We start from the raw sequence: 115,343 nt of genomic DNA, 5'->3' as shown, positions 1-115,343 counted from the left end.
AACATGCTGGAACGGCTGTCGCAGCATCCAAGGGTTCATCTGCGGAAGGTGGTGGTCCAGCCAGTAGGTGTGGAACTCTCCTCGCCATTATCCGTCGTGGAGACGGGCCCATTGGCGCTTCCGTACCCTGATGGGACACCGCGTAGAGGTTGGTCGCCCAAGGGTGCAGAAATGCGGCGTTGACCATCACCATCACCATCACCATCTGGAGGCTGGATTTGATATGCAAGTGATCGCGCTGTTGCTGACCGTGCTGGTCGCTGTGCTGCACCTGTACTTCCTGGTGCTTGAAATGTTCCTGTGGACCCGCCCGCTGGGCCTGAAGACCTTCCGCAACACGCCGGAGAAGGCCGACACCACGCGCGTGCTGGCGGCCAACCAGGGCCTCTACAACGGCTTCCTGGCAGCGGGCATCGTGGTGGGGCTGGTGATCGATCAGCCGGTGCTGGTGACGTTCTCGCTGGCCTGCGTGGTGGTGGCGGGGTGCTATGGCGCCTACAGCGTGAGCCGCCGCATTTTCATGATCCAGGCGGTGCCTGCGATCCTGGCGTTGGTTCTTCGCGCGGTGGCGTGATTTCCAGCCAACGGCGCATCCCCTCGTGGGATGGTCGCGTAGAGCGGGTCATGTGTTGGGTGTGGCGGGTGGGCCGTGCAGGGGACGCTGCAAGTACGTCCATGTAAGCTCGATGGCGCCATCCATGGCGCCAACGCCCCTGCACGACCCACCCGCCACTCCCCTGACAGTTTCGGTGCGCGGCCAGCCCACGGAGAAGAAAAAGTAGATCAAGGGCAACAGCGGGTCGCTGCGCTCGTGGGTTCTGCGCGCATGAAAAAAGCGGCCGGTGGGCCGCTTTTGCTTTTGCTTCTTGCTCTTCTTTTTTCTCTTCCGTGGGTGGACGCCACAGAGATCTGTCAGAGGTCGGAGGGGTGGGGCCGGGCGGGGTATCCGCGCCATGGATGGCGCGGCTAAGCCTACACGGACGTACTTGCGGCGTCCCCGCCCGGCCCCACCCCTCCGGCCAGCCTATAAACCGCATTTAGCGACCCACCCACGAGGGGCTGCGCCGTTCGCGGGAATTTACTTCGCCGGCGACATCCACATGTCGATGACCGCGCTGAACACTTCCGTCCCCGCGCGGTCGCGCACGCTGACCGTCACCGGCAGCGCATAGCCCTCTGCCGCGACCACAATGGGCTGTGCCGGCAGCGCCACCGCCTGCAGCGTGCCGCGGGCCTTGGCCAGGTACTGCACCTGCATCCCCTTCGGGATCCAGCGCATGCCCTTCGGCAGCGACGCGTCGACCATCAGCCCGGCGGTCAGTTCGGCCAGGTTGCACATCGCGATCGCGTGCACCGTGCCGATGTGGTTGCGCACCCTGCGGCGATCGGCCAGCGTGCCTTCGCAGCGACCGTGTTCCAGGCGGGTGATGCGTGGCGCGATGCTGGCGAAGTAGGGCGCCTTGAAACACACCGCGCGCGAGAACAGCCAGGTGCCGGCGGGCCAGCGCTGCAGGCGTTGGTAAAGCGAGAGCAGGGGCGTGGACATGAGGGGTATTCCGGTCGGCGGATAACGCGACGGCGGGCCGAGGCCCGCCGTCGAAGGCAACGCGTGTCGCGGGCGATCAGGCCGCCTGCGAATGCGGATCCTTGTGCTGGTGGTCGTAGTAGCTGGCCGCGCGCAGTTCGTGGGTGTCGAAGTCGTCCACGGTGATGGTGTCCAGGGTGAGCGTGCGCAGCTCTTCCAGCAGGCTGCGCTCGTCCTGGGTGATCACGCCCTCGGCCACGGCTTCGTCCAGCTGCGCCTTGAAGTCCAGCGCCTCGATGCCCTTGCTCTTCAGCGCCTTGAGGAACTTGCGCTCCACCGGCTCGGCCATGATCGCCTTGCTCAGGTAACTGTTGATGCGGCCACCCGGGTTGTTCTCGCACGGGGTCAGGAACACGCCATTGGCGAGACGGTCGCGGGCTTCATTCGGTGCCATCAGCAGGGCGGCGACGCGGCGGCTCAGGCGATCACCCGGAGCCTCGGCACGACGGCCCAACGGGAAGATGAGCGCCCACATCAGCCAGCCGATCGGACGGATCGGGAAGTTGCGCAGCGCGGCCGACAGCGACTCTTCGATCTTGTGCACGCTGTCATGGAAGGCCCAGGCCAGCAGCGGCTGGTCGGCCTGCGGTGCACCTTCGTCGTGGTAGCGCTTGAGCATGGCGCTGGTCATGTAGACATGGCTCAGCACGTCGCCCAGGCGGCCGGACAGCGATTCCTTGAACTTCAGCTTGCCGCCCAGGGTCATCATCGAGATGTCGGCCATCAGCGCCAGGTTGGCCGAGTAACGGTCCAGCTTGCGGAAGTAGCGGCGGGTGTAGGCGTCGCCCGGGGCGGCGCCGAAGCGCGCGCCGGTCAGGCCGAACCAGAACGAACGCACGGCATTGGAGATGCCGAAGCGGATGTGGCCGAACAGGCTGCGGTCGAACTCCTGCAGGCCGGCACGGGTATCCGGATCCTGCGCGGCCTTCATTTCCTTCAGCACCCACGGGTGGCACAGGATCGCACCCTGGCCGAAGATCAGCAGGCTGCGGGTCATGATGTTGGCGCCTTCCACGGTGATCGCGATCGGCGCGGCCTGCCAACTGCGGCCGGCGAAATTGCGCGGCCCCAGGATGATGCCCTTGCCGCCGATCACGTCCATCATGTCCGAGATCACTTCACGGCTCATGGTGGTGCAGTGGTACTTGGCGATCGCCGACGGCACCGACGGCACATCGCCACGGTCAACCGCAGCGGCGGTGGCCTGCGACAGCGCACTGATCTTGTACGCCTTGCCGCCGATGCGGGCCAGCGCTTCTTCCACGCCCTCGAAGCGGCCGACCGACAGGCCGAACTGCTTGCGGATGCGCGCATAGGCGCCGGTCACGGCGGCACCGGCCTTGGCACCGCCGCTGGCGGTGGACGGCAGGGTGATCGAGCGGCCCACCGCCAGGCACTCGTTGAGCATGTTCCAGCCCTTGCCGGCCATGGCTGCGCCGCCGATCAGCTGGGTCAGCGGAATGAACACGTCCTTGCCGCGGATCGGACCGTTCTGGAACGTCGAGTTCAGCGGGAAGTGGCGACGGCCGATTTCGACGCCGGCGGTATCACGCGGCAGCAGGCCCAGGGTGATGCCGATGTCGCGGGTATCGCCGATCAGGCCATCCGGGTCGTACATGCGGAAGGCCAGGCCGATCAGCGAAGCGACCGGGGCCAGGGTGATGTAGCGCTTGTCGAAGGTCAGCTTGACGCCGAGCACCTGCTCGCCGTTCCACTCGCCCTTGCAGACGATGCCGTAGTCCGGGATCGAAGTGGCGTCGGAGCCGGCGAACGGACCGGTCAGGCCGAAGCAGGGCACTTCGCGGCCATCGGCCAGGCGCGGCAGGTACTGGTCCTTCTGTTCCTGGGTGCCGTAATGCACCAGCAGTTCACCCGGGCCCAGCGAGTTGGGCACGCCGACGGTGGAGCTGACCACCGAGGACACCGAGGCCAGCTTCTGGATCACCTTGTGGTGGGCCAGCGCGGAGAAGCCCAGGCCGCCGTACTCCTTCGGGATGATCATGCCGAAGAACTTGTTCTTCTTGATGAAGGCCCACAGCTCCGGCGGCAGGTCGGCGTGGACGTGGGTGATTTCCCAGTCGTTGACCATCGTGCACAGCTCTTCCACCGGGCCATCGAGGAAGGCCTGTTCTTCAGCGGTCAGCTGCGGCTTGGGGTAGTTGAGCAGGATGTTCCAGTCCGGATCACCGGTGAACAGTTCGCCCTCGAAACCGACCGAACCGGTTTCCAGCGCGATGCGCTCGGTCTGCGACAGCGGCGGCAGCACCTTGCGGAACACCTTCATCATCGGGCCGGTCAGCAGCGGCTTGCGGATGAACGGCAGCAGCAGCGGCACGGCGATCACCGCCAGCACCGCCGCAGCGACGATGGTGGCGGTCTGGTTGACGTAGGGAATGAACCAGCAGGCGGCCAGCAGGGCCACGCTGATCAGCGTCCAGGTAACCAGCCGCATGCGGTGGTAGGCGACGAAGGCGCCTGCCAGCAGCAAGGCGAGGAAGGGAAGAACGATGCTCATGAGCGTGCTCCGGTGACGTGCTCGTTTGTGGCGGACGAAGCCGCAGCGTCCGCTGCGGGCAACACGTCCAGATAGTCCAACACAGTAGCGGTAAAGGCGTCGTTGTCATCGCCGGCGACCATGTGGGTCGCTTGCGGCAGCTGTACATGGCGCGCATGCGGCGCCAGCGCCAGGAATTCGGCCACGGTCTGCGGCGTGACCAGGTCGCTGCGGCCGCCGCTGACCAGCAGCAGCGGGCACTTCACCTGGCGTGCGGCCTCGGCCAGTGCGTCCTGGTGCTGTTCGCTGTCGCGGGCCAGCTCGGCCACCAGGCGTGGGTCCCAATGCCAGCGCCAGCGCCCGTGGCCGTCCTCGCGCAGCAGCGCACGCAGCGACTGCTCGGATTTGCGCGGCCGGTGCGGCATGTAGGCCGAGATCACGTCGGCGGCCTGGGTCAGTGAGGCGAAGCCGTCGGGATGGGCGGTCATGAAGGCGAGGATGCGCTCGACACCCGCGGTATCCCAGCGCGGGGTGATGTCGACCAGCACCATGGCCGAGAACAGGCCCGGCCAGCGCGATTCGGCCAGCAGGCCGAACAGGCCACCCATCGAAGCGGCAACCAGTACCGGCGGGCGCGGCTGTTCGCCGGCCAGCACGATCAGGTCGTCGGCGAACTGTTCGCCGTGATAGGGCAGATCGGTGCCATTCCAGTCGGAATCGCCATGGCCGCGGGCGTCGTAGGCCAGCGTCTGCAGGCCGGCCGCGTTCAGTGCGCGGGCAGTGGCGTTCCAGGCATGGCGGGTCTGGCCGAAGCCATGGGCGAACAGGACCCGGCCGCGCCGGCCATGCTCGCTGGCGGTCGCCGCCAGGCGGGCGCCATGGGCGGCGTCCAGGCGCAGGTCATGGAACGCAGCGGGAGTTGGGGACATAACCATACTTGCTAGTATGGAGAGCTTCGAGGGGAAGTCAATACTGCACGGTATGGTGCGTTGCAGAATGCGCGTGGAGGGACCCTTCCGAGGGGCCTGCGACGGTTTCGACCGCAACCGCGTACTGCAACGAACCCCGGCGTATGGTTAAATCAGCCCATGAATCAACCTGACGCTTCCGCCGGCGAACCGCGCGCCGGCCGCAACAGCCGCCTGAGTGCCGAAGACTGGGCCCAGGCGGCCCTCGATCTGATTGCTGAACAAGGGGTCGGCGCCGTCGCGGTAGAGCCGCTGGCACGGCGGCTCGGCGTTACCAAGGGCAGTTTCTACTGGCATTTCCCTTCGCGCGATGCATTGCTGCAGGCGGCGCTGGAACGCTGGGAACTGTTCGAACAGGAACAGGTGTTCGGCAGCCTGGAAGACGTACCGGATCCGCGTGTGCGCCTGCGCCAGCTGTTCCAGATGGTGGCGCATGAAGTGCAGCCGCACATCATCTACAGCGAGCTGCTGAAGGCATTGGATCATCCGATGGTGCGGCCGGTGATCGACCGGGTCTCGCAGCGTCGCCTCGACTATCTGGTCGCCTCGTTCCGCCAGGCCGGCCTCAGCTCGACCGATGCGCGTCATCGCGCACGCCTTGCGTACGCCGCTTATGTCGGCTTCCTGCAGTTGTCGCTGCAGCTGCAGCAGCCCAAGCAGGCGCGCGAGGATTTCGAAGCGTACGTCGAGCATCTGATCGAGACGCTGATTCCGAACGGATGAGCGCCCGGAAATGATCTCGAAGGAAGGCCGCAGCGATGCTGCGGCCTTTTTTGTTGTGCGCTGGCCAGCGCCCGTCCATGGCGCACAAAGAACAACGGCCCCTTTCGGGGCCGTTGCTGCATCAGCTGATCAGGTTCCCGATCAGAACTTCTGCTTGTACTGCATGTACATGAAGCGACCGATGTCGTAGCCACCGTAGTAGGAGAACTGCGAGTTCGGTGCCGAGTACATCTGCGGGCCGTAGTGGTCGAACACGTTGCGCGCACCGACGGCGATGGTCGCATTCCACGGTGCGTTCCAGGAGACCTGGACGTCGTGGAACATGGTCGAGCCACGCTTGTTCATCGGCTGGTCACGCACCGGATCCGGCGAACCGAAGTCCGGCAGGCTGCACTCGTCGCTGTAGTAGCAACGCTCCTTGACGCTGGAGAAGTAGCGCGTGCCCCAGGTCACGCCCCAGTCGCCACGCTCCCAGCCCAGCACCAGGTTCGAACGCAGGCGGAAGTTGCTGCCGAAGCCGTTGAGGATCGACACCGGCACCTGCTGCGCGTTGGTGGTCTTCAGCACGTTCTTGGTGACGTAGCTGTTCTGCAGGTTGGCGCTGAAGGTACCCCAGCTGTCGGTCTCGAAGCGGTACGCCACGTCGAAGTCGAAGCCTTCGGTTTCCTGGTAACCGGCATTACGCGGTGCGTAGGTCAGGTTGATCACGTTGTGACGGTTCGGATCACGGGTGAACGAGTTGCAGCGCTCGGCGATGCCAAGCACGTAGCAGTCGTTCAGCTGGTCATCCGGGCTGTCGGTGACGATGGTGTTGGTGATCTTGATGTTCCACCAGTCCAGGCTCATGTTCAGGCCCTGGGCGAAGGTCGGGCTCCACACCAGGCCAACGGTCTTGGACTTGGACTTTTCCGGAGTCAGGTTCGGGTTGGAGACGGCGTTGAACGGATCCGGCGTCTGCTCATCCGGACCGCTGGCCGGCACATAACCCTGGCGCAGCTGGCGGAAGGTGCTGGCGGTCGGACCGATGGCCGCGGCACAACGGGCAGCGACGCCCGGCTGATCAGTTGAGCCGAACGAGGTGTCGCACGGATCGGTGAAGTACGCGAAGGTCTGCGAGCTGCCACCGTACAGATTGTCGATGGTCGGCGCACGGAAGCCTTCGGCGTAGGTCGCACGTACCAGCAGCTGGTCGATCGGCTTCCACTTCAGGCCGAACTTGTTGTTGGTGGTGTCGCCGAAGGTGCTGTACTTCGAGTAACGGGTGGCGGCGTTGAAGCTCAGTTCCTTGGCACCCGGCAGGTCGGCCAGGATCGGAACATTCAACTCCAGATAGACTTCGTTGACGTCGTAACCGCCACCGGTCGGGCCGGCGGCCAGATCGGTCGAGTAGCCGGTCTGCGACAGCGCGTCCGGATTGTACGAACCCTTGTCTTCGCGGTACTCGTAACCCAGCGCGAAGCCCAGGTCACCGGCGGGCAGGGTGAACAGGCTGCCGGCGATGTTCGCGTAGTAGGTCTTGGTGGTGACTTCACCGGTGTTCTTGGTGGTCGGGAACAGGAACTGCTGCAGATCCGGGTTGCCGGTCAGGCCACCGTCACCGGTACGGCCGTACGGAATGGCCGGGTTCCACGGCAGGCAGCCGCCGGCGCCCGGGCCATAGATCGGATTGGAACCGTCAACCAGGCCAGCGGCCGTACCGCACTCGACGCGGCCGGTGGCCGGGTTGAAGAACGACGGACCGGTGGCGGCATTGACCGCCAGCACGTTGTAGTTGCCGGTCTGGCTCTGCTGGTTCTCCGAGTTCTGGTAGATGTAGCCGGCTTCCCAGTCGAAGTACTTGTCATTGAACTGGAAGCTGCCCTGCAGGGCGCCGGTGAAGCGGAAGGTGGTCAGCTTGTTGGTCGACAGGCGCGGCACTTCCCAGCCACGGCGCATGAAGCCCATGTCCTTGCCGAAGGGGTTGTAGTAGCTGTCGGCATCCCACTTGGCACCCAGGCGCTCATACGACGCGGACTGCAACGGATAGCCTGCGACCTGGGCCTGCGACTCACGACGGGTATACAGCAGGTCGGAGACGAAGCGGATGTTGTCGGTCAGGTCGTACTGGACGTTGGCGAACACCGAGCGACGCTTGGTCGGCGTCAGCAGGTGCATCTGCGTGTTGGAGTTGCTGGTATCACCGGTGATGCCGGCGAAGTCCTGGTCGTGGTACTGGTTGACGTCGCGATAGTCGCCACCGCGGTTCAGCACCAGCCAGTCATCGGTATCCGGATCGATGATGGTGCCCCACTGGCTGACCGGGCTCCAGTTCTGGGCCGGGTGGAAGGTGGTGCGCGGGTAACGGCTGAACCAGCGGTCCTTGGCCCACACTTCCTTTTCTTCGGCGTACTCGGCGCCGATGGTGATCGAGCCACGGTCACCGGTGAAGCCGGCCACGAAGTCGTAGCTGGTCTTCTGGCCGTCGCCTTCGCCGTACTGGCCGACGTAGGCGTTGGCTTCCAGGCCCTGGAAGTTCTTGCGGGTGATGATGTTGATCACGCCGGCGATCGCGTCGGAGCCGTAGATCGACGACGCGCCGTCCTTCAGTACGTCGATGCGCTCGACGATGGCCGACGGAATCTGCGACACGTCCTGCAGGCCGCTGACGCTGGCGCCGAGGCGCTTGCCGTCGACCAGCACCAGGGTGCGCTCGGCACCGAGGTTGCGCAGGTCGATGTAGAAGCCACCGACGGCTTCGCCGGAGGACAGCGGCTCGGAACGGCTGATGGCCGGGCTGCCGGCGGCTGCGATGTTCTGCAGGACATCGGCAACCGTCTTGAAGCCGCTCTTCTCGATCGAAGCACGGCTGATGCTCAGAACGGGCTGGGCGGTTTCGGTATCGACCTGACGGATGCGCGAACCGGTGACCTCGATGCGGTCGAGGTTGGTGGCTTCCTGGGCGTGGGCCGTCGCGGTGGTGGCACCGGCGACAAGCGCGATCACAACTGCGTCACGCAGCTGGCTGGACTTGAGTTTCATTGGCTCTCTCTCTCCAAGAAATCTTGGCTGGGGTTAATGCCCGGCGGGGGAGCGAAAAAGCGCTCCCAAATCGCGAGGCTGACCCGATAGTAACGGGCGTTCGCCAAGAATTAAAGCTGTGTTAATGAAGTCTGTGATTTTGGTAAAAACTCGCTTTTACCAGCCCAATCAACGAGTTGCTGGTATGGTCATGCTGATCTGCCTCGTTTGTTAACGCAGAATGATGAAAAAAGTTTCGACTGATATGTATCCCAATATGTCGATACGCTCTGCGGTCGATACCGCTCATGCAAGTGCAAGCCAGGCACGCAGATGCAAAAAAGGCGCCTTTCGGCGCCTTCGGGAATATCGTTGCTGAACCTGATAGGGGATCAGAGATCCTGTTCGTAACGCACGTACGGCACGGTGCCGTCGTCGTTGCTTTCGTTGCGCGGGGAGAATGGATTCTTGCCGCGGCTGATCACATTCTCGGCGCCGACGGTCAGCTGGCCGGACCACGGGGTACGCCAGGTCAGGCCGATGCCCAGGCCTTCCCACTTGCCGGGCTTGCCCGGCACGTCGACCACGCGGCCGATGATGCTGCCGGTGAAGTTGCCGTAACCGGCACCGATGCTCAGGCTCTTGCTGTCCCAGCGATCGACGATGGCCGGCGAAGCGTCGGCCAGCGGTACCAGGCGTGCCTTGGCGTAGGTACCGGCGATGGAGACGAAGCCTTCGCGGCCGATGTTCTTCTGTGCGAACACGGTCAGATCGTTCTGCTCGGCGCGCAGCGAGGGCGTCTTGTTCGGGCCCGCCAACCAGGCGGGCAGGGTTTCACGGCCGGTGCCGGCAGTGATGCCCAGGCGGCTGTTGCCGCGGTTCAGCGCGGCGGTACCACTGAAACGACGGCTGTTCAGATCATCCTCGTCGCCCAGGCTGGCCAGCATGCAATGGCTGGCCAGGCCGCTGATGCTGGTGCCGCTGCTGCTGTTGCAGAGCAGGCCCAGCGAATCGCCGGAGGACAGGCCAAAGGCCGCGTCCAGCGAATTGCGGCCGAAATGCCAGCGGGCGCCGGCTGCCTGTTCGCCGGTCGGCTCCAGGTACAGCAGCGCCTCGACCTTGCCGCTGCCCTTGTTCCATACCGGCAGCACGGTGCGGGTGTCCTTGCTCTGCGCATGCACGCCCGTGATCGCGCCAAGGGCGATCAGCAGGGCCAGCGGTAGACGCAGGAAGGTACGCATCGGACCAGTTCAGACAGGGACGGACAACGGAAGTTCCCGTGGGGACGGGAACTCGATCCTAGGGTGTTTATGAATTCTTAACAAGCCTTGATCCTCCCCAGGTACAAGACTGCCGTTTACTGAAGTCGTTCAGGCGCCGCTACAGCCCCCTGGGCGCCGTGGAACAGTATGCCGAACTCCGTCAATGGAAAGTGATACTCACGCCCGCAGAATTCGCAACGCACCTCGACGGCGCCGGTGGCCTCGGCGGCCGCGCGGGCCTCCTCTTCCCCCAGCGACTGCAGCATGCCGGCCACCCGCTCGCGCGAGCAGGAGCAGGCAAAGGACAGCGGCTTGCCGCCCAGCAGTTCCGGCCGCTCCTCGTGGAACAGGCGGTGCAGCAGCTGCTCGGCCGGGGTCGCCAGCAGTTCGGCCTTGCCCAGGGTTTCGAACAGGGCGCTGGTGCGGGCCCAGCCATCCTCGTCGCCTTCGTCGCCCGGCAGCTTCTGCAGCAGCAGGCCGGCGGCACCGTTGCGGTCGGCGGCCAGCAGCAGGCGGGTCGGCAGCTGCTCCGACTGGCGGAAGTAGTCCTCGAAGGCCTCGTCCAGTTCCGGCGCAGTCAGCGCGACCAGGCTCTGGTAGCGCTGCGGCTCGCGCGGGTCCAAGCCGGGGTTCTCGATGGTGATGGCGAGGATTGCGTCATCACCGAGGCGGGACAGGTCACGCGGTGCGTCGCCACCCTCGCTGAGCTGGGCGATACCGCGCAGGGTTCCGGCGGCGGTGCATTCGGCGAACAGGGTGCGCAGCGCGGTGCTGCTGCGCAACTGCACCGACAGGCGCCCGTCGATCTTGGTGTGGCCGGTGAACAGCGCCGAGGCGACGCAGGCCTCGCCAAGCAGTTCGGCAGCGGCGTCCGGGTAAGCGGCATGGGACAGGATTTCCTGCCAGGTGGCCTGCAGGTGCACATGCACGCCACGCACGCCGGCGTCGGGGAGCAGGAAACGGATCAGGGAATCGGGATTGGCGGTCATCGGCTCACATCGCGCGTAAACGGGGGCGGTTGCCGGATAATGCGCCGACAACCAGACAGAAGAAGGATGCACCAGTAATGGGGGCAGCGGGAGAGCAGCACAAGGTAGAGGCGGTGGTGGCCGCGCCGCGCCGGCGACGCTGGCGCTGGAAGCGGCTGCTGTGGCTGCCGGTGCTGCTGGCCGCCTTCAGCTGCCTGCAGGTGCTGGTGTTGCGGTTCATCGACCCGCCGGTGTCCATGGTGATGCTGTGGCGCTATGGCGAGGCGCTGGGCGAGGCCGACTGGTCCTATCGGCTGCATTACCAGTGGCGCGACCTCGACCAGATGGCGCCGAGCCTGCCGATCTCGCTGGTGGCGGCCGAAGACCAGCGCTTCCCCGACCACAACGGCTTCGACCTGCAGGCCATCGAAAAGGCGCGCGACCACAACGCCAGGGGCGGGCGCCTGCGCGGCGCAAGCACGATCAGCCAGCAGGTGGCCAAGAACCTGTTCCTGTGGCAGGGCCGCAGCTGGGTCCGCAAGGGCCTGGAAGTCTGGTACACGGTGCTGATCGAGGCGCTGTGGCCAAAGGAGCGGATCCTGGAGATGTACGCCAACATTGCCGAATTCGGTGATGGTGTGTATGGCGCGCAAGCGGCAGCGCAGAAATTCTGGGGCAAGGATGCTGCTCGGCTGAGCCCGGCCGAGAGCGCGCGCCTGGCCGCGGTACTGCCGGCACCGCGTCGTTACAACGCGGCAAAGCCTGGGCCGTATGTGCAGCGGCGGGCCGCGTGGATCCAACGCCAGGCGCGCCAGCTGGGTGGTGCGTCCTATCTGTCGGAGGACTGAGCCCGGCGCTGCAATTGGCGAACGACGGGCCGGGCGCGTGCCGGCAACGTACAATCCGGGCATGACCCGCGAACGGCTTACCTTCGTCATCGCCGCCTACAACGAGGCCCTGGCACTGCCGCTGCTGCATCCACGGCTGTGCGCGGTGCTCGACGGCATGCCCGACATCGAAGGTCACATCCTCTATGTGGACGACGGCAGCCATGACCGTACCTGGGAAGTGATCGCCGGGCTGGCCCAGGCCGATGCACGCGTATCGGCGCTGAAGCTGTCGCGCAACTTCGGCAAGGAAGCGGCGCTGACCGCCGGCCTGGATCTGGTGCACGAGGGTGCGGCGATGATCCTCGATGCCGACGGCCAGGACCCGCCGGAGCTGGTGCCGGAGTTCGTCGCGCGCTGGCGCGAAGGTCATGACAACGTCTACGGCACGCGCATGGCCCGCGATGGCGAGGCCTGGATCAAGCGCGCCACGGCAGCGATGTTCTATCGGGTGATGGGCCGCCTGTCGCGGACACCGATTCCGGCCGATACCGGGGACTTCCGCCTGCTGTCACCGCGCGCGCTGAACGCCCTGCGCGGGATGCGCGAGCGCCACCGTTTCATGAAGGGGCTTTTCAGCTGGGTGGGATTCAAGCGGATCGCCGTGCCCTACCACCGCCACGCGCGCGTGGCCGGCACCAGCAAGTTCAGCCTGTGGCGGCTGTGGAATTTCGCCCTCGAAGGCATTACCGGGTTCTCGACCGTGCCGTTGCGGGCGGCGACCTACCTCGGGCTGGCAACCGCGGCCGTCGCTTTCCTGTTCGGCCTGTGGGTGATCGTGAAGGCGGCGCTGTATGGCGACCGGGTGGCGGGTTGGCCGACGATGATGGCGGTGATCCTGTTCCTGGGCGGCGTGCAGCTGATCGCGCTTGGCCTGATCGGCGAGTACCTGGGGCGGCTGTACGAGGAGTCCAAGCAGCGGCCGTTGTACCTGGTTGACGCCTGGCTAGCATCGTCCGTGGCAGACTCGGTCCCGCAACCCACCCTGGGAGGGCAGGCAGATGACCACGGTACGGCAACTGTTGGACGGCAAGTCTCCTGAAGTACACGCGGTCGCGCCGGATGCGGCGGTGATCGATGCGATCCGGTTGATGGCGGAAAAGGGCATCGGTGCGGTGCTGGTGATGGACGGCCCGCGGCTGGTGGGAATCCTGTCCGAGCGTGATTACGCGCGCAAGATCGTGTTGCGTGATCGCTCTTCGCGCGATACGGCGGTGGCAGAGATCATGACGTCGCAGGTGGTGACGGTGTCGCCGGGCGAGCAGGTGGAGCATTGCCTGCAGTTGGTGACCGATTATCGCATCCGCCATCTGCCGGTCGTGGAGGGCGCGCAGGTGCTGGGGGTGATCTCCATCGGCGACCTGGTGAAGTCGGTGATCGATGCGCAGCGGCGGGAGCTGGATCAACTGCAGCAGTACATCGTCGCCGGGTGAGGGTGTCGCTGGCGGGCCTGCGGCCCGCCGGCCCGCTTTTCGAAGCTCAAAGCCACAGCCAAAGCCAAAGCCAAAGCAGCGCCTTCCTGATACGTTGGGAGGCGGAGGGCATGGGCGTGCAGGACACGCCGCAAGTACGTCCCTGTAGGCTCGATGGCGCCATCCATGGCGCCAACGGTCCTGCACGCCCATGCCCTCCGCCTCTGGAACATTTCCGCGAGCGCGGTGCGTACATGCGCTGTGCCTCGCCTTTGGTAGCCGCCAACCTTGGTTGGCAACAGCTTTTGACTTTGCTTTTTTCTTTTTGACTTTGAATTTCGCTCTCGTTCCGCGCGCGCAGGAAACTGTCCGGAGCCGGAGCAAGGCGGCAGGCAGGACCGTGAGGCGCATGGATGCGCCGACCGAGCCTACAGGGACGTATTTACGGCGTGTCCTGCCTGTCGCCTTGCTCCGGCTCTACGCGCGGGAAAAGAGGCGCCGCGAACAACGCTGTAACTCTACTTCGCATACTGCCCACCGCAGTCGGCATCCTTGCCCGGCCCCAGTTCGATCGTCGCCAGCAAGGCCGCCGGCGGGGCGATGCTGCCCAGTGCCAGGGCCACCACTCCGCGGATGCCCAGCGCCTTGAAGTCCGGGCGGAACGACGGGTCCTTGAACGTGCCGGCAATGTGCAGCGGCGAGCGCAGTACCAGGATGCTCCTGTCCTTCGGGCGCGGCTTCAACAGCAGGTCCAGGGTTTCGTCGCGCAGGCTGACGGTGCCTTCGCCGATGAGGATCGTGTCGGTGGTGTCCACCGCCAGCGCCTGGCTGGTCATCAGGCCGTCGCGCACACCGAACTCGGCGAAGGCGCAGCGCAGGGGAATCTGCTTGTCGCCGGTCACCAGGAATTTCAGCGATTCGGTGATATCCAGGCCGGCCAGCTCCATCACCAGGTTGCCGACATGGCCACGGCCCATCGCCAGGCCGACCTTGCCGCTGCTGCTGCCGAGCATCGCGGCGATCGAATTGCCGCGGCCACTCAGGTCCACCTCACCGCCGATGCCGCCCTTGGCCTGTTCGGCCAGTTTGGCATCGGGGAACAGCTGGCCCAGCTGAACGCCGCGCACGCTCGCCTTCAGCGCAGTGCTGATCTGCGGCTGGCGTGCGTCCATGCGGATGATGCTGCGGATATCGCCGCCGGCGACGCCGAAGTTCAGTGGTGCCAGCCGCAGCACCCCGTCATCCAGCAGCAGATGGGCATCCATGTCGTCCAATGGCAATGACGGTGCGTTGATGCGGTGGGCCTTCCAGCGCACATCGGCATCCATCGCACGCAGCTTGCCGAGGTTGTAGGGCGTGTCCGGAAGCACGCGCGCGCGCGCGGCCACCCGTGCGGCCTCGGCCTTCTGCTCCGCATTGGCGGTTTCGCCGCCGCCGGTCTTCGGCGGCGCGCCGACGAAGCCGGCCAGGTCATCGAAGTCCAGGCGCTTGGATTCCAGCGTCGCGGTCAGCCGCGGACGGTCGCGGCCCACCTCGAACTGAAGACTGCCACCGAGGTCGCTGTCGCCCACCTTGCCGGTGAAACCGTCGTAACGCCAGAGGTCGTGGTCGCGTTTCAGGCGTCCGTTCAGCGCGTAGGGCGGGGACGGTGGAATGGCGATGCCGAGCAATGGGTAGAGATCGGCCAGGTCCTGGCCACTGAGTGCGAACTGCAGGTCGAACACGCGCAGCTGGAACGGATTGGTCAGCGTGCCGCTGGCCACCGCGTGGGTGGCGCCGGCGCGTCCGTCGAGGTGGATGCGGAACGGGTGGTCGCTGTTGGTCAGTTCCAGCGGTGATTCGGTTCCGCCCTGCAGGGTGAACGGGTTTCCCTGCCAGTGGCCCTTGCCCTGCACCAGCAGCGGCGGCGAGGCATCGGCCTGCTTCGGCTGGCCGCTGCGCACGCCCACGCGGATATCAGTACTGCCCGGTGCGTCGAGGAACTGCAGCCGGCCGTCGTCGATGCGCAGGCGCTTGAGCTGCGGGCTGGTGCCGCCAGCGCTGTCACCGAGGAAGTCCCAGTTGCCCGGTTCGCCCTTGCGAGGGGCAGTTTCCAGCAGCACGTCCGGTCGGGTCAGGCGCACTTCCGGCAGCTGCACGCTGCCGCGCAGCAGGGGCCACACGCGCACATCGATCTCGACGCGGTCGGCCGTGGCCATGTTCGGCTGCCTGGCCCAACCGGCATTGGCGAAGGTGATCGCATCGGCACGGATGGTGCTGGTCCGGCCGAGGTCGACATCCAGATGGCCGATGTGCAGTGCGCGGCCGGTACGGGCCTGCACGGCGCGCTCGACCGGGCCCTTGAACCAGTTCCAGTCCCACAGTGCGATCAGTACCAGGATCGCCGCGAGCAGGAAGATCAGCAGCGTCAGCCAGCGCCGGCCTCGCGGGCCGGGGCTGCGCAGGCGCCAGCGGTTCGTGCGCTTTGTGGCAGGGGAGGCGGCGGCATTCACGCTGCCATGGTTGCCCCCTCATCGTGGACGGGGCGCGAAGCGTCCATGTGCGCGGCGTGCACGCGCCACGCACGGGCCGGTGCTACAGCACCTGCATGGTGACCGCGACGAAGTGGCAGACGCTGCCACCGATGACGAACAGGTGCCAGATCGCATGCGAATAGGGAATCGATTCGCGGTGGTAGAAATAGGTGCCCAGCGTGTAGGACAGGCCGCCGGCCAGCAGCCAGCCCAGCGTCCAGCCGTCGATCGAGGCCAGCATCGGCTTGACCGCCACGATCACCAGCCAGCCCATGGCCACGTAGATGGCAGTGGACAGGCGCTTGAAGCGACCGGTGTAGAACAGCTTGAACACCACGCCGGCCAGGGCCAGGGTCCAGATCGCGGCGAACAGGCCCCAGCCCCACGGGCCGCGCAGGCCGATCAGGGTGAATGGGGTATAGGTGCCGGCGATCAGTACGTAGATCGCACAGTGGTCGAACACTTTGAGCCGGCCCTTGGCGACCGGGTGCTGGATGGCGTGGTACAGGGTGGACGCGGTGTACAGCAGCAGCAGCGCGATGCCGAACACGATGGCGCCGGCCAGCTGCCAGCCATCGCTGTAGATTGCGGCCAGGGTGATCAGCACCGCGCCGGCGCCCAGGGCGAGCACGGCACCGAGGCCATGGGTCAGGGCGCTGGCGATTTCTTCGCGGATCGAAGCAACGGAAGTCGTGGACATGGCGTAGGCATCGTTCGCGGGGAGGGGGACCCGCACCCTCCTATCATCGCCGCGATGGGCGGCACGTGCACGCCCGTCACCGTATGGTCGATGAATTGCCGGCCTGCGCCGGGTCCATGGTAGATCCACGCCATGCGTGGATGAACGCCCGGCACTGCAGGGGTCAGAGCCCTTTCCTGAGGAAAGGGATCCGACCCCGTGGCATCAGCCTGCCGAAACGGTGTGCGCCGCTTCGCGTGTGGCCGAGAAACGCACATCCGGCGAGCGTTCCTGGGCCAGCTGCAGGTTGACCCGGGTCGGAGCGAGGTAGACCAGGTGGCCGGCCGCATCCAGCGCCAGGTTGAGCGCGTTCTTCTCGCGGAACTCTTCCAGCTTCTTCTCGTTGCTGCAGTGGACCCAGCGCGCAGTGGTCACGCTGACCGGCTCGAAGGTGGCTTCCACACCGTACTCGTCCTTCAGGCGGTAGGCGGCCACGTCGAACTGCAGCACGCCGACGGCACCCAGGATCAGGTCGTTGCTGGTCAGCGGGCGGAAGAACTGGGTCGCGCCTTCCTCGGACAGCTGGGCCAGGCCCTTCTGCAGCTGCTTGAGCTTGAGCGGATCACGCAGGCGTGCGCGGCGGAACAGTTCCGGGGCGAAGTTGGGAATGCCGGTGAAGGTCACCGCTTCGCCTTCGGTGAAGGTATCGCCGATGGAGATGGTGCCGTGGTTGTGGATGCCGATCACATCGCCGGGCCACGCTTCGGCCGCGATCTCGCGGTCGCTGGCCATGAAGGTCAGCGCGTTGGCCAGCTTCATTTCCTTGCCGGTGCGCACGTGGAAGGTCTTCATGCCGGCGCTGAAACGGCCCGAACAGACCCGCATGAATGCCACGCGGTCACGGTGCTGCGGGTCCATGTTGGCCTGGATCTTGAACACGAAGCCGGTCAGCTTGTTCTCTTCCGGTGCGATTTCGCGGCCGGTGGTGGTTCGCGCCTGCGGCGACGGTGCATGCTCGACGAAAAAGTCCAGCAGCGGCTGCACGCCGAAGTTGTTCACGCCCGAGCCGAAGAACACCGGGGTCTGCTTGCCGGCGCGGTAAGCGTCCAGATCGAACGGATGGCTGGCGCCCTGCACCAGTTCCAGTTCGTCGCGCAGGTCGGCCAGCATCTGTGCACCGATCTTCTCGGCCAGGCCGGGCGCATCGATGGACGGGAAGATGGTCGAGTCCTGGCGGGTGAAGTTGCGACCCGGTTCGTACAGGTGCACCTCGCCGGTCAGCAGGTGAACCACGCCCTTCAGGCGCTGGCCCATGCCGATCGGCCAGGTGACCGGCGCGCACTGGATGCCGAGCACGGTCTCCACTTCATCCAGCAGCTCGATCGGGTCCTTGCCCTCGCGGTCGAGCTTGTTGATGAAGGTCATGATCGGGGTGTCGCGCAGGCGGCACACCTCCATCAGCTTGATGGTGCGCTCTTCCACGCCCTTGGCTACGTCGATCACCATCAGCGCCGAGTCCACTGCGGTCAGCACGCGGTAGGTGTCCTCGCCGAAGTCGGCGTGGCCAGGGGTGTCGAGCAGGTTGACGATCTTGCCTTCGTACGGGAACTGCATCACCGAGGAGGTGACGGAGATGCCGCGTTCCTTTTCCAGCGCCATCCAGTCGGAGGTGGCGTGGCGGGCGGCCTTGCGGCCCTTGACCGAACCGGCCATCTGGATCGCGCCTCCGAACAGCAGCAGCTTTTCGGTCAGCGTGGTCTTGCCGGCGTCAGGGTGGGAAATGATGGCGAAGGTGCGGCGACGCGACGCTTCGATGGCGACTTCGGACATGGCAGTGGCGCCCGCCCGGGGCGCTTTTCAAAGAGATAAGCGCCCGATTATACCGGCCGGGGCCGGTCAGCGCCCGATACCGCCGTCGGCCTCGCCGTGGCGGGCGAACTGCAGCTGGCCCTGCCCGGCGAAGATGCGCACCGGCACCGAGCGCAGGCCCATGCCGCGGTTGACCTGCACCACGAAGTGCAGGTGCGGCGCAGTGCTGTAGCCGCTGTTGCCGGACAGGCCGATCGGTTGCCCGGCTCCCACCGCCTGGCCGCGGCGCACGCGCATGCCGCCGGCCTGGAGGTGGCCGTACAGGGCCATGCTGCCGTCGCTGTGCAGCACGCGGACGAAATTGGCACGGGCACCATCGCGCTCGCGGTCCTGGCCGTTGCCACGGAAGCCATCCTGGATCTGCATCACCGTGCCCTCGCGCGCGGCCAGCACCAGGGTGCCCTCCGGCAGTGCGAAGTCGACCGCGTCGCGGTTCTCCTCGTCGTCATGGCTGAATCGCCCCTGCGGCGCCTGGTCCACACGCAGGCGGGCCGCATCGAACGGCAGGCGATAGCCGACATCTTCGGCCTGTGCGGCAGGGTTGCCCGGCACCGACTGCAGGCGCAGATCCAGCAGGCGGCCATCGATCGGGGCGGGCAGGTGGCCGACCACCAGGCTGCTGTCGCCCTGGATCAGCGACTCGACCGGGAGGCCTTCGACCGGGTGTCCGGGGGCGGCGCGCAGCTGGATCTGCAGCGGCCCTGCCAGCCCGTTGTCGATCCGCGCCTGCCATTGCGTACCGACCGGCTGCAGGCGCAACCGGGCCATGGGGGCGGCGCCCTCGGCACTGCCTGCGCGGGTGGCAGGCGCGGAAGGGGGAGCCAGTCCCCAGCCCTGGCGCCAGTCGCCGGCGTGTGCGGTCGCGCTCGCCAGCAGAGGCAACAGCAGGCAGGACAGGGGCAGGCGCGGCATCGGCGTTTCCAGCGAGAGGACCGCCGGGACTGTACCCGATCCTGAACGGGGCGACCGGGACGGCCCTCGCAGACTGATTCTGGAAATATCTATCGCTTTATCCGCATGAAGGGATTGACAGTGCCGGAAAGGGCTGGCATCGTGGCTCCACCATCGAGACCGGCAGAGGGACAGGCCCTTTGAAGCCGGGGCAGCCCGCAGGCGCGCTAGCGTCTGCGTAGGTGCCAAATCCTGCGGGGACCGTGGCGTCCACCGAAAGATGGTTCGAACCATGCACCCCACGTGCATCTCGAACGCGGGCCCGCGAAGGCTCGATGGCCGATTCCCCAACCGGATCCCGCCATGAGCTTCGCTGCCAGTACCGCCATTCGCCCCGAGCCCTTCGTCCCCGTCAGCGTGCCGGTCGCAGACCGCGTGCACGCCGAGCGCGGTGAGTTCGCCGCGGTGCTGTCGATGCGCCATGCAGGCCCCAGCCCGGTGCGCCTGCGCTATGAGTGGGTGGGCCCGGCCAACGCGCCGGTGGTGGTGCTGGCCGGTGGCATTTCCGCCCATCGCCACGTGGCGTCCAACGCACAGTTCAGCGAGAAGGGCTGGGCCGAAGCGCTTGTGGGTACCGGCCGCGCGCTCGACCCGCAGCAGCTGCGCGTGCTGGCCTTCGATTTCATCGGTGCCGACGGTGCACTGGATGTGCCGATCGATACTGCCGACCAGGCCGATGCGCTGGCGCTGCTGCTGGACCATCTCGGCATCCGCACGCTGAAGGCCTTCGTCGGCTATTCGTATGGCGCGCTGGTCGGCCAGCAGTTCGCGATCCGTCACCGCGCCCGCGTGCGCCAACTGGTGCTGGCCAGCGGCGCGCACCGCCCGCATCCCTATGCCGCCGCGTGGCGCGCGCTGCAGCGCCGCGCGGTTGCGCTGGGCCAGCTGCAGTGCGGCGAAGACCACGGCCTGGCCCTGGCCCGGCAGTTCGCCATGCTCAGCTACCGCACCCCGGAAGAATTCGGCGAGCGCTTCGACGCTGCCCCGGAGGTCATCAATGGCCGCGTGCGCGTGGCCGCCGAAGACTACCTCGACGCCGCCGGCGCGCAGTACGTCGCGCGCACGCCGGTGACCGCCTACCTGCGCCTGTCCGAATCGATCGACCTGCACCGTGTCGACCCCGCCGCGATCCTGCCGCCGACCGTGGTGGTGGCCGTGGAGGGCGACCGCCTGGTGCCGCTGGCCGACCTGGTCGGCCTGGTCGAAGGGCTGGGCCCGCGCGGCAGCCTGCGCGTGCTGCGTTCGCCCTATGGCCACGACGCCTTCCTCAAAGAAACCGATCGCATCGACGCGATCCTCGCCACCGCCTTCCGCACCTCTGGAGAGTCCGCATGAGCCTGCACGCCAACGAGCCGTCCTGTAGTCGCACCACTGCCGCCGTCCGTGCGGGCATCGATCGGGACACCGCGCATGGCGCGGTCACGCCGCCGATCGTGCTGTCGTCGAACTTCAGCTTCGAAGGCTTCGGCAACAAGCGCCAGTACGACTACACGCGCAGTGGCAACCCGACCCGCGACCTGCTGGGTGAGGCGTTGGCGGAACTGGAAGGGGGCGTCGGTGGTGTGGTCACCGCCACCGGCATGGGCGCGATCAACCTGGTGCTGAACGCACTGCTGCAGCCGGGCGATACCCTGGTGGTGCCGCACGATGCGTACGGTGGCAGCTGGCGCCTGTTCAATGCGCTGGCCCGGAAGGGCCACTTTGAACTGGTCACCGCCGACTTGACCGATCCGCGCGCACTGGCACAGGCGTTGGCCACCCAGCCGAAGCTGGTGCTGGTGGAAACGCCGTCCAACCCGCTGCTGCGCATCACCGACCTGCGCTTCGTCATCGATGCCGCGCACAAGGCCGGCGCACTCGTGGTGGTCGACAACACGTTCCTGTCACCAGCGCTGCAGCAACCGCTGTCGTTCGGTGCGGACCTGGTGCTGCATTCCACCACGAAGTACATCAACGGCCACAGCGATGTGGTGGGCGGGGCAGTGGTCGCGCGTGATCCGGCAGTGCACGAGCAGCTGGTGTGGTGGGGCAACGCGCTGGGCCTGACGGGTTCACCGTTCGATGCCTTCCTGACCCTGCGTGGCCTGCGCACGCTGGATGCGCGCCTGCGCGTGCACCAGGAAAATACCGCCGCGATCGTTGCCCTGCTGGACCAGCATCCGGCGGTCGGCACGGTGTACTACCCGGGCCTGGCCGAACATCCCGGCCATGCCATCGCGGCGCGCCAGCAGAGCGGTTTCGGCGCGATGCTGTCGTTCGAGCTTGCGCACTGCGCCGGTGAAGATCCGCACGCGGCAGTGCGCGCATTCGTGGATGGCCTGCGCTGCTTCACCCTGGCCGAATCGCTGGGCGGCGTCGAAAGCCTGATCGCGCATCCGGCGACCATGACCCATGCGGCGATGACCGCCGAAGCACGCGCAGCGGCCGGTATCAGCGAAGGGCTGCTGCGTCTGTCGGTCGGCATCGAGGCCGAGCGCGACCTGCTGGCCGATCTCGGTGCCGCGCTGCAGCGCGCCGAAGTCGTGATCGATGCGGCCGCACGCCGCAAACAGGTGGTGGATGCATGAGCGCACTCGCTGCTGAAATTCCAGCGCTGGGCGCGGGACGCCTGGCGCTGCTCGGTACTGGCACAGTCGGCTCGGCCTTCGTGCAGCGCTACCAGACGCTGCAGGCTCGCGGGCTGGAACTGCCGAGCGTGCAATGGCTTGCCAACTCGCGCACTGCGCTGGAGATCGATCGTGACCTGGCGTTGCCGCTGGAACTGGCGCGACGTGCGCCACGCGATGGCCAGAGTTCGCCGGCGTGGGCCAGCACCGAAGGGCTGGAGCGTGGCGATGTGGTGGTCGATGCCACCGCCAGCGAAGACGTGGCCGCACGTCACGTGCAGTGGCTGGCGCGCGGCGTGCATGTGGTGACAGCCAACAAGCTGGGCCGTGGTGCGCAGCTGTCACGCGCGCAGGCCATTGCAGACAGCTGTGCCGACAGTGGTGCGCGCTATGGTGACAGCGCCACCGTCGGTGCCGGGCTGCCGCTGCTGAGCAGCCTGCGCGCACTGGTGGCCGGTGGTGATCACATCCATGCCATCGAGGGCGTGCTGTCCGGTTCGCTGGCGTGGCTGTTCCATCGTTATGACGGCAAGTCGCCGTTCTCGGCGGCGGTGCGCGAGGCGCTGGCGGCCGGCTACACCGAGCCGGATCCGCGACTTGACCTGTCCGGCGAGGACGTGCGCCGCAAGCTGCTGATCCTGGCCCGCAGCAGCGGGCTGGCGCTGGATGCTTCGCAGGTGCAGGTGGACTCACTGGTACCTGAAACGCTGGCCGCGTTGCCGCTGGAGGGCGCAGTGGCTGCGCTGGAGCAGCTGGATGCGCCGCTGCAGGCGCGTTGGCAGCGGGCACGCGAAAACGGCCGCGTGTTGCGTTTCGTCGGCCGTGTTGACGGTGGGGGTGCGCAGGTGGGCCTGCGCGAGCTGCCGGCCGATCACCCGTTGGCGCAGGGTGCGGGGACCGACAATCGCGTCGCCATCCACAGTGATCGCTACCGTCGCCAGCCGCTGTTGATCCAGGGCCCGGGTGCGGGCGCGGAAGTCACCGCCGCCGCGTTGCTGGATGACGTGCTGCGGATCGTCGGCTGATCGCACAGTTCTTGTAGAGCCGAGCCCATGCTCGGCTGCTCCTGACGGAATCCCCATCCTGTCGCATGAGCCGAGCGTGGGCTCGGCTCTACAGGGGCGCCCTGCCGGTCAGCGTGACTTCAAGGACTTCAGCAACGCGGCGTTGAACTGCTTCGGGTCCTGCACCTGCGGCGAATGGCCCAGTTCGGCGAACTCGACCAGCGTCGCGCCGGGAATCGCTGCGGCCGCCGCCTTGCCGAGCGCTGGATAGTTGCCCAGCGTCGCCTTCACCGAAGCCGGCGCCAGGTCGCGGCCGATCGCGGTGCGGTCCTTCTGGCCGATGAACAGCGTGGTCGGCACCTGCACGTTCTTCAGTTCGTAGACCACCGGCTGGTTGAACACCATGTCCGAGGCCAGCGCCTGGCTCCATGCAACGGCCTGCTTGCCGGGCCCTTCGTACATGCCTGACTGCATCCGCGCCCAGGGTTCGTAGGCCGGCTTCCATTTGCCGTCGTAGTACACATCCAGCTGGTAGCGGCGGATGCTGTCGTAGCTGATGTTCATTTCACCGGCATACCACGCGTCGACGCTGCGCCAGGGCACGCCCAGCGCCTTCCAGTCTTCCAGTCCGATCGGGTTGACCAGCGACAGGCTGCGCAGGTCCTGCGGGTACATCAGCGCGTAGCGCACGGCCAGCATGCCGCCCATCGAATGCCCGACCAGGTGCACCGGCACGTCGCCCAGTTGCAGCTGCTGCAGCAGGGCATGGGTATTGGCTGCCAGCTGTGCGAACGTGTACTGGTAGCGCTCGGGCTTGCTGGATTTGCAGAAGCCGACCTGGTCCGGAGCGATCACCCGATAGCCGGCGGCAACCAGCGGCTTGATCGATTCCTTCCAGGTGGCCGCACAGAAGTTCTTGCCGTGCAGCAGCACCGCCACGCCGATGGGTGCCTTCTTCGGCGCGATGTCCAGGTAGGCCATCTCCAGCGGCTGCCGCTGCGATTCCAGCGCGAAGGTCTTGACCGGATAGCCGTAATCGAAGCCCTCAAGCCGCGGCCCGTAGGTGGGGGCGGCCAGGGTGGTCAGCGGAAGGCAGGCAAGCAGGGCGGCAGCGATCACGCGCATGGGGCAATCCGGGGTGGGGGAGCCCCGAGCCTAACCGGAACGCGGTGACGGTGTCGTCCGACCGGCCAGGGACAACGGGGTAGAGTCGACTGTCAGTCGACTGCTCTTCGATCAGACCGCGAAAATCCCGCGCTGCACGCGATAGTCGACCAGCGGTCGACTCTACCCAGGGTCATCAGCACTCGATGACGTTCACCGCCAGGCCACCGCGGCTGGTTTCCTTGTACTTGTCCTGCATGTCGCGGCCGGTGTCGCGCATGGTCTTGATCACCTTGTCCAGCGACACCTTGTGCTTGCCGTCGCCACGCATCGCCATGCGCGAGGCATTGATCGCCTTCACCGCGCCCATCGCGTTGCGTTCGATGCAGGGAATCTGCACCAGGCCACCGATCGGGTCGCAGGTCAGGCCCAGGTTGTGTTCCATGCCGATTTCCGCGGCGTTCTCGATCTGGCTGGGGTTGCCGCCCAGTGCCGCGACCAGGCCACCGGCCGCCATCGAGCAGGCCACGCCAACCTCGCCCTGGCAGCCCACTTCGGCGCCGGAAATCGAGGCGTTTTCCTTGTAGAGGATGCCGATCGCCGCCGAGGTCAGCAGGAAGTCGAACACGCGCTGTTCGTTCGCGCCCGGGCAGAAGCGATCGAAGTAGTGCAGCACCGCCGGCAGCACACCGGCCGCACCGTTGGTCGGCGCAGTCACCACGCGGCCACCGGCAGCGTTCTCCTCGTTCACTGCCAGTGCGTACAGGTTGACCCAGTCCAGCGTGGTCAGCGGGTCGCGCATCGCCGCTTCCGGCTTCGACGACAGTTCGCGGTACAACGCCGGCGCACGACGGCCCACCTTCAGGCCACCCGGCAGCACGCCTTCCTCGCGGATGCCGCGCGCCACGCACGACTGCATCGCACTCCAGATCTCGTGCAGCCGCGCGCGGATCTCGTCTTCGCTGCGCCAGCACTTCTCGTTCTCGAACATCAGCTGGGCAATGCTCAGGCCGCTGCGCGCGGTCTGCGCCAGCAGCTCGTCGCCGCTCTTGAACGGGTAGGGCAGCGGGGTCTCGTCGGGCACGATGCGATCATCGGCCGCGTCGTCCTGGTTGACCACGAAGCCGCCGCCGACCGAATAATAGTCGCGGGTGGCGATCACTTCGTCGTCGGCGTTGTAGGCCGTGAAGCGCATGCCGTTGGTGTGGTAGGGCAGCTTCTGGCGCTTGTTCATGCCGAGGTCGCGCTTCTCGTCGAAGGCGATCTCGTGCTGGCCCATCAGCTGGATGCGCTTGCTGCTGCGGATGCGCTCCAGCGTGGCCGGAATGATGTCTGGATCGATCAGGTTCGGCCGCTGGCCTTCCAGGCCGAGCAGGATCGCCTTGTCGGTGCCGTGGCCGCGGCCGGTCAGTGCCAGCGAGCCATAGACATCGGCGCGGATGCGCGCGACCTCGTGCAGGCGGCCCGGGTCGAGCAGCCAGCGATGGATGAATCGCTCGGCGGCCTTCATCGGCCCGACGGTGTGCGAGGAACTCGGGCCAATGCCGATCTTGAAAACGTCGAACGTGCTGACAGCCATGGTTGCCGTACTGCGGGTACCGGAAGAGATCGCTATTCTAGCGGTTCACGCCGCACTTCCATGGCTGCGGCGCAGCATTTCCGCCACGGGAGTCCGGCCGGTGTTGACCCTTATCCAACGTGACGATTGCCACCTGTGCGACATGGCCCTGGCCGAGCTGGCCAGGGCACGGGCGCCGGAGTTCGAATCGGTGTTCCTGGACGACCAGCCGGCGCTGGAAGCGCGCTATGGCACGCGGGTGCCGGTGCTGCGTGACGAGCGCGGCGACCGCGAGCTGGACTGGCCGTTCGACGCGGCCACGGTTCAGGCGTGGTTGGCCGTCGATCGGTAGTGCCGGGCGCTGGCCGGCAACCCCTCTGTTCCCGGTGATGCCGGCCAGCGGCCGGCACTACCAGATGCGGTTTATTTCGCGTCGAACTTCACGATCGTGCTGATCGCGGTTTCGTCCGGGATGGTCTTGGTGTCGGCCCAGTCACCGCCGCCGACGCCGAAGTCCAGGCGCTTGACCGTGGCCTTGCCGGTCAGCACCGGCTGGGTGCCCGGCTTCCAGGTGAAGGTCAGCGTAACCGGCTTGCTGACACCACGAAGCTCCAGGGTGCCATCGGCGGCGAACTGGTCATTGCCCATGGCGCGGAAGCCCTTGGCGGTGTAGCGCGCGGTGGCGAACTTGCCGACGTTGAAGAAGTCGGCGCCCTGCAGGGTCGAGTCACGATCGCTGTTGCCGCTCCTGGCGCCTGCCAGCGGAATCACCACATCCAGCGAACCGGCAGCCGGGTTGGCCGGGTCGAAGCTGAGCTTGGTCGCGAAGCCAGGGAAGCTGCCGGTGAACACTTCGCCGTCGTACTTGGTGGCGAACACCAGGATCGAACCGGCGCCGGGAGCCTGCGCGTAATCGGCAGCGAGTGCCGGAGCGGTGGCCAGCATGCCGGCCAGGGCGGCGGCCACGGCGGCCGGAGTGGTCAGTTTCAGGTTCATCGGTCAGTCCTTCTGAGGGGAGGCGAGCCAGCCACGCGGCAACATGCGGGACAGCGTTGCATCGCGCTGAAACAGGTGGTGGTAGAAGGCAGCGCCGGCATGGGCCAGCACCACCGCGATCAACAGCCAGAAGCCGTACTCGTGGATGGCATGCGATACCGCGACAACCTGCGGGTCGGGGCCGCTCAGTTTGGGCACGTCGACCAGGCCGAACCAGCGGAACGGGCGCAGGCCGCTGGCCGAGTCGTACAGCCAGCCCGACAGCGGGATGGCGAACATCAGCACGTACAGCAGCACGTGGGTGGCGCTGGCAATGCGCTCCTGCCAGCTGGGCACGCCCGGCACCGGCTTCGGTGCCCCGGCGTACAGGCGCCAGCCCAGGCGGAACAGCACCAGCGCCAGCACGGTGATGCCGATCGACTTGTGCGCGGTGTAGACCCAGAAGTACTTGGGCGTCTTGGGCAGTTCGCCCATGGTCAGGCCGACCACGCCCAAGGCGAGGATCAGCAGTGCGATCAACCAGTGCAGGATCTGGCTGACACTCCCCCAGGCGGCGGGGGTGTTCTTGGCGGTCATGAGGGGTCCTCTAGCGGGCCGTCTTGGGGTCGGAGTGTGGAAGGGGAGCGGGAGTTCCCGGGGCGTCGCTGCGGTCGAGGGTGGCTTCCGCCTCGATCCTCAGCTGTACTGCATCACCGATGACGCCCGGCCAGGCGGTGATGCCGAACGCGCGCCGGCTCAGCGTGGTGCTGCCGGAAAAACCGGCGGTGCGTCGGAACGGGGGAAGCGGATAGCGCTTGATGGCGTTGAGGGTCACATCCAGCGTGATTTCCTGGCTGACCCCGCGCAGGGTCAGCGTGCCGATCACGTGGGCGCGCCTGGCATCGATCGGTTCGACCTTGGTGGAGACGAACCGCGCGGTCGGGAAGCGCTCGCCGTCGAGCAGGCTGCGGGCCAAGGTGGCCTGGTTCCACTTGGCATCACCAAGGTCCAGCCGCGACACCGGAATATCCACTTCCACGGTGGCGTCGCGCCAGTTGTCGGGATCGAACCGCACGCGCCCCTCGCTGCCCGATACCGTGCCCATGGCCTGCGAGTAGCCTGCGTGGTCGATCGAGAACAGCACCCGCGTGTGCACCGGATCGAGGCGATAGGTGTCAGCGGCCGCCCAGGCAGGGGCGGTGGCGAGCAGCATCGGCAACAGGGCCAGGCAGGGACGCATCGATGGCGGGCTCCGGAAGGGGACGCTGCGATCATACGCACAGCCCCCTGCCAACGTTGCGTGCATGGGTGCAACAGTTCGTGGTGGTGCCGCCGCTGGAAACAGGCTGTTGCAGCCATGACCCCGGCCCTGTGTGACAATCGGCGCAGGACAGGGGGTTCAGGATGACGAGCGGCTGGCGCCGGTGGTGCCGTGGCATCGCAGGTATGGGACTGCTGCTGGTGGCGATGGCCACGGCGGCTGCGACCCTGGACATGGCAGAAACACCACGCCTGCGCCGCTTCGGTGCCGCCGAAGGCTTGCCGTCTCGCATGGTGGTGGCGCTGGCCGAGGATCGCCAGGGCCACGTCTGGGCCGCCACCGATGGTGGACTCGCCCGCTATGACGGCAACAGCCTGCGGGTCTGGGAGCACGACCCGGAACAGCCGGGCTCGTTGCCTGGCAACGAGATCGAGACCCTGCTGATCGACCCGCTGGACCGGGTCTGGGTGGGCATCAATGGCAAGGGCGTGGCACGCCTGGATGCCGACCGCGAGCGCTTCCAGACCTTCGATACGGTCAATTCCACCTGCCAGGGGCAGTTCTGGGCACTGGCTTATGTCGACGACGCCTTGTGGATCGGGACCAACAACCATGGCGTCTGCCGTTTCGGCGAAGACGGCAGCGTGCGCCTCTACACCCATGATCCCGCGCGCCCGGGTGGCCTGCCCAGCAACAGCATCTTCACCAGCCTGGTCGACGCGCGGGGCCGCCTGTGGGTCGGCACCGAAGCCGGTGTGGCGCGTTGGAACGGCAGCGGCTTCGAGCCGGTGGCCGCGCGGGAACTGGGGAGGCTGAGCGTGCTCCGGTTGAGCCGTGATGCAGACGGTTCGATCTGGGTAGGCAGCCAGAACGATGGCCTCTACCGCATCGATGGGCAGGACCGGGTCAGTCGCCCGCGATGGGCCGACAGTGCCCAGCTGCGGTCGGCCCTGGTCCTGGCCGATCGCCAGGGGGGCTACTGGGCGGGTACCTCCGATGGCCTGTTGCGAGGGGATGCGGCGGCGTTGCGCCGGCTGGAGGGGGACCGCGGCAGCGGCTTCCTGACCGCGCACAGCGGTGTGCTTGACCTGCTGCAGGACCACGAGGGCGGTTTGTGGGTGGCGTTGCTGACCCAGGGCCTGGCCTATCTGCCACCGGACTGGCGGCGCTTCTCGATCTGGAACCAGCTCGACGGCAAGCCGCTGGACAGCCAGTACCTGTTGAGCGCGGCCAGCGACGGGAAGAACTACTACGTCGGCTCGGCGCGAGGGGTGTACCAGCTCGATGCGCAGGGCACCCTGCGCCTGCTGGCCAGCGACCGGCAGCTCGGCAACGGCGTGGTGTGGTCGGTGCTGCCGCGCCCGGATGGTCGCCTGTGGCTGGGACGCGGCGGCCGCATCAGCGTCTACGATCCGGCCACCGGCGCATTGCGTGATCTGCGGATCGATGGCAGTGCCGACCTGCGCCAGCGCATCGACCTGATGCGGCAGGCCCCTGATGGCACGGTGTGGGTGTCGGTGATGGGCCTGGACCTGCAGCAGCGCGATGCAGAGGGCCGGCTGCTGCACAGTCATCCGCTGGAACATTTCCGCGGGACGGCCGATGCGCCGATCGAGCAGATCCGCTTCGACGCCCACGGCCGGCCCTGGGTGATGGGCGACATGGGCATCTGGCGTGAGCAGGCCGGACGCTTCGAGGCAGTGCCCGGCGTTTCGCGCGGCCCGATCTACGATCTGGCATGGATCGATCCGCAGCAGTTGTGGCTGGCGCGCCAAGGCGCCTTCGAGCGCTACCAGTGGGATGGCATGAGCCTGCGCCTGATCCAGCGCATCGACGGCAGTGCGGGCGTGCCGCCGGTGACCATGGGGGGGCTGGCGCTGGCCGACAATGGCCAGCTGTGGGCGACGACGCCGCGCGGCCTGCTGCGGTGGGACCCGAAGACGCGGCGCCTGCAACAGTTCAACGAACGCGATGGCCTGTCCGATGCCGAGTTCACCGGTCGGCCACCTGCGGTGAACGCCGATGGCCGCGTGTTGGCGGTTACCCAGACCGGCCTGGTCGCCTTTGATGTGAATGCCGACGACACCGTGCTGCCGCCTTCATCGCTGGTGATCGCCGAAGTGCGGGTGCGGCGCGACGACGCACGCGGCTGGCAACCGCTGCCGCTCACCGGCACCCTGCTGCTGGGACCGGACGACCGCGATCTGCAGATCGATGCGCGGCTGCTTTCCTATGCCAGCCCGCAGGGCAACCGGTATCGCTTCCGCGTGCAGGGTTACGACCAGGACTGGGTGGAGCAGGGGGGCGATGGCCAGCGCACCCTGTCGCGGCTGCCGACCGGCCGCTATGTCATCGAGGTGCAGGCCGCGACTGCCCGGGGCGCGTGGACACCTTCGCAGCAGTTGCAGGTGAAGGTGCTGCCGCCGTGGTGGCGCAGCGGCATGGCGATATTCGGCTACATCCTGCTGGGGTCGTTGCTGCTGGTGGTTCTGGTCTGGTCGATCCGCGCGCGGCTGCGCCGCCGCCAGCAATGGCAGCTGACGGTGCACAAGCAGCAGTTGGCCGAGCAGGCCTCGCAGGCCAAGAGCCGTTTCCTGGCTACGCTGGGCCACGAAGTCCGCACGCCGATGACCGGCGTGCTGGGCATGAGCGAACTGCTGCTGGCGACTCCGCTGGATCCGGTGCAGCGCGGCTACGCCGGGTCCATCCAGCAGGCCGGCAGCCATCTGCTGCGGCTGGTCAACGATGCCCTGGACCTGGCCCGGATCGAAGCCGGGCGGCTGGAGCTGGACCTGCGCCCGTTCGATCTGGGGGAGCTGCTGGACCAGGTGCAGGGCCTGATGCAGCCGATGGCGCAGCAACGCCAGCTGGTGTTCCAGCGCGGCGAAGACCCGCCCGGGCCGGTCAGTGTCAGTGGCGACGAGATGCGCGTGCGCCAGATCCTGCTGAATCTGCTCGGCAACGCGATCAAATTCACCGAGCGCGGCCACGTCGGCCTGGCCGTACGCCTGGAAGAAAAGGGCGGCCTGTGTTTCGAAGTCCATGACAGCGGCCCGGGCATCAACGCCGAGCAGCAGCAGCGCCTGTTCCATCGTTTCGAACAGGCCGACGGCCCGCGTACCGCGTCGCGCTACGGCGGCAGTGGTCTGGGGCTGGCGATCTGCCAGGAACTGGCGGTGGCGATGGGGGGGCGCATCGAAGTGGACAGCCAGCCTGGCAAGGGCGCGCGGTTCCGCGTGCGCCTGCCCCTGCCCTGGACGCGCCAGGCCGCCAGCGAAGCGGGCGACGTGGCGGCCCTGCCGGAACTGCCGCCGCTGCGCATCCTGCTGGTCGAGGACGATGCCACGGTGGCCGAGGTCATCGCCGGCCTGCTGCGCGTGCGCGGGCATGAGGTGGTCCACGTGCTGCATGGCCTGGGCGCGCTGTCGGAGATCGCCACCGATGGTTTCGACGTCGGCCTGCTCGATCTCGATCTGCCCGCGCTGGACGGTACGGCCATCGCCCGCCAGCTGCGTACCATGGGCTATGAACTGCCGCTGGTGGCAGTGACTGCGCGTTCCGATGCCTACGCCGAAACCCAGGTGCTGGCCGCAGGCTTCGATGGCTTCCTGCGCAAGCCGGTGACCGGTGATCTGCTGGTGGCGGCCATCGCCCAGGCACGTGCGAAACGACAGGCGACTGCGTGACGACGCCGACGCCGGGCGTGAACGGCGCGACTTTCGGTTTACCATGCCGACGCCCGCAGCGCGGGAATCATCAGGACCAGCGTGAGGAGGCAATCGGTGGTGTATCTGCGGGCGGCGATGCTGCTGCTGGTCCTCCTGTGCTGCGCGTTGCCCGCTGCGGCACAGCCGGTGCCTCCGAGCCCGCGGCAGGTGACGGTGTTCGATGGCCTGCCGTCCAATACCGTCAACCGCATGGCCGAGGATCGCTACGGTTACCTGTGGATCGCCACCAACGATGGCCTGGCCCGCTATGACGGCCGCACCTACCGCGTGTGGCGTTCCGAGGATGGACTGCGTGACAACCGCATCTGGACGGTGCTGGTCGATGCCCGCAACCAGTTGTGGATAGGCACCGAGAACGCCGGCCTGGTGCGCATGTCGGCCGACCGCCGCCAGTTGCACTTCTACGACCGCAGCAGCCAGCCGTTGATGGGTACCAACACGGTCTGGAGCCTGGCCAGCACGCCTGATGGCTCGATCTGGTTCGGTACCCACGAAGGCGGCCTGTACCGCCTGGACAGCCAGGATCGCCTGCAGCGCTTCCTGCCCGAGCCGAACAATCCGCGCAGCCTGCCTTCGTCGTCGGTGCCCTACCTGGCCACGCTGGCCGATGGCAGCCTGTGGATCGGCACCAAGCATGGCGTGGCGCGCTGGACCGGGACCGACTTCGAGCGTGTCGGTACGGACATCATCCCCAGCCTTCTGATCAACGGACTGACCGCCGAACCGGATGGCAGCCTGTGGATCAGCACGATGGCCGGCGCCACCGTGCGCCGCCCGGATGGCCGCTTCGAAGCCCCCCCGTGGAAGCTGCCGCCGGGCGAGCAGGTGCTGGGCATGATGCTGCGCGATGAGCAGGGCGGGCACTGGCTGGATACACGCACCGGGCTGGGGCGTGCGGTCGATGGCCAGTACCAGACCGTGCCGCTGTACAGCGCGATCGCGCGCGGTCCGGTACGGCCGAACTGGACCGGTGCCTACGAGGACCGCGAAGGTGGCATCTGGTTGGCCAGCACCAATGCCGGGCTGTGGCACCTGCTGCCACGCTGGTGGCAGTTCTCGGTGCTGTCGCGCCTGGAGGACGACCCCAGCTCGCTGCGCAATGCGCTCGTGCTGGGTACCAGTCCCTCCAGCAACGGCGGCGTCTGGACGGTGGGCAGCCATGGCGCGCTGGACCGCTTCGATCCGAAGACCGGCAGGATCGAGCAGCATCGCACCTGGGTCAACGGCATGCACTGGTTGACCTCGGTGCGTGAGGACCGGCGTGGCCAGGTCTGGATTGGATCGACCGATGCGCTGGTGCGCTACGACCCGCAACGGCGCGAACTGCGTCGTTGGGGCCGTGATGCCGGCGCAGATGCGGCGATGGAAGGGGTGGTCGAAGCGATGATGACCTGCGACGGCGACAGCCTCTGGTTGATGCTGCCCGCAGGCGTGCAGCAGCGCGATCTCGACGGCCACGTGCGGCGCCAGCTGGACAATGGCCAGCGCGGCCTGCAGCAGGGCCAGCTCAACCTCGATGTGGAATGCGGTCCGCAGGACCACATCTGGCTGGCCAGCAGCCGTGGCCTGCTGCAGTGGCTGCCGGAAAGCGAGCGCTTCCAGCCGGTGCCGGGTGCGCCGGCAACGGCGATCCATGCGTTGCATGTGGGCCGTGACGGCCAGGTCTGGTTGTCCGAGGATGGTCGCCTGTCCCGTTACCGCTGGAGCCAGGGACGCCTGGAACGGCAGGCGGTGGTCGGTGCCGAACAGGGCTATCCGGCGATCTCCGCCTCCGGCCTGGTGGTGGATGCGCAGGGCGTGGCCTGGGCGACCAGCGCACGCGGCCTGGTACGTGTCAGTGCCGATGGGCAGAGCGTGCGCCTGTACGGCGTGCACGACGGCCTGCCAAGCCAGGAATTCCGCGAGCACACCTTGATCGCAGCGGCCGATGGCCACCTGGTGGCCGGAACGGCAGCGGGCGCGGTGGTGTTCGACCCGGAGCAGGTACGGCCTTCGGTCCGTCGCGCCCCGCTGGTGATCGAGCGGGTGGAAGTGCGCCGCAACGAGCAGGTGCTGGACATGACCCACGATGCGCCGTTGCAGATCGCCGATGGCGACCGCGACCTGCGCATCGTCGCGCGATTGCTGTCCTTCGCCGACTCGGCGTCCAATACGTACCGCTACCGCCTGGCCGGCTACGACCCCGATTGGGTCGAAGTCGGCCCGGCCGGCGAGCGCCTGTTCTCGCGCCTGGCGCCGGGCAGCTACCGGCTGGAAGTACAGGCCCGGTCGGCCGACCATGTGTGGTCGCGGGTGCAGAGCCTGGAATTCCGCGTGCAGCCGCCGTGGTGGCGCAGCCTGTCCGGCCTGCTGGTGCTGGCGTCGGTCGGGTTGCTGCTGACCAGCTGGTTTGCCTGGCTGTACCGACGCCGCCTGCAGCGGCGGCACGCCTACCAGCTGGCGCTGCACAAGCAGGAACTGGCCGAGCAGGCGTCGGCGGCCAAGACCCGCTTCCTGGCCAACCTTGGCCATGAGATCCGCACGCCGATGACCGGCGTGCTGGGCATGAGCGAGCTGCTGCTTGCCTCGCCACTGGACCCGCAGCAGCGTGGCTACACGCAGTCGATCCGGCATGCTGGCGAGCACCTGCTGCACCTGGTCAACGATGCGCTGGACCTGGCGCGGATCGAGTCCGGGCGCCTGGAACTGCAGTCGCAGTCGTTTGCGTTGAATGGCCTGTTGCAGGATCTGGCGGCGCTGATGGGCCCGCTGGCTGCACAGAAGGGCCTGCGCTTCGTCCTCGACAACCAGCTGCCTGCGGGCCTGCAGGCGACCGGTGATGCCATGCGCGTGCGGCAGATCCTGCTCAACCTGCTGTCGAACGCAGTGAAATTCACCAGCCGCGGCACTATCACCCTGCATGCACGTTGCGATGGCGAGCTGCGTGCGCTGCACTTCGAGGTGCGCGATACCGGCCCGGGCATCAGCCAGGAACAACAGCAGCGCCTGTTCCGCCGCTTCGAGCAGGCCGATGGTGCACGTACCGCCGCGCAGTACGGTGGCAGTGGCCTCGGCCTGGCGATCTGCCGCGAGCTGGCGCATGCGATGCAGGGGCGGATCCAGGTGGAGAGCCAGCTGGGCCGGGGCACCTGTTTCGGTGTGACCTTGCCGTTGCCGCTGGTGGTGAACAGCGATGCCGAGGCATCGGCCGAGGGACAACGCGACGAAGCGGCGAACATGCCGCCGCTGCGAGTGCTGCTGGTCGAGGACGATGCCACCGTGGCCGACGTGGTGCGTGGCCTGTTGAGCGCACGCGGCCACGAGGTGGTGCATGCCGGCCATGCGCTGGCGGCGCTGCGCGAGGTCAGTGCCGGCGATTTCGACGTCGGCCTGCTGGATCTGGACCTGCCGGGCCTGAGCGGTTTCGAGCTGGCCCAGCACCTGCGCAACCAGGGCTACATGCTGCCGCTGCTGGCGGTGACCGCGCGGACCGATCCGGACCTGCAGCAGCAGGTGGAAGCAGCCGGCATTGGCGGCTTCCTGCGCAAGCCGGTGACTGGTGAGCTGTTGGTGGAAGCGATCGCCAGGGTCACGGGTAGGTAGGTTCTGCAAGGCCTGCGGCCCTGCACCCGCCTTCGACAGAATTCTGCGTGCTGTCGAAATGGCGTGGGGTCAGATCCGTTTCCCGTAGGAAAACGGATCTGACCCCAGATCGATTTCGATATCTGACAGATGTGTCGTTCAAGGTCGACACCTATTAAGAGCCGCCGGAATCTGTCAGAGGTGGGGCGGTGTCCAGAGGTGGGGCGGTGTCGCAGTGCGGGGTGTCAGCCGCATGGATGCGGCTGCCAAGCCTACAAGGACGTACTTGCGGCGTCCCCGCACTGCGACACCGCCCCGCCAACCCACGGAATGCCGCTTTGGCTGTTGCTGTTGCCGGCCAGCGGCCGGCACTACCGCGGGTGCAGGGCCGCAGGCCCTGCCGAACCACCCTCACTCCGCGACGTGCTCGACCTGCCGCGGTTCGGGCTTGGTGTCAGGCAGCTGCCAGAAGATCATCGTCGAGGTCAGGGTGATCGCGCCCACGCACAGGAATGTGGCATGCAGCGCGGCGGTCGCGCTGTTGCTGTCCAGGTGATTGCCGAACGCGGCCAGCAGGCTGCCGGCCGCCGCAGCGCCGAAACCGGCGGCCAGCATCATCACCATCGACAGCAGGCTGTTGCCGGAACTGGCGAATTCGCGGTCAAGGTCGCGCAGCGTCACGGTGTTCATCACGGTGAACTGCAGTGAATTGACCGCGCCGAAGAACGCAAGCTGCACCAGGCGCCAGGCCAGGTGCTGGCCAGGTGTCATCAGGATGAAGCTGGCCATTGCCAGCCCCACCAGCACGGTGTTGGTCATCAGCACGCGGCGGTAGCCGTAACGTTCGACCAGCTTCACTGCCAGTTTCTTCGACACCATGCCAGCCGCCGCTACGGGCACCATCATCAGGCCGGCGTTCATCGGGCCGAGGCCGAGGCCGACCTGCAGCAGCAGTGGAATCAGCATCGGCATGGCACTGCTGCCGATGCGCGAGAACAGGTTGCCGAGGATGCCGATGCGGTAGCTGGGTACGCGGAACAGGGCCAGCGAGAACAAGGGTGCGGTGGAATTGGCGGCATGCAGCCAGTAGCCCACCAGCGCAGCCAGGCCCGCGACCGTCATCAGCATCACCAGCGCGTGTGGGGTGCCGAGTCCGGAGATGCCGTCCAAGGCCAGCGACAGCACCACCATCGCAAAGGCCAGCATGATGTAGCCGCGCAGGTCGAAACGGGTGCGATGGCTGGCGTAATGGTCGGGCATGATCTTCATCGCGGCGATGAAACCGATCACGCCGATCGGCAGGTTGATCAGGAACACCCAGTGCCATGAGGCGATCTCGACCAGCCAGCCGCCCAGCGTCGGGCCGATCAGCGGGCCGACCAGCGCGGGGATGGCGATGAAGCTCATCGCGCGCAGGAAATCCTCGCGCGGCACCGAGCGCATCACCGCCAGCCGACCGACCGGCAGCAGCATCGCACCGCCGATGCCCTGCAGCACGCGCGCGCCGACCAGCTGGTGCAGGTGCTGGGCCAACGCGCAGGCCAGCGAGCCGAGGGTGAACAGGATGATCGCCACCAGGAAGGTGCGCCGGGTGCCATAGCGGTCGGCGATCCAGCCCGAGGCGGGAATGAAGGTGGCGACCGCAAGCGCATAGCTGAACACCACCGACTGCATCTGCAGGGGGCTCTCGCCCAGGCTGGCCGCCATCGCCGGCAACGCCGTGTTGACGATGGTCGAGTCCAGCATCTGCATGAAGATCGCCAGGGACACCAGCCACAGCAGGGGACGCTGGCGGTTGTAGGTCGATGGCGATGTGGACATGGGGTGTGGCCGGTGCAGCGTGGGGGCCGCCATGATCGCGCACTGCGGGTCACGGCGCGATCAACATCGCGCCGTGATGGCATGCGGAATGCTCAGCGTTGGCTGTGCGCGTGCACCGCGTCGACCAGGACCTGCACATGCGCCGGGTCCATGTCCGGCGACATGCCGTGGCCGAGGTTGAACACATGGCCTTCGCGCGAGCCGCCGTTGCCGGCGGCATAGGTGTCGAGCACGCGCGCTGCGGCCGTGGCGATCGCATCCGGCGAGGCGTACAGCGTGGTCGGGTCGAGGTTGCCCTGCAGCGCGACGCGACCACCGGTGCGGCGCATTGCTTCGTCCAGGTCCAGCGTCCAGTCCAGGCCAAGTGCATCGGCGCCGGTCTGCGACAGTGCTTCCAGGTGCAGGCCGGTGCCCTTGCCGAACAGGATCAGCGGCGTGCGCTCGCTGCCTTCGCCGCGATCCAGGCCCTGTGCAATCCGCTGCAGGTAACGCAGCGAGAACTCGCGGTACATCGCCGGGGACAGCACGCCACCCCAGGTGTCGAACACCTGCAGCGCCTGCGCACCGGCCGCGCGTTGCGCACCGAGGTAGGCGATCACCGCTTCGGTGGTGACCTCCAGCAGGCGGTGCAGCGCCTGCGGATGGTTCAGCGCCATCGCCTTGATGCGTGCGAAATCCTTGCTGCCGCCGCCTTCCACCATGTAGCAGGCCAGCGTCCAGGGGCTGCCGGAGAAGCCGATCAGCGGCACCTGGCCGTCCAGCTCGCGGCGGATCAGGCGTACCGCATCCATCACGTAGCCCAGGTCCTGCTCCATGTCCGGCACCGCCAGCTTGGCGATGGCCGCTTCATCACGCACCGGATGGCGGAACTTCGGGCCTTCGCCTTCGACGAAGTACAGCTCCAGGCCCATCGCATCGGGAATGGTGAGGATGTCCGAGAACAGGATGGCTGCGTCCAGGGGGAACCGGCGCAGCGGCTGCAGGGTGACTTCGCAGGCGATCTCCGGGGTCTTGGCCATGGCCAGGAAACTGCCGGCCTTGGCCCGGGTCGCGCGGTATTCCGGCAGGTAGCGGCCGGCCTGGCGCATCAGCCAGATGGGGGTGCAGTCCACCGGTTCGCGGCGCAGGGCGCGCAGCAGGCGATCGTTGCGGAGAGGGCTGGTCACGATGGGCATTCCTTGGACGGGAGGAGCAGCGGCGTCAGTCGCCGTGCGAAAGGATCTGGAAGCCGCGATGCAGTTCGGCATCGCGGGCCTTCTCGAAGGCGTGGCGGGCGTCGTCGGCCTGCAGGAACAGCTCGCGCCGCAGCTGCGAGCGGCTGCCGACGCGGCCGCTCTCGCGCAGCAGCTCCCAGCCGCCGAACAGGTCCGGCTGCAGGCTCAGGCGCAGGAAACGCGGTGCCTGCGCACCGGCGTCGGGATGTTGCAGGTAGACGTGCATGGCGCCGATTGTAGCGGGGCAGGGGTGACCCTTGCCGCAACGTGGTAGTGCCGGCCGCTGGCCGGCAACTTCATGCGTGGAGGAGCCTGCCAGCGGCCGGCTCTACCTGGCTGACAGCACCTTCAGTACCGCCGCCTCATCGACGTCCGGCACCACTTCGGCGCGCCCCATGCCGCGCCACAGCACCAGGCGCAGGCGGCCGGCCACGTTCTTCTTGTCCAGGCGCATGCGGCCGAGCAGGGCCTGCGGGTCCAGCCCGGCCGGGATCGCCACCGGCAGGCCGAGGCGTTCCAACAGTGCCTGCAGGCGAGCGCGGTCGGCATCGTCGGCCAGGCCGAGGTCGGTGGACAGCTTCGCCGCCAGCACCATGCCCACCGCTACCGCCTCGCCATGGTTCAGCGCATCGCGGCCTGGAGCCGAGTAGCCCTGCTCGGTTTCGATGGCATGGCCGAAGGTATGCCCGAGGTTGAGCAGGGCACGTTCGCCCTTCTCGAACGGATCGCGCTCGACGATGGCGGCCTTGTGCCGGCAGCTGCGCGCGATGGCTTCGGAAAGCACGTGGTCTTCACCGGCGACCAGCGCATCGGCATGCTGCTGCAGCCATTCGAAGAACACCGCGTCGCCCAGCGCACCGTACTTCACCACTTCGGCCAGGCCTGCACGCAGTTCGCGCGGCGGCAGGGTGGCCAGCACGCGGGTATCTGCGATGACCGCACGCGGCGGATGGAAGGCGCCGACCAGGTTCTTGCCGGCCGGGATGTCGACGGCGGTCTTGCCGCCCACCGACGAATCGACCATCGCCAGCAGGGTGGTCGGCAGCTGCACGCAGTCCACGCCGCGCATCCAGCAGGCGGCGGCAAATCCGGCAAGGTCACCGACCACGCCGCCGCCGAGGGCGAAGACACAGGCGTCGCGCGTGGCGCCGAGCGCCGCAAGCGCTTCGATCGCGCGGCCGAATTCGGCCAGCGTCTTGGAGGCCTCACCGGCGGCCAGCACGTGCTCGCCGATGATCAGGTCGGGGCGCGCGGCCAGCAGGGTCTGCTTCACCGGCGCCAGATAGCGCGGGGCGACTTCGCTGTCGCTGAGCAGCAGCACATGGCGGCCACGAACGTGCGCGGCCAGCGCGGCGCCATCGGCCTGCGCACCGGCGCCGATGGTGATGGTGTAGGGGCGGTCGCCGCCAACGGCGACCTGCAGCAGGGCGGGGGAAGTCATGCAGTCAGGTCCTGGCGCTGCCATTGCGTGGCCAGCTTGACCACCAGCTGGGCAGTCGCATCGGCAGCGGTGTACGGGTCGGTATCGAGGGTGAGGTCGGCCAGTTCGCGGTATAGCGGGTCGCGGTGTGCGGCCAGGTCGTGCAGCACCTGCTCGCGGTCCGGGCGTTGCAGCAGCGGCCGGCCCTTGTCGCGGGCCAGGCGTTCCAGCTGCGCGGTCACGCTGACCCGCAGGTAGACCACGAAGCCGCGGCGGGCGATCAGTGCACGGTTGCCGGGGTCCAGCACCGCGCCGCCGCCGGTGGAGACCAGCTGGCTGCGGCCTTCCAGCACACGGGCCAGGGCCTCGCGTTCATGGTTGCGGAAACCGGCTTCGCCGGCGTGCTCGAAGATGGTCGGGATGCTGGCACCGGCGGCATCGACGATGGCCTGGTCGACATCGACGAAGTCCAGCGTGAAGCGCTCGGCCAAGCGGCGGCCGATGCAGGTTTTGCCGGCGCCCATCGGGCCGATCAGGATCAGGTTCGGAGCAGGATTCATGCCCTCTGATGCTAACACCTCCGTGCCCTGGCCTTTACGTTCTTCACGTCAGGGTAGGCGTTCCAGCGGGGTCTCCCGCGCCAGCCGGAGTACAGGCCATGACAGTCGCCAAGGTCATCGAAATCACCGCCTCCTCGCCGAAGAGCGTGGAGGACGCCGTGCGCAGCGGGCTGAAGAAGGTCTCCGAGACGGTCAAGGGCATCCAGGGCGCCTGGGTGAACGAGACCAAGGTGGTCACCAATGGCAGCGGCGAGATCACCGAATGGCGGGTCAACCTGCGGGTGACCTTCCTGGTGGAATAGGCGTGCTCAGCGCACGTCCTGCACCTGTCGCTGGCCGTCCAGGACCACCACGTGATCGGCAAGCGCCGGCAGCGCGCGCAGTGCCTGCCGGCTGACCCGCTCGTAGTACTGCACGAAGCGTTCCAGCTGTGGCCGGCTCATGCCGTGCCGGCCTGGCTGAAAGGCCTGCAGGTTCTGCTCCTGCTGCCAGCGCCAGCGCGGTACCACCGAGAAATCCGGCGGCTGCAGGAACCATAGCCGGTCGTAGTGCTGCCACAGCGCCGGGTAGTCGCGGGCCAGCGCCTGGTTGCACCAGCGCCGCCAGCGGCCATCGGCGTCGGCCTCGCGCTCCAGCGCGTTCAACGGGCTGTCCAGCGCGTTGTCATCCTGCGCGGGCGTGCCCAGAAACCAGCCTTCGAACACCAGCAGGTCCAGCGGTTGATGCAGGTGCGGCCATTGCGCTTCGGGCAGGCGTTCGTCGGCCAGCTTGTCGAAACGCGGCATCGCGAAGGGCTGGCGCGCGGCCACCGCATCCAGCACTGCGTGGGCCAGCGGCAGGTCATGGGTGCCCGGCGGGCCCCGGGTGATCAGCAGTGGATGCACCTGGCGGGCCAGCCGCTGCCGCTGTGCGCGGGTCAGGTAGACATCATCAATGGACAGCGTGGCGGCGTTCAGGCCGCGTGCCTGGGCGCGGGCCACGACCTGCGCGGCCAGCGTCGATTTGCCGCTCCCCTGCAGGCCGCTGATCGCCAATACTGGAACCGCTGCGCCACTGCCCAGTGCGTCGTCCAGCACCTGTTCGGCCAATGTTTCGGGGAATCCTTTCACCTGGGGCATATACGCAGCAGCGGCCATGCAGCCACAATAGCCCAATCCGTGTGAGAAGAACGCAATCATGAGCGACCTGTACGCCGAAGCCCTGTCCACGTTTGCCAGCCTCTTCGAAGAGGCCAGGCAGAGCCGCGAGGTCGAGCCGAACGCCATGACCGTGGCCACCGCCGATACGCACGGCCGTCCCTCGGCGCGCACCGTGCTGCTGAAGGCGTTCGATGAGCGTGGCTTTGTGTTCTACACCCACCTGGACAGCCACAAGGGCCGGGAGCTGCAGGCCAATCCGCAGGCTGCACTGCTGTTCCTGTGGCGCAGCCTGCGCGAGGCCGGCATCCAGGTGCGCATCGAGGGTCGTGCCGAGCAGGTGGCCGATGCCGAGGCCGACGCCTATTTCGCCAGCCGCCCGCGGATGAGCCAGATCGGCGCCTGGGCTTCGCAGCAGTCGAAGACGCTGGCCACGCGCGAGGAATTCGACGCGCGCGTGGCCGAGGTCGAAGCCCGCTTCGAGGGCCAGGACGTGCCGCGCCCGGACGGCTGGAGCGGCCTGCGCGTGGTGCCTGACCGCATCGAGTTCTGGTACGGCGCGCAGTTCCGCCTGCACGAGCGCTGGTGCTATGAAGCCGGTGCGGAAGGGCGCTGGAGCAAGCGCCTGCTGTACCCGTAAGGCTGACTGATGCAACGCCTGCCGCTGTACCGCGTGGTGGTGTTCGTGCCGTCGGCAGCACTGGACGCAGTGAAGCAGGGCATCCTTGCGGTGGATGCCCTGGCAGGGGGTGACTACGAGCACGGCATGTGGTGGTCGGCGCCGGGGTTCGAGCAGTTCCGCCCGCGCGTGGGTGCGTCGCCCGCGCAGGGTGAGGTGGGGCGCACCGAAGTGGTCGACAGCGTGCGCCTGGAGTTCTGCCTGCCTCGGGATCCGCTGCGGTTGCAGCGCATCTTCGAGCAGGGCATCGTGCCGCATCATCCATGGCGGGTGCCGGTGGTGCAGGTGGAGGAAGTCGAGCTGCTGCTGGCCAAGTAGATCCACGCCATGCGTGGATGGGATGCTTGAAGAACGGTGCGAATCAAGGTTCGCACCCACCAGGCAATGAGTGGTTACAACCCCTCCGCGCGCAGCCAGCGCCACAGCGTCGTGCGTGATACGCCCAGCGCCTGCGCCATGCCCTCGCGGTCATTGCGGTGTTCATGCAGCAATGCTTCCAGCTGCGCACGCGGTGGGCGCTTGCCGTTGCTTTCCACTGGCAGTGTGGCGATACCTTCCTTCACCAGCTCGGGCGCGAGCTGCAGCAGGCGCGCTGCATCGATCAATCCTTCCCCAGGCTGCCAGTGGATGCGTAGTCGATCCACCAGATTGCGCAGTTCGCGCACGTTTCCCGGCCACTCGGCCGCGCTCAGCAACGCCAGTGCATCCTCATCCAGTGGCGCGTCGATGCCACGCAGCTGGCGGAAGAAGTGCTGTGCCAGCAGCGGGATGTCACTGCGCCGCGCACGCAGCGGGGGCAGGGCGATGCGTAGTGCGGCCAGCCGGTAATACAGGTCGCGACGGAAGCTGCCGGTCGCCGCGCGCTGCTCCAGCGACTGCAGGGTGGCGGCCACCACGCGCAGGTCCACCGGCGTCGGTTCGGTAGCGCCGACACGCAGCACCTCGCGTTCTTCCAGCACGCGCAGCAGGCGGGTCTGCAACGGCAGCGGCAGTTCGCCGATCTCATCCAGGAACAACGTACCGCCATCGGCGGCCTCGACCAGGCCCACGCGACCACCGCGCCGTGCACCAGTGAAGGCACCATCGCTGTAGCCAAACAGTTCGGCTTCCAGCAGTGATTCGCTGATGGCGCCGCAGTTCAGCGCCACGAAGCGTCCGCGACGGCCACTGGCTGCGTGCAGCTGCCGCGCCACCAGCTCCTTGCCGGTGCCGGTTTCGCCGGTCACCAGTACGGTGCTGTCATGCGGTGCATAGAGCGCGATCTGTGCGCGCACCTGGGCCATCGCTTGGCTGTCGCCGAGCAGTTCATGCGTGTCGGCACGCGCTGCCGGGCGCCGGCGCGGGGCGGCTCGGTTGCCGCTGGAGCGGGCCAGCGCCTGGGTCAGCTCCAGCGCATGTTCAAACGCTTGCCGCACCGAGTCGGCCGAATAGAGCAGTACCCCCGGCAGGCCGGCCTGTTCGGCATGGTCGATGGCCATGCCGGTGCCGACGATGACCTCGATGCCGTTGGCGCGCAGGTCGGCGATGCAGTCGCGCGCATCCTCGCGGGTGACGAAGCGGCGGTGCTCGATATCCAGGCCGAAACTCTGCTGGAAGTTGCTGAACGCCGGTACGTCGCTGGCGTGGGTGACCAGGCCGATGCGGCTGGCGATGCGGCGGGCACGGGCCAACGCTTCCATCAGGTCGAAGCCATTGGCCTGGATCGGCACCAGTGGCAGCTCCAGCCGACCGCGCAGCCAGGCCGCGTTGGAGCCGCCGGCGATGACCACGTCGCAATGCTCGCGGCGCAGGCGTTGGCCGATCACATCCACCGCTTCCTCGAAACCTAGGTTGATCTGCTCGATGCGCGCGCGTCGATCGAATTCGGGAATGACATCGCCGAGCAGGCCGGTCAGGCGCGAGACGCTGACCGTCCAGATCACCGGGCGACCGGGGTCGGTGTCGGCGTGGCGCAGGGGTGAGCGGGGCAGGTACATGGCGGCTGGAGGTCGACGTGATGTTTCATGATACATCCGTTTCAGTGTTTCATACGTTTCACTATTGCGTGGCGGTCATCCCCGTGAAATCAACGGCTTGCAGCTTGGCATGGTGCTTGCGCCTACCTATCCGTTCTCCAACCTGGATTGCCGCATGACCGCTTCCGCCCCTTTCTCCGCCGGTGCTCGCTTCCGTGAGGCGCTTGCTGCCGAATCGCCGCTGCAGGTGATCGGCGCCATCAACGCCAACCACGCCCTGCTGGCCAAGCGCGCCGGCTTCCGCGCCATCTATCTGTCCGGCGGCGGTGTTGCCGCGGGCTCGCTGGGCCTGCCGGACCTGGGCATCAACACCCTGGAAGACGTGCTGGTGGACGTGCGCCGCATCACCGATGTCTGCGACCTGCCGCTGATGGTGGACATCGATACCGGCTTCGGGCCGAGTGCGTTCAACATCGCGCGCACCGTGAAGTCGCTGATCAAGGCCGGCGCGGCCGCCTGCCACATCGAAGACCAGGTTGGCGCCAAGCGCTGCGGTCACCGTCCGGGCAAGGAGATCGTCTCGCAGGGTGAAATGGTCGACCGCGTGAAGGCTGCCGCCGATGCCAAGACCGATCCGGACTTCTTCCTGATCGCGCGTACCGACGCCATCCAGGTGGACGGCGTGGACAAGGCCATCGAGCGCGCCATTGCCTGTGTCGAGGCCGGTGCCGACGGCATCTTCGCCGAGGCGGCCTACGACCTGGACACCTACCGTCGCTTCGTCGACGCGGTGAAGGTGCCGGTGCTGGCCAACATCACCGAATTCGGTGCCACCCCGCTGTTCAGCCGCGATGAACTGGCTTCGGCCGGTGTTGCGATCCAGCTGTTCCCGCTGTCGGCGTTCCGCGCGGCCAACAAGGCGGCCGAGAACGTCTACCAGGCGGTGCGCCGCGATGGCCACCAGCGCAACGTGGTGGAAACCATGCAGACCCGCGAAGAACTCTACGACCGCATCGGCTACCACGCCTTCGAGCAGCAGCTCGATGCGCTGTTCGCCGCCAAGAAATAAGCAGTACCCTGCACCATCAAGTTTCGGAGGGAAACATGAACGATACGACCGCAACCCCGACCTTCAAGCCGAAGAAGTCCGTCGCCCTGTCCGGCACCGCCGCCGGCAACACCGCGCTGTGCAGCGTGGGCCGCAGTGGCAACGACCTGCATTACCGTGGCTACGACATCCTGGACCTGGCCAACACCAGCGAGTTCGAGGAAATCGCCTACCTGCTGGTGCACGGCAAGCTGCCGACCCGCGCCGAGCTGGTTTCGTACAAGGCCAAGCTGAAGTCGCTGCGTGGCATCCCGGCCGCGGTGAAGGCCGCACTGGAAGAACTGCCGCCGTCGGCACACCCGATGGACGTGATGCGCACCGGTGTGTCCGTGCTCGGCTGCGTGGCGCCGGAGAAGGATGACCACAATCATCCGGGCGCGCGCGACATTGCCGACAAGCTGATGGCCTGCCTCGGCTCGATGCTGCTGTACTGGTACCACTGGAGCCACAACGGCCGTGCCATCGACGTGGAAACCGACGATGACTCGATCGGTGGCCACTTCCTGCACCTGCTGCACGGCGAGAAGCCGCAGGACTCGTGGGTGAAGGCGATGCACACCTCGCTGATCCTGTACGCAGAACACGAGTTCAACGCCTCGACCTTCACCTGTCGTGTCATCGCCGGTACCGGCAGCGACATGTACAGCGCGATCTGCGGTGGCATCGGCGCACTGCGTGGCCCGAAGCACGGCGGCGCCAATGAAGTGGCGTTCGAAGTGCAGAAGCGCTACGACAATCCGGATGAGGCCGAGGAAGACATCAAGGCCCGCGTCGAGCGCAAGGAAGTGGTGATCGGCTTCGGCCATCCGGTCTATACCGTCTCCGATCCGCGCAACAAGGTGATCAAGGACGTGGCCCGCGAGCTGTCCGAAGAACAGTCGAGCATGAAGATGTACGACATCGCCGAGCGCCTGGAATCGGTGATGTGGGACATCAAGAAGATGTTCCCGAACCTGGACTGGTTCAGCGCCGTCAGCTACCACATGATGGGCGTGCCGACCGCGATGTTCACCCCGCTGTTCGTGATCGCGCGCACCGCCGGCTGGAGCGCGCACATCATCGAGCAGCGCATCGACGGCAAGATCATCCGCCCGAGCGCCAACTACATCGGTCCGGAAGACCGCGACTTCGTCGCCATCGACAAGCGCGTCTGATCCACCTGCTGTCCCCATCCGGCCGGCCGCGTGCCGGCCGGATGCTTTCGCCGCCGCACCGCCGGCACCCGGCCCGCCCCAAGCATTCCGCCAGCCCATGAATACCGATTACCGCAAGAACCTCCCCGGCAGCGCGCTGGACTATTTCGACGCGCGCGCTGCCGTCGATGCGATCCAGCCCGGCGCCTATGCCACCCTGCCGTACACCTCGCGCGTGCTGGCCGAGAACCTGGTACGCCGCTGCGATCCGGCCACGCTTGGCGACTCGCTGAAGCAGCTGATCGAGCGCCGCCGTGACCTGGATTTCCCGTGGTTCCCGGCGCGCGTTGTGTGCCACGACATCCTCGGCCAGACCGCACTGGTCGACCTGGCTGGCCTGCGTGATGCGATCGCCGACAAGGGCGGCGACCCGGCCAAGGTCAATCCGGTGGTGCCGGTGCAGCTGATCGTCGATCACTCGCTGGCGGTGGAGTGTGGTGGTTTCGATCCGCAGGCGTTCGAGAAGAACCGCGCGATCGAGGATCGCCGCAACGAAGACCGCTTCCACTTCATCGACTGGACCAAGCTGGCGTTCGAGAACGTGGACGTGATTCCGCCGGGCAACGGCATCATGCACCAGATCAACCTGGAGAAGATGTCGCCGGTGATCTACGTGCAGGACGGCGTAGCCTTCCCCGACACCTGCGTGGGCACCGACAGCCACACCCCGCACGTGGATGCGCTGGGCGTGATCGCCATTGGTGTGGGCGGCCTGGAAGCCGAGAACGTGATGCTCGGTCGTGCCTCGTGGATGCGACTGCCGGATATCATCGGCGTCGAGCTGACCGGCAGGCCGCAGCCGGGCATCACCGCCACCGACGTGGTGCTGGCGCTGACCGAATTCCTGCGCAAGGAGCGCGTGGTCGGCGCGTACCTTGAATTCTTCGGCGAGGGAGCGGCGGCACTGACCATCGGTGACCGCGCCACCATCTCCAACATGTGCCCCGAATACGGCGCCACCGCCGCGATGTTCTACATCGACGGGCAGACCATCGATTACCTGCGCCTGACCGGGCGCGAGGAATCGCAGGTGGCGCTGGTGGAAAACTATGCGCGCACCACCGGCCTGTGGGCTGACGACCTGGCCACCGCACAGTACGAGCGCGTGCTGCGCTTCGACCTGTCCAGCGTGGTGCGCAACATGGCCGGCCCGTCCAACCCGCACAAGCGCGTGGCGACCGCCGAGCTGGCCGAGCGCGGCATCGCCGACGAGGCCAAGCTGGCAGCGGGCAAGGCCGAGCAGGCGCAGGGCCTGATGCCGGATGGCGCGGTGATCATCGCCGCCATCACCAGCTGCACCAACACCTCCAACCCGCGCAACGTGATCGCTGCCGGCCTGCTGGCACGCAAGGCCAACGAGCGCGGCCTGCTGCGCAAACCGTGGGTGAAGTCATCGTTGGCGCCCGGCTCGAAGGCGGTGCAGCTGTACCTGGAAGAGGCCGGCCTGCTGCCGGACCTGGAAAAGCTGGGCTTCGGCATCGTCGCCTTCGCCTGCACCACCTGCAACGGCATGAGCGGCGCGCTCGATCCGGCCATCCAGCAGGAGATCATCGACCGTGACCTGTACGCCACGGCTGTGCTGTCGGGCAACCGCAACTTCGATGGCCGCATCCACCCGTATGCGAAGCAGGCCTTCCTGGCGTCGCCGCCGCTGGTGATCGCCTATGCCATCGCCGGCACCGTGCGCTTTGACATCGAGAAGGACGTGCTGGGCGTGGACGCCGACGGCAACGAGGTGCGCCTGAAGGATATCTGGCCGAGCGATGCCGAGATCGACGCGGTGGTGAAGGCCTCGGTGAAGCCCGAGCAGTTCCGCAAGGTCTACAACCCGATGTTCAACGTGCGCGTGGAGAACGGTGCCGCAGTCAGCCCGCTGTACGACTGGCGCCCGCAGAGCACCTATATCCGTCGCCCGCCGTACTGGGAGGGCGCACTGGCCGGTGAGCGCACGCTGTCGGGCATGCGTCCGCTGGCGGTGCTGCCGGACAACATCACCACCGACCACCTGTCGCCGTCCAACGCGATCCTGGCCTCCAGTGCCGCCGGTGAGTACCTGGCGAAGATGGGCCTGCCCGAAGAGGACTTCAATTCCTACGCGACCCACCGCGGTGACCACCTGACCGCGCAGCGCGCCACCTTCGCCAACCCGAAGCTGTTCAACGAGATGGTGCGCAACGACGACGGCAGCGTGAAGCAGGGTTCGCTGGCGCGCGTGGAGCCGGAAGGCAAGGTGATGCGCATGTGGGAAGCCATCGAGACCTACATGGAGCGCAAGCAGCCGCTGATCATCATTGCCGGTGCCGACTACGGCCAGGGCAGCTCGCGTGACTGGGCCGCCAAGGGCGTGCGCCTGGCTGGCGTGGAGGCGATCGTGGCCGAGGGCTTCGAGCGGATTCACCGTACCAACCTGATCGGCATGGGCGTGCTGCCGCTGGAGTTCAAGCCGGGCACCACCCGCCTGACCCTGGGCATCGATGGCACCGAGACCTTCGACGTGGTCGGCGAGCGCACCCCGCGCGCCGAGCTGACGCTGGTCATCCACCGCCGCGACGGCCAGGACGTGATCGTGCCGGTCACCTGCCGCCTGGACAGCGACGAGGAAGTGGCGATCTACGAGGCCGGTGGCGTGTTGCAGCGCTTCGCGCAGGACTTCCTGGAAGGCGCCAAGGTGGCGTAAGACATCCGACGGCCCGGCAACGGGCCGTCTTTCTTTGCAAGGAACACATCCATGACCTTCCTCCCGCAACTCCGTATTCCCGCCACCTACATGCGCGGTGGCACCAGCAAGGGCGTGTTCTTCCGCCTGCAGGACCTGCCCGACGCCGCGCAGGTGCCGGGCGCCGCACGCGATGCGCTGCTGATGCGCGTGATCGGCTCGCCCGATCCGTATGGCAAGCAGACCGACGGCATGGGCGGCGCCACCTCCAGCACCAGTAAATGCGTGATCATTTCCACCGCCTCGGTGCCGGACCACGATGTGGACTACCTGTACGGCCAAGTCTCGATCGACACCGCCTTCGTCGACTGGAGCGGCAACTGCGGCAACCTCAGCACTGCGGTGGGTCCGTTCGCGATCGCCAACGGCCTGATCGATCCGTCCCGCGTGCCACGCGACGGCCTGTGCACCGTGCGCATCTGGCAGGCCAACATCGGCAAGACCATCATCGCCCACGTGCCGATGCGCGATGGCGAAGTGCAGGAGACCGGTGATTTCGAGCTGGATGGCGTGACCTTCCCGGCCGCCGAGATCCAGCTGGAGTTCATCGATCCGTCCGATGACGGCGATGCGGGCGCGATGTTCCCGACCGGCAACCTGGTCGACACCCTGGACGTGCCGGGCGTGGGCAGTTTCGAGGTGACCATGATCACCGCCGGCATTCCGACCATCTTCCTCAATGCGGCCGACCTGGGCTACACCGGCACCGAACTGCAGCCTGCGATCAACGAGGACGAGGGGGCGCTGGAGCGCTTCGAGAAGATCCGCGCCTACGGCGCCTTGCGCATGGGGCTGATCAAGAACCTGGAAGATGCGGCGACCCGCCAGCACACGCCGAAGGTGGCCTTCGTGGCACCGGCGCAGGACTACGTGTCGTCCAGTGGCAAGGTCATTCCGGCCTCGGCGATCGACCTGCATGCGCGTGCGTTGTCGATGGGAAAGCTGCACCACGCGATGATGGGTACCGCTGCCGTGGCGATCGGCACCGCGGCAGCGATTCCGGGCACGCTGGTCAATCGCGCTGCTGGAGGCGGCGAACGCGAAGCGGTGACCTTCGGCCATCCCTCCGGCACGTTGCGCGTGGGTGCGCAGGCCGGTCTCGTTGACGGCCAATGGACGGTGACCAAGGCCATCATGAGCCGCAGCGCCCGCGTGCTGATGGAAGGCAAGGTGCGGGTACCGGTCGAGTGATGCGTTGGTGAACGCCAACCAAGGTTGGCGACTACCGGGCCGCAGAGACCGATTGCTTTGGTAGATGCCAACCTTGGTTGGCATGGTGCACGGGCGACCGTGCACCGCAACGAGGAGATCGATAATGTCCGACAGCCACACCCCATCCAACGAGCGTGCAGCGTGGGATGCGCTGCTGGTGGGCATCGTCGACTACGTGCGCGACGCGCGCATCGACTCACCGCTGGCGTTCCAGACCGCGCACCACTGCCTGCTCGACACGCTGGGCTGCGGCCTGGAAGCGCTGTCGTTCCCGGCCTGCAGCAAACTGCTTGGTCCACTGGTGCCGGGCATCAGCGTGGTCAACGGCGCGCGCGTTCCGGGTACGCATTACGTGCTGGACCCGGTGCAGGCCGCCTTCAACATCGGCGCGATGGTGCGCTGGCTGGATTTCAACGATACCTGGCTGGCGGCCGAATGGGGGCACCCTTCGGACAACCTGGGTGGCATCCTTGCCGTCTGCGATTGGCTGGGGCGCAACGCGCAGGCTCTGCGGCGCCCACCGCCGACCGTGCGCGACGTGCTGCTGGCAATGATCAAGGCGCACGAGATCCAGGGCGTGCTGGCGCTGGAGAATTCCTTCAACCGGGTCGGGCTGGACCACGTGGTGCTGGTCAAAGTGGCCACCACCGCTGTGGTTGCGCAGCTGCTCGGCCTGGATCGCGAGCGCATGCTCAATGCGTTGTCGCTGACCTGGGTCGATGGTCAGTCCCTGCGCACCTACCGGCACGCACCCAACACCGGCTCGCGCAAGAGCTGGGCAGCTGGCGATGCGACCAGCCGTGGCGTGCGCCTGGCGCTGATGGCGGCCAGTGGCGAGATGGGCTACCCCAGCGTGCTCAGCGCGCCGACCTGGGGCTTTGAAGCGGTGTCGATGCATGGCAAGGCACTGACGCTGGGGCGACCGCTGGGCAGCTACGTGATGGAGAACGTGCTGTTCAAGATCAGCTACCCGGCCGAGTTCCATGGCCAGACCGCAGTGGAGGCGGCCATCATGCTGCACCAGCAGTTGCGTGCGATGGGGCGGCGGGTCGAGGACATCGCGCATATCGCGATCCGGACCCAGGAAGCCTGCATCCGCATCATCGACAAGCAGGGCCCGCTGCATAACCCGGCCGACCGCGACCATTGCGTGCAGTACATGGTCGCCATCGCGCTGCTGCACGGGCGGCTGGTGGCCGAGGATTACGAGGACGACGTTGCCGCTGATCCACGCATCGATGCCCTGCGGGCGAAGATGGCCTGCCATGAGGATCCGCAACTCAGCGCCGACTACCTGGACCCGGACAAGCGCAGCATCGCCAACGGCCTGGGCGTGCGCTTCAGCGACGGTACTGAGCTGCCCGAGGTACTGGTGGAATACCCGCTCGGCCATGCCCGACGCCGGGAGGAAGGCATTCCGCTGCTGATGGACAAGTTCCGCCGGCACCTGGCCCACCGCTTCCCGACGGTCCAGCAGCAGCGCATCCTGGCGGCATCACTGGATCCGGTGGCGCTGGCGGCAATGCCGGTGACCGACTATGTGGACCTGTACCTGCCGGGGTAGCAACGCTTTGGTGGATCTGACACCACGCCTGCTTGCCGGGCATGTGGCTCGACCCGCTTTGGTAGGTGCCAACCTCGGTTGGCACGGCCGACGCCAACCAAGGTTGGCATCTACCGGGATGCTTTGGTCCGCGCTGCAGTCCGCTGAGGTTCCGCAGAGATAGTGTAATCCCGCGATAGCGATAGGCTCAGCCGGATCAGATCACATATGTGGAAAGGCATCCGTAGTCGGTTCGCACCGAGATGGCATTGTCTCCTGTCCATGCAATATGCGCGGTACGCACCACATGATCGACGGGAAAGCGTCGAATTTCCCTCATGTCTGCAAAGTCATAAAGTGCAATATGACCGCGGTGCATGACGGCCAATCGCTTGCTATCGCAGTCCAGTGCAAAGTCAGTTCGTGTCATATCAGTGAACTCCGGCCACCCGGGGCGGGATTCGCCTGTTGCCGCGTCCAGGCACAGTAGGCGCCACCGTCCATACTGTTCCAAGGCCAACAACCAGCGTCCATCCGCGCTCCACTCCATCTTGACGATCATTTCAAAATCAGCCTGATGTCGGCGCACAGTCTTGGCCTGGGCGACATCGATGTACTCGATCTCCCCCGGATTGGCACAGCAGGCAAGCATCGTGGCATCCGCTGAGAGCGTGCTCATCATCTGCTCGGAATGCCCGCCAACCATCGCAGGGGAGCGCACCAGCTGCATGATGTGCCTTCCATCGTCGAGTCTCATTACCGTTAGCTGCTCACCGTCATACCATGCGGCATGCCCGTTGGACCTTGTCAGGAAGGGCGATGACAGTATGGATGCATCGCTGATCCGCTGGGGAGGACTGCCATCTGAAGTCCAAAGGTAGATTCCAGAGTCGAATCGAATCAGGAATCCTGTCCGGTCATCCGTAGGTAGTGCCGACCAGGCAAGGTCCGTCTTGCTTGATCGCCAACCATGGATGATCTCAGTGTCTTCACCAATGAGCAGCAACATGTCGGTTGCCGCACCATGCGTGTCTTCGTCCTGGTGCTGATTGGTCGCCAGCTTCCCATTGCAACCCGCAATCATCAGGGCTCCCGTGTAGCCCCCGCCAATGTAACGATGCATGCAGGGTTCGCCTGCGGCAGCAGCAGGGTTCACGAGTACGAAGCCCTTTTTCAGCCGCGACCACTCCTGTTTGATGGCCCATTTCAGTGCCTCGTCGGGACTCGGGAAGTCTTTCAACTGTGACTTCAGCTTCCCCGGGTTTCCGGAGGTGACTTCGACGGTACCTCGGTCACATCGCGTACCCCAGACCTTACCGGTCGCTGGATTCTGAATCATACGTACTCGTGTCATTGCAATGTTCACTGCTGTCCAGAAGGCCTGATGCCGATGCTACAGCGGCGACTGAAGGCCGATTGGGAAGTCGCTCAATCGAGGGTTGAACCCGTCACTTTGGGGCGGCTTAGCCTTCTCTCCGCCGGGACATTGCGCGCCACGATTGGGGGGCGCCTGATCCCAAGCCAGACAGGTTGCCGGCATCGGCCTGTGCCTGGCGCAGCGGGGGAGGGGCGCTTGGGTAGGTGCCAACCTTGGTTGCCACGGCTATCGCCAACCAAGGTTGGCGGCTACCGGTCCAGCCGGCCGGCGGCCGGCACTACCCGCGCCCGGGCAATTGCCGAATCCGCGCCAACGCCTTGACGCGGCCTGCCTATAATGGCCACCTCGATCAAGGAGTGACGACATGAGCGGTCCGGCACGGCGGAAGCGGTGGGGATGGGCGGCGGCGGTACTGGCAGGAGGCCTGTTGCTGGGCCTGGCCGGCTGCCGCAACGACAGCGGGCAGTTGCCCAAGGCCAGTGGCGAGGCGATCACCACCAAGGCCGAGCAGGTGAAGGAATTCACCCTGCTGCGGGCCTACCCGGACCAGAAGAATGACGGCCTGTCGCTGGCGCTGGAGTTCTCGCGCCCGCTGGTCGGCACCCAGGATTTCGACACGCTGGTGCGCTTCGAGGAGAAGGTCGGCACCGAAGACAGCAGCTGGACGCTGTCCGATGACGGCCTGACCCTGCGCTACCCGTTTGTCGAGGCCGGCAAGGAGTTCAGCCTGGTGGTCTCGCCGGACCTGCTGGCCGCTGATGGCAGCCGCCTGGGCAAGGAACTGAAGCAGAAGGTGTTCAGCGGCGAGCTGAAGCCGGTGGTTGGCTTCGCCTCGCAGGGCAGCGTGCTGCCGGCCAAGGACAGCCGTGGCCTGCCGGTGGTCTCGGTGAACGTTCCGGAAGTCGACGTCGAATTCCTGCGCGTGCGCGAGAAGGATCTTCCGACCTTCTTCAGCCAGTACCAGCGCGGCGGCCGCCGTGGCAGCTGGGAGCTCAGCAGCGACTACGAGCGCAGCCCGATCAACAAGCTGGCCGAGCCGGTGTACGTCAACCGTTTCATCCTGGGGGGCAAGAAGAACGAGCGGGTGCTGACCTACCTGCCGACCCAGGACATCAAGGAACTGCAGGAGCCGGGCCTGTACTTCGCCCTGCTCAAGCGTACCGGTGACTACGAAGGCGAGTTCGACACCGCGTTCTTCTCGGTCAGCGACATCGGCCTGCATACCCGCGCCTACAAGGACAAGCTGTTCGTGCACACCGCCGGCCTCAAGGACGGCGCGCCGCTGAAGGGCATCGACCTGCGCGTGCTCGACGCCAAGGGCGAGGTGGTGCTGAAGGGCAGCACCGACGGCAATGGTAATGCGCTGCTGAACTACACCCTGGATGCCACCCACGTGCTGGTTGCCAGCAGTGGCAAGGACACCAGCTTCCTGCCGTTCAACCAGCCGGCGCTGGACCTGAGCGAATTCGCCGTGGCCGGCCGTGACAATGCCTGGTTCGATGTCTATGCCTGGTCCGGGCGCGACCTGTACCGCCCCGGCGAGACCGTGCGGCTGTCCGCGCTGCTGCGCGACAACGACGGCAAGCCGGTCAAGGCCCAGCCCGTGTTCCTGCGGCTGAAGCAGCCCGATGGCAAGACTTTCCGCGAGACCCGGCTGCAGCCGGGTGACCAGGGCTACATCAATTTCGAGCAGGTGATCCCCACCGAGGCGCCGACCGGGCGCTGGCAGGTCGAGTTCCGCACCGACCCGGCCAGCAAGGAAGCGATCCAGGGCATGACCCTGCGCATCGAGGAGTTCCTGCCCGAACGCATGAAGCTGGACCTGGACAGTGCGCAGAAGACGCTGAAGCCGGGTGAGGACCTGCGCCTGCAGGCCAATGGTGCCTACCTGTATGGCGCACCGGCCGATGGCAACCGCTTCACCGCACGCATGGCGGTGGCCGCCGAACAGAAGCCGGTGGACGGCCTGCCGGGCTATTTCTTCGGTGACCCGACCCTGCAGCTGCCGCGCGAGGCCAAGGACGTGATCGATACCACGCTGCCGGCCAATGGCCAGCTGCGTGAGGATGTGGCGTTGCCGGAAGAGGCGGCCAAGGCCAAGGCGCCGATCGCCGTGGTGCTGTCCGGCAGCCTGTATGAAACCGGCGGCCGCACAGTCACCCGCACCCTGAAGCGGGTGATGTGGCCGGCCAATGCGCTGGTCGGCGTGCGGCCGCTGTTCAATCCCGAAGACGGCGCCGATTCCAACGGCAATGCGCGCTTCGAGCTGATGCGCGTGGATGCTGCCGGTACGCCGCAGCCGGCCAAGGGCCTGAAGATCACCCTGGTGCGCGAGCTGCGCGACTACCACTGGACCTTCAACGACAACCGCTGGGACTACGACTTCACCCGCCGTTTCGAGAACAAGGAAACCCGAACCGTCGATGCCGGCAACAGCGCGGTCGCCTTTGATTTCCCGGTGGAGTGGGGCGAGTACCGGGTGGACGTGTTCGATCCGTCCACCGGCCTGACCAGCCGCTACCCGTTCCGCGCCGGCTGGAGCTGGGGCGATGACAACCGTGGCCTGGATGCGCGCCCGGACAAGGTCAAGCTGGGCCTGGACAAGACCGGTTACAAGGCCGGTGACACCCTGGAGGTGACGGTGACCCCGCCGCACGCCGGCAAGGGCATCCTGATGGTCGAAACCGACCGCATGCTGTATGTGCAGGACATCGAGGCCAAGCCGGGTTCGACCTTCAAGATCCCGGTCACCGCCGACTGGGAGCGCCACGACGTCTACATCACCGCGCTGGTGTTCCGTGGCGGCAGTGCGCCGAGCAAGATCACCCCGGCCCGTGCCGTGGGCGTGGTGCACGTGCCGATGGACCGCAAGGGCCGCACGGTGGCCGTCGGCCTGGTCGCGCCCAAGCAGATGCGCCCGGAGCAGGACCTGCCGGTAACCGTCAGTGCGCCGCAGCTGGCCGGCAAGACCGCGCACGTCACCGTTTCGGCGGTGGACGTGGGCATCCTCAACATCACCCGTTTCCCGGTGCCCGATGCCGGTGCACACTTCTTTGCCCAGCGTCGCCTCGGTATCGATGCCTACGACATCTACAGCCGGGTGATCGAGAGCTTCGACGGTGGCAGCGGCAAGCTGAAGTTCGGCGGCGACATGGCGCTGCAGGCATTGCCGCAGGCCAAGCGCCCGACCGCGCGCGTGCAGACCGTGGACCTGTTCTCCGGCCCGGTACAGCTCGATGCCAAGGGCAATGCCCGCATCCGGCTGAAAGTGCCGGACTTCAACGGCACCCTGCGCGTGTCGGCGCTGGTCTACAGCGATGACCAGTACGGCAAGCGCGACGTGGAAACCATAGTGCGCGCACCGATCCTGGCCGAAGCCAGCATGCCGCGCGTGCTGGCCCCGGGCGACCGCAGCACCGTGACCCTGGACGTGCAGAACTTCACCGGCAAGCCGGGCCAGTTCAACGTGAAGGTGGAAACCGAGGGCCCGTTGAACCTGGGCGAGGGCAGCCGCAGCGTGCAGTTGAATGCCGACGCCAAGACCACGCTGAGCTTCCCATTGTCGGCACGCGAAGGCCACAGCGTGGCCAAGGTGAGGGTGCGGGTGGACGGCAACGGCTTCAAGGCCGATCGCCGCTACGACCTGCCGGTGCGTGCGGCGTGGCCGCAGGTGCTGCGTTCGCAGGTGCGCACGCTCGATCCGCTGGCGGCGGTCAGCCTCGACAACAGCCTGACCGAGGGCCTGATGTCCGAGTCGGTCAATGCCCGCCTGCTGGTCAGCCCGCTGCCGCCGATCCCGTTCGCCAGTGCACTGCAGGGCGCGCTGAACTATCCATATGGCTGTGCCGAGCAGACCACCAGCAAGGGTTACGCCGCGCTGATCCTGGACCAGGCCACCTCGTCGATGCTCGGCGCCGATGGCCTGGATGCCAAGACCCGCCGCGAGCGCATGGAAGGTGCGTTCGGTCGCCTGGCGTCGATGCAGGTGGCCAACGGCAACTTCTCGATGTGGGGTGACGACGGCTACGTGAACCCGTGGCTGACGCCGTACATCACCGAGTTCCTGCTCGACGCCAAGGACGCCGGTTTTGCGGTGCCCGACAACGTGCTGCAGAAGGCGCTCAACCGGCTCAGCGAGGATCTGCTGTCCGGCGGCAATCAGTTCTACGGCCAGGATGACCGCGAGAAGCTGAAGTTCGCCAACCAGGCCTATTCGGGCTACGTGCTGGCCCGGGTCAACCGTGCGCCGCTGGGTACCCTGCGTACGCTGTACGACAACGAGCGCAGCAAGGCGGTGGGCGGCCTGTCGCTGGTCCACCTGGGCGTGGCGTTGTCACTGCAGGGCGATGCCAAGCGGGGCCAGGCCGCGCTGGCGGCGGCCTTCGCCAAGTCCAGCAGCGAGCGCCCGTCGTACTTCGGCGACTACGGCAGCGCGATCCGCGATGACGCGCTGATGATCGCGCTGACTCACGAGAACAAGCTGGCCAGGCCGGCCTGGGACGCGCGCGCGGTCGACCTCGGTCGTGGCCTGGATGCGCGCCGCAATGCCGGCTGGATGTGGCTGAGCACGCAGGAGCAGGTGGCGATTGCCCGCCTCGGCAAGGCGCTCGCCGCCAATCAGAAGGCACTGGTAGCGGGTGAGCTGGTGATCGGTGGCAGCACCGAAGCGATTGGCGAGCGCAAGCTGTTCGGACGCAACTTCAGCGCCAGCGAGCTGGCCAGTGGCGTGCGCTTCACCCCGCAGGGGCAACCGCCGATGTTCGCCAGCATCGACGTGGCCGGTATCCCGCGCAGTGCACCCGCACCGGACAACAGCGTAGTGGGTATTGAACGCAGCTACTTCGGTACCGATGGCAAGCCGTGGTCGCCGCGCCCGCTGAAGGAAGGCGAAGCGCTGATCGTGCGCGTCACCGTCACCGCCGACACCACGATGCCCGATGCACTGCTGACCGACCTGCTGCCGGCGGGCCTGGAGATCGAGAACTTCAACCTGGGCGATGCCAAGCAGTGGGCCGACGTGGTGGTCGATGGCATCACCATCAGCGACCGTGGTGAGGCCGCCGATACCAAGCACGAGGAGTTCCGCGACGACCGCTACGTGGCCGCGCTGAAGCTCTCGCGTGGCAGCAAGGCCAACGTGTTCTACCTGGTCCGCGCGGTGACGCCGGGAACCTACTCGGTGCCGCCGCCGCTGGTGGAGGACATGTACCGGCCGCAGCTGCGAGGCGTCGGCCGCAGCAACCCGACCACGATCACGGTGGTACAGCCGTGACCGCGCGGACGGGCCGCGACGGCGCGGCCCGTCCTGCTGGCAACCCGCAATGAAGAACACGATGACGAACCGGCTGGCGGCCCTGCGCCGCCGGTGGCGGCCGCTGTGGCCATGGCTGCGCTGGGGCATGGCCGCTACGCTGGCGCTGCTGCTGGTGCTGGATTTCGCCTTCCCGCCACCGCTGCCGAAGCAGCGTGATACCAGCACCCTGGTGGTGGCTGCCGACGGCACGCCGCTGCGTGCATTCGCCGATGCCGAGGGCGTGTGGCGCTATCCGGCCTCGATTGACAGCGTCTCACCGCTGTACCTGCAGGCGTTGCTGACCTATGAAGACCGCTGGTTCTGGCGGCATCCGGGCATCAACCCGCTGGCGATCCTGCGTGCCAGCGGCCAGCTGCTGCGTGGCGGCCGCATCGTTTCCGGTGGCTCGACCCTGACCATGCAGGTCGCGCGCATTCTCGATCCGCACTCACGCACCCCGTGGGGCAAGCTGAAGCAGATGCTGCGTGCGGTGCAGCTTGAGGTGCACCTGAGCAAGCAGCAGATCCTGGCCCTGTACCTGGAGCGTGCACCCTACGGCGGCACCATCGAAGGCGTGGAAGCGGCCAGCTGGGCCTATCTGGGCAAGCCGGCGGCGCAGCTGTCGCATGCCGAGGCTGCGCTGCTGGCGGTGCTGCCACAGGCGCCCAGCCGGCTGCGCCCGGACCGCCATCCGGAAGCTGCGCAGAAGGCGCGCGACAAGGTGCTGTCACGCATGGCCGAGCTGGGCGCGTGGACACCGGAAGAAGTGGAGGATGCGCGCGTCGAGAACGTGGTGGCGCGTTCGCTGCGCCCTCCCTTGCACGCCGCGCTGCTGGCGCAGCGCCTGCACTCGGCGCATCCGGGCCAGGCACGCATCCAGAGCAGCATCGACATCGGCCTGCAGCGCACGCTGGAAGAGCGCGTGGCCAGCTATTTCTCGACGCTGCCCGAGCGTACCTCGGCGGCCCTGCTGGTGGTCGACAACCGGACCCTGCAGGCACGCGCCTATGTCGGTACATTGTCCTTCGGTGACCGCCAGCGGCTGGGTCACGTGGACATGGTGCAGGCCTGGCGTTCGCCAGGCTCCACGCTCAAGCCGTTCCTGTACGCGATGGCGCTGGACGATGGCCTGATCCATTCGGAAAGCCTGCTGGTCGATGCACCGCAGAGTTTCGGCAGCTACCGCCCCGGCAACTTCGACATGGCCTTCAATGGGCCCATCGGTGCCTCCAGCGCATTGCGGCTGTCGCTCAACGTACCGTCGGTGGATCTGCTGCAGCGGGTCGGCGCGGCGCGCTTCGCTGCCCGCCTGTCGCACGCCGGGATCCAGCTGCGCTTCCCGCCGGGCAGTACGCCCAACCTGTCGCTGATCCTGGGCGGCACCGGCGCGCGCCTGGAAGACCTGGTCGGCGCGTTCGCCGCGCTCAACCGGAGCGGTATCGCCGGCCGCGTGCGTTACACCGACGACGAGCCGATGATCGAGCGGCGCCTGGCCTCGCCGGGCGCCAGCTGGATCGTGCGCGAGATGCTCGAATCAAACCCGCGCCCGGGATACAGCGCCGGGACGTTCGATGTCGGTGGCCGCCCGCGCGTGGCGTGGAAGACCGGCACCAGTTACGGGTACCGCGATGCATGGGCGATCGGCAGTACCCGCCACTACACGGTGGGCGTGTGGGTGGGCCGGCCGGACGGTACTCCGTTGCCGGGCCAGTACGGCGCGGTCACCGCGCTGCCGCTGATGTTCGAAGTGGTGGACAGCCTGCCGCGCCAGCGTGGTGATTCGGCGGCCGCGCCGATGCCGGCCAGTGTCAGCCAGGAAGACATCTGCTGGCCCACTGGCGAACGTGCCGAGGGACTGCCGGCTGCACTGTGCCAGCGCAGGATGCCAGCCTACCTGCTCGATGGCGCCGCACCGCCGACCTTCCCGGAGCGCGAGGCGCGGCGCTGGCAGCCGGGGCGTCAACGTTACCTGGCCGATGCCCACAGCGGACTGCGCGTGTCTGCCGATTGCCGCCTGCCGCACGAAGAAGTCGCCCGCGAGATCGCGCGCTGGCCGGCGTTGCTGTCACCGTGGCTGCCCAAGGCCACGCGCGAGGCGTCGCAGTTGCCGGGACTGTCGCCAGACTGCCGCGACGACGGGCGCGAGGCCAGCGTCGCGCTGCATGTGGACGGGCTCAATGACGGTGCCACGCTGGCGCGCGCGCCGAATTCGGAACACGGCGTGCGCCTGCAGCTGCGCGCGCTGGGCAGCGAGCAGGCGGTGGACTGGTTGCTGGACGGCCGCTGGATCGCGCAGACCCACGGCGCGCAGTTGATGCAGCGCGAGTTCGCCGATCCCGGTGCGCATACCCTGACCGCCTTGGCCGCGGACGGCGCGTGGACGCAGGTACGGTTCAACGTGCTGCGGTAGCGCCGGGCCATGCCCGGCGGAACCGTTCGGATCACATTGCATACGCCGGGCATGGCCCGGCGCTACCGGATCACTCCCCGATCCACCCATCCAGCAGATCGGCGAACTCGTCGGCGTGTTCCTCTTCCTGTGCCAGGATCTCTTCGAGGATGCGCTTGGTGGTGGTATCGCGGTCGCCGATGAAGTTGATCATCTCGCGGTAGCTGTCGATGGCGATGCGTTCGGCCACCAGGTTCTCGCGGACCATGTCGCGCAGGTCGCTGCCTTCCTTGTATTCGGCATGCGAGCGCGCGGTCAGCGTATCCGGGTTGAAGTCGGGCTCGCCGCCGAGCTGCACGATGCGCTCGGCCAGCTTGCCGGCATGCGCCTGTTCCTGCTGTGCATGTTCAAGGAATTCAGCTTTCACCGCGTCGGCCAGCATGCCCTTGGCCATGAAGTAGTGCCGGTAGTAGCGCAGCACGCACACGTACTCGGTGGCCAGTGCGTCGTTGAGCAGCTTGATCACCACCTTGCGGTCGGCGCTGTAGCTGTCGGTGATCGCACCATCCTCGATGTTGCGCCGGGCACGCTCGCGCAGGGCCGTGCGCTCGCTGATGCCGGGAATCTGCGCGGTGGGCTTGGGGGCTTTGGGTGGGTTGCTGGACATGGCTGGCCGTTTCCTCTTGCGGTGGGAGATCAGGTGGGCAGGTGCTCCAGCACGTAGTCGGCCGAAGACACTTCGAATTGACCGGGCTGTTCAACCCAGGCGGCGCGGACCACGCCGTCGACCACGTACAGGGCGAAACGGCGCGAGCGGATGCCCATGCCCGAGGCACTGGCGTCGAGCTCCAGGCCGAGCGCACGGGTCAGTTCGGCATTGCCGTCGGACAGCATCAGCAGGCCGTCGGGCACGTGCTGATCGGCGGCCCAGGCCTTCATCACGAACGGGTCGTTGACGGCCATGCAGTAGACATCGATGCCGCGCTGGCGGAAGGCCTCGAATTTCTCGACGTAGCCGGGCAGGTGGCGGGCCGAGCACGTCGGCGTGAACGCGCCGGGCACCGCGAACAGCACCACCTTGCGCGCGTCGAACAGCGAATGCGTATCGAGCGTTTCAATGCCCTCGCGGATGCGCTTGAGGGTGACTTCCGGAATGCGGTCGCCGACATGGATGGTCATGGGGAACTCCTTGCTGGGGCAGCGTAGTGGGCCGGATGGGACAGGGACGTCAAGACATTGGAAAACCGGCGTGCAGGGCCCATCTTCAGGCTTTGCGGAGCGGGCTTCCAGCCATAGCCTGGGGCAGGGCGATGGCAACCGCATTGCGCAGGATCAGTCGGCCTCACCGGGGCCGCACGAGGGGCGGCGTAGCATCGCCGGCGCGTAGAATGAACCTGGGGCGGCGCCACCGGCGCGGCCGAAGCAGATCGAGGTAGCTGGATGGAATTCAAGGATTACTACGCCACCCTGGGGGTGGAACCGAGCGCGGGCGAGGCGGAGATCAAGACCGCCTACCGCCGGCTGGCACGCAAGTACCACCCGGACGTCAGCAAGGAGGCCGGGGCCGAAGACAAGTTCAAGGCGGTCAACGAGGCCTATGAGGCGCTGCGCGACCCGGAAAAGCGTGCAGCCTACGACCAGCTGCGCGCGCAGGGCTATCGCCCGGGCGAGGAGTTCAACGTGCCGCCGAACTATGGCGGCGCCGGTGGTTTCAACTTCGAGGAAGTGTTCGGGGGTGGTGGCGCCAACGGCGGCTTCAGCGACTTCTTCGAAAGCCTGTTCGCGCGCCAGCGCGGCGGTGCCGGCCCTGGCCCGGGATTCAGCAGCCAGGGCCATGCGCCCAACCGCGACACCCGCGCCAAGCTGTCGGTACCGCTGGAAGCGGCCTACAGCGGCGACAGCCTGCGCATCACCGTCAACGGCAAGCAGCTGGACGTGCGCGTGCCCAAGGGCATCCGTCCGGGCCAGGTGATCCGCCTGGCGGGGCAGGGCAACCATGGCGGCAACCTGCTGCTGGAAGTGGAGTACGCCGCACACCCGCAGTTCGAGGTCGATGGCCGCAACATCCTCTACACCCTGCCGGTCACGCCGTGGCAGGCCGCGCTGGGCACCAGCATCAGCGTGCCGACCCTGGGCGGCGCGGTGGAACTGAAGATCCCGGCCGACTCCGATGCCGGGCGCAAGCTGCGCCTGCGCGGGCGTGGCCTGCCGGGCAATCCGGATGGCGACCAGATCGTCGAGATCGAGATCGTGGCCCCGGCCGCGACCGACGAGGCGCAGAAGAAGGCCTACCGGAACCTGGCCAAGGCGTTTGGCGAGACGATCTGAGATGGATCCTGGTGGGTGCGGACCTTGGTCCGCACGCCTTTCGGCCGTTCAAGGCGTGCCAACCAAGGTTGGCACCTACCAAACAAGAGCGTGCCGACCAAGGCCGGCACCCACCCGCGCGCGTCTCAGCCCTGCCCGGCGAACACGCGCTCCAGCACTTCGGACAGCTCGTCTTCCGAGAACGGCTTGGTGATGTAGGCCTTGGCGCCTTGGCGCATGCCCCACATGCGGTCGGTGTCCTGGTCCTTGGTGGTCACCAGGATCACTGGAATATGCCGGGTTGCCTCGTCGCGGGCGAGGGTGCGGGTGGCCTGGAAGCCGTTGAGATTGGGCATCACCACGTCCATCAGGACCAGGTCGGGCAGCTCGGCCTTGGCGGTTTCGACCCCGGCGGCGCCATCGGTGGCGGTCAGGATCTGGTGCCCGAGCTTCTCGACGATGCGCTGTATCCCCAACAGCTGCGACGGTGAGTCGTCGACGATCAGAATGCGTGCCATGTTGTTCCCCATGTAATGCCCGCAGTGTAGTGCGGGCTCATTACCGGCGGGAGGGGCGCATCTGCCGTCCGTCGCCTGCCTGCTACGTTCAGTCGATCCGCACCACGGTGCGGCCCAGCGAGCCGCCCGCCAGCATCCGCTCGAACACGGCCGGCAGGCCATCAAGGCCAACCTCGGCGGTACAGATGCGGTCCAGGTGCTGCGGTTTCCATTCGTTGCCCAGCCGCGCCCAGACGTCCTCGCGCAGCCCGCGTGGCGCATTGGCCGAGGACACGCCCAGCAGCGACACGCCACGCAGGATGAACGGCATCACGGTCATGTCCAGCGCCGGGCTGGCCGCCAGGCCGGCACTGACCACGCTGCCGTAGGGCGCGGTCTGCGCCAGCAGGCTGGCGAGCATGGCGCCGCCGGCATTGTCCAGGCCCCCACCGAAACGCGCCGATTGCAGTGGGCCGGTGTCGGCCAGGGCCTCACGCGGCAGCACCTCGGTGGCGCCGATGGCGTGCAGGAAACCGGTCTGGTCGGGTTTGCCGCTGATCGCATGCACCGTGTAGCCGGCGCGGCTGAAGATCGACAGTGCCAGCGCGCCGACGCCGCCACTGGCGCCGGTGACCGCCAGCGGTCCAAGTTCCGGGCTCTGCCGGTTGTCCTGCATGCGCAGCAGCGCCAACGCCGCGGTGAAGCCGGCGGTGCCCAGCACCATCGCCTCGCGTGGGCTCAGCCCGGCCGGCTGGGCGATCACCGCACGCGATTCCAGCCGCACATACTGGCTGTAGCCGCCGTCGCGGGTCTCGCTGAGGCCGCAGCCGGTGGCCAGCACCGCGTCGCCTTCACGCCATTCCGGATCGGTGCTGGCGACCACGGTGCCGGCTACGTCGATGCCCCCCACCAGCGGGAAGCGGCGCAGGATCTTTCCCTTGCCGGTGCCGGCCAGGGCGTCCTTGTAGTTGACCGAGGACCAGTTGGCGCGGATCAGAACCTGGCCGGGGCTGAGGTCTTCGACCTTGAGCTGGGCCAGGCCGCTGCGGTAACCGGCGTCGTCGTTTTCGATGCGGAAGGCGGTGAACGGGGTGGTGGGGGCCATCGGCATTGCCTGACTTCGAGGAAAACGCCACCTTACCCCGTTGCCCCCCTTTCGATCCTGCCGATCCGCCCCATCTTGTATGATCAGTAATGGTTTCACGGCTGGCGCCGCGGGAAGGGCCCGCGCCGCAGCCCACATCTTGATGGAGCGTGCATGGCCTGGAATACACCCGGCGGCAACAAGGGCGGACAAGGCCCCGAGGACAATCGACGCGGGCCGTTCGGGTCACGCGGCGGTGGCAATGGTGGTGGCTGGGGCGGTTTGCCCGGGCCACTGAAGGACCTGTTCGATGGCGGCATCGTGCGTTGGGTGGCGGCGGCCGTGGTGCTGCTGGTGCTGTTCTCCAGCTTCCAGTTGATCGGCGAACAGCAGCGTGGCGTGGTCCTGCGCTTCGGCCAGTTCTCGCGCATCCTGCAGCCCGGCCCGAACTTCAAGCTGCCGTGGCCGATCGAATCGGTCACCAAGGTCAACGCCACGGAGATCAAGACGTTCTCGATCCAGGTGCCGGTGCTGACCCGCGACGAGAACATCGTCAACGTCTCGCTGAACGTCCAGTACCGCATCGACGACCCGCAGCAGTACCTGTTCGGCACCGTCGATGCCAACCAGGTGCTGGAGCAGTCGGCGCAGAGCGCGGTGCGCGAGGAAGTCGGCCGTGCCGACCTCAACGCCGTGCTGAACAACCGTGGCCCGCTGGCCGTGGCCGCCGAGGAGCGCCTGCAGGCACTGCTGAAGGCGTTCAAGACCGGCCTGACCGTGACCGGCCTGACCCTGCAGGACGCCCGTCCGCCGGAAGAAGTGAAGCCGGCCTTTGACGAGGTCAACGGTGCCCAGCAGGTCAAGGAACGCCTGATCAACGAGGCCCAGGCCTACGCTGCCAAGGTCGTGCCGGAAGCCCGGGGCCAGGCCTCGCGCGCCCGTACCACCGCCGAAGGCTACAAGCAGGCCGTGGTGTCCAAGGCCGAGGGTGACGCGCAGCGCTTCAGCCTGTTGCAGGCCCAGTACAAGGACGCCCCGGAAGTGACCCGCAAGCGCCTGTGGCTGGAGACCGTGCAGCAGGTGCTGAGCGAGAACCGCAAGGTGATCGGCGGCGATGGCCGCCAGCTGATCTACGTGCCGATGACCGGCGATACCCGTCCCACCACCTCGGCCCCGGCCGCAGTGGCGAACCCGGACGTGGTGATGCCGTCGCTGCCGGGTGCAGCGGTGGAAGCTTCCCGTGATCCGGGCCGGCCGGTGGGCCGCCCGACCGGGCGACCGAGCGGCCGTGAGGAGGGCAGCCGATGAAGAGTCCTATCTGGATCGCCGTGATCGTGGCGGTGGTGCTGGGCCTGCTCGGCTCGGTGTACGTGGTCCGTGAGGACCAGACCGCCATGGTGCTGAACCTGGGCAAGGTGGTGCGTTCGGACATCAAGCCGGGCCTGCATTTCAAGGTGCCGGTGGTGGAAACGGTGAAGGTCTTCGACCGCCGCTTCCAGGTGCTCGACACCGCGCCGGCGCGCTACTTCACCGCCGAGCAGAAGGACGTCAGCGTCGACTTCTTCGCCGTCGGCTACATCTCCAACGTAGGTGACTACTTCCGTGCCACCGGCGGCGATCCGCGCATCGCCAATGCCCGCCTGGCACCGATCATCACCGACTCGCTGCGCAACCAGATCAACTCGCGCACCCTGCAGCAGCTGGTGTCCGGCGACCGCAGCGAGCTGATCGCCGAGCAGCTGAAGGGGATCAACGAGGCGGTGGCCGGCCTCGGCATGCAGATGATCGACCTGCGCATCAAGCAGGTGGACCTGCCGACTGACAGCCAGGTGATCAACGACGTGTACGAGCGCATGCGCGCCCAGCGCAAGCAGGAAGCGGCCAAGCTGCGTGCGGAGGGCGAGGAGCAGTCGCTGACCATCCGTGCCCAGGCCGACCGCGACAGCACCGTGCTGATCGCCGAGGCCGAGCGTGATGCACAGCGCCTGCGCGGTGAAGGCGATGCCGAGGCGGCCCGCATCTACGGCAAGGCTGGCGCGGCTGATCCGTCGTTCTATGCGTTCTACCGCAGCCTGGAGGCCTACCGTGGCTCCATGACCGACGGCAATGGCGTGATCGTGCTCGACAAGAACGACCCGTTCCTGCAGTACCTGAAGAACGACCGCTGAGGTCGCAGGGCACTACCCCACGGGGCCCGGCCAGACGCCGGGCCCCGTGCTTTTTCCGGAGTCCCCCATGAAAGATCTGTTCGCCGCCGTCTGCCTGGTCGCGGTGCTGGAAGGCCTGTTCCTGTTCGTGGCGCCGTTCGCCTGGAAGCGCATGGCCGAGCGCCTGCTGGACCTGCCCAGCCCGGCCCTGCGCAGCTTCGGCGGGCTGGTGCTGCTGGCCGGCCTGAGCCTGCTGTGGTGGGTGAGGCATTAGCAGGGGTCAGATCCCTTTCCGCAGGAAAGGGATCTGACCCCATTTCGGTCCCCTGACCGGTGGGTGAAGCCGTCCGTCGGAAAGGTGGCAGCGGACCCCGGAAACCCGGATAATGCACAAAAGCCGGACGGGCCTCCCCGTTCGGCTTTTTCCGTGTCTGGGCCTTCCATCGCCGGCCGCTCCCCGTCTGGAGCCGCCCTCCAGGTGCTGGCCAGCCCCGCCACGGTTTACCCGTCCGCGGCCCCGATGGCCGCAACAAATCGAGGAGCCCGTCATGGGTCAGTCTGTCGTAGTGTTGGGTGCCCAGTGGGGCGATGAAGGCAAGGGCAAGATCGTCGATCTGCTCACTGAGGAAATCGGCGCCGTCGTGCGCTTCCAGGGTGGCCACAATGCCGGCCACACCCTGGTCATCAACGGCAAGAAGACCGTCCTGCACCTGATCCCGTCGGGCATCCTGCGTGACGACGCGCTGTGCCTGATCGGCAACGGCGTGGTGATCTCGCCGGCCGCGCTGCAGAAGGAAATCGCCGAGCTGGAAGCCTCCGGCGTGGAAGTACGTTCGCGCCTGAAGATCTCCCCGGCCGCGCCGCTGATCATGCCGTACCACATCGCCCTGGACCAGGCGCGCGAACGCGCTGCCGGTGGCAAGGCGATCGGCACCACCGGCCGTGGCATCGGCCCGGCCTACGAAGACAAGGTGGCGCGTCGCGGCATCCGCATCGCCGACCTGCATTACCCGAAGCAGCTGGAAGAACTGCTGCGCACCGCGCTGGATTACCACAACTTCGTGCTGACCAAGTATCTGAACACCGATGCGGTCGACTTCCAGAAGACCTTCGACGAGGCGCTGGCCTTCGGCGAGTACGTGCAGCCGATGAAGTCCGACGTGGCCGGCATCCTGCACGACCTGCGCAAGCAGGGTAAGCGCGTGCTGTTTGAAGGCGCGCAGGGTGCGCTGCTGGACATCGACCACGGCACCTACCCGTACGTCACCAGCTCCAACACCACCGTCGGTGGCGCGCTGGCCGGTTCCGGCGTCGGCGCCGATTCGATCGACTACGTGCTGGGCATCGCCAAGGCCTACGCCACCCGCGTCGGCGGCGGCCCGTTCCCGACCGAACTGGACGACGAAGTCGGCCAGGGCATCCGTGACCGTGGCGCCGAGTATGGCGCATCGACCGGCCGCCCGCGTCGCTGCGGCTGGATGGACATCGTCGCGCTGAAGCGCGCCGTGGCCATCAACGGCATCAGCGGCCTGTGCATCACCAAGCTGGACGTGCTCGATGGCATGGAAAAGCTGAAGGTCTGCATCGCCTACGAATACAACGGCAAGCGCACCGAATATGCTCCGCTGGATGCGCAGGGCTGGGAAGAGTGCACCCCGGTGTACCTGGAGTTCCCGGGCTGGAGCGAGAACACCCACGGCATCACCCAGTGGGACGAGCTGCCGCCGGCGGCACGCGCCTACCTGCGTTCGCTGGAAGAACTGGCCGGCTGCCCGATCAGCATCGTTTCCACTGGCCCGGACCGCGACCACACCATGGTCCTGCAGGATCCGTTTGCCTGAGTGAGAGACCGGTAGCGCTGGGCCCTGCCTGGTGTTGCTGAAGGAAAAGCCCCGCGCAAGCGGGGCTTTTTCGTTTTCGGTACTGTGGCGGCACAGCCGGCAGGGCAACGCAGCGATGACGGAGACTTCGGCATGAAGGGCGAGACGGTCGCACGGGTGACTCTGTCGCTGCTGTGGAGCCTGTGGATGCTGGCCTGCATCGTGCTGGTGCTGGGCGCGCTCGCCAATTACCTGGCTTCGCGCACGCAGACCCTGCCGCTGGTGCTGCAGCCGGGCGCGACCGCCGAGATCACGGTGTACCGCTTCATCGACGACCCGCTGCGACTGCGTCTGCGTTATGCGGATGACGGCGCCGATCCGGCGGTCGATCCCGAGCTGCGCCTGCGCGCGGAAACCCCAACCGATCGCACCGAGTTCCGCGCGGACAGCCGCTCGGCGGTGACCGATCCGGAGATCCACCGCGCACTGGAATCGGTCGAGCGAGACCGGTTCGCCGCCTCGTACTTCGGCTACGGCCGCAGTGACGCACTGCGGCGAGGCCGTTCCTCGCTGCGGCTGACCGTGCTGGAGGTCGATCCGGCGTTGGCCGGCCGTGCGGCCTCGGTGGACCTGCTGCCGCCGATGGACGTGCTGAAGCTGACCGACCTCGACTACCTTTGGCTGTGGCCGTTCTTCTTCTGGAAATTGGCGGCGCTGTTGCTGATGATTCCAGGAGCTGCGTTGGCCGTCTTTACTGTGGCATTGCGACGCTGGCAGCGCCGGGCATCATCGCTGCCGACTTCAGCAGCGGATAGGGATTGATCGACTCTCCCTTCCACCACTGCTTCTCCGGCCCCAGCACATGCACCTCGAAATGCAGGTGTGGGGTCTCGGCGCTGGCGTTGCCCGTGCTGCCGACGTAGCCGATCACCTCGCCGCGCTTGATCACCTGCTTCTCGGCCAGGCCATCGGCGTAGCGCTGCAGGTGCGCGTAGTAGTAGCACCAATGCCCGCTGGGCTCGAACTGGTAGATCGTCAGGCCACCGCGCTCGCTGTCGAACAGTTTCTCCACCGTGCCATCGGCCACCGCCAGCACCGGCGTACCTGCATCGGCCATGATGTCGATGGCATCGTGTACGCGGCCCTCGCTGCGTGCATCGCTGAAGGTGTCGTGCAGCTGCGAGGGCAGGATGCCCTGCACCGGCAGCAGCAAGCCGGACGGTGCATCGGCAGCCTGGGCGGCCGGCGGCGCGGTGGAGGCGGGTGGGGCTGTTGCGCCTGGCGCTACCGGTTCCGTCACCGGCGCGGCGGCCACCGTCGATGGCGCTTCCGGCAGCGCGTCGGTCATCGGCTCATCCATATCGCGGTGCAGCCACCAACCTGCACCCAATCCCAGCAGAACACCCAGCACGATCAGTTGCGAAAGACGCATCGACTCACTCCTGCATCACGACAGGCACCGAGGTGTCCACTGCGTCGGCCACGCGCAGTGCATCCCAATTGGTCATGCGTACGCAGCCATGCGACTCGGTCTTGCCCACGTGGCCGGGTTCAGGCGTGCCATGCAAGCCGTAATGCGGCTTGGACAGATCGATCCAGACCCGGCCGACCGGATTGTTCGGGCCGGGCGGCAGCGTGGCTTTCTTTTCCCCCTTGCGGGCATCCCAGAACAGCTTGGGGTTGTAGTGGAACGGCGGGTCGCGGTACACGCCCAGGATTTTCCATTCGCCGATCGGCAACGGGTCGTGCTGGCTGCCGGATGACACCGGCACCTGCGCGATCAGCTTGCCCTGCGCGTCCAGTAGCTGCAGCGTGGAGTCGGATTTGTCGACCACGATCCTGGCGGCCTTCGGCAATGCGGCCGGGGCGATGTTGGGGACCTGGATGCGGCTGCCAGCCCTGGTCAGATCCACGCCGGGATTGAGCATCTTCATCAGCTCTGGGGACGCGTGGAAGCGCTCGCCCAGGGCTTCTTCCACACTGCTGTAGCCCAGCGATTTCAGCTTGGCCTGGGCGGCGGGTCCTTTCGGTATCGGCTGGAACGGGCCGGCGACATCCTCAGCAGTCAGCGTGTAGCTGGCCAGCGGCGTGATCGTATCGGCCTGCAGAGCCTTCCAGGTGGCGTCGTCCAGCTCACCCGTTACGGTCAGGCCGTGTGCCGTCTGGAAGCCTGACACCGCCCGCCGCTGGTTGCTGCCTACCTCACCATCAATCTGGCCCGGAGAGAAGTTCGCACGATCCAGCAGCACCTGGGCATGCAGTGCGGAGCGCACTGCGGTGTCCGGGCCAGCCTTCTCGGCAATGGGGGCGGGCAGGTTGGGCGGCGGCGCCTGCGCGAAGGCCGGCGACGCCAGCAGCGAGATTGCGAGCAGGGTGGATCGAGACACAGATGAGCGCATTGGGATCTCCAGCAGGTACGCCGCCACCTTGCCCGCAGGCGGCGCCGAGCCGCCGTGAAAGGGATCTGATGCCCGCATGAGCAGGCATGTCATTGCGGCCGGTTGCCAGCGGCAGGTGTCGCTGGGACGGGGGGTCACCAAGGTGAACGGTGGCCGACGCCGTCGATGGGCGGCGATCAAGATTGCCTGCCGTGCCGCCGATAAGGCCACATCCCCCCGTTTTGGATACCCCCATGAACTACTTGAGGAACGTCAGGGTTGCCTGGCGTCTTGGGCTGGGCTTTGGCCTGTTGCTGCTGCTGGTTGCCGCCGTAGTGGCCACCGGCGCCACCGCCAGCGTCGTGCAGAAGCGCGCGATGCAGCAGGTGGTCGACGTCAGCGTGGCCAAGGTGCGCCTGTTGTCGCAGATGCTCGACGCCAACAACCAGATGATGGTGGTGCGGCGCGAGATGCTGATCCGCCAGGGCGAAGACCGCGGCAGCGATGAGAAGCGCATTGCCGATCTGGTCAAGCGCTATGAGGCCAGCTGGACCGCCTACCAGGCACTGCCAGGCGATGCGGAGGGCAAGGCCATCGCGGAAACCATCGCGGCCAAGCGTGCCATCGCGCGCCCGCTCAACAAGCAGACCAGCGAACTGATGGAGCAGGGCGACTACCCGGGCGCCGTGGCGCTGACCCTGGGTCCGGTGCAGGAAGCCGCTAACGGCTGGAACAAGGCGCTGTCCGATGGCGTGGACTTCGAGGAGAAGGAAAGCCGTGAGGCTGCCGCCGAGGCGATCCGCCTGGGCGAGCGCAGCCTGCTGCAGCTGCTGGTGCTGGGCGGCGTCGCGCTGCTGGTGGGTATCGGTGCCTCGGTGATGATCGGCCGCAGCCTGACCGGTCCGCTGGCGCGCGCGGTGAACCTGGCCGAGCGCCTGTCCAAGGGACAGCTGGACCAGGAGTTCCGCCTCGGTGGCCGCGACGAGCTGACCCAGCTGGGCGAGGCGATGGCCAGCGTGCGCCAGAGTGTGCAGGCGGCGATCGGCGCGCAGTTGCAGATGGCCGAGCAGCACGAGGCCGGTGCAATCCGCTATCGCATGGACGCCAGTGCGTTCCCCGGTGATTTCGGCCGCATGGTGCAGGCCACCAACAGCCTGGTGGAGTCGCACGTGCAGGTGGAACTGCTGATGGCCGAGGTGATGCAGCGTTACGCCATGGGTGACCTCAGCCGCGACCTGCCGGACTACCCGGGCGAGAAGGGCACGCTGACCCGCACCCTGGCGGCGGTGAAGCAGAGCCTGATGGCGATCAACGCGCAGATCGATGAACTGGCCCGCGCCGCACGCGCCGGCGATTTCAGCATGCGTGGCGATGCCGCTGCGTTCCAGTACCAGTTCCAGACGATGGTCGAGCACCTCAACGGCATGATGGCCAGTTCGCAGGCCAGCATCGCCGATGTTTCCGACGTGCTGCGCGCGATCTCGCATGGCGACCTGACCGCACGCATGGAGGGCGAGTACGACGGCGTGTTTGCGCGCATGCGCGACGATGCCAACACCACCACCGCGCAGCTGACCGGCATTGTCCGCGGCATCCAGGTGGCTGCCGACAGCATCAACAACGCGGCCCAGGAACTGGCCGCCGGCAACAACGACCTGTCGCGCCGCACCGAGCAGCAGGCCGCGAATCTGGAAGAAGCGGCCGCGTCGATGGAGGAGCTGACCTCCACCGTACGCCAGAACGCCGAACTGGCGCGTCAGGCCGACAGCGAAGCGCATGCCGCCGGTGCCGCCGTGCGCGAGACCGAGCAGGCGATGGCACAGATGGCATCGGTGATGGGCGAAATCGATCAGTCCTCGGCGCGCATCTCGGAAATCTCCACGGTGATCGACGGCATCGCGTTCCAGACCAACATCCTGGCGCTGAATGCCGCAGTGGAAGCTGCGCGTGCAGGCGAGCAGGGCCGTGGCTTTGCCGTGGTCGCCAGCGAAGTGCGCACGCTCGCACAGCGTGCCGGTGTCGCCGCCAAGGAGATCAAGGAACTGATCGAGGACGCCGCTTCCAAGGTGAAGAGTGGCCTGGCGGTGACCGTTGAATCGGAAGCCGCGATCGCACGCGTGGCGCAGGCCAGTTCGCGCACCACCCAGCTGATGAGCGACATCGCAGCGGCCAGCAAGGAGCAGGCCGCCGGCATCGAGCAGGTCAACCAGGTGGTGGTGCAGATGGACCAGGTGACCCAGCAGAACGCCGCGCTTGTGGAAGAAGCCACTGCCGCGAGCCGCGCGCTGGAAGAACAGGCGCATGCACTGACCACGTCAGTGGCGGTATTCCAGCTGGAGCAGGGGCCGCGCATGCCGGTCATGCCGGCGCGGGCGGCGTAAGCGACCTGTAACTGGATACTGGATGGCGCCCTGCCTGCGATGTCCCGCATGCAGGGCGTCGATGCACCCACCGGAACGATGCCGCGGGCTAGCGCCCGCGGGCTGAGCGTTCGATCAGCCAGCCGGCTGCGTACAGCAACAGCAGTGTTGGCGGAACCAGCACTGCATATGCGGTCGACCAGGGCTTGCCACGCAGCAGGCCCCCTGCGCCGATGGCATCGAGTGCGGCAGACTGCAGGGTGATGGGGAGCGCCATCAGGATATAGGTACCCTTCGGGTCCCCCTCCGACTGCGCGCCGTGAACCAGCCATGCGGTCAACAGCAGGTAGACCACGCAAAGCGCAAGACCGGTCCAGCTCAGGAGTCGCCGCATCTTCATCCGCATGCCCCGGTTCAACGGACGTCGAAGCGGGCCTGCAGCGGCAGGCTCACCTTCCGCAGCAGATCCCGGACCACCACCTGCGCAGTCCACGTGCCTTTCGGATCACCGGCCTCGGCGACGAACTTCAGGTGCAGGTTGGTCATGTACAGCAGGTTTGGCGGGCCGGTCAGGGCGGCGGTGAAACAGGGAACATCGCGTTCGTCGATACTGGTACTGCCGTCCGGGCGCAGCATGCGCAGATCGCAGTGCACCTTGGGTACGCGGTTCTCGTCCAGTTGCGGGTTGGAGAGGAATGTCAGCAGGAACAACTCACCGCCCAGGTGGACTTCGTTGGCCTCGTTGAAGCCGGGAGTGGTCTCCGGCGGGGTCTCCCACTTGGCCCGCCAGTCGGCATCGGAAGTGACCAGCAGCGATGCCGCGAAGCCGCCGCTGGATTTCATGGCATCGGTCTCCGTCAACGCCTTGCCATCCCCATTTATCCAACCATCGCTGGCGGAGCTGTTCAGTGGCAGCATCATGGCCATCATGGCCAGCGCGCAGGTCCATCGCATCAACGGCTCTCCCGGGTAGCCGCGTCCCGCGGCAGAGCGGGTAGTATTGCCCAACATTGGCCGGCAAAGCAGCAGGACAGCCGGAGCAGGGGTTCCGTTGCCTGCCGATGTGGGTGATGCTTGCCAGCAAAGGAGGTGGCATGGGAATCGGGACCGAGGAAACGCCGATCTGTTTCCCTGCATCGGCCGCGCCGCAGCACGTGCTGATGCTGCCCGGTCTGGATGGCTCCAGCAGGCTGTCGCCCCCGTTCCTGTCGGCACTCCAGGCTTACGGTCTGACAACGCAGGCGATCACGCTGCCCGCGCAGGGACCGCAGGATCACGCCACGCTTGCCCAACGGCTGTGGTCGCAGTTGCCCAGTCGTCCCTTCATCCTGCTCGCCGAGTCTTTCTCGGGCCCGTTGGCTGTTGAACTGGCCACGCGCCATCCCACCGGGCTGCGCGGACTGGTGCTTGCAGCGACCTTTGCGCGTCGGCCGGTGCCACTGCCGGCGGCCAGCGCAGCCCTGCTGTCGCCGGCCTGGCCGCTGCCTCCCGTGGCATTGCTGGCGCGCCTGTTGCTGGGGCCGTGGTACACCCGCGGGCACACGTCGATGCTGCGCGATGCGTTGGCCAGGACTCCGACGAGCACGTTGCGGCAACGCGCCGCAGCGACCCTGCGGGTCGACGTGCGTGCATTGCTGCCAGCAATCCAGGTGCCGACGCTGTGCCTGCACGCGTGCCACGACCGCCTGCTGTGGCCGCCCAGCGTGGCCGAGCTGCAGGCCCTGTTGCCCGATGCCCGCCATGTGTCGTTGGAGGGGCCACATCTGCTGCTGCAGGCGCGTGCCGACGCAGCTGCAGCCGAAGTGGCCGCGTGGATGAGGACGTTGCCGCGTTGAACGATGCGCTCAGCTGCGGGCGCGGGTACGTGCCGCTTTCCTGGCCGCCACCTTGCGCACGGTCTTCTTCGCCGCACGGGTCTTGGCCGCCTTCTTCGCTGCAGCACTGCGCGAGGCGGCTGTACCGGCCTTCTTGACCGCTGCCTTCTTTGCGGCCTTCTTGGTGGCGGTCTTACGAGCCGGTGCCTTCTTTGCCGCCGCCTTCTTCGCAGGCGCCTTCTTCGCGGCCGTCGCCTTGGTCGTGGCCTTCTTTGCGGCTGACTTCCTGGCAGGCGCCTTGCTGGCCGCCTTCTTGCTCGCCGCCTTCTTCGTACCCTTGCGTGCGCTGCCGCTACGTTTGCCGCCACCGTCCTGCTTGTTCACGGTGGCCCAGGCGATGCGTTCGGCGGTGCCTTCGCTGGCACCGCGCTCGCGCTCGCTTTCCTCGATGTGCTCGGCCTGGCGCTTCTGTTTGTCGGTATATGCGGATTTGTCACCACGGGGCATGACGGTTCTCCTGTTGTAGTAGTCAGGCCAGCAGGCGCAGCTTGGGTTCACGCGCCCACTGGCGGGTGGCGGCCGCCGCCAGGAAGGCCTTGGCGTCTTCCGCTTCGACGATGCCGGCATCGTTGCCGACGCGCGCCGCCTTCAGCAGCGCCTGGCCGCCTGCGTCGCTGGCGATGGCCTTCAGGTGCGCCCACGCCTGGCTGACGAACTCGATGGCTGCACTCTCTTTCGACAAGGCCTTCGCGGCTTCCGGGCTGAGCACCACGGCCACCGCATCGAACACAGCCGATGGCGTGCCCGCCAGTTGCCCATCCGCCGCCTGCATCGCCCCATCGCTCAGCGTGGCGCCGCCTACTTTGGGCGCGACCAGCTTCACGTCTGCACCCGCCTTCCGGGCCGCTTTGCTCAGGCTGGCCATCACGCGCGCGTCGGAGCCCTCATCAAACAGGATGCCGATGCTGCGCCCTTGCAGGGTGGGCTTGTTGCGCCCGATCACGCGCACCTCGGGAGCGGCAGGCATGTCCTGCACCGGCGTGGCGGTCGGCGCGGGGTCGGGCAGTGCAGGCAACGCGAGCCCATCAGCTACGCGCTGCGCCAGTGATTCGTCGATGTTGCGCAGGTGGCTGACGGTACGCACCCGCACCTTGAGTGTTTCCACCTTGGACAATTCGAACACGAGTGCCGATGCCAGATGCGCCTGTTCCGGCTTCTCAAGGCTACGGAAGAACATGCGTGCCTGGCTGTAGTGGTCGGCGAAGCTCTCCGCGCGGGTGCGGCCCTTGCGGCCATCGTCGGCGCTGGCGTGGCTGCGGAAACCTGCGGGCGTCTCGCGCGGCGAGTCCTCCTGCAGCGAGCTGGGATCATAGGCGACGCGGCCCTTGGGCACCTGCATCTGCATGTGGCCGTCGCGCTGGTGATTGGCGAACGGGCACTTCGGGGCATTCACCGGGATCTGGTGGAAGTTCGGGCCGCCAAGCCGCAGCAGCTGGGTGTCCAGGTAGGAGAACAGGCGGCCCTGCAGCAGCGGATCGTTGCTGAAATCGATGCCCGGCGGCACGTTGGCCGGGCAGAACGCCACCTGTTCGGTCTCGGCGAAGAAGTTGTCGGGCCAGCGGTCCAGCACCATGCGCCCGATCACCTGCAGCGGTACCAGCGATTCAGGGATGATCTTGGTCGGATCCAGGTGATCGAACGGAAATGCCTCGGCGTCCTCTTCCGTGAACAGCTGTACCGCCAGTTCCCACTCGGGGAAATCACCGCGCTGGATGGCCTCGAACAGGTCGCGGCGATGGAAGTCATTGTCAGCCGATTGCAGCTTCAACGCTTCGTCCCAGACTGTTGACTGGATGCCCAGCCTGGGTCGCCAGTGGAATTTGACGAAGGTCGACTCGCCCGCCTCGTCCAGCAGGCGGAAGCTGTGCACACCGAAGCCCTCGATCATCCGCAGTGAACGCGGGATGGCGCGGTCGCTCATCGCCCACATGATCATGTGCATCGACTCGGGCATCAGCGAAATGAAGTCCCAGAAGGTGTCATGGGCCGAGGCGGCCTGCGGGAACGCACGGTCTGGTTCCATCTTCACCGCATGCACCAGGTCCGGGAATTTCATGGCGTCCTGGATGAAGAAGACCGGGATGTTGTTGCCGACCAGATCCCAGTTGCCCTCCTTGGTATAGAACTTGACCGCGAAGCCGCGGACGTCGCGCGGAGTGTCCACCGACCCTGCGCCACCGGCCACGGTCGAGAAGCGGGTGAACACGGGCGTCTTCACGCCTACCTCGGTCAGGATGCGCGCCCGGGTGTGGGCGGCCAGAGACCGGGTCAACTCGAAGTAGCCATGTGCCGCGCTGCCACGTGCGTGCACGATGCGCTCGGGAATGCGTTCGTGATCGAAGTGGGTGATCTTCTCGCGAAGGATGAAGTCTTCCAGCAGCGTGGGCCCTCGAGTTCCCTGCCGCAGGGAGTTCTGGTTGTCTGCCACCGGGATGCCCTGATCGGTGGTCATCGCCGGGTGGCTGCCGCCGGCGCGCGGGTGCAGTTCATCGCCATTGCCGCGGTGGTGGTTTTCGGTTGCGCGCTTGCCGGTCGGCTTGCTGGCGGCCATGGGGGGCTCCGGATCATCAAGGGAACCACGACACTGGAACCGAGCCCGTTAAACCCAGGTCCGGCAAAGGTGAACGTACGGGCAAAAGCAGGCTCGGGTATGCTTGCCCCATGCGAGTCGAGCCTGCCGACATCGAAGCCCTGTTCGACGCCATCCCGGACGTGCTGTTCTTCATCAAGGACCGCCAGGGGCGGTACACCCACGTCAACCAGACCATGCTGCGACGGCTGGGCCTGCGCGCGCGCAAGGACGTGATCGGGCGCACGGCGGCCGAGATCTACCCGACCGGCCTCAGCGCGGACTATGTCGACCAGGACGCCCGCGTGCTGTCCGGCGAGGTGATCGAGAACCTGATGGAGCTGCACCTGTTCGCCAACCGCGAACCGGGCTGGTGCCTGACCTGCAAGCGACCGCTGCTGGTCGATGGCGCCATCGAGGGCCTGATCGGCATTTCCCGCGACCTGGGCCAGAAGGACAGCCTGGGCGCCCAGTACGAGCAGCTGCGGCTGGCCCTGGCCCACCTCAACGCGCACTACGCCGAGAACGTGCGCATGCAGACCCTGCTGGACATCACCGGCTTCTCGCTGTCCAAGCTGGAACGCAGTTTCCGCAAGGTGTTCCAGATGACCCCGCAGCAGGTGCTGACCCGGCTGCGGATCCAGATGGCCATGCACCTGTTGCATGGCGACGACAGCATTGCCTGCATCGGGCAGGCCTGCGGTTTCAGCGACCAGAGTGCCTTCACCCGCAAGTTCAAGGCTGAAACCGGTTTCTCGCCGCGCGCCTATCGCGCCCGTATCGGCGGCAACGTCGGCGAGCCCGCACTGGCCTGAGCCGCCTGCTGCGCTGTGCCTATCCCCGTGGGCACGGGACAGGGTAAGGTGTCGCCCCTGTAGCCCGCCGCCAGCCCCGCCGATGCCCAACTCGATTCCGACCGCTTCGCCGTCCCGCCTCGGACATTCGCTCAAGCCCCGCCAGCTGATCATGATGGGCCTGGGCAGCGCCATCGGCGCCGGCCTGTTCCTCGGCTCGGGCGTGGGTGTGCAGGCGGCCGGCCCGGCGGTTCTGGTCTCGTATCTGGTCGCCGGCGCGCTGGTGATCATCGTGATGAACGCACTGGGCGAGATGGCGGCGGCCAAACCGACCAGCGGCGCGTTCTCGGTGTACGCCGCCGATGCCATGGGCGCCACCGCTGGCGCCACGGTCGGCTGGTTGTGGTGGGTGCAGCTGGTGATCGTGATCGCCGCCGAGGCGGTGGGTGCGGCCGGGTTGCTTGCCACGGTCTGGCCGGTGGTGCCGGTGCCGATGGCTGCGTTGGCCTTCATGCTGTTCTTCACTGCGATCAACCTGCTCGGGGTGAAGAACTTCGGCGAGTTCGAATTCTGGTTCGCCATCCTGAAAGTGGCGGCGATCCTGGCCTTCATTGCCATCGGCGTGGCACTGCTGATGGGCTGGCTGCCGCAGGTCACCTCACCTGGCCTGAGCAACTTCACCGAACATGGTGGTTTCGCACCGAAGGGCCTGGCCGGGATTGGTGCGGCGCTGCTGGTTGTCGTTTTTGCCTTCGGTGGCACCGAAATCGTTGCCGTTGCGGCGGCCGAAACCGAAGATCCCGAACGCAGCATCGCCCGTGCCATCCGTACCGTGGCCTGGCGCATCCTGGTGTTCTACATCGGCTCGCTGAGCGTGATCATCGCCGTGGTGCCCTGGACCAGCGAAGCACTGAAGTCGCCCTTTGCCGCCGTGCTGGACATCGCGCGCATTCCGGGCGCCGGCACTGCGATCACCCTGATCGCGGTGATCGCGCTGCTGTCGGCACTCAATGCCAACCTCTACGGCGCCTCGCGCATGATGTATTCGCTGGCGCAGCGCCGCGAAGCGCCGGCCGTGCTGGGCTGGACCGATCCGCGGCAGGTGCCGGTCATCGCCGTGCTGGCCAGCGTGCTGTTCGGCTTTGCGGCCACGGTGATGGAGCTGCTGTTCCCGGACCGGGTGCTGCCGGTGCTGCTGAACATCGTCGGTTCCACCTGCCTGCTGGTGTGGACGCTGTCGCTGGTTTCGCAGCTGGTACTGCGCCGCCGCGCCGATCGCCTGGGTACCCGCCTGCCGTTCCGCATGGCCGGTTTCCCGTGGCTGACCTGCTGCGCGCTGGCGATCCTGGCGTTGATCTTCGGCCTGCTGCTGAGTGAGTCGCACACCCGCCTGCAGTTCCTGTCGATGGTGGCGCTGACCGCCACGATCGCGGCCGGCAGCGCCATCGCACGGCGCGTGCGCGAGGCCTGACTGCTGTTGTAGAGCCGGCCCCACGGTCGGTTGCGGTCGCCGAATGTTCTGTAGAGCCGACCCTACGGTCGGCTGCTGTTCGCGTGGCCGCCAGCCGAGCGCGGGCTCGGCTCTACAGCAGGCATACATCTGCCGTGCCATCCTGATCGCGTGGGCCGCCAGCGGCCCGTCGACCAGGAGTACCGCATGCTGCGCAGCCGTCCCTTCCTGATGTTCACCGGCCAGGCCGAGGCCGCCCTGGCCCTGTACGCCGAAGCCTTCGCCGATTTCCGCCTGCTGGCCCTGCAACGCCACCCCGAGGGGGCCGGCGCCGGCGTGCCCGGCCAGGTCCGCCAGGCGATCTTCCTGCTCGGTGGCACGCATTACCTGTGCTTTGACAGCCTGGACGTGCACGATTTCACCTTCTCGCCGTCGATCTCGTTGTTCGTCGAGTGTTCCGGTGCCGAGCAGTTCGAACGTGCGGCACGTGTGCTGGGCGAGGGCGGCCATTGGCTGATGCCGGTGGGTGATTACGACTTCAGCAATCGCTACGGCTGGGTGCAGGACCGCTTCGGGGTGTCGTGGCAGCTGAGCCTGGGGCAGATGCCGGACCCGTGATCGGGGGATTGTGGGTGTGGACCTTGGTCCACACGCCCTCATGAAAACGGCCCGCTTGCGCGGGCCGTTTTCTTTATCGATGCAGTGAGGAATCAAGCCTCGACTTCATCATCCTTGTAGGCATCGACCGGGATGCAGGCGCACATCACGTTCTTGTCACCGTACACGTTGTCGACGCGTGCCACCGGCGGCCAGTACTTGCTCTGCTTCAGGCTGGCCAGCGGGAAGGCGGCCAGTTCGCGCGGATAGGCGTGGGTCCACTCGCTGGCGGTCACCGCGGTGGCGGTGTGCGGCGCGTTCTTCAGCGGGTTGTCCTCGCGGTCCAGGCGACCGTCTTCGATCGCGCTGATTTCCTCTCGGATCTGGATCATCGCGTTGATGAAACGGTCCAGCTCGTGCAGCGACTCGCTCTCGGTTGGCTCGACCATCAGCGTGCCGGCCACCGGGAAGCTCAGGGTCGGGGCGTGGAAGCCGAAGTCGATCAGGCGCTTGGCGACGTCCTCGGCACCGATGCCGCTGGTCTTCTCCAGCGGGCGCACGTCCAGGATGCACTCGTGCGCCACCAGGCCGTTACGGCCGGTGTACAGGGTCTTGAAGTGCGGAGCCAGGCGCTTGGCAATGTAGTTGGCGTTGAGCTGCGCGACCTGGGTGGCCTTGCGCAGGCCTTCGCGGCCCATCATCGCGATGTACATCCAGCTGATCGGCAGGATCGAAGCACTGCCGAAGCTGGCCGCGCTGACCATGCCGACCGGGCCGTTGTCACCCAGCTTGCCCGGCAGGAACGGGGCCAGGTGCTCCTTGACCGCGCACGGGCCCACGCCCGGGCCACCACCGCCGTGCGGGATGCAGAAGGTCTTGTGCAGGTTCAGGTGCGAAACGTCCGAACCCCACTTGCCCGGCTTGGCCACGCCGACCAGGGCGTTCATGTTGGCGCCGTCGGTGTACACCTGGCCGCCGTGCTTGTGGATGATCTCGCAGATCTCGACCACCTCTTCCTCGAACACGCCGTGCGTGGACGGGTAGGTCATCATGATCGCGGCCAGGCGGTCGCTGTACTTCTCGGCGTTGAGGCGGATGTCCTCGACGTCGACGTTGCCGTTGGCATCGGTCTTGGTCACCACGACCTTCATGCCGCACATCTGCGCCGAGGCCGGGTTGGTGCCGTGCGCCGAGTCCGGGATCAGGCAGATGTCGCGGTGGCCTTCGCCGCGCGAGCGGTGGTAGGCACGGATCGCCAGCAGGCCGGCGTACTCGCCCTGCGCGCCGGAGTTCGGCTGCAGGCTGACCGCGTCGTAGCCGGTGCATTCGACCAGCATCGCTTCCAGCGTGTCGATCAGTTCCTTGTAGCCCAGCGCCTGGTCGGCCGGCACCAGCGGGTGGATCTGCGAGAACTCCGGCCAGGTCACCGGGATCATCTCGGCGGTGGCGTTGAGCTTCATGGTGCACGAACCCAGCGGGATCATCGTGCGGTCCATCGCCAGGTCCTTGTCGGCCAGCGAACGCAGGTAGCGCAGCAGTTCGTGCTCGCTGTGGTGGGTGTTGAACACCGGGTGGGTCAGGAACGCCGACTGGCGCAGCAGGCCCGCCGGCAGCGCGTCGGCGGTGCTGGCGTCCAGCGCCTCGACGTCAGCCTGCGCGCCGAACACGGCGGCCAGCGCGACCACGTCGGCGCGGGTGGCGGTCTCGTCCAGGCTGATGCCGACCGAGTCGCTATCGATCGCGCGAAGGTTGTAGCCGGCGGCGCGTGCCTTGGCGTGGATATCATCGGCATGCACGCCGGTGATGTGCAGGGTGTCGAAGAAGTCGCCACCGACCTGCACGCCGGCGTTGCGCAGTGCCGCAGCCAGGATCGAGGCCAGGCGGTGGGTGCGCCGGGCGATGCGGGTCAGGCCTTCCGGGCCGTGGTAGACCGCATACATCGAGGCCATCACCGCCAGCAGCACCTGTGCGGTACAGATGTTCGACGTCGCCTTCTCGCGGCGGATGTGCTGCTCGCGGGTCTGCAGGGTCAGGCGGTAGGCCGGGTTGCCCTGGGCATCGACCGAAACGCCGATCAGGCGGCCCGGCATCGAGCGCTTGTAGGCGTCACGGCAGGCCATGAACGCGGCGTGCGGGCCACCGAAACCGAATGGCACGCCGAAACGCTGGCTGTTGCCGACCACGATGTCCGCGCCCCATTCGCCCGGGGCGGCCAGCAGGGTCAGTGCCAGCAGGTCGGTGGCCACGGCCACCAGGCCGCCGCGCGCGTGCACGGCATCGACCAGCGCCCTGTAGTCGCCGACCTGGCCGAAGGTGTCCGGGTACTGCAGCAGCAGGCCGAAGGCTTCCGCTTCCAGTGCTTCGGCCGGGGTGCCGACGCGCAGCACGATGCCCATCGGTTCAGCGCGGGTGCGCAGCAGTTCCAGGGTCTGCGGGTGCACGGCGTCGTGCACGAAGAAGGTGTCCGATTTCGACTTGGCCGAACGCTTGGCCAGGGTCATCGCTTCAGCGGCGGCGGTGGCTTCGTCCAGCAGCGAGGCGTTGGCGATCTCCATGCCGGTCAGGTCGGCGCACAGGGTCTGGAAGTTGATCAGCGCTTCCATGCGGCCCTGCGAGATCTCGGCCTGGTACGGGGTGTAGGCGGTGTACCAGGCCGGGTTTTCCAGGATGTTGCGCAGGATCACGTTCGGGGTGTGGGTACCGTAGTAGCCCTGGCCGATGAAGCTGCGCAGCACGGTGTTCTTGTCGGCGATCGCACGGATCTTCGCCAGTGCCTGCACTTCGGTCATCGACTCCGGCAGCGCCAGCGGCGCCGGCGACTTGATCTTGGCCGGCACGATGGCATCGGTCATCGCATCCAGCGACGCGTGGCCGACGACGTCGAGCATCTGCGCGATCTCGGCATCGTTGGGGCCGATGTGGCGCTCGACGAACGCATTGTGGTGCTCGAGCTCACGCAGGGAAGGGGTGTTCTGGGACATGGCGAAGGATCCGTCAGGAAAGGGCACACGCACGGGCACAAGCCGCCGGTCGGCGGTCTGCGGGGCGCCCCTCTGTCCTTTTGCCTGAGAGTTTGGAAGCGCGGAAAACCGCGGCTTCGTGCCCCTTCGGCGCCGGATCGAACCGGTCTCTCCAGAGTTCTGTTACGGGTGGTATCGGGCCTGAGCGATTACGGGCGTTGCGCCTTCGGCAGCGGTGTTCCGCTTCTCCCACCGTGTTGCCCGCCGATTATAGCCCGTTGCGGGCCCGCTGGCCGTCTACGGGCCTGGCCGCTGCGCCTGAATGGCCGATGGCCCGGACGTGCGTTTTGTGCATCGCTGCATGGCATCAGGCGCAATCCCCACCTATGATGGCCAGATACCCGAATTCATCTGGCGCCCTCCCTGCAGACAGGGACCGGCGCCCGCCGTGCGTGCCACGCATGGCCCTGCCGGACGCCTTTCCCATGACCGCCGCTGTTGCTCCCTCCACCCGCCGCATGGCCCTGCTGCTTGCCGGCCTGGCCATGTTCGGCCCGTTCTCGATCGACACCATCTTCCCGGCCTTCCCGCAGCTGGCCCGGCGCCTGGCGGTGGACGAGGTGGCGGTGCAGCAGACCATCAGCGTGTACCTGCTGTTCTACGGCCTGATGAGCCTGGCGCACGGCCCGCTGTCCGACGCCTGGGGCCGCAAGCGGGTGATCCTCGGTGGACTGGTGGTGTTCGTCGGCGCCTCGGTGGGCTGCGCACTGTCCACCGACCTGACCACGCTGCTGGCCTTCCGCGCGCTGCAGGGCCTGTCGGCGGGTGTCGGCATGATCGTCGGCCGCGCGGTGATCCGCGACCTGTACCACGGCCATGACGCGCAGCGGCTGATGAGCCAGGTGTCCATGCTGTTCGGCATCGCCCCGGCCATCGCGCCGATCATCGGTGGCTGGATCCTGCTCAGTGGCGCGGGATGGCCGCTGATCTTCTGGTTCCTGGTGGTGTTCGGGCTGGTCCTGCTGGCGGCCACTGCACGCTACCTGCCCGAGACCCATCCGGTCGAAGCGCGCGTGCCGTTGTCACCGCGCGCGTTGATGCGTGATTACGTGCGCATCGGTTTCAATCCACGCTTCCTGCGCCTGGCGCTGGCCGGCAGCATCGGCTTTGGTGGAATCTTCCTGTACATCTCCTCGGCGCCGGTGTTCGTGATGCAGCACCTGCACCTGGGCGAGGGCGGGTTTGCCTGGTTGTTCATCCCGACCATCGGCGGCATGACCACCGGCTCATTCCTGTCCGGGCGCATGGCCGGGCACACCACGCCCACCCGCCAGGTCTCCATTGGTTTCGGCCTGTGCGCATTGTCGGTGCTGTTGAACGTTGGCTACGTGGTGCTGTCGCCACAGTTCGTGCTGCCATGGGCGGTACTGCCGATCTTCCTGGGGGGCATGGGCATGGCGCTGATCTTCCCGATCCTGGCGCTGGCGGTACTGGACATGTACCCGCATCAGCGCGGCCTGGCCTCGTCGCTGCAGGCCTTTGTGCAGCTGATGATCAGCACCGTGGTGGCCGGCGTGGTGTCACCACTGCTGAGCGGTAGCCCGCTGCATCTGGCACTGGGCCAGGCCGCGTTCTTCGGCGCCGGTTTCGTGTTCTGGTACTGGGAACACCAGCGCGAGCGTGCGGCGCAGGCAGCCTGCACGGGTCACTGAGCAGCGCGCAGGGGTAGGGCGGGCCACGATGCCCGAAACACTTGCGGCAGGGAACGGCCGGACTAGGCTGGGCACTCCAGCCAGCCGGTGCGTGGATGCACGACAGCCAGCCGATCCGATGTCGTTGCATGAGGTTTCCCCCAAATGGCTGCGCAGCAGACCTACCGCCTGTTCGAGGTGGCGCTGAAGGAGCGCCGCGTTCTTTCCCCTTCCCTGGATCGCATGGTGTTCACCGGCGCCGACGTGGCGCGGATGAAGACCGAAGGCCCGGACCAGCGCATCAAGGTGTTCTTCCCCTTGCCTGGCCAGGACCTGCCGCAGGTGCCCTGCGGCGAGGACTGGTATCCGCGCTACCGGGCGCTGCCGGACGATCAGCGCCCGCCGATGCGCACCTACACCATCCGCCAGCTGCGTGCAGAGCTGGGCGAGGTCGATGTTGATTTCGTGCTGCATGGCGAGACCGGGCCGGCCTCACGCTGGGCCATCCATGCACGCCCCGGCGACCGTGTGGTGTTGCTGGCTCCCGATGCCGACTGCGCCGACAGCAGCGAAGGTTGGGAATGGAAGCCGCCGGCCGGCGTCGGCCAGGTGCTGCTGGTGGCCGATGAAACCGCGTTACCGGCGGTGGCTGGCATTCTTGAGGAACTGGCGGCCATGGTGGATCCGCCGCGTACGCTGGCCTTGCTGGAAGTGGCGCAGGCCGGCGACGCGGTGCCGCTGAAGGCACCGGCTACCGCCGAGCTGGTCTGGCTGCCGCGCGGGCGCGCGGCGTACGGGGCGCCGCTGTTGCAGGCGGTGCAGGCGCGGCTGGCAGCCGCCTCGAGCGTGGCCGCTGGCGACGAACTGGAAGAGATCGACGTTGACGCGCAGATCCTCTGGGAACAGGCCGATGCCAGCGTGGCCGGGCCGCTGTATGCCTGGGTGGCAGGCGAGGCGGGGGCGGTGATGGCGATCCGTCGCCATCTGGTCCGCGACTGCGGGCTGGACCGCCGCGCGATCACCTTCATGGGCTACTGGCGGCACGGCAAAGTGCTGGATTGAGGGGGTGTGAAGCGGCGTGGCGGGTGGGGTGCGCTATCCTTGCGCCCCCCTCGCAGCGGTATTGCACCATGTCCACCAGCTCCAAGACCCGCCGCGACCAGCGCCGTCGCCAGGAAAAGCAGGCCGCCAACAAGGCCGCTGCCCAGGCCTCGCCGGTGGAGCCGCATGCCGAACTGCGCGACGCGCAGCGCACCCTGCTGGCCGGTGTCGTGCGCCGCGACGGCGAATGGGTGCTGGGCATGGACGGCCGTATCGCCGGCCACAGTGACTCCGCCGCACAGGTACTGGCGCTGATCATGCAGGCCGGTGAACTGCACGAGCGCAACGGCACGCCGGTGCGCCTGATGTACTCCGATGCGCTGCGCGACGCCGCGCACGCCGAAGCGAAAGAGAAGGGCCAGACCTTCGAGGAATTCAAGGCGGAACTGGCCGCGGCGATGGCGGCGAAGAAGGACAGCTGATCCGCCGTGGGTAGCGCCGGGCCATGCCCGGCGAGTGCAGCGGTGCGATGAAGAGCCGCCGGGCATGAATCACTCTCACTGCTTGGCGAAAGGCTCCGCGCGCATGGCGATGCGTTCGCTGCAATGGCGCCCACCGGTCACGTGGGCGCGGCCCGGCGCTACATCAGGGGCGGATCCTCGCGGACCCGCCCCTTTTCTCATTTCGCCGCCGGGGCGGCGTTGGCCTGCCAGCCACACATCTGGCCTTCGTTCTGCTGCTTCAGCCACTCGTTGACCGGAGTGAAGTACTCGATCATCGGGCCGGCATCGAGCTTGTCGGTGCCGGTCAGCTCCTTCAGCGTGGCCTGCCACGGCTGGCTGGCACCCTTGCTCAGCATCGCCCAGTATTTCTGGCCGGCTTCCTTGTTGCCGTAGAAGGTGCACTCGTGCAGCGGGCCCTTGTAGCCGGCTGCATCGCACAGGCCCTTGTAGAACTGGAACTGCAGGATGCGGGCCAGGAAGTAGCGGGTGTACGGGGTGTTGCCCGGCACGTGGTACTTCGCGCCCGGATCGAAGAATTCTTCGCCACGGGTGCTGGCCGGGGCCACGCCCTGGTACTTGGCCTTCAAGTCCCACCACGCCTTGTTGTAGTTGTCAGCGGTGATCGAACCATCGAATACGCCCCAGCGCCAGCGGTCGATCATCAGCCCGAACGGCAGGAACGACACGCCCGACAGCGCCATGCGCATCTGGTTGTTGATGACCGCTTCGCGGCTCTCGGTCGGTGCATCGACCAGGCCGATCGAGCTGAGGTACTTGGGCGTCATTGCCAGCACGATGGTGTCGCCGATCGCCTCATGGAAGCCATCGTTGGCACCGCCCTGGAACAGCGGCGGCAGCGGGTTGTAGGCCAGGTCGTAATAGATGTGGCCCAGCTCGTGGTAGATGGTGGTGAAGTTCTCTTCGTTCGGCTTGATGCACATCTTGGTGCGCACATCGCCTTCCATGTTCATGTCCCAGGCGCTGGCGTGGCAGACCACATCGCGGTCGTCGGGCTTGATGAACTGGGTGCGTTCCCAGTACGACTGCGGCAGCGACGGCATGCCCAGCGACACATAGAAGTCCTGTGCGCGTTCAGTCATCTGCTTGGCGGTACGCAGTTCGGCTTCGCGCTGCGCCTTGTACTGGGCCGCCACACTGGCGTCCTTGCCGGCCTTGGCCAGCGACGCGCTCAGGTTGGTCTGGTACTGCTTTTCCAGTGCAGCGGTGATGTCCAGGCTGCCGGCACCCGGGTACGGTTCCAGCTGGTCCCACAGGTTCGACCAGTCCTGCTGCCACATGTTGCCCAGCAGGTGCGCGGCGATCAGGCCGTTGCCCACTTCGGCCTTGTCCTTGCCGTAGGTCTTGTCCAGCTTGCCGCGTGCGTAGCAGTGCAGCTGCTCGTACATCGGCTTGACCTGTTCCCAGAGGCGGTCGGTTTCCGGGCCGATCTGTTCGGGCGGCATGTCATAGCCGCTGCGCCACATCTGGCCGGCATCGGCAAAGCCCATGCCCTTGGCGCCCTCGTTCACCAGGCCGACGAACTTCTGGTAGTCGCCGCGCATGCTCCTGGTGGTGCTGTGCCAGCCCTGCCAGGCGTCGAGCTGCTTGTCGTAGTCGCGGCTGCGCGCCAGCACCTGTTCCAGCTCGCCCAGCTGGCGGCAGGAGTTCGGATCATTGGCATCGGTGCAGTACTTGCCGGCACCGTAGCTGCCTTCCATGCGGGTGGCGATCTGGGTCAGCTCGGCCAGCTTGGCCGGGTCGCGCGGCGCCGGCATCGACGACATCAGCTTCAGCAGGTGGATCGCGCGCTTGCTGTCCTCGCTCATCGGCTTGCCGTCGAACTTGGCGGCCTGTTCGATCCAGCTGTTGAGCTGGGTGAGCGAACGCTCGTTGGCTTTGGCCGCAATGCGTTCCGAATCACCGTTGATGTAGGTGGAGGACAGCCACTGCGCCGAGGTCATCTCCGGGTAAGCGGCCTTGAATTCGGCATTGATGCGGGCCACGAACTGGTCGGCGGTTTCACCGGCCGGAGCGCTGCTGCTGGCGGTATCGGTGCCTGGGGCAGCTTCCTTCTTGCAGGCGGCCAGGGCCAGCGTGGCGGCGGCGATTGCCGAGGCCAGCAGGAGATGACGGTGTTTCACGGGCGGTCCTTGGGTGGTGAACGACGGCCGAAGGCTAGTGGGCCGTCGCTGCCACCGCAAGTGGCGGACGTCAGCCGGGCGGCGCCCGGCACCCGCAGAGGCCAGAGCACAAGCAACAGCAACCGCCGAAGCAACCGCAACAGCGGGGTATCCGTGGGATGGCGCGGCGGTGTGGGCTTGCAGGACACGCCGTAAACCCATCCATGGGGGCTCGATGGCGCCATCCATGGCGCCAACGGTCCTGCAAGCCCACACCGCCCCACGTCTGACAGATCGTGGCGGCTGTTGGTAGGTGTCGACCTTGGTCGACACATCTGTCAGGTATCGACAATCAAAATGGGGTCAGATCCGTTTTCCTCCGGAAAACGGATCTGACCCCAAGATCGTTCCAACAGATCGCGGAAAACTGTCGAAGGCGGGGTGGGTCCGGTTGCGGGGGCGTGAGCCGCATGGATGCGGCGACCGAGCTTACATGGACGTACTTGCAGCGTCCCCCGCAACCGGACCCACCCCGCCACCCCTCAGGAAACCCGCTTCTGCTGTTGCTTCGGCCGTTGCCGTTGCCCCTGCAGGTGCAGGGCTGCAAGCCCTGCCGAACAACCCTCAACCTTCGCAGTTGGCGAACACGTCGCGGTCGCGCTCGTACAGCGCCGTCTTCACCTGCATCAGGCCCAGCACCGACGGGAACAGGTTGTCGTGGTCGGTATACGCCGCCGAACGCTTGCGCACGCACTGCAGATCCAACCCACGGCTGCTGGCGAAGCCCGGCGAGAACCACATCGTCATCGGTACGCGGGTCTGCTCGGCCGGTGCGATCGCATACGGCACGCCATGCAGGAACAGGCCCTTCTCGCCCAGCGATTCACCATGGTCGGACAGGTAGATCATCGCCGTGTCGTAATCCTGCATGCCCTGCAGGGTACCAATGGTCTTGCTCAGGAAATGATCGGTGTACAACACCGCGTTGTCATAGCTGTTGGTGATCTCGTCGCGCGAGCAACGGCCGATGTCACGGGTGTCGCAGGTTGGCTTGAAGCGGGCAAAGGCGGGCGGGTAGCGCTCGAAGTAGGCCGGGCCGTGGTTGCCCAGCTGGTGCAGCACCACCACCCGGTCGCCGGGCTTGGCCCGCACCTGGGTGGCCAGGTCCTGCAGCAGGATCTCGTCCATGCAACGACCATCCGCGCACAGGCCGGGTGTAGTGGCGTCGGACAACGACTGGAAGTCCAGGCCCTCGCACACGCCCTTGCAGCCGGACTGGTTGTCACGCCACAGCGGCGCGATGCCGGCGCGATTCAGTACGTGCAGCAGCGACTGGTGCGCACGGATCTTCTTCTCGTCGTAGTCGTGGCGGCCCCACGGCGAGAACAGGCACGGCAGCGAGACCTCCGTGCTGGTGCCGCATGAGTGCATGTCCGGGAAATTGATCACGCTGGCCTGGGCCAGTTCCGGAGTGGTGTTGCGGCCACCGTTGAGGCCCCAGTTCTGCGCACGGACGGTCTCGCCCATGACGATCACCAGCAGGCGCGGCTTGCTGGCCGGGGCGCGTGGCGTGGCCTTGGCGTCGGTGCCGATCGGCAGCTTCGGTGCGCGCTGCACCGGGTTGTCGCCACGCAGCGCACGCGGCATGCCCAGCAGCACGTTGGCCGGGGTGGCGAGGTAACGCACTTCGCGCTGGTTGCGCATCAGTGCCGAAACATCCTGGAACGAGATCAACGCGCCGCCGACGGCGGTCACCGCGGCCACCGCCAGGAAGCCCAGTCGCCACAGCAGGCTGCGTCCCCAGCTGCGGCGACGCAGCTGCACGCGCCACAACACCGCCATCGGCAACACCGCCAGCAACAGTACCGGCCACAGCAGCGACACGGTCATCAGCTCGCGGCTTTCCTTGGGGTCGGTCGCCAGCACGTTGCGCAGCATGTCCGCATCCAGGTAGATGTGGTAGCGGCTCATGTAGTGCGCGGCGAATGCGGTCACCAGCAGCAACAGGCTGATCACCACCTTGGCGTTCCAGCGCCAGACCAGGATGCCCAGCAGCACGCCGTGAGCACCCAGCAGCAACAGCAGCAGCGAAAGCGCGTAGCGCAGGCTGCCTGGATGGCTGGCCATCGCGCTGTGCCAGAACAGGCCATTCCCGGCTACCGCGAAGAACAGGCTGGTCAGCGCGATCAGCGCTTCGGTGGACAGCTGCGGCCGCCAGTGGCGCAGACCCGCAAGGCCGGGGAGGCGGGCGGGCCGTTGGACCGATGCACTCATGCGTTTGCCTCCTGGCGGTTGGGACGGTCCCGCTGACGGCGTGTCAGGACGCGTTTGACGATCAGATACAGGCCGAGCGAAAGCAGCCAGCAGATCAATGCGGTGGCGACGTCATGCGAGAGGAAGTGCGCGCCGCGCAGCTGCTGGCTGATGCCGAACACCAGACCGGTGCCAAGACCGATCCACAACCCGGCCCAGCGCCATGAAGGGCGCCACAGCAGGGCAAAAAAGTAAAGGGACAACCATGCATAACCCGCGCTGGCGTGGCCCGCCGGGAAGCAGGCCTGCGCGGCCATGCCTGCGGGGCGCGCCGTGAAAAGCCCGATGAAAGGCTGGTGGCCACCGTAGCGGAGCAGATCCCACGGGCATTCCATCGGCACCAGCGACTTCAGCAGGGAGATCACGCCGGTGCCCAGTGCAATGGCAATTACGACATAAAGCAGCGCCCATTGCAGGGTGCGATCGCGCCCCCTACGCCAGTGATGGAAGCACAGCAGGAGCACGACCAGCGCCGCCGCAGTGCTCAGCCATTTACCGGCCTTGTGCACGACGCTGCGGGTGATCCAGGCGTCCTGCAATGCCCAATGGCCGCCCTCAAGACGGAACAGGTGGTCGGCCACCCACTGATCGCCGCCGAATCCCATCAGCAGCGCAAACACCGGCAAACCGATTGCGACAGGCAGCCAGATGTGCGTTACGGCAAATTTTGACGCCAGTGGCGATGTCGCAAGCGGTGCTATCGCATCAAGGGGACGGACGGGCATGCGGGGAAGGGGCGGTTCGGGAATCCGCGGTCATGCTCGTCACCTTGATGTCGGAGAAGGGTCGGACGCTCGTTCGTGCCGGGTTAATGCTTGCCCGGCACGTGTCAACGTTCAGTCTTCTTCGGCGGTCGATCCTGTCCGCTCGGCATGGCATTCCGGGTTCCATGCAGTACCGGGAAGCAGTTGCCAACGATTCCTGTTGGCAACACCGATATCGATCACCTTGGCCGGATCCACGCAGGGACTCATCGCGTCGTCCAGCACCAGCAGCCAGCGCTTGTCCGGCGCCTCGGCCACCCACGGGCCGGCGTCGTGCCATTGCTCGGCCCAGGGGCGCTTGAAGCCGAACTCGCGTACCGGGCGGTCAGCCTGCAGCAGGTTCTGCTCGCGCCAGGCGACCAGCGCCAGTTCGGCGTCCGGACCGATCCGTGCGCCGACGCGGCGCATCAGCGCCGATGCCGATGCGTAGGGATCCAGTGCCGGAATCAGCACCAGGCCGTAGAGCATCCACAGCATGCCGTGGGTCAACAGCACCAGTGTCGTGGCGCGGCGCACCCGCAACCAGACGACCAGCGTGGCCAGCGCGATGGCGAAGGTCAGCAGGCCATCACCCAGCACCGGCAGCAGCGCATCGGGCATGGCCCGGCGCTCCAGTTGCGCCAAGGCCCACGGGTGCTCGGTCATCAGCATCACGCCGAGCACGCCGGTGGCCAGCATCAGCACCACGCTGTAGCCGAACAGATAGCGGCGCACGCACAGCCGGCGCAGCAAGCCGGGCAACAACGGCGCAACCGCCAGTGCCATCGCAGGCAGCATCGGCAGCACATAGACCTCGCGCTTGCCCGGGCTGGCGCTGAAGAACACCAGCACCAGCAGCGCCCAGCCCAGCAGCAGCCACTGCCGGCGGTCGCCCCGGCGGATGCGGCGCCACCACGGCTTGAACAGCAGCGGCAGCAGCAGGCTGCCCGGCAGCCATAGGGTCAGGATCACCTGCAGGTAGTACCAGGCCGGTTGGCGATGGTGCCAGGCGTTGGCATAGCGGGTACCGGTCTGCTTGAACAACAGTTCATGCGCGTAGGCCTGCAGTTCGGCGCTGGGCGTGTGCAGCAGCGCCCAGCCCAGCGGGGCAAGCCACACCGACACGCCCAGCAGGAAGGCCGGGATCAGCCACAGCAGCGTTGCCGGGTGGGGGCCGTCCACGCTGCGACCGCGGCGACGCTGGTACAGCCACCAGCCGAACCACGGCAGGACCATCAGCAGCGGCAGGAAACCCACGCCTTTGGTCACCGTGCCGAGGCCAGCGGCGAACCCCGCCAGCCACAAGGCAGCCAGGTTGCGGCGTTCGCACAGGTGGCGCATCAAGCCCCACAGGGCCACCGTGGTCATGCCGACCAGCACCATGTCGATCTGCGCGCGCTTGGCCATCAGGCCAAACTGCAGGGTGCAGAACAGCGCCGCCAGGGCGTACAGGGAATGCCGCGGTGACCACAGTCGGCGTGCCAGATCCGACACCAACCACAGGCTGAGCAGGGCGCCCAGCAGCGACGGCAGCAGGAACGACCACTGCCAGCTGCCGACGATCTCGTAAGCCGCCGCCTGCAGCCACATGAAGACCGGCGGCTTCTCCGCATACAGCTCCACGCCCCGGTGCGGCAGCAGCCATTGCCCGCTTTCGACCATGGTGCGGGCCGCCAGCACGAAGCGCGGCTCGTCCGGTGGCTGCGGCTGCCGAAGGCCGATCCCCGCTGCCAGCGCAGCAACGATCAACAGCCACAACAGGGGCAGGCGCCAACGGCGGGGCAGGGCTACGGGCACGGCAGGCTCCGGGAGCAAAACGGCCATTCTGAGGTGGCGGGGGTTGGAAAAGCGTCAGAGGAGGCCGGGGCGACCGCATTCCGACATGCGCAGCGCTACCATGGTACGAACTTCCGTGGATGTTTCGTGCATGCGTCTGTTGGTGATCGAGGACAACCGCCAGCTGGTGGCCAACCTGTTCGACTACTTCGAGTCGCGCGGGCATGTGCTCGACGTGGCCCCGGACGGCATCACCGGCCTGCACCTGGCCGGCAGCCACCCCTACGACGCGGTGATCCTGGACTGGATGCTGCCACGCATGGAGGGGCCGGAGGTGCTGCGTCGCCTGCGCGCCGAGCACGCTTCGGAGGTGCCGGTGATCATGCTGACCGCGCGCGACGAGCTGCCGGACAAGATCACCGGATTCCGCGCGGGTGCCGACGACTACCTGACCAAGCCGTTCGCCCTGCCCGAGCTGGAAGTTCGGCTGGAGGCGCTGCTGCTGCGTGCGCAGGGCCGAAACCCGCGCAAGCGCCTGCAGGTGGGCGACCTGGTGCTGGACCTGGCGACCCTCGAAGCCCAGCGGGGGGGGCAGGTACTCCACCTGTACCCGGCCTGCCGCAAGCTGCTGGAGGTGCTGATGCGTGCCAGCCCCGGTGCGGTCACCCGCCAACAGCTGGAGTTCGCCCTGTGGGGCGATGAGCCACCGGATGGTGACCTGCTGCGCTCGCATGTCTACGAGCTGCGCCGCAGCGTCGACGGTCCGTTTGCCGACAAGCTGATCCACACCCTGCCGCGGGTTGGTTATCGCCTTGCGGTGACCGCGGCCGCCGGTGCAGGCAAGGATGATGATGAAGGCGCGTAGGCCGGGCCCGCTGTACCGGCGCGTGGTGTGGTGGTTGCTGGGCTACCTGGCCCTGCTGTCGATCGCCGTGTTCAGCGTCGGCAACTACGTGCACGAACACGCCGAACATGCCGCCTGGCGCGCGCTGCTCAATTCCGAGCTGGACAGCATCGTCGAGCACGTCGAGCATGAACCGCACTATCGCTGGCAGGATTCGGACACGCTCAGCCTGTACCGCTTCGATGCAGTCAACCTGCCTGACAGCCTGCGTACGCTGCATCCGGGTCTTCACGACGGCGTGATGATCAAAGGCCGGGAGACGGCGGTGATGGTGCGCGAGACCCGGTCGATGGGACGTGTCGCGCTGGCGCTGGACATCTCCGACTTCCATGACCTGGAGCAGTTCGCCACGCGCTGGGTGATGCTGGCCGGGGTGATCATGATCTTCGTCACCGTGCTGATGGCGTCCTTCGGTATGGAACGCATGGTGCGCCCGTTGAGCCTGCTGGCCCAGCACATCGGCGCATTGCGGCCGGGCGTTCAGGGCCAGCGCATCGAGGTCGACCCGCGCGGCAGTTCCGAGCTGCACACCATCGCCGATGCGCTGAACGACTACCTGGACCGCAACGAGCAGTTCGTCGAGCGTGAGCGGGTCTTCATCAGTACCGCCAGCCACGAACTGCGCACGCCGATCGCAGTGATGACCGGTGCAGCCGAGCTGGCGCTGGAGCAACCGGGCCTGCCCGAACGTGCCCGCCAGCAGATGCAGCGGGTCCTGCGCACGGCACAGAGCGTGGAGCAGCTGATCGAGCTGCTGCTGGTGCTGGCGCGTGATCCTGCGCGCCTGGCCGCGCGTGCCGAGCGCATCGCACTGGACCAGCTGCTGCCGGAGATCGTCGACGACCATCGACACCTGCTCGGCGACAAGGACCTGAGCATCGGTATCCAGGCCGCGCCGGTGGATATCGTCGCGCCGCTGGCGGTGGTGCAGGCGGCGATCGGCAACCTGCTGCGCAATGCCATCGAAAACAGCGGCCGCGGCCATATCGAGCTGCAGCTGAGTTCGTCGGCGGTACTGACGCTGCAGGACCCCGGGCATGGGATGAGCCCGGAGGAGATCGCGGCGATCCACGCGCGCATGGCCCGCGGTGAGCGTGCCGATCGAGGCAGTGGCATCGGCCTGGACCTGATCGCGCGGCTGTGCGAGCACCTGGGCTGGACGCTGCAGTTGCAGCCCTGCCAACCGCGCGGGACGCGTGTCACCCTGGACTTCGGCGCTTCGCGCCCCGCCTGATCGGACGGCCGACCTGCTCCGCGCTGCGGCATGACCCGGCGTGAAGACAGTGTTAATCTCGACCTGCGCCGCTTCATGCGGCGCTTTTTTTTCCCGCTCTTTCGATCGACAGAGGATCCCATGCCGACCGAACCCGCTACTGCCCTGATCAGCAACGATATCGTTGGACTGGGCCTGATTGCCGCCACCCTGGCCCTGATCTTCTGGGCCGCCAGTGGTCCGACACCGCTGTTGAAGAAGATCTTCGCCTGGGTGCCGGCACTGCTGCTGTGCTATTTCATCCCCGCCATCTACAACACCGCCGGTGTCATCGATGGCCACAACACCTCGCTGTACAACCCGGTCGCGCGTGACGTGCTGCTGCCGGCCGCGCTGGTCCTGCTGACGCTGTCGATCGACCTCAAGGGCGTCATCAAGCTGGGGCCGAAGCTGTTGCTTGTGTTCTGTGCCGGTACCGCTGGCATCATGCTCGGTGCGATCGTCTCCTTCCAGCTGATGAAGCTGATCCATCCGGAAACGGTGGCCGGTGATACCTGGGCCGGCATGGCCGCACTGGCCGGCAGCTGGATCGGTGGCGGCGCCAACATGGTCGCCATGCGTGAGGTGTTCGGCACCGACGCCACCACCTTCGGCCAGTTCGCCGTGGTCGACGTGGCCTGCGCCAGCCTGTGGATGGCGATCCTGCTGTTCCTGGCCAACCGCGCGCAGCAGATCGACACCCGCAACGGGGCCGATACGCGCGCCATCGACGAGATGAAGGCACGCATCAGCGCCTACGAGGCACAGAACGCGCGCATTCCCAGCATGACCGACCTGATGGTGATCGTCGGCGTGGCACTGGGTGGCGTCGGCCTGGCCCACGCCATCGCCGCACCGCTGTCGGGCTGGTTCAAGGCCAACGTCAGCTGGGCCAGCCAGTTCAGCCTGGACAGCCAGTTCGTGTGGGTGATCCTGCTGTCCACGGCGATGGGCCTGGGCCTGAGCTTCACCCGTGCGCGCCGGCTGGAAGCCGCAGGCGCTTCGCGGTTGGGCACGGTGTTCCTGTACTTCCTGATCGCCTGCATCGGCATGCAGATGAACCTGCTGTCGCTGCTGGATCGGCCGTGGCTGTTCCTGCTCGGCGCGATCTGGATGGCCACGCATGTGCTGGTGCTGTGGGTGGTGGCCAAGCTGCTGCGCGCGCCGCTGTTCTTCTTCGCGATAGGTTCGCAGGGCAACATCGGGGCGGCCGCCTCGGCACCCGTGGTAGCCGCGGCCTTCCATCCGACGCTGGCGCCGGTGGGGGTGCTGCTGGGTACGGTGGGCTATGCCACCGGTACCGGGTTGGCTTATGTCACCGGCCTGATCCTGAAGTGGATGGCCGGCGCCTGAGTTCTGACCGGACGATCCTGTTGCGGGTTCGCGGCGTGCGCCGCGAACCCGCTCTGCCCGTGTAGAGCCGAGCCCGCGCTCGGCCTTCTTTGGCCTGCTAAAAGGCCGTCCCGGCCCTCAACAGCAGCGGCCACCATTGCGTCCGCCGTAGCGCGCTTCCTGGCGCTCGCGGAAGAACGTCTTGTAGTCCATCGGCTCCTGGTCCGGATGCTTTTCCAGCATATGCCGGACGTAGTTGTCGTAATCAGGAATGCCACAGCACAGTCGTGCGGTCTGCACCAGGCGCCGCCAGATGCGGCGGTGCGCCTGGTACTGGCCGGCGGGAACCAGTTGCGTACTCATCACAGATCCACCATTTCATGCGGCTTCAGCGCCACGTAAGGGGTCTCGCGGTCGCTGCGCTGCGGATTGCGGCGTGCCGCCAGGATGGTCTTGATCGAATACACCAGGACTGCGCCCACCACCAGCAGGAACAGCGCGGTCAGGCCGGTATTGACGTAGGCGTTGACCACGATCTGCTTCATCTGCGCCACCGACTTGGCCGGCGCCGTGATCGTGTCGCTGGCGAGCGCGGCCTGGAACTTGTGTGCCTGTGCCAGGAAACCCTGCGCCGGGTTGCTGTCGAAGATCTTGATGAAGCCGGCATAGGTGGTGCAGATCAGCAGCCACACCGCCGGTACCGCAGTGACCCACGCATAGCGGTCGCGCTTCATCTTGAACAGCACTACCGTGCCCAGCATCAGTGCGATACCGGCCAGCATCTGGTTGGAGATGCCGAACAACGGCCACAGGGTCTGGATGCCGCCGAACGGATCGACCACACCGGTGTAGAGCAGGTAGCCCCACAGCGCCACGCAGCCGGCGGTACCGATGATGTTGGCGGTCCACGACTCGGTCTTCTTCAGGGCCGGCACGAAGTTGCCCAGCAGGTCCTGCAGCATGAAGCGTCCAGCACGGGTGCCGGCGTCCACCGCGGTCAGGATGAACAATGCTTCGAACAGGATCGCGAAGTGGTACCAGAACGCCATCATTGCGTCGCTGCCACTGGGGATTGCTTCGTGCAGGATCTGCGCGATGCCCACCGCCAGTGTCGGCGCGCCACCTGCACGATGCAGGATGGTCGGCTCGCCGATCGCCGCCGCGGTCGCGGTCAGCTGCTCCGGCGTGATGGTGAAGCCCCAGGTGTTGGTGATGTAGTGCGCCGCCGACGCAGCATCGGCACCGATCACCGCGGCCGGGCTGTTCATCGCGAAGTAGATGCCCGGGTCGATGATCGATGCGGCCACCAGTGCCATCACCGCCACGAACGATTCCATCAGCATGCCGCCGTAGCCGATGTAGCGCATGTGCGCTTCATTGGCCAGCAGCTTCGGCGTGGTGCCGGAGGAAATCAGCGCATGGAAACCAGAGACCGCACCGCAGGCGATGGTGATGAACAGGAACGGGAACATGCCGCCCTTCCACACCGGGCCGTCGCCACTGGCGGCGAACTGGGTCAGCGCCGGCATCTTCAGTTCCGGCATCACGATCAGGATGCCGACGGCCAGCGCGATGATCGTGCCGATCTTGAGGAAGGTCGACAGGTAGTCGCGCGGGGCCAGCAACAGCCACACCGGCAGCACCGATGCGACGAAGCCGTAGCCGATCAGCATCCAGGTGATCTGGGTGCCAGTGAACGTGAACGCCGGGCCCCACACCGGGTCGGCGGCGACCTTGCCGCCGTACCAGATCGCGGCCAGCAGCAGGATCAGGCCGACCACCGAGATCTCGCCGATCTTGCCGGGGCGGATATAGCGCATGTACACGCCCATCAGGATGGCGATAGGCATCGTCGCGATTACCGTGAACATGCCCCACGGGCTTTCGGCCAGCGCCTTGACCACCACCATCGCCAGCACCGCCAGGATGATGATCATGATCAGGAACGCACCGAACAACGCGATGGTGCCGGGTACCTGGCCCATCTCTTCTCTTACCAGGTCGCCCAGCGAACGGCCGTTGCGACGGCTGGACAGGAACAGCACCATGAAGTCCTGCACCGCACCGGCCAGCACCACGCCCACCACCAGCCACAGCAGTCCAGGCAGGTAGCCCATCTGCGCGGCCAGGACCGGGCCGACCAGCGGGCCGGCGCCGGCGATGGCGGCGAAGTGGTGGCCGAACAATACGTGCTTGTTGGTCGGCACGTAGTCCAGGCCATCGTTGTTGATCACCGCCGGCGTGGCCCGGGTCGGATCCAGCTGCATCACCTTGTTGGCGATGAACAGGCTGTAGAAGCGGTAGGCCACCAGGTACAGCGAAACCGCGGCGACGACGATCCACAGCGCATTGATGTGTTCGCCGCGGCGCAGGGCCACGGTGCCCAGACAGAAGGCGCCGAGCAGGGCGAGGACCGCCCAGCCTATTTTGGAAAACCCTTTCATGAGGTGCTCTCTCCCGGAAAGACAGTCAAAGAGTCCCGCGTGCCCTCGACAGGGTCAATTGGCACAGGACGAATCGGCGGTAGTACTTTGGTCGTACGCTTGTTGTGCTGACGTGCAGCGAACATCAGGGATGGAACAATCGGTTGCGGCGCCGTCCATTGGCGTGTGGCCGTGCGGCGTCCATCTTCAGTGGCATCCATCCAACAGGAGTCGCCATGAGCTTTCCCGAACCGGTCCGCGTGCTGCGGACCATCCGTGGCATGCCCACCTCCGACGGTGCCGGCGTGCGCCTGACCCGCGTCATCGGTGGCCCGACGCTGCCCGACCTCGATCCGTTCCTGCTGCTCGATGAATTCGGCACCGACCGCGCCGAGGACTACATCGCTGGTTTCCCGGAGCATCCGCACCGCGGATTCGAGACCGTCACCTACATGCTCGACGGGCGCATGCGGCATCGCGACAACCATGGCAACGAAGGCCTGCTGACCCCGGGCAGCGTGCAGTGGATGACCGCTGGCCGCGGCCTGGTGCACTCGGAGATGCCCGAGCAGGAAAGCGGGCAGATGCGTGGCTTCCAGCTGTGGGTGAACCTGCCGGCGAAGGAGAAGATGACCGAGCCGAAGTACCAGGAGTTCGCGCCTGAGCGGATTCCGGTGGTGCACCCGGAAGCGGGCGTGGAGGTGAAGGTGATTGCTGGCACGGTCGATGGCACCCGCGGCCCGATCGTGCAACCGGCCACCGACCCGCTCTACCTCGACATCACGCTGGCGCCCGACCGTGCCTGGACCTATGCGCTGCCGGAAGGGCACAACGCCTTTGCGTACGTATTCGAAGGTGGCGTGACCGTGGGTGAGCAGGACGCCGCGCGCGACGTCGCCCGCCAGGAACTGGCGGTGCTGGGCGGTGGCGAGCAGTTGCACATCTCGGCCGGCAATGAAGGCGCGCGCCTGATCCTGGTGGCCGGCCGTCCGCTGCGCGAACCGGTGATGCGCCACGGGCCGTTCGTGATGAACACGCGGCAGGAACTGATGCAGGCCTTCGTCGATTTCCAGGAAGGCAAGTTCTGACGTAGTACCGGCCGCTGGCCGGCAACTGCCTCGCATGGAGGCGGATCGGGGTGCCGGCCAGCGACCGGCACAACCGTTGGATGGGGTCGCGCTGCGGGGATGCTGCCAGGCAGCCATCCCCGTCATCCTCAGCGCCCGGCGGCCACGGCCGACGGGGTCAGGCTCATGCCCTGCGCCAGCTGTTGCAGTGACCCCAGCTCCTGCGCGCTGTCCGGATACAGCGAAATCTGCGCGTAACGCCCCTTGTCGAGCTTGACCACGCTGATGCGCCGTTCGGCATACCCCGGCGGTTGCTGGCCGCCCAGGTCGGGCTGGTACCAGTACAGCGATTCACCGCCGAAGCTGCCTTTTTCCTGCCGAAGCGAGCGGTTCAGCGGAATGGACGGGTCACGCGCGCTGAGCATCAGGCTCAGCACTTCGCGGCCATCAGGGGTGCTGGCGCGGCAGACCAGGAAATCGGCCTGCACCTGCTGGTGCCATTGCAGACCGCTGCTGGCCGGCAGCGAAGGACATTCGGACGGCGCCTGCGCGGCGGCGTGGGCCGCAGCGAAAAGCAGGCTCGACAACATGACAGGCACGAACTTCATGCATCCCCCAAGGTGATGAATTGGTTGGCTTCGCCAGCAGAGCCGGCGACCATGGCATCCCATCCCCGGACGCCCCCCATCCGGCATGTGCACGGACGGTCAACTCAACCTTAACGGAACGTGAGCAATCGCACAATTCGCGGTTGCAAGCGCAACCATTGCGGCCGAGGGCCGCCCGCAATGGTTGCTGCGGGGATCAGCGGTCGTTGCCGATCCACTTGTAGATCAGGCCACCGATCGCGCCGCCCAGCAACGGGGCGACCCAGAACAGCCACAACTGGCTGACCGCACCGCTGCCGGCGAAGAAGGCAACGGCCGTGGAGCGGGCCGGGTTCACCGACGTGTTGGTGACCGGGATGCTGATCAGGTGGATCAGGGTCAGCGACAGGCCGATCGCCAGCGGGGCGAACCCGGCCGGTGCCTTGCCGTGGGTGGAACCCATGATCACGATCAGGAACACCGCGGTCAGGACCACTTCGCACAGGAAGGCCGCCGCCACGCTGTAGCCACCGGGCGACAGCGCGCCATAGCCATTGCTGGCGAACGCTCCGGCCTGGCTGCCATCGATGGCGAAGCCACTGGCGCCGGAGGCGATCTGCAGCAGGATGAAGCCGGCCAGCAGGCCACCCGCAACCTGGGCGATGACGTACGGCACCAGGTCCTTGGTCGGGAAGCGGCCACCCGCCCACAGGCCGACGCTGACCGCCGGATTGAAGTGCGCACCGGAGATATGGCCGAACGCATAGGCGCCGGTCACCACGGTCAGGCCGAAGGCGAGCGCCACGCCGAGGAAGCCGATACCCAGCGGATTGCCGTCACCACCGAACTTGGCGGCCAGCACTGCACTGCCACAGCCACCCAGAACCAGCCAGAACGTGCCGAGGAACTCGGCGGACAAGCGTTTACCCATGCTCATGTGTTGCACTCCTTTGACGGTCGAAAGTGTGATTTATGTCACATTTCAATGATCAGCGGGTGACTGTAGCGTCAACGCCGGGTGCAGGAATACACCCTCGGATGTGTGCAACACGCGATGCTCAGTACTGCGGCAGCGGGATGAACTCCTTGTCGTCGCCGGGGATGGTGCCGAAGCGACCGGCTTCCCAGTCGTGCTTCGCCTGCTCGATACGCTCTTTCGAGCTGGACACGAAGTTCCACCACAGGTGGCGCGGGCCATCCAGCGGCTCGCCACCGAACAGCATCGCCTTCACCGGTGTCTTTGCGCGCAGGCGGCCGCGTGCGCCGGCTTCGGGGATGACCAGGTGCTGTGCGGGAATGTCCACGCCATCCAACTGCGCGTCGCCCTCAAGGATGTACAACGCGCGCTCGCGGTGGCCGTCGTCGATGTCGATTTCCGCGTCCGGGTCCAGATCGATCGCCACATTGAGCGTATCGGCGAACACTTTCACCGGCGATTCCTCGCCATAGGCGCGGCCAGCGATCACCCGAAGCCAGGCACCCTTGCGGCGCTGCTCGGGCAGGGTGGCAGCGGCATGGTGATAGAACGCCGGCTCGATTTCCTCATGCGACTTCGGCAGCGCGACCCAGGTCTGCATGCCGTGGATCGGGTTGTCATGGTCGCGGTCCGATTGTGGCGTGCGTTCGGAATGGGCGATGCCGCGGCCGGCGGTCATCCAGTTGACGTCACCGGGACGAATCACCTGATCCGAACCCAAGGTGTCGCGGTGGCCGATGGCGCCCGACCACAGATAGGTAACCGTGGCCAGGCCGATATGCGGATGCGGGCGCACGTCGATGGCGGTGCCGGGGTGCATCAGTGCCGGGCCCATCTGGTCGACGAACACGAACGAGCCGATGCTGCGCGCCTGCAGGGTGGGGACGGCGCGGCGGACTTCGAGGCCGCCGATGTCGTGCACGCGCGGAGCGATGATGGTGGTCATGCGGGCGTTCTCGCTGGCAGGGATCAGGTGGTCAGCATCGCATGCGGCTGTGACGGGGACATGCCTCGTATGGGTAACAGGGTGTTCCAGCCAACGGCGCAGCCCCTCGTGGCTGTGGGGTTGGTCGCTGAAGGCGGAAGCAAGATCAAAAGCCGCGCTTGGCCGGGCGGGTGGGTTGCGCAGGACACGCCGTAAACCCGTCCATGGGGGCTCGATGGCGCCATCCATGGCGCCAACGGTCCTGCGCAACCCACCCGCCCGCCCTCTGACAGTTTCCGTGTGCGTCCAGCCACGGAGAAGAAAATAGAAAATCAAAATCAAACGCCGGTCGCTTCGCTCGCATCCACGCATGGCGTGGATCAAGCGTGTCGACCAAGGTCGACACCTACCAGTCATCGCAGTTCACCCACCGTCACCGGGAAACTGTCAGGGGTGGGGCGGTGTCGGGGTGCGGGGTGTCCGCGGCATGGATGCCGCGGCCAAGCCCCCAAGGACGGGTTTACGGCGTCCCCGCACCCCGACACCGCCCCGCCCAACAAACAGAAAAGCCAGAGCCGCTTTGGCTCTGGCTTCTGCTGTGGAACTTGACATTGCCTCTGCGGGTGCCTGGCCGCAGGCCCGGCAGATCAACTCAAACCACTGGTTCGCGCAGGGCGGGGTTGTCCCAGCCCGGGCGCGGGGCGAAACGGTCGCCGTGGCGCTGCTGCAGCGCCTTCAACCGCTCGACGATCGCATCGGCACCGACCGCACGGATGTGCTGGATCGGACCGCCGCGGAACGGGGCGAAACCGGTGCCGAAGATCACGCCGGCATCCAGCAGGTCCGCATCGGCCACCACGCCTTCGTGCAGGCACGCCACTGCCTCGTTCAACAGCGGCAGGATCAGGCGGTCTTCCAGGTCGGCCGGGGCCTGGTAGTCGCTGGCCACGTCCGGTTTCTTCGGCTTGCCGTTTTCCCAGGTGTAGATGCCCTGGCCATCCTTCTTGCCACGCTTGTCCGGTTCCACCGTCTGCAGCGCGGCCGGAATCTGCAGGCCCAGGAACGGTGCCAGTTCGCGGCCGACGCCGGCGGCCACGTCCAGGCCGACGGTGTCGATCAGTTCGATCGGGCCCATCGGCATGCCGAACTTCACTGCGGCCTTGTCGATCACCGGGCCCGGGACGCCTTCGGCGTAGGCGGTGGCGGCTTCCAGCATGTACGGGAACAGCACGCGGTTGACCAGGAAGCCCGGACTGCCGGCCACCGGCACCGGGAACTTGCCCAGCGCCTTGCAGAACGCGGCCAGGCGGCGCTCGGTCTCCGGCGCCATGCCATCGTGGTGGATGATTTCCACCAGCGGCATCTGCGCTACCGGGTTGAAGTAGTGCAGGCCGGCGAACTGCGCCGGGCGCTGGATGTGATCGCGCAGTTCCACCAGTGGGATCGACGAGGTATTGGTGGTCAGCAGGGCGTCCTGCTTCATCTTCGGTTCCAGCGTCTGGTACAGCGCACGCTTGGCTTCCGGGTTCTCGATGATCGCCTCGATCACCAGATCCGCTTGGGCAACCCCATTGCCTTCCAGGTCGGCACGCAGGCGTGCGGCCACGGCTGGGCGCTTGCTTTCGTCGCGCACCTTCTTGGCGAACAGCGCCTGTGCGCGTTCCATGGCCGGGTCGATGAAGCGCTGCTCGCGGTCCTGCAGGGTCACCTCGAAGCCCTTGTAAGCGGCCCACGCGGCGATGTCGCCGCCCATCACGCCGGCGCCGACCACGTGCACGTGACGGATGCCGGAATCACCACTGCCCAGGCCCTTCAGTCGCTCGGTGAGGAAGAAGATACGGATCAGATTGCGCGCGGTCGGTGTACTGGCCAGCTTGACCACGGCGCGCCGCTCGGCGTCCAGGCGGGCCTGGATGGGCTTGCCGCCACTGCGTTGCCAGGTGCTGATCAGCGCGTACGGCGCCGGGTACTGGTCCTTCTTCGCCTTGCGTGCGACCTGCTTGACCATCTGCGGCGCCAGCAGCCTGCGTGCCAGCCAGGTGTTGGTGGCCCATGCCGTCGCGCGCTGCTTGAACGGGCGGGTGGTGCCGGACAGCGCCAGCGCGACGGCGGTGTCGAGCACCACCGCTGGCGCCACCACCTTGTCGACCAGGCCGATGCCACGCGCGGCCGAGGCCGACAGGGTGCGGCCGGTCAGCATCATGTCCATTGCCGCCGGCGCGCCCACCAACTGCGGCAGGCGGGCGCTGCCGCCCCAGCCCGGGAAGATGCCAAGCTGGGTTTCCGGCAGGCCGATGCGGGTGCTGCTGTCATTGGACGCCACGCGGTAGCGGCAGGCCAGCGCCAGTTCGGTGCCGCCTCCCAGGCAGTGGCCGTGGATCGCCGCAACGGTGGGGCAGGGCAGCTCGGCCAGCTTCTGATAGGTGGCCTGGCCACGACGGATCGCGTCATTGACGGTGCCGCGACGGTCGAATTCCTGGAACTCCTTCAGGTCGGCACCGGCAATGAAGCCGGCCTTCTTCAGCGACTGGACCACCACGCCCTTGGGTGGGTCCAGCGCGATGCGCTCAAGCAGGTCGCCCAGCTCCAGCAGCACGTCCTGCGACATCGCGTTGACGCTGCTGTCCTGACGATCCAGGGAGAGAACCACCACGCCGTCGTCGCGGATCTCGGGGTGCCAGTGGCTGAAGCGGAGACCATCGAAGCCTGAAAGCATGGACGTTCCATCCGGTTGTGTATGGAGAAGCGGCTATGATCCAGAGGTTGTTTCCCTCGCGTCAAATCCCAATAGCAGGGGAGTGGCGCCCCCGGATCCATGGCCGTGGACCGGGACGCTAACGGAACGGTGGTTAAAAGCTGGTGCGGCGCCAGGTGATCGGCGACTGAACTTTTCCCGGGATTGGCAGTCTCATTGCCCGACGTCGGTTGGGCTGACAGGAGTGCGGCCCCTCATGGCCGAGGTTGATACACCACAGGAGCTGGATCTGGAACTGGTCCGGCGCGTGCAGCACGGCGAGAGTGCCGCCTTCGATGTCCTGGTGCGCAAGTACCAGCATCGGGTGGTGGCCCTCGTCGGTCGCTACATCGCCGACTGGAGCGAATGTCAGGACGTCGCCCAGGACACTTTCATCCGTGCCTACCGCGCGATCGGGAGTTTCCGTGGCGATGCCCAGTTCTCAACCTGGTTGCATCGAATCGCCGTGAATACCGCCAAAAACTACCTGGCTTCACACAATCGACGGCCGCCGACCGATGACATCGACATCGGCGATGCCGAACAGTTCGACAGTGGTACGCGCCTGCGTGACACCGACACGCCCGAACGCGAGTTGATGCGCCAGGAGCTGGAACAGACGGTGATGAAGGCCGTCAACGCGCTGCCGGAAGAACTCCGGTCAGCGATCACCCTGCGCGAGGTGGAAGGCCTGAGCTACGAGGATATCGCGCAGAAGATGGGGTGCCCGATCGGCACGGTGCGTTCACGGATCTTCCGGGCGCGCGAGGCGATCGACACCGAACTCCGGCCGCTGCTGGACATCGGCAGCGCCACCCGTGAGAAGAGCCGCGTATGACCAGTAACCCGTTCAACGAATCGCAGAACCATCAATCGCCCGCCGGGCAGCGCCTGGACCAGCGCCATCGCGAGCAGCTGTCGGCCCTGGTCGATGGCGAGCTGGGCGCCGATGAAGCGCGTTTCCTGCTGCGCCGGATGGAGCACGACCCCGAGCTGGCCGGTTGCCAGGAGCGCTGGCAGCTGCTGGGCGACGTGATGCGCGGGCAGGCGTCGGCACTGGCTCCGGCCGGGTTCAGTGCCGCCGTGGCTGCCGCCATCGCGGCCGAGCCAACGTCGCAGGCCGAGCCGCGTCGCCAGGTACGTCGCAGTGGCTGGCGGGCCTGGGGCGGCGGCGCGGCTCTGGCCGCATCGGTTGCTGCGGTCGCCCTGTTCATGGGGGGCGAGAAGCTGAAGGAGGCCACTCCCGGCGAGCCATTGGCCCCCCAGGTGATCGCCAGCCAGGCGGAACTGCCGCCGGCGCCGACCTCGCCGGCCCCGGTGACCGAAGCATCGGTGGATACCGCCGCGATGGCCGTGGCGGCGGCGCCGGCTGTGGCGATGGCTGCTACCAGCCGTCGCCAGGACGCCCGCCGCGCCAGTGCAACCCGCAGCCAGCAGGCCGCGCGTGCCGCCCAGCGCGATGACGCTCCGCAGCGCGCCATCGCCGCCGTGCAGGCACCGCTGGCTCCGACCGTACCGGCCAACGCCAACCGCAACCTGCCATTCGGCGAGGTCGGCGGGCTGCAGGCCCGGCCGTGGCCGCGCTCCAGCCTGGCGCCGACCGCAGGTGGCGCGCTCAATGCCAGTTTCCCGGCCCGCGCCGGCGGTGCCGCGTTCTACCCGTTCGAGCCGCGCCTGCAGGACGACCTGCCGGTGCCGCCGCGCCCGCGCGACTGAGCCGGGCGCCTTCACGCCCCGCCGTCGGCGGGGCCCGTATTCCTCTTTCCATCCGACCCGGAGGTTGCCGTCCGATGACTCCCCGACTTCGCACGCAGGCCATTGGCCTGCTGGCCCTGACCCTTCCCCTGGTGGCCTGCGCGCAGGCGCCGGCGCCGGCGCCTGCCGCCCCGGCCCAACCTGCGCCGGCCGCGGCGCCGCGGGCGCCTGCACAACCGCTGGTCAGCGGCCTGCCCGACTTCACCAACCTGGTCGAACAGGTCGGCCCGGGCGTGGTCAACGTCGACACCACCATCGTCCGCAACAACCGCCAGGCCTCGCGCGGCCCGATGGGCGACGATGACATGCCCGAGTTCTTCCGCCGCTTCTTCGGCCCTGATTTCCCGATGCCGGGGCAGGGGCCGGGTGGGCAGGATGGCGGTCCCAGCATCAAGGGGCGTGGCATGGGATCGGGCTTCATCATCTCGCCCGATGGCTATGTACTGACCAACTACCACGTGGTGGCCGACGCCAGCGAGGTGAAGGTCAAGCTGGGCGACAGCCGCGAGTTCACCGCCAAGGTGGTCGGCAGCGACCAGCAGTACGACGTGGCCCTGCTCAAGATCGATGGCAAGAACCTGCCCACCGTGCGCGTGGGTGATTCCAACACCCTGAAGCCGGGCCAATGGGTTGTCGCGATCGGCTCGCCGTTCGGCCTCGACCATTCCGTTACCGCCGGCGTGGTCAGCGCCGTCGGTCGCAGTACGGGGGGTCCTGACCAGCGCTACGTGCCGTTCATCCAGACCGACGTGGCGATCAACCAGGGCAATTCCGGCGGTCCGCTGCTGAACACCCGCGGCGAAGTGGTCGGCATCAACTCGCAGATCTTCTCGGCCTCCGGCGGCTACATGGGCATCAGCTTCGCGATCCCGATCGACCTGGCGATGAGCGCGGTCGAGCAGATCAAGAAGAGCGGCAAGGTCACCCGCGGCCAGCTCGGCGCGGTGGTCGAACCGATCGATTCGCTGAAGGCGCAGGGACTGGGCCTGCCCGACAGCCGCGGCGCGCTGGTCAACCAGATCGTGGCCGGCAGTGCGGCCGCCAAGGCCGGCGTGCAGGTGGGCGATGTCATCCGCTCGGTCAACGGCAGCGCGGTCAACAGCTGGTCCGACCTGCCGCCGCTGATCGGTGCGATGGCGCCGGGCAGCAAGGTGAACCTGGTGGTTTACCGCGACGGCAAGCCGCATGAGCTCAGTGCCACGCTGACCGCACTGAGCGAGGACGGGCAGGCCAATGCCCGCGGGCCGTCGGCTGGCGCTGGCGAGGCGGCTCCGCAGACCGGTGCCAACGCCCTGCTGGGGCTGGACGTCAGCGACCTGAACGCGGCCCAGCGCAAGCAGCTGGGGCTCAACGGCAATGAAGGCGTGCGCATCACCGGGGTCAAGGGCCAGGCAGCACGCGATGCCGGCCTGTCGCCGGGCATGGTGATCCTGCAGGTCGGCCGCACTGCGGTCGGCAGCGTCGATGCCCTGAACCGGGCGTTGTCCAGCTTCAAGAAGGACGACGTGGTGATGCTGCTGGTCCGCACGGCCAACGGCAACAGCGCCTTCGTGGCGGTGAAGGCCGGCCAGTAAGGCCCCTGCCAGGGCCGCTTCGGCGGCGCCGGCGCCGCCCCCGAAGCCCCGCCCCGGCGGGGCTTCGTCCGTTCTGGACCCGGTCCGATGAGGCAGTTTTCGCGGCCGGGCGCCGGGCGTGCGATAATCGACCGTTACCCTGACGACGCCGCGCGCCGCCGCCACCTATGTCTTCTGATTCGATGCGGAACATCCGCAACTTCTCCATCATCGCCCATGTCGACCACGGCAAGTCCACGCTGGCCGACCGCATCATCCAGCTCTGTGGTGGCCTGCAGGCCCGCGAGATGGAAGCGCAGGTGCTCGACTCCAATCCCATCGAGCGCGAGCGTGGCATCACGATCAAGGCGCAATCGGTGTCACTGCCGTACCTGGCCAAGGACGGGCAGACCTATCACCTGAACTTCATCGACACCCCCGGCCACGTCGACTTCTCCTATGAAGTCAGCCGCTCGCTGGCCGCCTGCGAAGGCGCGCTGCTGGTGGTCGATGCGGCGCAGGGCGTGGAAGCGCAGTCGGTGGCCAACTGCTATACCGCAGTGGAGCAGGGCCTGGAAGTGGTGCCGGTGATCAACAAGATCGACCTGCCCACCGCCGACATCGAGCGCGCCAAGGCCGAGATCGAGGCCGTGATCGGCATCGACGCCTCCGACGCCGTGCCGGTCAGTGCCAAGACCGGCCTCAACGTGCAGGACGTGCTGGAGGCGATCGTCCATCGCATCCCGCCGCCGGTGCCGCGCGACACCGACAAGCTGCAGGCGCTGATCATCGACTCGTGGTTCGACAACTACCTGGGCGTGGTCTCGCTGGTGCGCGTGATGCAGGGCGAGATCAAGGCCGGTGACAAGTTGCAGGTGATGTCCACCGGCCGCAACCACCAGGTCGACAACGTCGGCGTGTTCACCCCCAAGCGCAAAGTGCTGCCGGCGCTGCGTGCCGGTGAAGTGGGCTGGGTCACCGCCAGCATCAAGGACGTGCATGGTGCGCCGGTCGGCGACACCCTCACCCTGGCCGGCGATCCGGCGCCGAAGCCGCTGCCGGGCTTCCAGGAAATGCAGCCGCGCGTGTTCGCCGGCCTGTTCCCGGTCGATGCCGAAGACTACCCGGACCTGCGCGAAGCGCTGGACAAGCTGCGCCTGAACGATGCCGCGCTGCGTTTCGAGCCGGAAAGCTCCGAAGCGATGGGCTTCGGCTTCCGCTGCGGCTTCCTGGGCATGCTGCACATGGAGATCGTGCAGGAGCGCCTGGAACGCGAATACAACCTGGACCTGATCAGCACCGCGCCGACGGTGGTGTATGAGGTCCTGAAGACCGACGGCTCGGTCATCAACATGGACAACCCGGCCAAGCTGCCGCCGGTGAACCAGGTCGAGGAGATCCGCGAGCCGATCATCCGCGCCAACGTGCTCACTCCCGAGGAGTACATCGGCAACATCATCAAGCTGTGCGAAGAAAAGCGCGGAAGCCAGATCGGCATCAACTACCTGGGCAGCCAGGTGCAGATCAGCTACGAGCTGCCGATGGCCGAGGTGGTACTGGACTTCTTCGACAAGCTCAAGTCGGTCAGCCGTGGCTATGCCTCGCTGGATTACCACTTCGTGCGCTTCGACGCCGGCCCGTTCGTGCGCGTTGACGTGCTGATCAACGGTGACAAGGTCGACGCACTGTCGCTGATCGTGCACCGCAGCCACGCCGACCGCCGCGGCCGCGAGCTGTGCGAGAAGATGAAGGACCTGATCCCCCGCCAGATGTTCGACGTGGCCATCCAGGCTGCCGTCGGCTCGCAGATCATCGCCCGCACCACGGTCAAGGCGATGCGCAAGAACGTGCTGGCCAAGTGCTATGGTGGCGACGTCTCGCGCAAGAAGAAGCTTCTGGAAAAGCAGAAGGAAGGCAAGAAGCGCATGAAGCAGGTCGGCCGCGTGGAGATCCCGCAGGAAGCGTTCCTGGCCGTGCTGCAGATGGACAACAAGTAAGCCCGCACCGGCCTCGCGGGGCCGGTCGTCTGGTGACGTTGCAAAGGACCCTGAATGAAACTGTTTGAGATCCTCCTGGTCGTGCTGACCCTGGCCTCGGGCCTGATCCTGCTCGCCGACAAGCTGTACCTCGCCAAGCGCCGCGCCCAGCGCGCGGGCCTGCTCGACACCGAGCCGGTGCTGGTGGACTACTCGCGTGCATTCTTCCCGGTGCTGGCGATCGTGCTGATCGTGCGCAGTTTCATCGCCGAGCCGTACAAGATCCCGTCCAGCTCGATGATGCCGAACCTGCTGATCGGCGATTTCATCCTGGTCAACAAGTTTTCCTACGGCCTGCGCCTGCCGATCAGCAACACCAAGATCGTCCCCTTCGGCGAGCCGTCGCGCGGCGACGTGGTGGTGTTCCACTTCCCCGGCCACAGCGACAACGATCCGGCCAAGGGCGAGAACTTCATCAAGCGCGTGATCGGCGTGCCGGGTGACACCGTGGTCTTCGAAGGCGACGGCGTGATCCTCAATGGCGAACCGCTGAAGTACGACAACAAGGGCATCTATGCCGGGCACAAGGGCCAGGGCGAGGGCGCCAACCTGCTGGTCGAGCACCTGCCGGGCCGTACCCATACCGTGCTGGAGACCGACTATCCGCGTGGCCAGGGCCAGTGGACCGTACCGGCCGGCAAGTACCTGGTGATGGGCGACAATCGTGACAATAGCGACGATGGCCGCTTCTGGGGCCTGCTGCCGGAAGAAAACCTGCGCGGCAAGGCCTTCCTGATCTGGCTGAACTGCCAGGGCTGGTTCTGCAAGGATGGCTTCGAGCCGTCGCGGATCGGCTCGAGCATCAACTGAGTACCTTCACATCCAACGCGTATCTGGGGAGAACGCAATGAAGACGATGAACACGCAGCGTGGCATGACCCTGACCTCGTTCCTGGCGGTCCTGATCGTGGTGGGTTTCTTCCTTTACATCGGCATGAAGCTGTTCCCGATGTACCAGGAGTATTACGCGGTGCGCTCGGCGATGAAGAGCCTGGCCAAGGAGCCGGGCGTGGGCAGCATGGAGCCGGCCCGGATCCAGGATCTGTTCTTCAAGCGCCTGTACATCAATTACTCGGAAAACGTGAAGCCGGCCAACGTGAAGTTCGACCGTCGCGACAATGGCTGGACCCTCAAGGTCAACTACGAAGTGCGCCGTCCGCTGGTCGGCAACCTGGACGTGGTTGGCAAATTCGATTCATCCCAGGACCTGACCCGAAGCGGTGCCGAATAAACCTTTCCAACGTGGTGACCTGATCGGTCATCCCTTCCGCGACCCGGCGCTGCTGAAGCAGGCGCTGACGCATCGCAGTGCCGGTGCGCCACACAACGAGCGCCTGGAGTTCCTGGGCGACAGCATCGTCAACATGATGGCGGCCGAGGCGTTGTACCGACGCTGGCCCAAGGCCGACGAGGGCGCGATGACCCGTGCCCGCGCCGAGCTGGTGCGTGAGGGCGCGCTGGCGGTGATTGGACGTAGCCTGGAGCTGGGCGAGCGGCTGATCCTGGGCCCGGGCGAAATGAAGTCCGGTGGCCACCGTCGTGATTCGATCCTGGCCGACGCGGTGGAAGCCGTGGTGGCTGCGATCTACCTGGATGCCGGTTTCGAGGCCTGCCGGGCGGTGGTACTGCCCTGGTTCAGCGCTTCGATCGAGGCACTGCCGGCCTCCGGCCGGCCCGAGAAGGACCCCAAGACCCGCCTGCAGGAATGGCTGCAGGCCCGACAGAAGGCGTTGCCGCAGTATGAACTGGTGTCAGAATCCGGTGACGACCACGCCAAGCACTTCCGGGTACGCTGCAACGTAGCCGACCCGGCCGCCAGCACCGAGGGCGAAGGCGCCTCGCGGCGGCTTGCCGAACAACAGGCGGCTGCGGCCGTCCTAGAACAACTGGATTCCAAGTGAGCGAACAAACTCCCCATCATTGCGGCAGCGTGGCCGTCATCGGCCGCCCGAACGTGGGCAAGTCGACCCTGACCAATGCTCTGGTCGGCGCCAAGGTCAGCATCGTCTCCAACCGTCCGCAGACCACGCGCCATCGCCTGCTGGGCATCGCCACCTATCCGGAAGGCCAGCTGGTGCTGGTCGACACCCCCGGCCTGCACAAGGTGCAGAAGCGGGCGATGAACCGGGTGATGAACCGCGCCGCGCGTGGCTCGCTGGAAGGCGTCGATGCGGGCCTGCTGGTGATCGAAGCCGGTCGCTGGGATGAAGAGGACAGCCTGGCGTTCAACGTGCTGCGCGACGCCGGCATCCCGGTGGTGCTGGTGGTCAACAAGATCGATCGCCTGAAGGAAAAGGGCGCGTTGCTGCCGTTCCTGCAGCAGGTGACCGAGGGTCGCGACTTCGCCGCCGTGCATCCGATCTCCGCGCAGAAGCGCAATGGCCTGGAAGCGCTGGTGCGCGACGTGCTGAAGCTGCTGCCGGAAGCCCCGCCGATGTTCGGCGAGGATGAGATCACCGACCGCAGCCAGCGTTTCCTGGCCGGTGAACTGGTGCGTGAGCAGCTGATGCGCCAGCTCGGCGAGGAACTGCCCTACGCCACCACTGTCGAGATCGAGCGCTTCACCGAGGACGGCAACCTGCTGCGCATCGGTGCGGTGATCTGGGTCGAGCGTGAAGGCCAGAAGGCCATCGTGATCGGCAAGGGCGGCGCCCGCCTGAAGGAGATCGGCGCCAAGTCCCGCCTGCAGATGGAGCGTCTGTTCGGGGCCAAGGTGTTCCTGGAAACCTGGGTGCGCGTGCGTGAAGGCTGGTCCGACGACGAGGCCGCGCTGAAGGCCTTCGGTTACGAGTAAGGCGTTGCAGTCGCTTCGATGATGATCGAGGACGACACCGGCTTCGTGCTGCACGCACGGGCCTACCGCGAGACCAGCCTGCTGGTCGAAGTGCTGAGCGCACAGCATGGCCGTATCGGGCTGCTTGCGCGTGGCGTGTCCACTGCCAAGGGCCAGGTGCTGCGCGCCGCCCTGCAGCCGTTGCAGTGGATCCGCTTCAGTGCCCAGCAGCGGGGGGAACTGGCCCAGCTGCGTAGCGCCGAGGCGCTGGATGCCGCGCCACGCCTGGTCGGGCAGGCCATGCTGGCCGGTTTCTACCTGAGCGAACTGATCCTGCGCCTGGCCCCGCGCCAGGACCCGCTGCCGGAGCTGTACCTCGCCTACGGCGAGGCGCGTGCGCGGCTGGCGGTGGGCGCTGGCCTGGCCTGGACCCTGCGCCGTTTCGAACGCGAGCTGCTGTCTGCGCTGGGCCTGGGTTTCGAGCTGGACAGCGCCAGCGATGGCCAGCCGATCGATCCGGCGGCGCGCTACGAACTGGACCCGCAGGAGGGTGCGCAGCGCCTGCTGAGCGAGCGCGGAGGGGAGCGCCGGGCAGCCGCCACCGGGTCGGCGCTGTTGGCGCTGGCGGCTGACGAAGAGCCGGATGCCGCCGATCTGGCCAGCCTGCGCCTGCCGATGCGGCGGGTGCTGGCCCATCACCTGGGGCCGCGCGGCCTGAAGTCCTGGGAAATGCTCGAGCAGCTGGCGCCCCGCAGGTAGGGGGTGTTGAGCAGGGCTTGCAGCCCTGCACCTGCCGAGGCCAAAGCCGAATCAACGTCAACTTCAACGTCAACGGCAAAAGCTGGCTATCCGTGGGTAGGCGGGGTGGGTCCGGTTGCGGGAGACGCCGTAAACCCGTCCTTGGGGGCTTGGCCGCGGCATCCATGCCGCGGACACTCCCGCAACCGGACCCACCCCGCCTTCGACAGAGTCTTGCGAGCTGTTGGACATGCCGACGGGGTCAGATCCGTTTTCCGAAGGAAAACGGATCTGACCCCAGTTTGAATTTCGATATCTGACAGATGTGTCGACCAAGGTCGACACCTACCAACAGCCGAGTGAACCTGTCGAAGGCGGGGCGGTATCGGAGGGCGGGGTGTCTGATCTGGCCCCCTGAAAACGGACGCCATGAAGCCGTTTCAGGCGGCAGCCCGGAGCTGCCGGGCGTAGTTGTTAGGCGAGTGGTAGCCCAGCGCCGAGTGTAGCCGGGCTGGATTGTAGAAGCCGTGGATGTAAGCAGC

92 protein-coding genes, 1 pseudogene and 2 riboswitches (1 of these 95 running past the window's edge) are annotated in these 115,343 nt (G+C 66.9%); of the genes and pseudogenes, 49 read left to right on the top strand and 44 right to left on the bottom strand.

What is annotated here, in order from left to right:
* Together AC5P74_RS18495 and AC5P74_RS18490 are read left to right on the top strand one after the other, a co-directional pair.
* Positions 1–183 carry the 3' end of a hypothetical protein gene (locus AC5P74_RS18495; RefSeq protein ID WP_346607946.1) on the top strand. The gene continues 741 nt to the left of window position 1, outside the view, so only the last 183 of its 924 coding nucleotides appear in the window; the start codon falls outside the window, past its left edge; its stop codon occupies positions 181–183.
* Positions 184–223: 40 nt separating this feature from the next.
* Positions 224–574, top strand: a complete 351-nt coding sequence (locus tag AC5P74_RS18490) for a DUF1304 domain-containing protein (protein WP_346607945.1) — start codon at positions 224–226, stop codon at positions 572–574.
* A 504-nt stretch (positions 575–1,078) separates the two neighbouring features.
* On the opposite strand, the gene AC5P74_RS18485 is transcribed toward AC5P74_RS18490, so the two are convergent.
* The 3 genes from AC5P74_RS18485 to AC5P74_RS18475 all read right to left on the bottom strand — a co-directional run bounded on the left by AC5P74_RS18485 (position 1,079) and on the right by AC5P74_RS18475 (position 5,014).
* Positions 1,079–1,546 carry a hotdog fold domain-containing protein gene (locus AC5P74_RS18485; protein ID WP_005418417.1) on the bottom strand — a complete coding sequence of 156 codons (468 nt, stop codon included), beginning with the start codon at positions 1,544–1,546 and terminating at the stop codon, positions 1,079–1,081.
* 76 nt (positions 1,547–1,622) lie between these two features.
* Positions 1,623–4,100 (bottom strand): acyl-CoA dehydrogenase, encoded by a 2,478-nt coding sequence (locus tag AC5P74_RS18480; protein WP_171957557.1) that lies wholly within the window; start codon positions 4,098–4,100, stop codon positions 1,623–1,625.
* On the bottom strand, positions 4,097–5,014 hold the full coding sequence (locus AC5P74_RS18475) for an alpha/beta fold hydrolase (protein ID WP_053501026.1): 918 nt from the start codon (positions 5,012–5,014) through the stop codon (positions 4,097–4,099). Before AC5P74_RS18475 ends, AC5P74_RS18480 begins: the two co-directional genes overlap by 4 nt.
* Before the next feature lie 153 nt (positions 5,015–5,167).
* On the opposite strand from AC5P74_RS18475, the gene AC5P74_RS18470 reads away from it, so the two are divergent.
* Positions 5,168–5,770 (top strand): TetR/AcrR family transcriptional regulator, encoded by a 603-nt coding sequence (locus AC5P74_RS18470; protein ID WP_005418411.1) that lies wholly within the window; start codon positions 5,168–5,170, stop codon positions 5,768–5,770.
* Between the two features lie 141 nt (positions 5,771–5,911).
* Here AC5P74_RS18470 and AC5P74_RS18465 read toward each other — a convergent pair whose 3' ends face one another.
* The 3 genes from AC5P74_RS18465 to hslO all read right to left on the bottom strand — a co-directional run bounded on the left by AC5P74_RS18465 (position 5,912) and on the right by hslO (position 11,018).
* Entirely contained in the window at positions 5,912–8,788 is a 2,877-nt protein-coding gene (locus AC5P74_RS18465; RefSeq protein ID WP_065185429.1) for a TonB-dependent receptor domain-containing protein, read from the bottom strand.
* Positions 8,789–9,159: 371 nt separating this feature from the next.
* The gene (locus AC5P74_RS18460; RefSeq protein ID WP_005418409.1) at positions 9,160–10,008 is read right to left on the bottom strand and encodes an XOO1806 family protein; all 849 of its coding nucleotides are present in this window, start codon (positions 10,006–10,008) and stop codon (positions 9,160–9,162) included.
* Positions 10,009–10,124: 116 nt separating this feature from the next.
* A complete protein-coding gene (gene hslO, locus AC5P74_RS18455) occupies positions 10,125–11,018 on the bottom strand; it encodes an Hsp33 family molecular chaperone HslO (protein ID WP_053499600.1) in 894 nt (297 codons plus the stop codon).
* 77 nt (positions 11,019–11,095) lie between these two features.
* Here hslO and mtgA point away from each other — a divergent pair, with 77 nt between their 5' ends.
* The 3 genes from mtgA (at position 11,096) to AC5P74_RS18440 (ending at position 13,317) form a co-directional block, all read left to right on the top strand.
* The gene (gene mtgA, locus AC5P74_RS18450; protein WP_329843208.1) at positions 11,096–11,845 is read left to right on the top strand and encodes a monofunctional biosynthetic peptidoglycan transglycosylase; all 750 of its coding nucleotides are present in this window, start codon (positions 11,096–11,098) and stop codon (positions 11,843–11,845) included.
* A 61-nt stretch (positions 11,846–11,906) separates the two neighbouring features.
* The gene (locus AC5P74_RS18445) at positions 11,907–12,926 is read left to right on the top strand and encodes a glycosyltransferase family 2 protein (RefSeq protein WP_053499604.1); all 1,020 of its coding nucleotides are present in this window, start codon (positions 11,907–11,909) and stop codon (positions 12,924–12,926) included.
* A complete protein-coding gene (locus tag AC5P74_RS18440) occupies positions 12,886–13,317 on the top strand; it encodes a CBS domain-containing protein (RefSeq protein ID WP_005418405.1) in 432 nt (143 codons plus the stop codon). The genes AC5P74_RS18445 and AC5P74_RS18440 overlap by 41 nt, the downstream gene beginning before the upstream one ends.
* 497 nt (positions 13,318–13,814) lie before the next feature.
* Here the strand turns inward: AC5P74_RS18440 and AC5P74_RS18435 are convergent, their stop codons facing one another.
* The 4 genes from AC5P74_RS18435 to AC5P74_RS18420 all read right to left on the bottom strand — a co-directional run bounded on the left by AC5P74_RS18435 (position 13,815) and on the right by AC5P74_RS18420 (position 19,269).
* Positions 13,815–15,788, bottom strand: coding sequence for an AsmA family protein (locus AC5P74_RS18435; protein ID WP_346608005.1), 1,974 nt, complete (start codon positions 15,786–15,788; stop codon positions 13,815–13,817).
* Between the two features lie 82 nt (positions 15,789–15,870).
* Positions 15,871–16,509: a PAQR family membrane homeostasis protein TrhA gene (gene trhA, locus AC5P74_RS18430; RefSeq protein ID WP_005418403.1), complete on the bottom strand. Its 639-nt coding sequence runs from the start codon at positions 16,507–16,509 to the stop codon at positions 15,871–15,873.
* A gap of 204 nt (positions 16,510–16,713) precedes the next feature.
* Positions 16,714–18,318, bottom strand: coding sequence for a peptide chain release factor 3 (locus AC5P74_RS18425; RefSeq protein WP_053499606.1), 1,605 nt, complete (start codon positions 18,316–18,318; stop codon positions 16,714–16,716).
* A 66-nt stretch (positions 18,319–18,384) separates the two neighbouring features.
* The gene (locus AC5P74_RS18420) at positions 18,385–19,269 is read right to left on the bottom strand and encodes a M23 family metallopeptidase (protein WP_053499608.1); all 885 of its coding nucleotides are present in this window, start codon (positions 19,267–19,269) and stop codon (positions 18,385–18,387) included.
* 147 nt (positions 19,270–19,416) lie between these two features.
* Positions 19,417–19,535, top strand: a riboswitch (SAM riboswitch).
* A gap of 76 nt (positions 19,536–19,611) precedes the next feature.
* Here AC5P74_RS18420 and metX point away from each other — a divergent pair.
* The 3 genes from metX to AC5P74_RS18405 are packed head-to-tail and all read left to right on the top strand — an operon-like array spanning position 19,612 to position 22,939.
* Positions 19,612–20,643, top strand: a complete 1,032-nt coding sequence (gene metX / locus AC5P74_RS18415) for a homoserine O-succinyltransferase MetX (RefSeq protein WP_005418400.1) — start codon at positions 19,612–19,614, stop codon at positions 20,641–20,643.
* Positions 20,640–21,875: an O-succinylhomoserine (thiol)-lyase gene (locus AC5P74_RS18410; RefSeq protein WP_171957562.1), complete on the top strand. Its 1,236-nt coding sequence runs from the start codon at positions 20,640–20,642 to the stop codon at positions 21,873–21,875. Before metX ends, AC5P74_RS18410 begins: the two co-directional genes overlap by 4 nt.
* On the top strand, positions 21,872–22,939 hold the full coding sequence (locus AC5P74_RS18405; RefSeq protein ID WP_053499614.1) for a homoserine dehydrogenase family protein: 1,068 nt from the start codon (positions 21,872–21,874) through the stop codon (positions 22,937–22,939). Before AC5P74_RS18410 ends, AC5P74_RS18405 begins: the two co-directional genes overlap by 4 nt.
* Before the next feature lie 108 nt (positions 22,940–23,047).
* Here AC5P74_RS18405 and AC5P74_RS18400 read toward each other — a convergent pair whose 3' ends face one another.
* Complete coding sequence (locus tag AC5P74_RS18400) at positions 23,048–24,043, bottom strand: alpha/beta fold hydrolase (protein WP_346608006.1); 996 nt, start codon at positions 24,041–24,043, stop codon at positions 23,048–23,050.
* A gap of 175 nt (positions 24,044–24,218) precedes the next feature.
* A complete protein-coding gene (locus tag AC5P74_RS18395; RefSeq protein WP_053499618.1) occupies positions 24,219–25,601 on the bottom strand; it encodes an L-serine ammonia-lyase in 1,383 nt (460 codons plus the stop codon).
* A 100-nt stretch (positions 25,602–25,701) separates the two neighbouring features.
* Here AC5P74_RS18395 and AC5P74_RS18390 point away from each other — a divergent pair, with 100 nt between their 5' ends.
* The gene (locus AC5P74_RS18390) at positions 25,702–25,932 is read left to right on the top strand and encodes a glutaredoxin family protein (RefSeq protein WP_032954410.1); all 231 of its coding nucleotides are present in this window, start codon (positions 25,702–25,704) and stop codon (positions 25,930–25,932) included.
* A 71-nt stretch (positions 25,933–26,003) separates the two neighbouring features.
* Here the strand turns inward: AC5P74_RS18390 and AC5P74_RS18385 are convergent, their stop codons facing one another.
* From AC5P74_RS18385 to AC5P74_RS18375, 3 genes are read right to left on the bottom strand one after another with little or no spacing between them, the layout of a single operon-like run.
* Positions 26,004–26,576 (bottom strand): YceI family protein, encoded by a 573-nt coding sequence (locus AC5P74_RS18385; RefSeq protein ID WP_053499622.1) that lies wholly within the window; start codon positions 26,574–26,576, stop codon positions 26,004–26,006.
* A gap of 3 nt (positions 26,577–26,579) precedes the next feature.
* The gene (locus AC5P74_RS18380) at positions 26,580–27,152 is read right to left on the bottom strand and encodes a cytochrome b (protein ID WP_005410672.1); all 573 of its coding nucleotides are present in this window, start codon (positions 27,150–27,152) and stop codon (positions 26,580–26,582) included.
* A gap of 10 nt (positions 27,153–27,162) precedes the next feature.
* A complete protein-coding gene (locus AC5P74_RS18375; protein WP_053499626.1) occupies positions 27,163–27,795 on the bottom strand; it encodes a YceI family protein in 633 nt (210 codons plus the stop codon).
* A 164-nt stretch (positions 27,796–27,959) separates the two neighbouring features.
* On the opposite strand from AC5P74_RS18375, the gene AC5P74_RS18370 reads away from it, so the two are divergent.
* Together AC5P74_RS18370 and AC5P74_RS18365 are read left to right on the top strand one after the other, a co-directional pair.
* Positions 27,960–31,502: a sensor histidine kinase gene (locus tag AC5P74_RS18370; RefSeq protein WP_495205024.1), complete on the top strand. Its 3,543-nt coding sequence runs from the start codon at positions 27,960–27,962 to the stop codon at positions 31,500–31,502.
* Between the two features lie 96 nt (positions 31,503–31,598).
* Complete coding sequence (locus AC5P74_RS18365; protein WP_329848499.1) at positions 31,599–35,126, top strand: hybrid sensor histidine kinase/response regulator; 3,528 nt, start codon at positions 31,599–31,601, stop codon at positions 35,124–35,126.
* A 390-nt stretch (positions 35,127–35,516) separates the two neighbouring features.
* On the opposite strand, the gene mdtD is transcribed toward AC5P74_RS18365, so the two are convergent.
* The 5 genes from mdtD to AC5P74_RS18340 all read right to left on the bottom strand — a co-directional run bounded on the left by mdtD (position 35,517) and on the right by AC5P74_RS18340 (position 40,120).
* Positions 35,517–36,926 carry a multidrug transporter subunit MdtD gene (mdtD, locus tag AC5P74_RS18360; protein WP_005418383.1) on the bottom strand — a complete coding sequence of 470 codons (1,410 nt, stop codon included), beginning with the start codon at positions 36,924–36,926 and terminating at the stop codon, positions 35,517–35,519.
* Between the two features lie 92 nt (positions 36,927–37,018).
* Positions 37,019–38,101 (bottom strand): uroporphyrinogen decarboxylase, encoded by a 1,083-nt coding sequence (hemE, locus tag AC5P74_RS18355; protein ID WP_329843197.1) that lies wholly within the window; start codon positions 38,099–38,101, stop codon positions 37,019–37,021.
* Between the two features lie 25 nt (positions 38,102–38,126).
* Positions 38,127–38,366: a WGR domain-containing protein gene (locus tag AC5P74_RS18350; protein ID WP_053498927.1), complete on the bottom strand. Its 240-nt coding sequence runs from the start codon at positions 38,364–38,366 to the stop codon at positions 38,127–38,129.
* Between the two features lie 102 nt (positions 38,367–38,468).
* Positions 38,469–39,581 (bottom strand): 3-dehydroquinate synthase, encoded by a 1,113-nt coding sequence (gene aroB / locus AC5P74_RS18345; RefSeq protein ID WP_005418377.1) that lies wholly within the window; start codon positions 39,579–39,581, stop codon positions 38,469–38,471.
* Positions 39,578–40,120, bottom strand: a complete 543-nt coding sequence (locus AC5P74_RS18340) for a shikimate kinase (protein ID WP_053498926.1) — start codon at positions 40,118–40,120, stop codon at positions 39,578–39,580. Before AC5P74_RS18340 ends, aroB begins: the two co-directional genes overlap by 4 nt.
* 98 nt (positions 40,121–40,218) lie before the next feature.
* On the opposite strand from AC5P74_RS18340, the gene AC5P74_RS18335 reads away from it, so the two are divergent.
* Entirely contained in the window at positions 40,219–40,422 is a 204-nt protein-coding gene (locus tag AC5P74_RS18335; RefSeq protein WP_005410663.1) for a dodecin family protein, read from the top strand.
* Positions 40,423–40,428: 6 nt separating this feature from the next.
* Here the strand turns inward: AC5P74_RS18335 and AC5P74_RS18330 are convergent, their stop codons facing one another.
* A complete protein-coding gene (locus tag AC5P74_RS18330; RefSeq protein ID WP_346607638.1) occupies positions 40,429–41,256 on the bottom strand; it encodes a kinase in 828 nt (275 codons plus the stop codon).
* A 40-nt stretch (positions 41,257–41,296) separates the two neighbouring features.
* On the opposite strand from AC5P74_RS18330, the gene pdxH reads away from it, so the two are divergent.
* Positions 41,297–41,896 (top strand): pyridoxamine 5'-phosphate oxidase, encoded by a 600-nt coding sequence (gene pdxH / locus AC5P74_RS18325; protein ID WP_329843193.1) that lies wholly within the window; start codon positions 41,297–41,299, stop codon positions 41,894–41,896.
* A gap of 9 nt (positions 41,897–41,905) precedes the next feature.
* Positions 41,906–42,253 carry a YqfO family protein gene (locus tag AC5P74_RS18320; protein ID WP_329843191.1) on the top strand — a complete coding sequence of 116 codons (348 nt, stop codon included), beginning with the start codon at positions 41,906–41,908 and terminating at the stop codon, positions 42,251–42,253.
* Between the two features lie 74 nt (positions 42,254–42,327).
* Here the strand turns inward: AC5P74_RS18320 and prpR are convergent, their stop codons facing one another.
* Positions 42,328–43,911 carry a propionate catabolism operon regulatory protein PrpR gene (gene prpR / locus AC5P74_RS18315; RefSeq protein ID WP_329843189.1) on the bottom strand — a complete coding sequence of 528 codons (1,584 nt, stop codon included), beginning with the start codon at positions 43,909–43,911 and terminating at the stop codon, positions 42,328–42,330.
* Between the two features lie 154 nt (positions 43,912–44,065).
* Here prpR and prpB point away from each other — a divergent pair, with 154 nt between their 5' ends.
* From prpB to AC5P74_RS18290, 5 genes are all read left to right on the top strand, one after another.
* On the top strand, positions 44,066–44,959 hold the full coding sequence (gene prpB, locus AC5P74_RS18310) for a methylisocitrate lyase (RefSeq protein ID WP_005418360.1): 894 nt from the start codon (positions 44,066–44,068) through the stop codon (positions 44,957–44,959).
* 35 nt (positions 44,960–44,994) lie between these two features.
* Positions 44,995–46,152, top strand: a complete 1,158-nt coding sequence (prpC, locus tag AC5P74_RS18305) for a bifunctional 2-methylcitrate synthase/citrate synthase (protein ID WP_005418357.1) — start codon at positions 44,995–44,997, stop codon at positions 46,150–46,152.
* A 97-nt stretch (positions 46,153–46,249) separates the two neighbouring features.
* Entirely contained in the window at positions 46,250–48,868 is a 2,619-nt protein-coding gene (gene acnD / locus AC5P74_RS18300; protein WP_329843187.1) for a Fe/S-dependent 2-methylisocitrate dehydratase AcnD, read from the top strand.
* A 51-nt stretch (positions 48,869–48,919) separates the two neighbouring features.
* A complete protein-coding gene (gene prpF, locus AC5P74_RS18295; RefSeq protein WP_346607637.1) occupies positions 48,920–50,098 on the top strand; it encodes a 2-methylaconitate cis-trans isomerase PrpF in 1,179 nt (392 codons plus the stop codon).
* Between the two features lie 124 nt (positions 50,099–50,222).
* Positions 50,223–51,683 carry a bifunctional 2-methylcitrate dehydratase/aconitate hydratase gene (locus AC5P74_RS18290; RefSeq protein ID WP_346607636.1) on the top strand — a complete coding sequence of 487 codons (1,461 nt, stop codon included), beginning with the start codon at positions 50,223–50,225 and terminating at the stop codon, positions 51,681–51,683.
* A 196-nt stretch (positions 51,684–51,879) separates the two neighbouring features.
* On the opposite strand, the gene AC5P74_RS18285 is transcribed toward AC5P74_RS18290, so the two are convergent.
* The gene (locus tag AC5P74_RS18285; protein ID WP_141239381.1) at positions 51,880–52,902 is read right to left on the bottom strand and encodes a WD40 repeat domain-containing protein; all 1,023 of its coding nucleotides are present in this window, start codon (positions 52,900–52,902) and stop codon (positions 51,880–51,882) included.
* A gap of 502 nt (positions 52,903–53,404) precedes the next feature.
* On the opposite strand from AC5P74_RS18285, the gene AC5P74_RS18280 reads away from it, so the two are divergent.
* Together AC5P74_RS18280 and pbpC are read left to right on the top strand one after the other, a co-directional pair.
* Positions 53,405–58,312 (top strand): alpha-2-macroglobulin family protein, encoded by a 4,908-nt coding sequence (locus tag AC5P74_RS18280; protein WP_346607635.1) that lies wholly within the window; start codon positions 53,405–53,407, stop codon positions 58,310–58,312.
* A gap of 49 nt (positions 58,313–58,361) precedes the next feature.
* Complete coding sequence (gene pbpC / locus AC5P74_RS18275) at positions 58,362–60,743, top strand: penicillin-binding protein 1C (protein WP_346607634.1); 2,382 nt, start codon at positions 58,362–58,364, stop codon at positions 60,741–60,743.
* Positions 60,744–60,813: 70 nt separating this feature from the next.
* Here pbpC and AC5P74_RS18270 read toward each other — a convergent pair whose 3' ends face one another.
* Together AC5P74_RS18270 and AC5P74_RS18265 are read right to left on the bottom strand one after the other, a co-directional pair.
* The gene (locus tag AC5P74_RS18270; protein WP_346607633.1) at positions 60,814–61,389 is read right to left on the bottom strand and encodes a ferritin-like domain-containing protein; all 576 of its coding nucleotides are present in this window, start codon (positions 61,387–61,389) and stop codon (positions 60,814–60,816) included.
* 29 nt (positions 61,390–61,418) lie between these two features.
* Positions 61,419–61,901, bottom strand: a complete 483-nt coding sequence (locus AC5P74_RS18265) for a peroxiredoxin (RefSeq protein WP_049413449.1) — start codon at positions 61,899–61,901, stop codon at positions 61,419–61,421.
* Between the two features lie 261 nt (positions 61,902–62,162).
* Between AC5P74_RS18265 and AC5P74_RS18260 the strand changes: the two genes are divergently transcribed.
* Positions 62,163–63,050: a DnaJ C-terminal domain-containing protein gene (locus AC5P74_RS18260; protein WP_005418339.1), complete on the top strand. Its 888-nt coding sequence runs from the start codon at positions 62,163–62,165 to the stop codon at positions 63,048–63,050.
* Positions 63,051–63,175: 125 nt separating this feature from the next.
* Here the strand turns inward: AC5P74_RS18260 and pilH are convergent, their stop codons facing one another.
* Both pilH and AC5P74_RS18250 read right to left on the bottom strand, forming a co-directional pair.
* Entirely contained in the window at positions 63,176–63,547 is a 372-nt protein-coding gene (pilH, locus tag AC5P74_RS18255; RefSeq protein WP_005410644.1) for a twitching motility response regulator PilH, read from the bottom strand.
* An 88-nt stretch (positions 63,548–63,635) separates the two neighbouring features.
* A complete protein-coding gene (locus AC5P74_RS18250) occupies positions 63,636–64,631 on the bottom strand; it encodes a YhdH/YhfP family quinone oxidoreductase (RefSeq protein WP_053498913.1) in 996 nt (331 codons plus the stop codon).
* Between the two features lie 153 nt (positions 64,632–64,784).
* Here AC5P74_RS18250 and hflK point away from each other — a divergent pair, with 153 nt between their 5' ends.
* The 5 genes from hflK to AC5P74_RS18225 all read left to right on the top strand — a co-directional run bounded on the left by hflK (position 64,785) and on the right by AC5P74_RS18225 (position 69,399).
* Positions 64,785–65,918 (top strand): FtsH protease activity modulator HflK, encoded by a 1,134-nt coding sequence (gene hflK / locus AC5P74_RS18245; protein WP_053498912.1) that lies wholly within the window; start codon positions 64,785–64,787, stop codon positions 65,916–65,918.
* Positions 65,915–66,778 carry a protease modulator HflC gene (gene hflC / locus AC5P74_RS18240; RefSeq protein ID WP_171957572.1) on the top strand — a complete coding sequence of 288 codons (864 nt, stop codon included), beginning with the start codon at positions 65,915–65,917 and terminating at the stop codon, positions 66,776–66,778. Before hflK ends, hflC begins: the two co-directional genes overlap by 4 nt.
* A 67-nt stretch (positions 66,779–66,845) precedes the next feature.
* Positions 66,846–67,031: a DUF2065 domain-containing protein gene (locus AC5P74_RS18235; protein WP_005414170.1), complete on the top strand. Its 186-nt coding sequence runs from the start codon at positions 66,846–66,848 to the stop codon at positions 67,029–67,031.
* Between the two features lie 274 nt (positions 67,032–67,305).
* Positions 67,306–68,598 (top strand): adenylosuccinate synthase, encoded by a 1,293-nt coding sequence (locus AC5P74_RS18230; protein ID WP_005418326.1) that lies wholly within the window; start codon positions 67,306–67,308, stop codon positions 68,596–68,598.
* 132 nt (positions 68,599–68,730) lie between these two features.
* A complete protein-coding gene (locus AC5P74_RS18225) occupies positions 68,731–69,399 on the top strand; it encodes a hypothetical protein (protein WP_346607632.1) in 669 nt (222 codons plus the stop codon).
* Here the strand turns inward: AC5P74_RS18225 and AC5P74_RS18220 are convergent.
* Both AC5P74_RS18220 and AC5P74_RS18215 read right to left on the bottom strand, forming a co-directional pair.
* Entirely contained in the window at positions 69,329–70,009 is a 681-nt protein-coding gene (locus AC5P74_RS18220; protein ID WP_329843175.1) for a M23 family metallopeptidase, read from the bottom strand. The genes AC5P74_RS18225 and AC5P74_RS18220 overlap by 71 nt on opposite strands.
* A 4-nt stretch (positions 70,010–70,013) precedes the next feature.
* The gene (locus tag AC5P74_RS18215; protein WP_164093585.1) at positions 70,014–70,976 is read right to left on the bottom strand and encodes a L,D-transpeptidase family protein; all 963 of its coding nucleotides are present in this window, start codon (positions 70,974–70,976) and stop codon (positions 70,014–70,016) included.
* Between the two features lie 233 nt (positions 70,977–71,209).
* Here AC5P74_RS18215 and AC5P74_RS18210 point away from each other — a divergent pair, with 233 nt between their 5' ends.
* Positions 71,210–73,336, top strand: a complete 2,127-nt coding sequence (locus AC5P74_RS18210; RefSeq protein ID WP_053498905.1) for a methyl-accepting chemotaxis protein — start codon at positions 71,210–71,212, stop codon at positions 73,334–73,336.
* Between the two features lie 88 nt (positions 73,337–73,424).
* Here AC5P74_RS18210 and AC5P74_RS18205 read toward each other — a convergent pair whose 3' ends face one another.
* Positions 73,425–73,715, bottom strand: coding sequence for a hypothetical protein (locus AC5P74_RS18205; protein ID WP_032954416.1), 291 nt, complete (start codon positions 73,713–73,715; stop codon positions 73,425–73,427).
* Positions 73,716–73,729: 14 nt separating this feature from the next.
* Positions 73,730–74,242, bottom strand: coding sequence for a hypothetical protein (locus AC5P74_RS18200; protein ID WP_231111973.1), 513 nt, complete (start codon positions 74,240–74,242; stop codon positions 73,730–73,732).
* Between the two features lie 167 nt (positions 74,243–74,409).
* Here AC5P74_RS18200 and AC5P74_RS18195 point away from each other — a divergent pair, with 167 nt between their 5' ends.
* Complete coding sequence (locus tag AC5P74_RS18195; protein WP_053498902.1) at positions 74,410–75,150, top strand: alpha/beta fold hydrolase; 741 nt, start codon at positions 74,410–74,412, stop codon at positions 75,148–75,150.
* A gap of 9 nt (positions 75,151–75,159) precedes the next feature.
* Here AC5P74_RS18195 and AC5P74_RS18190 read toward each other — a convergent pair whose 3' ends face one another.
* Together AC5P74_RS18190 and AC5P74_RS18185 are read right to left on the bottom strand one after the other, a co-directional pair.
* On the bottom strand, positions 75,160–75,636 hold the full coding sequence (locus tag AC5P74_RS18190; RefSeq protein ID WP_495205023.1) for a hypothetical protein: 477 nt from the start codon (positions 75,634–75,636) through the stop codon (positions 75,160–75,162).
* A gap of 22 nt (positions 75,637–75,658) precedes the next feature.
* Positions 75,659–77,692: pseudogene (locus AC5P74_RS18185) on the bottom strand (catalase); the annotation flags it as partial.
* Between the two features lie 158 nt (positions 77,693–77,850).
* Between AC5P74_RS18185 and AC5P74_RS18180 the strand changes: the two are divergent.
* From AC5P74_RS18180 to AC5P74_RS18170, 3 genes are all read left to right on the top strand, one after another.
* Positions 77,851–78,573, top strand: coding sequence for a helix-turn-helix transcriptional regulator (locus AC5P74_RS18180; RefSeq protein ID WP_005418296.1), 723 nt, complete (start codon positions 77,851–77,853; stop codon positions 78,571–78,573).
* An 82-nt stretch (positions 78,574–78,655) separates the two neighbouring features.
* Positions 78,656–80,023, top strand: coding sequence for an amino acid permease (locus AC5P74_RS18175; RefSeq protein WP_495205022.1), 1,368 nt, complete (start codon positions 78,656–78,658; stop codon positions 80,021–80,023).
* Between the two features lie 186 nt (positions 80,024–80,209).
* The gene (locus tag AC5P74_RS18170; RefSeq protein WP_005418291.1) at positions 80,210–80,620 is read left to right on the top strand and encodes a VOC family protein; all 411 of its coding nucleotides are present in this window, start codon (positions 80,210–80,212) and stop codon (positions 80,618–80,620) included.
* A 92-nt stretch (positions 80,621–80,712) separates the two neighbouring features.
* Here the strand turns inward: AC5P74_RS18170 and gcvP are convergent, their stop codons facing one another.
* Positions 80,713–83,580, bottom strand: coding sequence for an aminomethyl-transferring glycine dehydrogenase (gene gcvP / locus AC5P74_RS18165; RefSeq protein WP_053500679.1), 2,868 nt, complete (start codon positions 83,578–83,580; stop codon positions 80,713–80,715).
* 62 nt (positions 83,581–83,642) lie between these two features.
* Positions 83,643–83,745, bottom strand: a riboswitch (glycine riboswitch).
* A gap of 299 nt (positions 83,746–84,044) precedes the next feature.
* Here gcvP and AC5P74_RS18160 point away from each other — a divergent pair.
* The 3 genes from AC5P74_RS18160 (at position 84,045) to AC5P74_RS18150 (ending at position 86,773) form a co-directional block, all read left to right on the top strand.
* Positions 84,045–85,271 (top strand): multidrug effflux MFS transporter, encoded by a 1,227-nt coding sequence (locus tag AC5P74_RS18160; protein ID WP_053500685.1) that lies wholly within the window; start codon positions 84,045–84,047, stop codon positions 85,269–85,271.
* A gap of 144 nt (positions 85,272–85,415) precedes the next feature.
* Entirely contained in the window at positions 85,416–86,312 is an 897-nt protein-coding gene (locus AC5P74_RS18155; RefSeq protein WP_053500681.1) for a siderophore-interacting protein, read from the top strand.
* Between the two features lie 68 nt (positions 86,313–86,380).
* Positions 86,381–86,773, top strand: a complete 393-nt coding sequence (locus AC5P74_RS18150) for a hypothetical protein (RefSeq protein ID WP_005418286.1) — start codon at positions 86,381–86,383, stop codon at positions 86,771–86,773.
* A 197-nt stretch (positions 86,774–86,970) separates the two neighbouring features.
* On the opposite strand, the gene AC5P74_RS18145 is transcribed toward AC5P74_RS18150, so the two are convergent.
* The 4 genes from AC5P74_RS18145 to AC5P74_RS18130 form a co-directional block, all read right to left on the bottom strand.
* Positions 86,971–88,935 carry a M2 family metallopeptidase gene (locus AC5P74_RS18145; protein WP_206620474.1) on the bottom strand — a complete coding sequence of 655 codons (1,965 nt, stop codon included), beginning with the start codon at positions 88,933–88,935 and terminating at the stop codon, positions 86,971–86,973.
* Between the two features lie 603 nt (positions 88,936–89,538).
* Positions 89,539–91,188 carry a phosphoethanolamine transferase gene (locus tag AC5P74_RS18140; RefSeq protein WP_495205021.1) on the bottom strand — a complete coding sequence of 550 codons (1,650 nt, stop codon included), beginning with the start codon at positions 91,186–91,188 and terminating at the stop codon, positions 89,539–89,541.
* Positions 91,185–91,952 (bottom strand): phosphatase PAP2 family protein, encoded by a 768-nt coding sequence (locus AC5P74_RS18135; protein WP_171957579.1) that lies wholly within the window; start codon positions 91,950–91,952, stop codon positions 91,185–91,187. Before AC5P74_RS18135 ends, AC5P74_RS18140 begins: the two co-directional genes overlap by 4 nt.
* 111 nt (positions 91,953–92,063) lie before the next feature.
* Positions 92,064–93,767, bottom strand: coding sequence for a glycosyltransferase family 39 protein (locus AC5P74_RS18130; RefSeq protein ID WP_188248056.1), 1,704 nt, complete (start codon positions 93,765–93,767; stop codon positions 92,064–92,066).
* 130 nt (positions 93,768–93,897) lie between these two features.
* Here AC5P74_RS18130 and AC5P74_RS18125 point away from each other — a divergent pair, with 130 nt between their 5' ends.
* The 3 genes from AC5P74_RS18125 (at position 93,898) to AC5P74_RS18115 (ending at position 97,255) form a co-directional block, all read left to right on the top strand.
* On the top strand, positions 93,898–94,611 hold the full coding sequence (locus AC5P74_RS18125) for a response regulator transcription factor (RefSeq protein ID WP_005418278.1): 714 nt from the start codon (positions 93,898–93,900) through the stop codon (positions 94,609–94,611).
* Positions 94,598–95,884 (top strand): sensor histidine kinase, encoded by a 1,287-nt coding sequence (locus AC5P74_RS18120; RefSeq protein ID WP_005418277.1) that lies wholly within the window; start codon positions 94,598–94,600, stop codon positions 95,882–95,884. The genes AC5P74_RS18125 and AC5P74_RS18120 overlap by 14 nt, the downstream gene beginning before the upstream one ends.
* Positions 95,885–96,004: 120 nt before the next feature.
* Positions 96,005–97,255, top strand: coding sequence for a DUF819 family protein (locus AC5P74_RS18115; protein WP_005418276.1), 1,251 nt, complete (start codon positions 96,005–96,007; stop codon positions 97,253–97,255).
* Between the two features lie 117 nt (positions 97,256–97,372).
* On the opposite strand, the gene AC5P74_RS18110 is transcribed toward AC5P74_RS18115, so the two are convergent.
* Positions 97,373–97,597, bottom strand: coding sequence for a YbdD/YjiX family protein (locus AC5P74_RS18110; RefSeq protein WP_005410613.1), 225 nt, complete (start codon positions 97,595–97,597; stop codon positions 97,373–97,375).
* On the bottom strand, positions 97,597–99,678 hold the full coding sequence (locus tag AC5P74_RS18105; RefSeq protein ID WP_005418274.1) for a carbon starvation CstA family protein: 2,082 nt from the start codon (positions 99,676–99,678) through the stop codon (positions 97,597–97,599). Before AC5P74_RS18105 ends, AC5P74_RS18110 begins: the two co-directional genes overlap by 1 nt.
* 215 nt (positions 99,679–99,893) lie before the next feature.
* On the opposite strand from AC5P74_RS18105, the gene AC5P74_RS18100 reads away from it, so the two are divergent.
* Positions 99,894–100,745: a pirin family protein gene (locus tag AC5P74_RS18100; protein ID WP_053499689.1), complete on the top strand. Its 852-nt coding sequence runs from the start codon at positions 99,894–99,896 to the stop codon at positions 100,743–100,745.
* A 128-nt stretch (positions 100,746–100,873) separates the two neighbouring features.
* On the opposite strand, the gene AC5P74_RS18095 is transcribed toward AC5P74_RS18100, so the two are convergent.
* From AC5P74_RS18095 to AC5P74_RS18080, 4 genes are all read right to left on the bottom strand, one after another.
* Positions 100,874–101,332: a hypothetical protein gene (locus AC5P74_RS18095; protein WP_206620477.1), complete on the bottom strand. Its 459-nt coding sequence runs from the start codon at positions 101,330–101,332 to the stop codon at positions 100,874–100,876.
* 196 nt (positions 101,333–101,528) lie between these two features.
* A complete protein-coding gene (gene aqpZ / locus AC5P74_RS18090; RefSeq protein ID WP_053499691.1) occupies positions 101,529–102,248 on the bottom strand; it encodes an aquaporin Z in 720 nt (239 codons plus the stop codon).
* A 121-nt stretch (positions 102,249–102,369) separates the two neighbouring features.
* Positions 102,370–103,233 carry a pirin family protein gene (locus AC5P74_RS18085; protein ID WP_005418267.1) on the bottom strand — a complete coding sequence of 288 codons (864 nt, stop codon included), beginning with the start codon at positions 103,231–103,233 and terminating at the stop codon, positions 102,370–102,372.
* A 631-nt stretch (positions 103,234–103,864) separates the two neighbouring features.
* Positions 103,865–105,928: a 3-hydroxyacyl-CoA dehydrogenase NAD-binding domain-containing protein gene (locus AC5P74_RS18080; RefSeq protein ID WP_346608205.1), complete on the bottom strand. Its 2,064-nt coding sequence runs from the start codon at positions 105,926–105,928 to the stop codon at positions 103,865–103,867.
* Positions 105,929–106,163: 235 nt separating this feature from the next.
* On the opposite strand from AC5P74_RS18080, the gene rpoE reads away from it, so the two are divergent.
* The 9 genes from rpoE (at position 106,164) to recO (ending at position 114,822) form a co-directional block, all read left to right on the top strand.
* A complete protein-coding gene (gene rpoE / locus AC5P74_RS18075; protein WP_005418256.1) occupies positions 106,164–106,784 on the top strand; it encodes an RNA polymerase sigma factor RpoE in 621 nt (206 codons plus the stop codon).
* Positions 106,781–107,662 carry a sigma-E factor negative regulatory protein gene (locus AC5P74_RS18070; protein ID WP_053499696.1) on the top strand — a complete coding sequence of 294 codons (882 nt, stop codon included), beginning with the start codon at positions 106,781–106,783 and terminating at the stop codon, positions 107,660–107,662. Before rpoE ends, AC5P74_RS18070 begins: the two co-directional genes overlap by 4 nt.
* A gap of 74 nt (positions 107,663–107,736) precedes the next feature.
* On the top strand, positions 107,737–109,275 hold the full coding sequence (locus AC5P74_RS18065; protein ID WP_053499698.1) for a DegQ family serine endoprotease: 1,539 nt from the start codon (positions 107,737–107,739) through the stop codon (positions 109,273–109,275).
* Between the two features lie 182 nt (positions 109,276–109,457).
* A complete protein-coding gene (gene lepA / locus AC5P74_RS18060) occupies positions 109,458–111,251 on the top strand; it encodes a translation elongation factor 4 (RefSeq protein WP_005418237.1) in 1,794 nt (597 codons plus the stop codon).
* A 54-nt stretch (positions 111,252–111,305) separates the two neighbouring features.
* Positions 111,306–112,100 (top strand): signal peptidase I, encoded by a 795-nt coding sequence (gene lepB / locus AC5P74_RS18055; protein ID WP_005418234.1) that lies wholly within the window; start codon positions 111,306–111,308, stop codon positions 112,098–112,100.
* Positions 112,101–112,137: 37 nt separating this feature from the next.
* Complete coding sequence (locus tag AC5P74_RS18050; protein ID WP_014038086.1) at positions 112,138–112,521, top strand: DUF4845 domain-containing protein; 384 nt, start codon at positions 112,138–112,140, stop codon at positions 112,519–112,521.
* Positions 112,511–113,191, top strand: a complete 681-nt coding sequence (rnc, locus tag AC5P74_RS18045; protein ID WP_005418230.1) for a ribonuclease III — start codon at positions 112,511–112,513, stop codon at positions 113,189–113,191. Before AC5P74_RS18050 ends, rnc begins: the two co-directional genes overlap by 11 nt.
* Positions 113,188–114,084 (top strand): GTPase Era, encoded by an 897-nt coding sequence (gene era / locus AC5P74_RS18040; protein ID WP_005410599.1) that lies wholly within the window; start codon positions 113,188–113,190, stop codon positions 114,082–114,084. The genes rnc and era overlap by 4 nt, the downstream gene beginning before the upstream one ends.
* A gap of 18 nt (positions 114,085–114,102) precedes the next feature.
* Entirely contained in the window at positions 114,103–114,822 is a 720-nt protein-coding gene (gene recO / locus AC5P74_RS18035) for a DNA repair protein RecO (RefSeq protein WP_206621020.1), read from the top strand.
* Positions 114,823–115,343: the final 521 nt, after the last annotated feature.

This window comes from Stenotrophomonas sp. YJH_SMC_94-11, assembly GCF_059370435.1.
This window is presented reverse-complemented; position numbering and strand designations above follow the sequence as displayed.

Coding starts and splice junctions, on each gene's coding strand:
- pilH (WP_005410644.1), bottom strand. CDS start 63,547: ATGGCACGCATTCTGATCGTCGACGACTCACCGTCGCAGCTGTTGGGG.
- AC5P74_RS18100 (WP_053499689.1), top strand. CDS start 99,894: ATGAGCTTTCCCGAACCGGTCCGCGTGCTGCGGACCATCCGTGGCATG.
- AC5P74_RS18425 (WP_053499606.1), bottom strand. CDS start 18,318: ATGTCCGAAGTCGCCATCGAAGCGTCGCGTCGCCGCACCTTCGCCATC.
- AC5P74_RS18350 (WP_053498927.1), bottom strand. CDS start 38,366: ATGCACGTCTACCTGCAACATCCCGACGCCGGTGCGCAGGCACCGCGT.
- AC5P74_RS18335 (WP_005410663.1), top strand. CDS start 40,219: ATGACAGTCGCCAAGGTCATCGAAATCACCGCCTCCTCGCCGAAGAGC.
- AC5P74_RS18070 (WP_053499696.1), top strand. CDS start 106,781: ATGACCAGTAACCCGTTCAACGAATCGCAGAACCATCAATCGCCCGCC.
- AC5P74_RS18320 (WP_329843191.1), top strand. CDS start 41,906: ATGCAACGCCTGCCGCTGTACCGCGTGGTGGTGTTCGTGCCGTCGGCA.
- AC5P74_RS18375 (WP_053499626.1), bottom strand. CDS start 27,795: ATGCGTCCCTGCCTGGCCCTGTTGCCGATGCTGCTCGCCACCGCCCCT.
- AC5P74_RS18270 (WP_346607633.1), bottom strand. CDS start 61,389: ATGTCCAGCAACCCACCCAAAGCCCCCAAGCCCACCGCGCAGATTCCC.
- AC5P74_RS18400 (WP_346608006.1), bottom strand. CDS start 24,043: ATGCGCGTGATCGCTGCCGCCCTGCTTGCCTGCCTTCCGCTGACCACC.
- prpF (WP_346607637.1), top strand. CDS start 48,920: ATGACCTTCCTCCCGCAACTCCGTATTCCCGCCACCTACATGCGCGGT.
- pbpC (WP_346607634.1), top strand. CDS start 58,362: ATGAAGAACACGATGACGAACCGGCTGGCGGCCCTGCGCCGCCGGTGG.
- AC5P74_RS18115 (WP_005418276.1), top strand. CDS start 96,005: ATGCCGACCGAACCCGCTACTGCCCTGATCAGCAACGATATCGTTGGA.
- acnD (WP_329843187.1), top strand. CDS start 46,250: ATGAATACCGATTACCGCAAGAACCTCCCCGGCAGCGCGCTGGACTAT.
- metX (WP_005418400.1), top strand. CDS start 19,612: ATGAGCTTCGCTGCCAGTACCGCCATTCGCCCCGAGCCCTTCGTCCCC.
- AC5P74_RS18210 (WP_053498905.1), top strand. CDS start 71,210: ATGAACTACTTGAGGAACGTCAGGGTTGCCTGGCGTCTTGGGCTGGGC.
- AC5P74_RS18175 (WP_495205022.1), top strand. CDS start 78,656: ATGCCCAACTCGATTCCGACCGCTTCGCCGTCCCGCCTCGGACATTCG.
- AC5P74_RS18340 (WP_053498926.1), bottom strand. CDS start 40,120: ATGAATCCTGCTCCGAACCTGATCCTGATCGGCCCGATGGGCGCCGGC.
- trhA (WP_005418403.1), bottom strand. CDS start 16,509: ATGTCCACGACTTCCGTTGCTTCGATCCGCGAAGAAATCGCCAGCGCC.
- AC5P74_RS18205 (WP_032954416.1), bottom strand. CDS start 73,715: ATGAAGATGCGGCGACTCCTGAGCTGGACCGGTCTTGCGCTTTGCGTG.
- AC5P74_RS18405 (WP_053499614.1), top strand. CDS start 21,872: ATGAGCGCACTCGCTGCTGAAATTCCAGCGCTGGGCGCGGGACGCCTG.
- AC5P74_RS18330 (WP_346607638.1), bottom strand. CDS start 41,256: ATGGCCGCTGCTGCGTATATGCCCCAGGTGAAAGGATTCCCCGAAACA.
- AC5P74_RS18150 (WP_005418286.1), top strand. CDS start 86,381: ATGTCCACCAGCTCCAAGACCCGCCGCGACCAGCGCCGTCGCCAGGAA.
- lepA (WP_005418237.1), top strand. CDS start 109,458: ATGCGGAACATCCGCAACTTCTCCATCATCGCCCATGTCGACCACGGC.
- AC5P74_RS18290 (WP_346607636.1), top strand. CDS start 50,223: ATGTCCGACAGCCACACCCCATCCAACGAGCGTGCAGCGTGGGATGCG.
- AC5P74_RS18180 (WP_005418296.1), top strand. CDS start 77,851: ATGCGAGTCGAGCCTGCCGACATCGAAGCCCTGTTCGACGCCATCCCG.
- rpoE (WP_005418256.1), top strand. CDS start 106,164: ATGGCCGAGGTTGATACACCACAGGAGCTGGATCTGGAACTGGTCCGG.
- AC5P74_RS18050 (WP_014038086.1), top strand. CDS start 112,138: ATGAAGACGATGAACACGCAGCGTGGCATGACCCTGACCTCGTTCCTG.
- pdxH (WP_329843193.1), top strand. CDS start 41,297: ATGAGCGACCTGTACGCCGAAGCCCTGTCCACGTTTGCCAGCCTCTTC.
- AC5P74_RS18385 (WP_053499622.1), bottom strand. CDS start 26,576: ATGAACCTGAAACTGACCACTCCGGCCGCCGTGGCCGCCGCCCTGGCC.
- AC5P74_RS18485 (WP_005418417.1), bottom strand. CDS start 1,546: ATGTCCACGCCCCTGCTCTCGCTTTACCAACGCCTGCAGCGCTGGCCC.
- mtgA (WP_329843208.1), top strand. CDS start 11,096: ATGGGGGCAGCGGGAGAGCAGCACAAGGTAGAGGCGGTGGTGGCCGCG.
- AC5P74_RS18225 (WP_346607632.1), top strand. CDS start 68,731: ATGAAGGGCGAGACGGTCGCACGGGTGACTCTGTCGCTGCTGTGGAGC.
- aqpZ (WP_053499691.1), bottom strand. CDS start 102,248: ATGAGCATGGGTAAACGCTTGTCCGCCGAGTTCCTCGGCACGTTCTGG.
- gcvP (WP_053500679.1), bottom strand. CDS start 83,580: ATGTCCCAGAACACCCCTTCCCTGCGTGAGCTCGAGCACCACAATGCG.
- AC5P74_RS18085 (WP_005418267.1), bottom strand. CDS start 103,233: ATGACCACCATCATCGCTCCGCGCGTGCACGACATCGGCGGCCTCGAA.
- recO (WP_206621020.1), top strand. CDS start 114,103: ATGATGATCGAGGACGACACCGGCTTCGTGCTGCACGCACGGGCCTAC.
- lepB (WP_005418234.1), top strand. CDS start 111,306: ATGAAACTGTTTGAGATCCTCCTGGTCGTGCTGACCCTGGCCTCGGGC.
- AC5P74_RS18095 (WP_206620477.1), bottom strand. CDS start 101,332: ATGAAGTTCGTGCCTGTCATGTTGTCGAGCCTGCTTTTCGCTGCGGCC.
- AC5P74_RS18465 (WP_065185429.1), bottom strand. CDS start 8,788: ATGAAACTCAAGTCCAGCCAGCTGCGTGACGCAGTTGTGATCGCGCTT.
- AC5P74_RS18440 (WP_005418405.1), top strand. CDS start 12,886: ATGACCACGGTACGGCAACTGTTGGACGGCAAGTCTCCTGAAGTACAC.
- prpR (WP_329843189.1), bottom strand. CDS start 43,911: ATGTACCTGCCCCGCTCACCCCTGCGCCACGCCGACACCGACCCCGGT.
- AC5P74_RS18280 (WP_346607635.1), top strand. CDS start 53,405: ATGAGCGGTCCGGCACGGCGGAAGCGGTGGGGATGGGCGGCGGCGGTA.
- AC5P74_RS18235 (WP_005414170.1), top strand. CDS start 66,846: ATGAAAGATCTGTTCGCCGCCGTCTGCCTGGTCGCGGTGCTGGAAGGC.
- AC5P74_RS18125 (WP_005418278.1), top strand. CDS start 93,898: ATGCGTCTGTTGGTGATCGAGGACAACCGCCAGCTGGTGGCCAACCTG.
- AC5P74_RS18160 (WP_053500685.1), top strand. CDS start 84,045: ATGACCGCCGCTGTTGCTCCCTCCACCCGCCGCATGGCCCTGCTGCTT.
- AC5P74_RS18230 (WP_005418326.1), top strand. CDS start 67,306: ATGGGTCAGTCTGTCGTAGTGTTGGGTGCCCAGTGGGGCGATGAAGGC.
- AC5P74_RS18395 (WP_053499618.1), bottom strand. CDS start 25,601: ATGGCTGTCAGCACGTTCGACGTTTTCAAGATCGGCATTGGCCCGAGT.
- AC5P74_RS18460 (WP_005418409.1), bottom strand. CDS start 10,008: ATGCGTACCTTCCTGCGTCTACCGCTGGCCCTGCTGATCGCCCTTGGC.
- AC5P74_RS18110 (WP_005410613.1), bottom strand. CDS start 97,597: ATGAGTACGCAACTGGTTCCCGCCGGCCAGTACCAGGCGCACCGCCGC.
- AC5P74_RS18445 (WP_053499604.1), top strand. CDS start 11,907: ATGACCCGCGAACGGCTTACCTTCGTCATCGCCGCCTACAACGAGGCC.
- AC5P74_RS18120 (WP_005418277.1), top strand. CDS start 94,598: ATGAAGGCGCGTAGGCCGGGCCCGCTGTACCGGCGCGTGGTGTGGTGG.
- AC5P74_RS18260 (WP_005418339.1), top strand. CDS start 62,163: ATGGAATTCAAGGATTACTACGCCACCCTGGGGGTGGAACCGAGCGCG.
- hemE (WP_329843197.1), bottom strand. CDS start 38,101: ATGCCCATCGTGACCAGCCCTCTCCGCAACGATCGCCTGCTGCGCGCC.
- hslO (WP_053499600.1), bottom strand. CDS start 11,018: ATGACCGCCAATCCCGATTCCCTGATCCGTTTCCTGCTCCCCGACGCC.
- AC5P74_RS18215 (WP_164093585.1), bottom strand. CDS start 70,976: ATGCGCTCATCTGTGTCTCGATCCACCCTGCTCGCAATCTCGCTGCTG.
- AC5P74_RS18220 (WP_329843175.1), bottom strand. CDS start 70,009: ATGCGTCTTTCGCAACTGATCGTGCTGGGTGTTCTGCTGGGATTGGGT.
- AC5P74_RS18420 (WP_053499608.1), bottom strand. CDS start 19,269: ATGCCGCGCCTGCCCCTGTCCTGCCTGCTGTTGCCTCTGCTGGCGAGC.
- AC5P74_RS18135 (WP_171957579.1), bottom strand. CDS start 91,952: ATGCCCGTCCGTCCCCTTGATGCGATAGCACCGCTTGCGACATCGCCA.
- AC5P74_RS18410 (WP_171957562.1), top strand. CDS start 20,640: ATGAGCCTGCACGCCAACGAGCCGTCCTGTAGTCGCACCACTGCCGCC.
- AC5P74_RS18250 (WP_053498913.1), bottom strand. CDS start 64,631: ATGGCCCCCACCACCCCGTTCACCGCCTTCCGCATCGAAAACGACGAC.
- AC5P74_RS18155 (WP_053500681.1), top strand. CDS start 85,416: ATGGCTGCGCAGCAGACCTACCGCCTGTTCGAGGTGGCGCTGAAGGAG.
- AC5P74_RS18170 (WP_005418291.1), top strand. CDS start 80,210: ATGCTGCGCAGCCGTCCCTTCCTGATGTTCACCGGCCAGGCCGAGGCC.
- AC5P74_RS18380 (WP_005410672.1), bottom strand. CDS start 27,152: ATGACCGCCAAGAACACCCCCGCCGCCTGGGGGAGTGTCAGCCAGATC.
- hflK (WP_053498912.1), top strand. CDS start 64,785: ATGGCCTGGAATACACCCGGCGGCAACAAGGGCGGACAAGGCCCCGAG.
- AC5P74_RS18370 (WP_495205024.1), top strand. CDS start 27,960: ATGACGAGCGGCTGGCGCCGGTGGTGCCGTGGCATCGCAGGTATGGGA.
- AC5P74_RS18065 (WP_053499698.1), top strand. CDS start 107,737: ATGACTCCCCGACTTCGCACGCAGGCCATTGGCCTGCTGGCCCTGACC.
- AC5P74_RS18265 (WP_049413449.1), bottom strand. CDS start 61,901: ATGACCATCCATGTCGGCGACCGCATTCCGGAAGTCACCCTCAAGCGC.
- prpB (WP_005418360.1), top strand. CDS start 44,066: ATGACCGCTTCCGCCCCTTTCTCCGCCGGTGCTCGCTTCCGTGAGGCG.
- mdtD (WP_005418383.1), bottom strand. CDS start 36,926: ATGTCCACATCGCCATCGACCTACAACCGCCAGCGTCCCCTGCTGTGG.
- hflC (WP_171957572.1), top strand. CDS start 65,915: ATGAAGAGTCCTATCTGGATCGCCGTGATCGTGGCGGTGGTGCTGGGC.
- AC5P74_RS18105 (WP_005418274.1), bottom strand. CDS start 99,678: ATGAAAGGGTTTTCCAAAATAGGCTGGGCGGTCCTCGCCCTGCTCGGC.
- AC5P74_RS18200 (WP_231111973.1), bottom strand. CDS start 74,242: ATGGCCATGATGCTGCCACTGAACAGCTCCGCCAGCGATGGTTGGATA.
- AC5P74_RS18140 (WP_495205021.1), bottom strand. CDS start 91,188: ATGAGTGCATCGGTCCAACGGCCCGCCCGCCTCCCCGGCCTTGCGGGT.
- AC5P74_RS18470 (WP_005418411.1), top strand. CDS start 5,168: ATGAATCAACCTGACGCTTCCGCCGGCGAACCGCGCGCCGGCCGCAAC.
- AC5P74_RS18080 (WP_346608205.1), bottom strand. CDS start 105,928: ATGCTTTCAGGCTTCGATGGTCTCCGCTTCAGCCACTGGCACCCCGAG.
- AC5P74_RS18490 (WP_346607945.1), top strand. CDS start 224: ATGCAAGTGATCGCGCTGTTGCTGACCGTGCTGGTCGCTGTGCTGCAC.
- AC5P74_RS18475 (WP_053501026.1), bottom strand. CDS start 5,014: ATGGTTATGTCCCCAACTCCCGCTGCGTTCCATGACCTGCGCCTGGAC.
- AC5P74_RS18195 (WP_053498902.1), top strand. CDS start 74,410: ATGGGAATCGGGACCGAGGAAACGCCGATCTGTTTCCCTGCATCGGCC.
- aroB (WP_005418377.1), bottom strand. CDS start 39,581: ATGACTTCCCCCGCCCTGCTGCAGGTCGCCGTTGGCGGCGACCGCCCC.
- prpC (WP_005418357.1), top strand. CDS start 44,995: ATGAACGATACGACCGCAACCCCGACCTTCAAGCCGAAGAAGTCCGTC.
- AC5P74_RS18190 (WP_495205023.1), bottom strand. CDS start 75,636: ATGCCCCGTGGTGACAAATCCGCATATACCGACAAACAGAAGCGCCAG.
- AC5P74_RS18480 (WP_171957557.1), bottom strand. CDS start 4,100: ATGAGCATCGTTCTTCCCTTCCTCGCCTTGCTGCTGGCAGGCGCCTTC.